General features: G+C 54.8%; 116 protein-coding genes, 1 tRNA gene, 3 rRNA genes and 1 pseudogene (2 of these 121 cut by a window edge). 67 read left to right on the top strand and 54 right to left on the bottom strand.

Features of this window, described 5'->3' with window-relative positions:
- From ACGHUK_RS13490 to ACGHUK_RS13470, 5 genes are all read left to right on the top strand, one after another.
- A protein-coding gene (locus ACGHUK_RS13490) for a peptide ABC transporter substrate-binding protein (protein WP_390574507.1) crosses the window boundary here: on the top strand, positions 1-1519 show its 3' portion. Its footprint begins 179 nt before the window's first position; only the last 1519 of its 1698 coding nucleotides appear in the window; its start codon lies beyond the left edge, outside the window; it ends in the stop codon at positions 1517-1519.
- A 163-nt stretch (positions 1520-1682) separates the two neighbouring features.
- A complete protein-coding gene (locus tag ACGHUK_RS13485; protein WP_005936865.1) occupies positions 1683-2618 on the top strand; it encodes an ABC transporter permease in 936 nt (311 codons plus the stop codon).
- Between the two features lies 1 nt (position 2619).
- Positions 2620-3723, top strand: coding sequence for an ABC transporter permease (locus tag ACGHUK_RS13480; protein ID WP_097774146.1), 1104 nt, complete (start codon positions 2620-2622; stop codon positions 3721-3723).
- A gap of 13 nt (positions 3724-3736) precedes the next feature.
- Entirely contained in the window at positions 3737-4834 is a 1098-nt protein-coding gene (locus tag ACGHUK_RS13475) for an ABC transporter ATP-binding protein (RefSeq protein ID WP_390574506.1), read from the top strand.
- Positions 4835-5767: an ABC transporter ATP-binding protein gene (locus ACGHUK_RS13470; RefSeq protein WP_390574505.1), complete on the top strand. Its 933-nt coding sequence runs from the start codon at positions 4835-4837 to the stop codon at positions 5765-5767.
- 88 nt (positions 5768-5855) lie between these two features.
- On the opposite strand, the gene ACGHUK_RS13465 is transcribed toward ACGHUK_RS13470, so the two are convergent.
- The 4 genes from ACGHUK_RS13465 to ACGHUK_RS13450 all read right to left on the bottom strand — a co-directional run bounded on the left by ACGHUK_RS13465 (position 5856) and on the right by ACGHUK_RS13450 (position 9396).
- Complete coding sequence (locus ACGHUK_RS13465) at positions 5856-6830, bottom strand: glycosyltransferase (RefSeq protein WP_044953095.1); 975 nt, start codon at positions 6828-6830, stop codon at positions 5856-5858.
- 703 nt (positions 6831-7533) lie between these two features.
- Complete coding sequence (locus ACGHUK_RS13460) at positions 7534-8403, bottom strand: patatin family protein (RefSeq protein ID WP_242960011.1); 870 nt, start codon at positions 8401-8403, stop codon at positions 7534-7536.
- Between the two features lie 425 nt (positions 8404-8828).
- Positions 8829-8905: transfer RNA gene (locus tag ACGHUK_RS13455), tRNA-Ile, on the bottom strand.
- A gap of 71 nt (positions 8906-8976) precedes the next feature.
- The gene (locus ACGHUK_RS13450) at positions 8977-9396 is read right to left on the bottom strand and encodes a hypothetical protein (RefSeq protein ID WP_390574504.1); all 420 of its coding nucleotides are present in this window, start codon (positions 9394-9396) and stop codon (positions 8977-8979) included.
- A gap of 123 nt (positions 9397-9519) precedes the next feature.
- On the opposite strand from ACGHUK_RS13450, the gene ACGHUK_RS13445 reads away from it, so the two are divergent.
- From ACGHUK_RS13445 to ACGHUK_RS13420, 6 genes are all read left to right on the top strand, one after another.
- Complete coding sequence (locus ACGHUK_RS13445) at positions 9520-10020, top strand: conjugal transfer protein TraD (protein ID WP_332376836.1); 501 nt, start codon at positions 9520-9522, stop codon at positions 10018-10020.
- Entirely contained in the window at positions 10017-11309 is a 1293-nt protein-coding gene (locus tag ACGHUK_RS13440; RefSeq protein WP_390574503.1) for a glycoside hydrolase family 10 protein, read from the top strand. Before ACGHUK_RS13445 ends, ACGHUK_RS13440 begins: the two co-directional genes overlap by 4 nt.
- 188 nt (positions 11310-11497) lie before the next feature.
- Positions 11498-12031 (top strand): hypothetical protein, encoded by a 534-nt coding sequence (locus ACGHUK_RS13435; RefSeq protein ID WP_390574502.1) that lies wholly within the window; start codon positions 11498-11500, stop codon positions 12029-12031.
- Positions 12031-12951 (top strand): DMT family transporter, encoded by a 921-nt coding sequence (locus ACGHUK_RS13430; RefSeq protein WP_390574501.1) that lies wholly within the window; start codon positions 12031-12033, stop codon positions 12949-12951. Before ACGHUK_RS13435 ends, ACGHUK_RS13430 begins: the two co-directional genes overlap by 1 nt.
- 4 nt (positions 12952-12955) lie before the next feature.
- Positions 12956-13510 carry a M48 family metallopeptidase gene (locus ACGHUK_RS13425; RefSeq protein ID WP_120020678.1) on the top strand — a complete coding sequence of 185 codons (555 nt, stop codon included), beginning with the start codon at positions 12956-12958 and terminating at the stop codon, positions 13508-13510.
- 76 nt (positions 13511-13586) lie between these two features.
- Complete coding sequence (locus tag ACGHUK_RS13420; protein ID WP_337679909.1) at positions 13587-15077, top strand: lipopolysaccharide biosynthesis protein; 1491 nt, start codon at positions 13587-13589, stop codon at positions 15075-15077.
- A 181-nt stretch (positions 15078-15258) separates the two neighbouring features.
- Here ACGHUK_RS13420 and ACGHUK_RS13415 read toward each other — a convergent pair whose 3' ends face one another.
- The 4 genes from ACGHUK_RS13415 to ACGHUK_RS13400 form a co-directional block, all read right to left on the bottom strand.
- Positions 15259-16188, bottom strand: coding sequence for an alpha/beta fold hydrolase (locus ACGHUK_RS13415; RefSeq protein ID WP_097774136.1), 930 nt, complete (start codon positions 16186-16188; stop codon positions 15259-15261).
- A gap of 24 nt (positions 16189-16212) precedes the next feature.
- Positions 16213-16464, bottom strand: a complete 252-nt coding sequence (locus ACGHUK_RS13410; protein ID WP_005938917.1) for an AbrB/MazE/SpoVT family DNA-binding domain-containing protein — start codon at positions 16462-16464, stop codon at positions 16213-16215.
- A 144-nt stretch (positions 16465-16608) separates the two neighbouring features.
- Positions 16609-16938 carry a hypothetical protein gene (locus tag ACGHUK_RS13405; protein WP_390574500.1) on the bottom strand — a complete coding sequence of 110 codons (330 nt, stop codon included), beginning with the start codon at positions 16936-16938 and terminating at the stop codon, positions 16609-16611.
- 271 nt (positions 16939-17209) lie between these two features.
- Positions 17210-18238: a glycosyltransferase family 2 protein gene (locus ACGHUK_RS13400; protein ID WP_390574499.1), complete on the bottom strand. Its 1029-nt coding sequence runs from the start codon at positions 18236-18238 to the stop codon at positions 17210-17212.
- 250 nt (positions 18239-18488) lie between these two features.
- On the opposite strand from ACGHUK_RS13400, the gene ACGHUK_RS13395 reads away from it, so the two are divergent.
- Positions 18489-20066: a RecQ family ATP-dependent DNA helicase gene (locus ACGHUK_RS13395; protein WP_390574498.1), complete on the top strand. Its 1578-nt coding sequence runs from the start codon at positions 18489-18491 to the stop codon at positions 20064-20066.
- A 76-nt stretch (positions 20067-20142) separates the two neighbouring features.
- Here the strand turns inward: ACGHUK_RS13395 and nrdG are convergent, their stop codons facing one another.
- Both nrdG and nrdD read right to left on the bottom strand, forming a co-directional pair.
- Complete coding sequence (gene nrdG, locus ACGHUK_RS13390) at positions 20143-20700, bottom strand: anaerobic ribonucleoside-triphosphate reductase activating protein (protein WP_005938932.1); 558 nt, start codon at positions 20698-20700, stop codon at positions 20143-20145.
- Positions 20701-20858: 158 nt separating this feature from the next.
- Positions 20859-23030, bottom strand: a complete 2172-nt coding sequence (nrdD, locus tag ACGHUK_RS13385) for an anaerobic ribonucleoside-triphosphate reductase (RefSeq protein ID WP_005938935.1) — start codon at positions 23028-23030, stop codon at positions 20859-20861.
- Positions 23031-23847: 817 nt separating this feature from the next.
- On the opposite strand from nrdD, the gene ACGHUK_RS13380 reads away from it, so the two are divergent.
- From ACGHUK_RS13380 to rrf, 3 genes are all read left to right on the top strand, one after another.
- Positions 23848-25358: ribosomal RNA gene (locus tag ACGHUK_RS13380) — 16S ribosomal RNA — on the top strand.
- Between the two features lie 266 nt (positions 25359-25624).
- A 23S ribosomal RNA gene (locus ACGHUK_RS13375) occupies positions 25625-28459 on the top strand.
- A gap of 127 nt (positions 28460-28586) precedes the next feature.
- A 5S ribosomal RNA gene (gene rrf, locus ACGHUK_RS13370) occupies positions 28587-28703 on the top strand.
- Together the 16S, 23S and 5S rRNA genes form the textbook arrangement of a ribosomal RNA operon.
- A gap of 108 nt (positions 28704-28811) precedes the next feature.
- Here the strand turns inward: rrf and ACGHUK_RS13365 are convergent.
- The 13 genes from ACGHUK_RS13365 to ACGHUK_RS13305 all read right to left on the bottom strand — a co-directional run bounded on the left by ACGHUK_RS13365 (position 28812) and on the right by ACGHUK_RS13305 (position 41107).
- Positions 28812-29042, bottom strand: coding sequence for a hypothetical protein (locus ACGHUK_RS13365; protein ID WP_390574497.1), 231 nt, complete (start codon positions 29040-29042; stop codon positions 28812-28814).
- 511 nt (positions 29043-29553) lie between these two features.
- Complete coding sequence (locus ACGHUK_RS13360; protein ID WP_117526388.1) at positions 29554-30762, bottom strand: site-specific integrase; 1209 nt, start codon at positions 30760-30762, stop codon at positions 29554-29556.
- A 152-nt stretch (positions 30763-30914) separates the two neighbouring features.
- Positions 30915-31865, bottom strand: coding sequence for a hypothetical protein (locus ACGHUK_RS13355; protein ID WP_390574496.1), 951 nt, complete (start codon positions 31863-31865; stop codon positions 30915-30917).
- A 21-nt stretch (positions 31866-31886) separates the two neighbouring features.
- The gene (locus ACGHUK_RS13350) at positions 31887-32093 is read right to left on the bottom strand and encodes a transposon-transfer assisting family protein (RefSeq protein WP_005929883.1); all 207 of its coding nucleotides are present in this window, start codon (positions 32091-32093) and stop codon (positions 31887-31889) included.
- The gene (locus tag ACGHUK_RS13345; protein ID WP_117526373.1) at positions 32094-32687 is read right to left on the bottom strand and encodes a YodL domain-containing protein; all 594 of its coding nucleotides are present in this window, start codon (positions 32685-32687) and stop codon (positions 32094-32096) included.
- Positions 32674-32982 (bottom strand): hypothetical protein, encoded by a 309-nt coding sequence (locus ACGHUK_RS13340; protein WP_008396497.1) that lies wholly within the window; start codon positions 32980-32982, stop codon positions 32674-32676. Before ACGHUK_RS13340 ends, ACGHUK_RS13345 begins: the two co-directional genes overlap by 14 nt.
- Positions 32979-33866 (bottom strand): LPD16 domain-containing protein, encoded by an 888-nt coding sequence (locus ACGHUK_RS13335; RefSeq protein WP_390574495.1) that lies wholly within the window; start codon positions 33864-33866, stop codon positions 32979-32981. Before ACGHUK_RS13335 ends, ACGHUK_RS13340 begins: the two co-directional genes overlap by 4 nt.
- On the bottom strand, positions 33863-35740 hold the full coding sequence (locus ACGHUK_RS13330; protein ID WP_390574494.1) for a DNA topoisomerase: 1878 nt from the start codon (positions 35738-35740) through the stop codon (positions 33863-33865). The genes ACGHUK_RS13335 and ACGHUK_RS13330 overlap by 4 nt, the downstream gene beginning before the upstream one ends.
- Positions 35673-37298, bottom strand: a complete 1626-nt coding sequence (locus ACGHUK_RS13325) for a recombinase family protein (protein ID WP_316539505.1) — start codon at positions 37296-37298, stop codon at positions 35673-35675. The genes ACGHUK_RS13330 and ACGHUK_RS13325 overlap by 68 nt, the downstream gene beginning before the upstream one ends.
- A gap of 93 nt (positions 37299-37391) precedes the next feature.
- Positions 37392-37574, bottom strand: coding sequence for a hypothetical protein (locus ACGHUK_RS13320; protein ID WP_005924684.1), 183 nt, complete (start codon positions 37572-37574; stop codon positions 37392-37394).
- A gap of 223 nt (positions 37575-37797) precedes the next feature.
- Positions 37798-38139, bottom strand: coding sequence for a replication initiator protein A (locus ACGHUK_RS13315; RefSeq protein ID WP_097786354.1), 342 nt, complete (start codon positions 38137-38139; stop codon positions 37798-37800).
- A gap of 797 nt (positions 38140-38936) precedes the next feature.
- A complete protein-coding gene (gene mobQ / locus ACGHUK_RS13310) occupies positions 38937-40514 on the bottom strand; it encodes a MobQ family relaxase (protein WP_390575816.1) in 1578 nt (525 codons plus the stop codon).
- Between the two features lie 272 nt (positions 40515-40786).
- A complete protein-coding gene (locus ACGHUK_RS13305) occupies positions 40787-41107 on the bottom strand; it encodes a DUF3847 domain-containing protein (RefSeq protein ID WP_112115046.1) in 321 nt (106 codons plus the stop codon).
- 262 nt (positions 41108-41369) lie between these two features.
- On the opposite strand from ACGHUK_RS13305, the gene ACGHUK_RS13300 reads away from it, so the two are divergent.
- From ACGHUK_RS13300 to ACGHUK_RS13280, 5 genes are all read left to right on the top strand, one after another.
- Positions 41370-41507, top strand: a complete 138-nt coding sequence (locus ACGHUK_RS13300) for a helix-turn-helix transcriptional regulator (RefSeq protein ID WP_081027757.1) — start codon at positions 41370-41372, stop codon at positions 41505-41507.
- Between the two features lie 211 nt (positions 41508-41718).
- Positions 41719-42411, top strand: coding sequence for a response regulator transcription factor (locus ACGHUK_RS13295; RefSeq protein ID WP_055195328.1), 693 nt, complete (start codon positions 41719-41721; stop codon positions 42409-42411).
- The gene (locus ACGHUK_RS13290; RefSeq protein ID WP_154277155.1) at positions 42408-43439 is read left to right on the top strand and encodes a sensor histidine kinase KdpD; all 1032 of its coding nucleotides are present in this window, start codon (positions 42408-42410) and stop codon (positions 43437-43439) included. The genes ACGHUK_RS13295 and ACGHUK_RS13290 overlap by 4 nt, the downstream gene beginning before the upstream one ends.
- A gap of 182 nt (positions 43440-43621) precedes the next feature.
- On the top strand, positions 43622-44287 hold the full coding sequence (locus tag ACGHUK_RS13285) for an ABC transporter ATP-binding protein (protein ID WP_015536575.1): 666 nt from the start codon (positions 43622-43624) through the stop codon (positions 44285-44287).
- A gap of 17 nt (positions 44288-44304) precedes the next feature.
- On the top strand, positions 44305-46797 hold the full coding sequence (locus ACGHUK_RS13280) for an ABC transporter permease (protein WP_138276949.1): 2493 nt from the start codon (positions 44305-44307) through the stop codon (positions 46795-46797).
- A 222-nt stretch (positions 46798-47019) separates the two neighbouring features.
- Here ACGHUK_RS13280 and ACGHUK_RS13275 read toward each other — a convergent pair whose 3' ends face one another.
- From ACGHUK_RS13275 to ACGHUK_RS13265, 3 genes and pseudogenes are all read right to left on the bottom strand, one after another.
- On the bottom strand, positions 47020-47148 hold the full coding sequence (locus tag ACGHUK_RS13275; RefSeq protein WP_227612017.1) for a DUF6061 family protein: 129 nt from the start codon (positions 47146-47148) through the stop codon (positions 47020-47022).
- 79 nt (positions 47149-47227) lie between these two features.
- Positions 47228-47551 (bottom strand): annotated as a pseudogene (locus ACGHUK_RS13270) (toprim domain-containing protein); the annotation flags it as partial.
- Between the two features lie 340 nt (positions 47552-47891).
- Positions 47892-49388, bottom strand: coding sequence for a glycosyltransferase (locus ACGHUK_RS13265; RefSeq protein ID WP_278809722.1), 1497 nt, complete (start codon positions 49386-49388; stop codon positions 47892-47894).
- Positions 49389-49901: 513 nt separating this feature from the next.
- Here ACGHUK_RS13265 and ACGHUK_RS13260 point away from each other — a divergent pair.
- Complete coding sequence (locus ACGHUK_RS13260; RefSeq protein ID WP_117526369.1) at positions 49902-50243, top strand: NADAR domain-containing protein; 342 nt, start codon at positions 49902-49904, stop codon at positions 50241-50243.
- A gap of 310 nt (positions 50244-50553) precedes the next feature.
- On the opposite strand, the gene ACGHUK_RS13255 is transcribed toward ACGHUK_RS13260, so the two are convergent.
- The 19 genes from ACGHUK_RS13255 to rplM form a co-directional block, all read right to left on the bottom strand.
- On the bottom strand, positions 50554-51717 hold the full coding sequence (locus ACGHUK_RS13255) for a CD1107 family mobile element protein (protein ID WP_156068318.1): 1164 nt from the start codon (positions 51715-51717) through the stop codon (positions 50554-50556).
- Positions 51714-51965, bottom strand: coding sequence for a DUF4315 family protein (locus ACGHUK_RS13250; protein ID WP_005929904.1), 252 nt, complete (start codon positions 51963-51965; stop codon positions 51714-51716). The genes ACGHUK_RS13255 and ACGHUK_RS13250 overlap by 4 nt, the downstream gene beginning before the upstream one ends.
- 35 nt (positions 51966-52000) lie before the next feature.
- Positions 52001-53770, bottom strand: a complete 1770-nt coding sequence (locus tag ACGHUK_RS13245; RefSeq protein ID WP_117526367.1) for a C40 family peptidase — start codon at positions 53768-53770, stop codon at positions 52001-52003.
- Positions 53771-53773: 3 nt separating this feature from the next.
- Complete coding sequence (locus tag ACGHUK_RS13240) at positions 53774-56161, bottom strand: VirB4-like conjugal transfer ATPase, CD1110 family (protein ID WP_117526366.1); 2388 nt, start codon at positions 56159-56161, stop codon at positions 53774-53776.
- 19 nt (positions 56162-56180) lie between these two features.
- Complete coding sequence (locus tag ACGHUK_RS13235; protein ID WP_117526365.1) at positions 56181-56573, bottom strand: PrgI family protein; 393 nt, start codon at positions 56571-56573, stop codon at positions 56181-56183.
- Between the two features lie 17 nt (positions 56574-56590).
- On the bottom strand, positions 56591-57457 hold the full coding sequence (locus tag ACGHUK_RS13230; protein WP_002576403.1) for a VirB6/TrbL-like conjugal transfer protein, CD1112 family: 867 nt from the start codon (positions 57455-57457) through the stop codon (positions 56591-56593).
- A 305-nt stretch (positions 57458-57762) separates the two neighbouring features.
- Positions 57763-57978, bottom strand: coding sequence for a Maff2 family mobile element protein (locus tag ACGHUK_RS13225; protein WP_002576404.1), 216 nt, complete (start codon positions 57976-57978; stop codon positions 57763-57765).
- Between the two features lie 184 nt (positions 57979-58162).
- Positions 58163-58378 (bottom strand): Maff2 family mobile element protein, encoded by a 216-nt coding sequence (locus ACGHUK_RS13220; protein ID WP_002576404.1) that lies wholly within the window; start codon positions 58376-58378, stop codon positions 58163-58165.
- A 206-nt stretch (positions 58379-58584) separates the two neighbouring features.
- A complete protein-coding gene (locus ACGHUK_RS13215) occupies positions 58585-60342 on the bottom strand; it encodes a VirD4-like conjugal transfer protein, CD1115 family (RefSeq protein ID WP_117526364.1) in 1758 nt (585 codons plus the stop codon).
- A complete protein-coding gene (locus ACGHUK_RS13210; RefSeq protein ID WP_117526363.1) occupies positions 60339-60821 on the bottom strand; it encodes a PcfB family protein in 483 nt (160 codons plus the stop codon). Before ACGHUK_RS13210 ends, ACGHUK_RS13215 begins: the two co-directional genes overlap by 4 nt.
- A gap of 18 nt (positions 60822-60839) precedes the next feature.
- Positions 60840-61475, bottom strand: coding sequence for a DUF3846 domain-containing protein (locus ACGHUK_RS13205; RefSeq protein WP_117526362.1), 636 nt, complete (start codon positions 61473-61475; stop codon positions 60840-60842).
- Between the two features lie 10 nt (positions 61476-61485).
- Positions 61486-61992 (bottom strand): hypothetical protein, encoded by a 507-nt coding sequence (locus ACGHUK_RS13200; protein ID WP_098923465.1) that lies wholly within the window; start codon positions 61990-61992, stop codon positions 61486-61488.
- 13 nt (positions 61993-62005) lie between these two features.
- The gene (locus ACGHUK_RS13195) at positions 62006-62917 is read right to left on the bottom strand and encodes a ParB/RepB/Spo0J family partition protein (RefSeq protein WP_117526361.1); all 912 of its coding nucleotides are present in this window, start codon (positions 62915-62917) and stop codon (positions 62006-62008) included.
- 75 nt (positions 62918-62992) lie between these two features.
- Complete coding sequence (locus ACGHUK_RS13190; RefSeq protein ID WP_117526360.1) at positions 62993-63838, bottom strand: ATP-binding protein; 846 nt, start codon at positions 63836-63838, stop codon at positions 62993-62995.
- Positions 63835-64509, bottom strand: a complete 675-nt coding sequence (locus tag ACGHUK_RS13185) for a helix-turn-helix domain-containing protein (RefSeq protein WP_117526359.1) — start codon at positions 64507-64509, stop codon at positions 63835-63837. The genes ACGHUK_RS13190 and ACGHUK_RS13185 overlap by 4 nt, the downstream gene beginning before the upstream one ends.
- Positions 64490-64657, bottom strand: coding sequence for a hypothetical protein (locus tag ACGHUK_RS13180; RefSeq protein ID WP_009532276.1), 168 nt, complete (start codon positions 64655-64657; stop codon positions 64490-64492). Before ACGHUK_RS13180 ends, ACGHUK_RS13185 begins: the two co-directional genes overlap by 20 nt.
- Complete coding sequence (locus tag ACGHUK_RS13175) at positions 64654-65484, bottom strand: phage antirepressor KilAC domain-containing protein (protein ID WP_117526358.1); 831 nt, start codon at positions 65482-65484, stop codon at positions 64654-64656. Before ACGHUK_RS13175 ends, ACGHUK_RS13180 begins: the two co-directional genes overlap by 4 nt.
- A 351-nt stretch (positions 65485-65835) precedes the next feature.
- Positions 65836-66234 carry a 30S ribosomal protein S9 gene (gene rpsI / locus ACGHUK_RS13170; RefSeq protein ID WP_005938160.1) on the bottom strand — a complete coding sequence of 133 codons (399 nt, stop codon included), beginning with the start codon at positions 66232-66234 and terminating at the stop codon, positions 65836-65838.
- 17 nt (positions 66235-66251) lie between these two features.
- A complete protein-coding gene (gene rplM, locus ACGHUK_RS13165; RefSeq protein ID WP_005938158.1) occupies positions 66252-66680 on the bottom strand; it encodes a 50S ribosomal protein L13 in 429 nt (142 codons plus the stop codon).
- 311 nt (positions 66681-66991) lie between these two features.
- Here rplM and ACGHUK_RS13160 point away from each other — a divergent pair, with 311 nt between their 5' ends.
- Genes ACGHUK_RS13160 through lepA form a run of 4 tightly spaced genes read left to right on the top strand, consistent with a single transcriptional unit; the run spans position 66992 to position 71375 of the window.
- Positions 66992-67561, top strand: a complete 570-nt coding sequence (locus tag ACGHUK_RS13160; RefSeq protein WP_223388530.1) for a hypothetical protein — start codon at positions 66992-66994, stop codon at positions 67559-67561.
- Positions 67558-68337, top strand: coding sequence for a tRNA 2-thiocytidine biosynthesis TtcA family protein (locus ACGHUK_RS13155; protein WP_298637419.1), 780 nt, complete (start codon positions 67558-67560; stop codon positions 68335-68337). Before ACGHUK_RS13160 ends, ACGHUK_RS13155 begins: the two co-directional genes overlap by 4 nt.
- A gap of 3 nt (positions 68338-68340) precedes the next feature.
- A complete protein-coding gene (gene alr, locus ACGHUK_RS13150; RefSeq protein ID WP_349138170.1) occupies positions 68341-69543 on the top strand; it encodes an alanine racemase in 1203 nt (400 codons plus the stop codon).
- A 20-nt stretch (positions 69544-69563) separates the two neighbouring features.
- Positions 69564-71375 (top strand): translation elongation factor 4, encoded by a 1812-nt coding sequence (gene lepA / locus ACGHUK_RS13145; RefSeq protein WP_291012936.1) that lies wholly within the window; start codon positions 69564-69566, stop codon positions 71373-71375.
- 432 nt (positions 71376-71807) lie between these two features.
- Here the strand turns inward: lepA and ACGHUK_RS13140 are convergent, their stop codons facing one another.
- Genes ACGHUK_RS13140 through ACGHUK_RS13115 form a run of 6 tightly spaced genes read right to left on the bottom strand, consistent with a single transcriptional unit; the run spans position 71808 to position 74675 of the window.
- Positions 71808-72059, bottom strand: a complete 252-nt coding sequence (locus ACGHUK_RS13140) for a phage holin (protein ID WP_005938144.1) — start codon at positions 72057-72059, stop codon at positions 71808-71810.
- A gap of 1 nt (position 72060) precedes the next feature.
- Complete coding sequence (locus tag ACGHUK_RS13135) at positions 72061-72288, bottom strand: hypothetical protein (protein WP_044953283.1); 228 nt, start codon at positions 72286-72288, stop codon at positions 72061-72063.
- A gap of 14 nt (positions 72289-72302) precedes the next feature.
- Entirely contained in the window at positions 72303-72698 is a 396-nt protein-coding gene (locus ACGHUK_RS13130) for a YcbK family protein (protein ID WP_390574493.1), read from the bottom strand.
- Positions 72691-72804, bottom strand: a complete 114-nt coding sequence (locus tag ACGHUK_RS13125; RefSeq protein WP_263287078.1) for a CD1375 family protein — start codon at positions 72802-72804, stop codon at positions 72691-72693. Before ACGHUK_RS13125 ends, ACGHUK_RS13130 begins: the two co-directional genes overlap by 8 nt.
- Entirely contained in the window at positions 72804-73196 is a 393-nt protein-coding gene (locus ACGHUK_RS13120; RefSeq protein ID WP_390574492.1) for a hypothetical protein, read from the bottom strand. Before ACGHUK_RS13120 ends, ACGHUK_RS13125 begins: the two co-directional genes overlap by 1 nt.
- An 18-nt stretch (positions 73197-73214) precedes the next feature.
- Complete coding sequence (locus ACGHUK_RS13115; protein ID WP_390574491.1) at positions 73215-74675, bottom strand: phage baseplate protein; 1461 nt, start codon at positions 74673-74675, stop codon at positions 73215-73217.
- Positions 74676-75434: 759 nt separating this feature from the next.
- Between ACGHUK_RS13115 and ACGHUK_RS13110 the strand changes: the two genes are divergently transcribed.
- The 15 genes from ACGHUK_RS13110 to atpC all read left to right on the top strand — a co-directional run bounded on the left by ACGHUK_RS13110 (position 75435) and on the right by atpC (position 90634).
- Positions 75435-76457, top strand: a complete 1023-nt coding sequence (locus ACGHUK_RS13110; RefSeq protein ID WP_242702886.1) for a 3D domain-containing protein — start codon at positions 75435-75437, stop codon at positions 76455-76457.
- A gap of 306 nt (positions 76458-76763) precedes the next feature.
- Positions 76764-78980, top strand: a complete 2217-nt coding sequence (gene glgB, locus ACGHUK_RS13105) for a 1,4-alpha-glucan branching protein GlgB (protein WP_223388535.1) — start codon at positions 76764-76766, stop codon at positions 78978-78980.
- An 87-nt stretch (positions 78981-79067) separates the two neighbouring features.
- Entirely contained in the window at positions 79068-80261 is a 1194-nt protein-coding gene (locus tag ACGHUK_RS13100; RefSeq protein WP_005938116.1) for a glucose-1-phosphate adenylyltransferase, read from the top strand.
- Positions 80255-81382 (top strand): glucose-1-phosphate adenylyltransferase subunit GlgD, encoded by a 1128-nt coding sequence (gene glgD / locus ACGHUK_RS13095; protein ID WP_005938113.1) that lies wholly within the window; start codon positions 80255-80257, stop codon positions 81380-81382. The genes ACGHUK_RS13100 and glgD overlap by 7 nt, the downstream gene beginning before the upstream one ends.
- A gap of 166 nt (positions 81383-81548) precedes the next feature.
- Complete coding sequence (locus ACGHUK_RS13090) at positions 81549-82967, top strand: glycogen synthase (protein WP_154256295.1); 1419 nt, start codon at positions 81549-81551, stop codon at positions 82965-82967.
- Positions 82968-83427: 460 nt separating this feature from the next.
- Entirely contained in the window at positions 83428-83688 is a 261-nt protein-coding gene (locus ACGHUK_RS13085; protein ID WP_044953278.1) for an AtpZ/AtpI family protein, read from the top strand.
- A 22-nt stretch (positions 83689-83710) separates the two neighbouring features.
- Positions 83711-84211: an ATP synthase subunit I gene (locus tag ACGHUK_RS13080; protein WP_005938105.1), complete on the top strand. Its 501-nt coding sequence runs from the start codon at positions 83711-83713 to the stop codon at positions 84209-84211.
- A 3-nt stretch (positions 84212-84214) separates the two neighbouring features.
- Positions 84215-84958, top strand: a complete 744-nt coding sequence (locus ACGHUK_RS13075; RefSeq protein ID WP_223388536.1) for a F0F1 ATP synthase subunit A — start codon at positions 84215-84217, stop codon at positions 84956-84958.
- A gap of 53 nt (positions 84959-85011) precedes the next feature.
- Positions 85012-85293 carry an ATP synthase F0 subunit C gene (gene atpE, locus ACGHUK_RS13070; protein ID WP_005930278.1) on the top strand — a complete coding sequence of 94 codons (282 nt, stop codon included), beginning with the start codon at positions 85012-85014 and terminating at the stop codon, positions 85291-85293.
- Positions 85294-85329: 36 nt separating this feature from the next.
- On the top strand, positions 85330-85836 hold the full coding sequence (gene atpF, locus ACGHUK_RS13065) for a F0F1 ATP synthase subunit B (protein ID WP_097774383.1): 507 nt from the start codon (positions 85330-85332) through the stop codon (positions 85834-85836).
- A complete protein-coding gene (gene atpH, locus ACGHUK_RS13060; RefSeq protein WP_390574490.1) occupies positions 85833-86372 on the top strand; it encodes an ATP synthase F1 subunit delta in 540 nt (179 codons plus the stop codon). Before atpF ends, atpH begins: the two co-directional genes overlap by 4 nt.
- 51 nt (positions 86373-86423) lie before the next feature.
- Positions 86424-87944 carry a F0F1 ATP synthase subunit alpha gene (gene atpA / locus ACGHUK_RS13055; protein ID WP_390574489.1) on the top strand — a complete coding sequence of 507 codons (1521 nt, stop codon included), beginning with the start codon at positions 86424-86426 and terminating at the stop codon, positions 87942-87944.
- Positions 87945-87961: 17 nt separating this feature from the next.
- Complete coding sequence (atpG, locus tag ACGHUK_RS13050; RefSeq protein ID WP_005938091.1) at positions 87962-88810, top strand: ATP synthase F1 subunit gamma; 849 nt, start codon at positions 87962-87964, stop codon at positions 88808-88810.
- Between the two features lie 27 nt (positions 88811-88837).
- Positions 88838-90232, top strand: coding sequence for a F0F1 ATP synthase subunit beta (atpD, locus tag ACGHUK_RS13045; RefSeq protein ID WP_005938088.1), 1395 nt, complete (start codon positions 88838-88840; stop codon positions 90230-90232).
- A gap of 3 nt (positions 90233-90235) precedes the next feature.
- The gene (gene atpC / locus ACGHUK_RS13040; RefSeq protein WP_005938085.1) at positions 90236-90634 is read left to right on the top strand and encodes an ATP synthase F1 subunit epsilon; all 399 of its coding nucleotides are present in this window, start codon (positions 90236-90238) and stop codon (positions 90632-90634) included.
- Positions 90635-90763: 129 nt separating this feature from the next.
- Here atpC and udk read toward each other — a convergent pair whose 3' ends face one another.
- Entirely contained in the window at positions 90764-91393 is a 630-nt protein-coding gene (gene udk / locus ACGHUK_RS13035) for a uridine kinase (RefSeq protein ID WP_390574488.1), read from the bottom strand.
- A gap of 184 nt (positions 91394-91577) precedes the next feature.
- Here udk and ACGHUK_RS13030 point away from each other — a divergent pair, with 184 nt between their 5' ends.
- A complete protein-coding gene (locus tag ACGHUK_RS13030; protein WP_390574487.1) occupies positions 91578-93197 on the top strand; it encodes a phosphatidylserine/phosphatidylglycerophosphate/cardiolipin synthase family protein in 1620 nt (539 codons plus the stop codon).
- A 113-nt stretch (positions 93198-93310) separates the two neighbouring features.
- Here the strand turns inward: ACGHUK_RS13030 and ACGHUK_RS13025 are convergent, their stop codons facing one another.
- Both ACGHUK_RS13025 and ACGHUK_RS13020 read right to left on the bottom strand, forming a co-directional pair.
- Positions 93311-93598: a zinc-ribbon domain containing protein gene (locus ACGHUK_RS13025; protein WP_005921120.1), complete on the bottom strand. Its 288-nt coding sequence runs from the start codon at positions 93596-93598 to the stop codon at positions 93311-93313.
- A 308-nt stretch (positions 93599-93906) separates the two neighbouring features.
- Positions 93907-95103 (bottom strand): acetate/propionate family kinase, encoded by a 1197-nt coding sequence (locus tag ACGHUK_RS13020; RefSeq protein ID WP_097774388.1) that lies wholly within the window; start codon positions 95101-95103, stop codon positions 93907-93909.
- A 255-nt stretch (positions 95104-95358) separates the two neighbouring features.
- On the opposite strand from ACGHUK_RS13020, the gene ACGHUK_RS13015 reads away from it, so the two are divergent.
- From ACGHUK_RS13015 to rplF, 26 genes are all read left to right on the top strand, one after another.
- The gene (locus ACGHUK_RS13015) at positions 95359-96564 is read left to right on the top strand and encodes a nucleotidyltransferase family protein (RefSeq protein ID WP_390574486.1); all 1206 of its coding nucleotides are present in this window, start codon (positions 95359-95361) and stop codon (positions 96562-96564) included.
- 137 nt (positions 96565-96701) lie between these two features.
- The gene (locus ACGHUK_RS13010) at positions 96702-98018 is read left to right on the top strand and encodes an NAD(P)-dependent oxidoreductase (RefSeq protein ID WP_207698544.1); all 1317 of its coding nucleotides are present in this window, start codon (positions 96702-96704) and stop codon (positions 98016-98018) included.
- A 153-nt stretch (positions 98019-98171) separates the two neighbouring features.
- Positions 98172-99719, top strand: a complete 1548-nt coding sequence (locus ACGHUK_RS13005) for a DUF1538 domain-containing protein (RefSeq protein ID WP_390574485.1) — start codon at positions 98172-98174, stop codon at positions 99717-99719.
- Between the two features lie 12 nt (positions 99720-99731).
- A complete protein-coding gene (locus ACGHUK_RS13000; RefSeq protein ID WP_005938065.1) occupies positions 99732-100433 on the top strand; it encodes a P-II family nitrogen regulator in 702 nt (233 codons plus the stop codon).
- A 114-nt stretch (positions 100434-100547) separates the two neighbouring features.
- Entirely contained in the window at positions 100548-101417 is an 870-nt protein-coding gene (locus ACGHUK_RS12995; RefSeq protein ID WP_044953275.1) for a YitT family protein, read from the top strand.
- 108 nt (positions 101418-101525) lie between these two features.
- Positions 101526-101780 carry a DUF1858 domain-containing protein gene (locus ACGHUK_RS12990; protein WP_005938058.1) on the top strand — a complete coding sequence of 85 codons (255 nt, stop codon included), beginning with the start codon at positions 101526-101528 and terminating at the stop codon, positions 101778-101780.
- 1 nt (position 101781) lies between these two features.
- Positions 101782-102492 (top strand): class I SAM-dependent methyltransferase, encoded by a 711-nt coding sequence (locus ACGHUK_RS12985; RefSeq protein ID WP_294647931.1) that lies wholly within the window; start codon positions 101782-101784, stop codon positions 102490-102492.
- A gap of 88 nt (positions 102493-102580) precedes the next feature.
- Positions 102581-103357, top strand: coding sequence for a Nif3-like dinuclear metal center hexameric protein (locus ACGHUK_RS12980; protein WP_390574484.1), 777 nt, complete (start codon positions 102581-102583; stop codon positions 103355-103357).
- 192 nt (positions 103358-103549) lie between these two features.
- The gene (locus ACGHUK_RS12975) at positions 103550-105304 is read left to right on the top strand and encodes an NFACT family protein (protein WP_390574483.1); all 1755 of its coding nucleotides are present in this window, start codon (positions 103550-103552) and stop codon (positions 105302-105304) included.
- A gap of 733 nt (positions 105305-106037) precedes the next feature.
- On the top strand, positions 106038-106349 hold the full coding sequence (rpsJ, locus tag ACGHUK_RS12970) for a 30S ribosomal protein S10 (RefSeq protein ID WP_005934923.1): 312 nt from the start codon (positions 106038-106040) through the stop codon (positions 106347-106349).
- A gap of 97 nt (positions 106350-106446) precedes the next feature.
- Positions 106447-107079 carry a 50S ribosomal protein L3 gene (gene rplC / locus ACGHUK_RS12965; RefSeq protein ID WP_005938036.1) on the top strand — a complete coding sequence of 211 codons (633 nt, stop codon included), beginning with the start codon at positions 106447-106449 and terminating at the stop codon, positions 107077-107079.
- Positions 107080-107093: 14 nt separating this feature from the next.
- Entirely contained in the window at positions 107094-107717 is a 624-nt protein-coding gene (gene rplD / locus ACGHUK_RS12960) for a 50S ribosomal protein L4 (protein ID WP_005938033.1), read from the top strand.
- Entirely contained in the window at positions 107717-108013 is a 297-nt protein-coding gene (gene rplW, locus ACGHUK_RS12955) for a 50S ribosomal protein L23 (RefSeq protein WP_005938030.1), read from the top strand. Before rplD ends, rplW begins: the two co-directional genes overlap by 1 nt.
- 78 nt (positions 108014-108091) lie before the next feature.
- Positions 108092-108922, top strand: coding sequence for a 50S ribosomal protein L2 (rplB, locus tag ACGHUK_RS12950; RefSeq protein WP_005938027.1), 831 nt, complete (start codon positions 108092-108094; stop codon positions 108920-108922).
- A 17-nt stretch (positions 108923-108939) separates the two neighbouring features.
- On the top strand, positions 108940-109206 hold the full coding sequence (gene rpsS, locus ACGHUK_RS12945; protein ID WP_005921883.1) for a 30S ribosomal protein S19: 267 nt from the start codon (positions 108940-108942) through the stop codon (positions 109204-109206).
- Positions 109207-109224: 18 nt separating this feature from the next.
- Positions 109225-109560 (top strand): 50S ribosomal protein L22, encoded by a 336-nt coding sequence (gene rplV, locus ACGHUK_RS12940; RefSeq protein ID WP_005921882.1) that lies wholly within the window; start codon positions 109225-109227, stop codon positions 109558-109560.
- Between the two features lie 12 nt (positions 109561-109572).
- Positions 109573-110277, top strand: coding sequence for a 30S ribosomal protein S3 (rpsC, locus tag ACGHUK_RS12935; RefSeq protein ID WP_005938023.1), 705 nt, complete (start codon positions 109573-109575; stop codon positions 110275-110277).
- Positions 110277-110717, top strand: coding sequence for a 50S ribosomal protein L16 (gene rplP, locus ACGHUK_RS12930; RefSeq protein WP_005938020.1), 441 nt, complete (start codon positions 110277-110279; stop codon positions 110715-110717). The genes rpsC and rplP overlap by 1 nt, the downstream gene beginning before the upstream one ends.
- The gene (gene rpmC, locus ACGHUK_RS12925) at positions 110707-110892 is read left to right on the top strand and encodes a 50S ribosomal protein L29 (protein ID WP_005921879.1); all 186 of its coding nucleotides are present in this window, start codon (positions 110707-110709) and stop codon (positions 110890-110892) included. Before rplP ends, rpmC begins: the two co-directional genes overlap by 11 nt.
- A gap of 12 nt (positions 110893-110904) precedes the next feature.
- The gene (rpsQ, locus tag ACGHUK_RS12920) at positions 110905-111162 is read left to right on the top strand and encodes a 30S ribosomal protein S17 (protein ID WP_005938017.1); all 258 of its coding nucleotides are present in this window, start codon (positions 110905-110907) and stop codon (positions 111160-111162) included.
- Positions 111163-111203: 41 nt separating this feature from the next.
- Entirely contained in the window at positions 111204-111572 is a 369-nt protein-coding gene (rplN, locus tag ACGHUK_RS12915) for a 50S ribosomal protein L14 (RefSeq protein WP_005938014.1), read from the top strand.
- A gap of 13 nt (positions 111573-111585) precedes the next feature.
- Positions 111586-111900, top strand: coding sequence for a 50S ribosomal protein L24 (gene rplX, locus ACGHUK_RS12910; RefSeq protein ID WP_005934911.1), 315 nt, complete (start codon positions 111586-111588; stop codon positions 111898-111900).
- A gap of 17 nt (positions 111901-111917) precedes the next feature.
- Positions 111918-112463: a 50S ribosomal protein L5 gene (gene rplE / locus ACGHUK_RS12905; protein ID WP_005938011.1), complete on the top strand. Its 546-nt coding sequence runs from the start codon at positions 111918-111920 to the stop codon at positions 112461-112463.
- 17 nt (positions 112464-112480) lie between these two features.
- Complete coding sequence (locus ACGHUK_RS12900; protein ID WP_005921866.1) at positions 112481-112666, top strand: type Z 30S ribosomal protein S14; 186 nt, start codon at positions 112481-112483, stop codon at positions 112664-112666.
- 110 nt (positions 112667-112776) lie between these two features.
- Positions 112777-113175 (top strand): 30S ribosomal protein S8, encoded by a 399-nt coding sequence (gene rpsH / locus ACGHUK_RS12895; RefSeq protein ID WP_005938007.1) that lies wholly within the window; start codon positions 112777-112779, stop codon positions 113173-113175.
- 17 nt (positions 113176-113192) lie between these two features.
- A protein-coding gene (rplF, locus tag ACGHUK_RS12890; RefSeq protein WP_005938003.1) for a 50S ribosomal protein L6 crosses the window boundary here: on the top strand, positions 113193-113204 show its beginning. It continues 540 nt past the right edge of the window; only the first 12 of its 552 coding nucleotides appear in the window; the start codon lies at positions 113193-113195; the stop codon falls past the right edge of the window.

Below are 113204 nucleotides of genomic sequence, written 5' to 3'. Positions count from 1 at the left end.
CGAAGTCCAGTCTCTGGACCCCCAGCTGGCTACCGACGGCACCTCCTTTGAGGTCATCGCCAACTACACCGACGGCCTGATGCAGATGGATGCGAACGGTGCAGCCGTGGAGGCTCTGGCAGAGAGCTATGAGCTGAGCGAGGACGGCAAGACCTACACCTTCCACCTGAAGGATGCAAAGTGGTCCAACGGCGATGCCGTTACCGCAGCAGACTTCGTGTTTGGCTGGCAGCGTGCTGTTGACCCCGCAAACGCATCCGAGTACGCCTACATGCTGAGCGATATCGGTCAGGTGGTCAACGCCGCCGACATCATTGCAGGCAACAAGCCCGTCACCGATCTGGGCATCACCGCAGTGGACGACAAGACCCTGAAGGTGGAGCTGAACGTTCCGGTCAGCTACTTCCTGAGCCTGATGTACTTCCCCACCTTCTACCCCATGAACCAGAAGTTCTTTGAGAGCTGCGGCGATACTTACGGCACCAGCGCAGACACCGTGCTGTCCAACGGTGCATTCGTGCTGACCAGCTATGAGCCGGCCGCCACCGCTTTTGAGCTGGTGAAGAACGCCGACTACTACGATGCTGACCGCATTGCTCTGGACGGCCTGAACTATCAGGTCATCAAGGACAGCCAGCAGGCTCTGATGAGCTATCAGAACGGCGATCTGGATATCACCCTGCTGAACGGCGAGCAGGTCGAGCAGGTCAAGGACGACCCCGAGTTCACCAGCGTGGGCGCCGGCTACCTGTGGTACATCAGCCCCAACATGGACGCTGTGCCGGAGCTGGCAAACCTGAACCTGCGCCGTGCCATCACCTTTGCACTGGATCGTGATTCCATCACCAATGACGTGCTGAAGGACGGCTCTTCTCCCGCCTACACCGCAGTGCCCGCACAGTTCGCCACCGGCCCGGATGGCAGCGATTTCAGCGCCGACCAGACCAAGTTTGCAGAGTTCTGCGCATACGATCCCGATAAGGCTGCAGAGTACTACGAGCAGGCCAAGGTTGAGCTGGGCAAGGATTCCTTCTCCTTCACCATGGTCGTCGATGCCGACGATGCTCCTCAGAAGGTCGCTCAGGTCGTTCAGGAGCAGCTGCAGACCACTCTGCCCGGCTTCACTCTGGAGCTGAAGGTAGAGCCCAAGAAGCAGCGCGTGCAGGATATGCAGGACGGCAACTTTGAGATCGGCCTGACCCGCTGGGGCCCCGACTACGCCGATCCCATGACCTATCTGGGCATGTGGGTCACCGGCAACTCCAACAACTACGGTCTGTGGAGCGACGCTGACTACGATGCCATCATCGCAGAGTGCACCACCGGTGATCTGTGCACCGATCCCGAGGGTCGCTGGGAAGCCATGTATGACGCTGAGTCCATCGTGCTGGAGCAGGCCGCCATCTTCCCGCTGTATGGTCAGTGCAACGCCGAGATGATCTCTTCTGCCGTGACCGGCGTGGACTTCCACCCGGTTGCTCTGAACCGCGTCTACAAGGACGCAAAGAAGAGCGTCTGATCCTGATCGAAAACTGAAATGCCGCACAGTGGCAGCGTGATTGCCGCTGTGCGACTTTTTGGCTTTTACACTGTCCACGTCCGGCGCACGGATGACCGCGGCAGAAAAAGCCGCCCTGTCTTGAGCAGGGAGAAGAAGAAACTTTAAGGGGGGTCTACCCAACGTGAAAAAATACACGCTCAAGCGTATTATCACTTCGTTGTTTACGCTGCTGGCCATCCTGCTGGTGTTGTTCATCCTCATGCAGCTGATGCCCGGTTCGCCCTTCAACGATGAAAAGCTGACACCGGAAATGCGCGCGTCCCTGTACGCAAAGTACGGTCTGGATCAGCCCATTTATGTACAGTTCTTCCGCTATGTGACCAACATGCTGCGCGGTGACTTCGGCGTAAGCTACAATATCTCCAAGAACACGCCCATCTCCCAGCTGATCCAGTCCCGTCTGCCCATTTCCATCCGTGTGGGCGGCATGGCTGTCACACTGGGTGCCATCGTGGGCCTTGTGCTCGGCATCATTGCAGCCCTCAAGCGGGACACCATCTTCGACACTCTGGCCACCATCATCTCGGTCATCGGCGTGTCGGTGCCGTCTTACGTGATCGCACTGGCCCTGAGCTATACCTTTGGCTTCAAGCTCAAGTGGTTCCCCATGCTGTTCTCCGCAAAGGACGTGTTCGGCTCCAGTGTGCTGCCCAGCATCTCGCTGTCCATGTTCACCATGGCTTCCATTGCCCGCTTTACCCGCAGTGAAATGATCGAAGTTCTGGACTCCGATTATATGCTGCTGGCCGAGAGCAAGGGCATTTCCGGCCCGGCGCTGATCTTCCGCCACGCGCTGCGCAACGCGCTGATCCCCATCATCACCGTGCTGGCCCCGCTGATCGTGGACCTGATGACCGGCTCGCTGGTGGTGGAGAAGATCTTCGCCATTCCCGGTGTGGGCAGCCTGCTGGTGACGGCCATCCAGTCCAACGACTACAATGTGGTCATCAGCCTGAGCTTCATCTACAGCGCCATGTACATTGGCATCATGCTGGTCGTTGACCTGCTGTACGGCATCATCGACCCGCGCATCCGCTTGGCAAAGGGGGACGACTGATATGGCAGAAAAAGCGATTCACCTGGGCGGTGAAGCCACGGCTGATGCCATCGTCAGCGCAGTGGATACCATGTATTCCGAGCATACCTTCAACGAGAAGGACTTTGTGCTCAAGCATAACGACGCAGAGATCGCAATGGACTCGAACTTTGCCGCACAGAGCTTCTGGAAGGATGTGCGGGTGCGCTTCTTCCGCAAAAAGAGCGCGGTGCTCGGCCTGATCCTCGTTGTCTTTATCGTGCTGCTGGCGGCATTTGGCCCCGGTATGAACGAGTATACCTACTCCGGTCAGGAGCTGAGCCAGAAAAACTTTGCGCCCCGCGTGCAGGTGCTGGAAAACTTCGGCATCTTCAACGGTGACGAGAAAATGAGCACCACCACCGGTTCCAAGACGGTCAATGCCTATGTGGAAAAGGGCAAGGAGGATGTCTACTACTGGTTCGGCAGCGACACCTATGGCCGCGATATCTGGACCCGTACCTGGGAGGGTGCCCGCGTGTCCCTGATCATCGCGGTTGCCGCCGCCATCATCGATATGGTCATCGGCATGAGCTACGGCCTGATCTCCGGCTACTTTGGCGGCAAGGTGGATATGATGATGCAGCGTTTTCTGGAAGTTGCCAACGGCATCCCCCGTCTGGTGATCGTCACGCTGCTTCTGCTGGTGCTCAAGCCCGGCATGATCACCATTATCTTTGCTCTGATGCTCACCGAGTGGGTGGGCATGAGCCGCATTGCCCGCGCTGAGATGCTCAAGCTGAAGGATCAGGAGTTCGTGCTGGCCTCCCGCACGCTGGGTGCAGGCAGCTTCTTCATCATCTTCAAGGAAGTGCTGCCCAACATCATCGGACCCATCATCACGCAGGTCATGTTCAGCATCCCCACCGCAATTTTCACCGAGGCATTCCTGTCCTTTGTGGGTCTGGGCATCCCGGTGCCGCAGTGCTCGCTGGGTTCGCTGATCAGTGAGCTGTACAACAGCTTCACCACCCATCCTTATCAGATCATCCCGCCGATGGTGGTCATGAGCCTGCTGATGATGAGCTTCAACCTCGTGGCCGATGGCCTGCGCGAGGCTCTGGACCCCAAGATGAAGAGTATGTAAGGAGGAACACCCCATGCCTGAAAACAAAAAAGAACAGGTCTTGTCGGTGCGAGACCTTGATATCACCTTTAAGACCACCGCAGGCCCGGTGCACGCCATCCGCGGCGTGAACATCGACCTGTACAAGGGCGAAACAGTGGCGCTGGTGGGCGAATCCGGCTCCGGCAAGTCCGTTACCATGAAGGCCGCCATGGGCATTCTGGCCCAGAACGCTACCGTGAACAGCGGTTCCATCCAGTTCAGCTACCATCACGCCGACGGCAGCCCCGAGACGGTGGATCTGCTGCAGAAGGACAAAAAGTGGATCCGCCGCCACATCAACGGCAAGCGCATCGCCATGGTGTTCCAGGACCCCATGACAAGCCTTGACCCCACCATGCCCATCGGCAAGCAGATCATGGAGGGCATGCTGTGGCACTACAAGATGCCCAAGGATGCCGCCTACAAAAAGGCTGTGCAGCTGCTGGAAGAGGTGGGCATCACCGATGCCGAAAAGCGCATGAAGAGCTACCCGCACCAGCTGTCCGGCGGTATGCGCCAGCGCGTGGTCATTGCCATTGCACTGGCCTGCGACCCCGACCTGCTGATCTGTGACGAGCCCACCACGGCACTGGATGTGACCATCCAGGCCAAGATCCTGGAGCTGATCCGCAGCATCCAGCGTGAGCGCGGCATCTCGGTCATTTACATCACCCATGATCTGGGCGTTGTGGCAAAGGTGGCCGATTATGTGGACGTGATGTACGCAGGCAAGATCGTAGAGACCGGCACCATCGACGAGATCTTCTACGAGCCGCGCCACCCCTACACATGGGGCCTGCTTTCCGCCATGCCCGATCTGGACACCGCAGACGACCGTCTGTACACCATTCCGGGTTCGCCGCCGAACCTGCTGCATGAAAAGCAGGGCGATGCCTTTGCGCCGCGCAACCATTATGCCCTGAACATCGACGACGAAGTGGACCCGCCCATGTTCAAGATCAGCGACACCCACTATGCAGCTACATGGCTGCTGGACCCCCGCGCACCCAAGGTGGACATGCCGCCTGAGCTTGCTCAGCGCATTGCCCGCATGCGTGCCGAGGCAGAAAAGATCAAGGAGGCGGAATAAATGGCAGGACAGAATGCTGCTCCGCTGCTGAAGGTCGAGGGCCTGAAGCAGTATTTCCGCGTGAGCAAGAGCTATACCGTCAAGGCTGTGGACAATGTCAGCTTTGAGATCTATCCCGGCGAGACCTATGGTCTGGTGGGCGAGTCCGGTTCCGGCAAGTCCACCATCGGCCGCAGCGTCATCCGCCTGTATGACCCCACTGCCGGCAAGATCACCTTTGACGGGCAGGATATCAGTGGCAGGCTGAACCACAGCCAGAACAACACCCTGCGCACCCAGATGCAGATGATCTTTCAGGACCCCATGGCGTCCCTGAACCCCCGCAAAAAGGTGGAGGATATCATCGGCGAGGGTCTGGACATCCACCACATGTACAAGACCCGCGAAGAGCGCCGCGAAAAGGTGGAGAAAATTCTGGCCAAGGTGGGCCTTGCGCCCGAACATGCCGAGCGCTATCCTCACCAGTTCTCTGGCGGCCAGCGCCAGCGCGTGGGCATTGCCCGCGCCCTCATCATGAACCCCAAGCTCATCATCGCAGATGAGTGCATCTCGGCGCTGGACGTGTCCATTCAGGCGCAGGTGGTCAACCTGATGAAGGATATCCAGCAGGAGACCGGCACGGCCTACCTGTTCATTGCGCATGACCTGTCCATGGTCAAGTACATCTCCGACCGCATCGGCGTGCTGCATCTGGGCCACCTGCTGGAGACGGGTACGACCGAAGAGATCTTCGAGAATCCCATCCACCCCTACACCCGCAGCCTGCTGTCGGCCATCCCGCTGCCGAACCCCGTTGTGGAGAAGCGCCGCGTGGCTGAGACCTACGACTACGCCACTTCCGGCATCGACTACAATAAGGGCACCGATCACCATGTGAGCGGCAGCCACTATGTCAAGTGCACCGACGAAGAGTTTGCAAAATGGTGTAAATGATAGTAAACAAAGAAGGAGCGTTCCCGCGTGGAAACGCTCCTTCTTTGTTTTATTATAATTACGCAGAAAGGAATGGAATGCAGGAGGTTCAGCAGTTATCGTAGCGGGCAAGGTTGCAGTTGCGGCGTTCGATAAAGTAGTACAGGGCTTTGCTCCGGCTGAAAAAGGCAAAGCGCATTTTATTGTAGAAGGACAAAATAGAACGGCTCTTTTGGTATGCATGACGGATGAGCTGATCCGATTCAGGGTCTAAGGCAGAACGATAGAGGATCGGGTAATCATTCAGGGCCATATCCACAAAATAGGCATCGTTTTCCAGCATGTCAGGGTACAGCTTTTCAAGAAACAGATAACGCTCTGTGACCATCGCAAGCCTGTCCTGAAAGAACTTTATACAGTCTGTATGGAGAGTGCTGCCATCGCGCTGATAATAGTAATACAGGGGTTCGTCCGAGTACACGATCTGCCCTGCGTCGAACAGGATCTTGTGTGCAATGCCAAGATCTTCCATAACACGACCGACCGGAAACCGGATGGTGTCAAACAGTTCCCGTTTGCATAATTTATTCCATGCATAACATGCGTAGGTATCCTCCGTAAAAAGCTCCCGGATGGCATCAGCACCCTGAAAGAGCGTAACGTTTCGGGAAGAAAGCGGAGCAGGGACCTCCGGCGCGTCAGCATAGACGAGTTTCCAATGGACGGCAGAAATATCGGTGTGGTACTCATGGAGCAGATCATAAAGGGTCTCGATGAAATTTTCTGCAATGTAATCATCGCTGTCAACAAAGGAGATGTACGCACCGGATGCCGCATCCAGTCCCACATTCCGGGCATCGGATTGGCCGCCGTTTTTCTTATGGATGACCCTGATGCGTGCGTCCCGCTGTGCCCATGCATCACAGAGTGCAGGGCAGTTATCGGGAGAACCATCATCGACCAGGATCACCTCAAGGTTCGGATATGTCTGGGCCAGAATGCTGGCGACACACCGGTCCAAATAGGGCTCTACTTTATATACCGGAACAATGACGGACACGAGTTCGTTATTTGTATTCTGCATGATATCCTCCTCCAAGCTGGTTTAATCATATCATGGGAGCAGGGATTCCGCAATGAGAACTTTATAAGTTTTGAGTTCAAGTCCTGGCTGGCCCTCAGAACGGCATCCGACACCATTTGACATTCCTATGCGCTGGGACCCGCAGGCTAAGTAAAGCCCCACCGGGGCTTTACTTGCGTCGCTTCGCGTCGCCGCCTTGTTCAAGTCCTGACTGGCAACAAAAAAGAGCACCCCGATGGGTGCTCTTTTTTGTTATGGGCCAGCCAGGACTTGAACCCGGGACCAAGCGGTTATGAGAACGTCGCTAATTTTGAAATCCCGTTTTTCTTGTGAAATTTTATGGCTATTTGATAATTCCATAAAAGTGCCTTTGTGTACTTTGACGTAACTTTTGGTATCTTTTTGTCTCTAAAACGGCTCTTTGTAGGTGAAAATTTTCACCTACGAAACTCGACACTTACTGTTACCATTTTGGCTTTACATGGCTCACTTTCTAAAATTGAAGGTGAGCTTTTTCTTTTGCAGAAATCGGGAAGGAGGTTTTCTACTCCTCTGCTGCGGACCCCCTCTATCTGTCCGCAGCAGAACAACAAAATGCAAAAAGCCCAGAGCGATACCGCTCCAGGCTCCGTTGTCTGTATGTACACATCATCTTATAATGTCCGGGGCGGATATTGTCAAGGGAAGTGAACGGGGTTCATCTCTAGGTGCCCACCGATTCATCTTGTTTGGTGTTTTGCATCCACCGCACCAGCGCTTCGGCGTCCTGTTTGCCTTTGGCGTACATTTTTTCAAGGCAGGCGCGGTTCTTGGTCAGGGTGGACATTCCCTCGGTGCTGTCCGGGGCGATGATGCAGACAAGGCCCTGTCGCTCCAGCTCCCGCGCCCGCTGGACAGCCGTGTTGTACCGCCATGCCCGGCGGCGCAGCCCCTCGGCTGCAGCGGGGTAATGCGACTGCAGCAGGTGTGCCAGATGCTTGTCCCGGGCATCACTACTCACCAGCCCGATGGGCTTGGTCAGGATGAGAGCCACCCGGTCGCAGCCGTGGGCAAAGGCCCATTCCAGCGGGACGGGGTCGGCCAGGCCGCCATCAAAATAAGGCACGCCGTCGATGACGCAGGGCTGGTCGATGACCGGGATGCAGCAGGACGCCATGAGGACGCGGTAGTCGTCCGGGTGGAGGTCTGCCTTGGTGAAATACTGCGCCTCGCCGTTCTGTGCATTAGCGGCCACCACGCAGAGCTCTGCCGGGCTGCGGGCAAGCGCCGCGTAATCCAGCGGATTCTCGCCGCCTGCATTGCTGAGGGTGCCGTAGACATAGCCCAGATCGAGATAGGAGTGCTTGCGGATGAGGTTGTGCACGCTCATGTACTCCCTGCGGAAGGAGTATTCATCGTAAAAGGGCTTGTTCCGCCCATGCTGGCCTGCCAGATAGGACGTCATATTGGCGCTGCCCGCCGAAACGCCGATGCAGAGATCGAAGCGGAGGTCCTCCTCCAGGCAGCGGTCCAGCACGCCAGCGCCGTAAATGCCCCGCAGGCCGCCACCCACATCGATGACACCGTATTTCATGGTCTGTTCCTCCATCGTTTAATTCCATTTCCCTCCCAGTATAACGGGACGGCGGGAAATACTCATTGAGCAAACGGCGGGATCTGATGCAATTTGCGGCAGAAAGCAGGATCTGCCGCAATGGGGGCAAACAAAAACGGCCAGCGTATCATGTGCTCTGTGATATGTACCCCTAATTGAAAAAATCCATCCGCATATGTTCCGGCACGCCTTCGTCAGCATTCTGTTGTCTAATCCCAATATCGGTGTGGCAACGGTGGCCGCAGAAGCCGGACGCGCTCAGCCTAGCACGACCCTTGCAATCTACACGCAGGTCTACGACAGACGACGTGATGAGATTCGGAAACAGATGAGCAAAGAATTGTACAAGTAAAGCGCCTATTCATGCAAAAAGAAAAGCACGAGAGCAAAATCTCGTGCTTTTTTGGTGGGCCAGCCAGGACTTGAACCCGGGACCAAGCGGTTATGAGCCGCCAGCTCTGACCAACTGAGCTACTAGCCCGCATATTCTGCGCTGCGGCACTTACAAGTATACCAAAAACAGCGCAAAATGAAAAGCATTTACACAAAACTTTATTTGGTGCGGTGGGCATCCAGCTTCTGCTGCATAAAACGATCAAGCATTTCCTGCGGGAACAGCGGCTCCTTGTAGCCAAAGGCCTCGCGGATGAAGATCAGGGTCACTACGGTCTGACGACCGGGGTCCAGCCGGAGGGTATACAGGGTGTCCAGCGGCTGCTGGGTGGGCTGGTGCAGGGTGAGATGCAGCAGAAAGCCGCCGCCCTTTTCCCGGCGGCACTCGTACACGAACTCGTCGGTGTCCCTGTGCTCGTCCAGCCGGTCGAAGCACTCGTCCAGCGGCAGGTCGGTGCGGAACTCCGAAAGGCCGGCGGGGCCGTACTGGCTGCGGCGGGTATTCTCGCGCCGGGACAAAAGAAAAACGATCACGCCAAGTACGGCGGTAAGCAGGACAATGGAAACTGCGGCGTTCATGAAGATCCTCCTGAAGAGTTTTTCTTATTGTAACACAACCCGCATACTTTTGTGCTATAATATTTTTAATTCTTTGAAAATTTTGTCAGGAGCCTGCGCACTGCTGCAGGCGGGAGGAACACAATGAAGCTCAAATTTACACGCAAGACCTGGTATTTTTTCCTGCTGGCGGCAGCGGCAATGTCCATGCTGGGCGGCTTTGCCGTGCTGGGCGGCATGGATTTTTCGGGGCTGGAACTGATCGTGTTCTGCATCACCGGCATTGCAGTGCTGTTTTTGGCCGCACAGAAGGGTGCTCCCGCCAAGGATAAGCGCAGCTACACGCTGGTGTTCGTGCTGCTGATGCTCAGCAAGCTGGCTGCAGGCGGCTGGGCGGGCGACCTGTGCTCGGCACTGGTGTGGCCGGGCCTGCTTGCCATCGAGTACGGCCACGGCAGGCCCGTTCAGCGCCCGCTGCAGCTGGTGTGCATCTCGGAAGCGCTGCGCCTTTTGTTCTGGCTGCTGACGAAGTATGCGGGCATGAGCGCCCTTGCCTTCTGGACGAACATCATGTTCGTGCTGCTGGCCTGCGCCCGGGGCTGGGCAGCGCTTGTGCTGTATAAGACCCAGGAGGAGACCCTGTGACCCAGCGGCGCAAGTCCAAAAAAACGGAAGCGGAACCGCGCCGTGTGAACCGGCGCACCTTTCTGGCGGGGGCCGGTGCTGCTGCCTGTGTGGGTGCGGGGCTGTGGCTGCGCAGAAAAAAGTTTTCCAAACAGGACAAAACGAAAGCAGAAAAACAGCCTGTTGAGAACCCTGCCCTGCCTGCAGGCGAGTGGCGGGCCGTATGGGTGAGCTATCTGGAATGGGCAGCAATGGATTTTTCCTCGGCGGATAGCTTCCGCGCCGGGTGCGTGCAAATGCTGGAAAACTGCGCGGGCCTTGGGCTGAACACGGTGCTTGCGCAGGTGCGGCCCTTCGGGGATGCACTTTACAAAAGCCAGCTGTTCCCGTGGAGCCATCTGTGCACCGGCGTGCAGGGGCAGGACCCCGGTTTTGACCCGCTGGACATCCTTTTGCAGGAGGCCCACGGGCGCGGCCTTTCGGTGGAAGCGTGGCTGAATCCCTACCGGCTGCGGTCCTCTGCAGCCATGCCGCCGAATCTGGCAGAGAACAACCTTGCCAACACCCACCCGGAATGGGTGTGTGCAGTGGGCGACGGGCTGTATCTGAACCCGGCCGAGCCTGCAGCGGCGGACTATGTGGTGCAGGGCGTGGCCGAGCTTTTGCAGAACTACGCGGTGGACGGCATCCACTTTGACGATTATTTTTACCCTACGACCGAAGAAAGCATCGATGCGGCGCAGTTTGCGGCCAGCGGTGCGGCAGACCTTGCAGCATGGCGGCGGCAGAACGTGACTGCTCTGGTCAAGAAGGTGCACGACACGGTGAAGACTGCAGACCCGACGCTGCGCTTTGGCATCAGTCCGCAGGGGAATCCCGACAACGACCTCAACAGCCAGTACAGCGATGTAACGGCGTGGCTGGCTGCGGGCGGGGAAGAACAGGCGGTGGATTATCTCTGCCCGCAGATCTACTGGGGCTATGGCTACACGTTGCAGAGCGGCAGCACCCGCTTTGCCTTTGAGAACATCGTGCCCGCGTGGCTGGCGTACCCGCGCGCAGAGGGCGTGGCGCTCTATTTTGGCTTGGGCGCGTACCGCGTGGGCACCGGTGACGGCGGCGCGAACCCGGACAGCGTAAGCGGCTGGAGCACCGGCGATGTGCTGGCCCGGCAGGTGCAGGACCTGCGCAGCCAGAACGCGGGCGGCTGGGCGCTGTACCGGTACGGCAGTCTGTTTGGTACAGGTGCGCCGGAGCAGACCGCTGCCGAGTGTGCTGCCCTGCGGGCGGTCACTGGCAAAGAAACGTAAAATCAGGCGGCAAACCGCACAAAAAGAAAAGCCCCGGCGGGGCTTTTCTTGCAGTACGGCACAGGACAAATGTCTTGTACAGCGCCGAAAAATGCGGTATACTATATCTGTATCTGCTCTGTACAAGAACAGGGCGGAGGGATGAAAAACAAAGAGAAGCGCATTGCTTCGTGAGGAAACGTATGAAGATGAAAAAAAGGATCGTTGTGCTGCTGATGGCGCTGGTGCTTGCAGTGGGCCTGATCGGCTGCAAGGACACCCTGAAGAGCATCGTGCACAAGGCATCGGGCACTTCAGACGAAGTGCAGGAAGAGGACACTACCCGCTGGGCCGACCAGACCAGTGATCCGCTGATCATTCAGGGCATTGCAGACTCCTCGGCCAAGTTTGCCACGGCCACGGCGGATGGCTGCCTGTATGCAGTGTTCAACGGCATCTGGAGCCGCCAGACCAGCTACTTTACCGTGCCCTCCGGCACGCTGAGCATTATGGGCTGCGGCACGGCTGAGGGCACCCAGCGGTTCAAGGTGGCCGTGTGGAAAAAGGTGGACGGCGGCGCAGAGTATGTAGCCGACAGCACCTATTATATCCATACCGACGGCACCGACTACCGCTGCACCATCTCCGGGCTGGACCCGGCGGCGCAGTACCGTGTGACCATCTCCTATGACTCCAGCAAGTACTACCTGTACGGCCTGCTGAAGGTGGAGGGAATTGGCTGATGAGCACACAAACCAAGAACTCTCTGCTTTTGCTGCTGTGCTCCCTTATTTGGGGCACAGCCTTTGTGGCCCAGAGCGCCGGTTCCGGCATGGGAGCCTACAGCTTTCTGGCCGGGCGCAGCTGGCTGGCTGTACTGGTGCTGATCCCCACGGTGATGGTGTTTGATGCCATCCGCCGCAAAAGCGGCACCGATGCAAAGCCCAAAACTGCTGCCGAGAAGAAAAAGCTGCTGGCGGCAGGCTTTGTGTGCGGCACCCTTCTGTTTGCTGCTTCCGCTGCACAGCAGATCGGCATTACCATCAATCCGTCCACGGCAAAGGCTGGCTTCCTGACCGCCATGTACGTGGTGCTGGTGCCGGTGTTCGGCCTGTTTCTGGGCCGGAAGGGCAGTGCGCAGCTGTGGGTGAGCATGGTGGTAGCCGTGCTGGGCCTGTACCTGCTGTGCATGAAAAACGGCTTTGGCAGCATCGAGTCCAGCGACTGGCTCCTGCTGAGCTGCGCAGTGCTGTTCAGCTTCCAGATCATTGCGGTGGACCACTTTTCCCCGCAGGTGGACGGCGTGCGGCTGAGCCTTGCCGAGTTTCTGGTGGTGTCGGTGGAAAGCACCGTTGCGGCTCTGCTGTTCGAGACACCTTCCGCAGCGCAGTTCGCGGAGAATGCGCTGCCGATCCTCTACTGCGGCATCATGTCCAGCGGCGTGGCCTACACCCTGCAGATCCTGGGCCAGCGAGATCTGAACCCTGCCATTGCCAGCCTGATCATGTGTCTGGAAAGCGTGTTCAGTGCGCTGGGCGGCTGGATGCTGCTGCACCAGAACCTTTCTGCCCGGGAAGTCTTTGGCTGCGTGCTGATCTTTGCTGCTGTGGTGCTGGCCCAGCTGCCGCTGGAAATGTTGCACCGGGCAAAAAAGACTACCTGACCTCATGGCGGGCAGAAAGCAGGAGACACAGCTGCGCACGGCAGGCGGCATCCAATACGAGCTGACCCGCAAACGGGTCAAGAACCTGAACATCCGTGTGCGGGAGGATGGCACCGTGGCGGTGAGCATCCCCCTGCGGACAAGTGCAGATGCGGCAGACCGCTTTGTGGCCGCACGCGCCGACTGGGTGCAGCAGGCCCGGGAACGTGCCATGCGGCGCGCAGCGCAGGAAGCGCGGCCTCTGCCGGATAAGGAAACAGCGCTGGCCTATTTTACGGCCATGAGCGATAAGGTCTACCCGGCCTTTGCCGGAGTGCTGGGCGGGCACAAGCCCGTCATCAAGGTGCGCAGCATGACCAGCCGGTGGGGCGTGTGCTTTATGGCAAAACGGCAGATCACCTTTGCTTTGCAGCTGTATCATATGCCCCCGGCGGCGCAGATCTATGTGGTAGTGCATGAGTACTGCCACTTTTTGCAGCCCAACCACAGCCCGGCCTTCTGGGCCGAGGTGGCAAAGCTGCTGCCGGACTGGAAAGCCCGGCGGGCGCTTTTAAAGTGACTAAATAGTGGGAAAGCGGATGCGGGCGGTCACAGACCGGCCCGCATCCGAATTGTAAAACAGGAGGGAAGTTCCCTTGGAAAACGAAAAAAAGTCCGGCGATAAATATTCAAAGCTTGCCGGCAACACATTGATCTTTGCAATTTCCAGCTTTTCGTCAAAGCTGCTCACCCTGATCGTCCAGCCGTTCCTTACCTATGCAATGGCGGAGATCTCCGATCTGGGCCTTTCCAAGATCCTGAGCCAGTACGCGAACCTGCTCATCCCGTTCGTGTCCATGGGCATGTCCAACGCCATCATCCGCTTTGGTCTGGACAAGGGCAACAGCGAAAAACAGGTGTTCACCAACGGCCTGCTGACCATTCTGGGCGGCTTTGGCATTCTGGTGCTGTGCTGGCCCATTGCGCAGTTCCTGCCCGATATGGCACAGTACGGCCTGCTCATTTACATCTATGTGCTCATGAGCTGCCTGCGCACCCTGTGCACCCAGTTCGTGCGCAGCCGCCAGTGGAACAAGCTGGTGGCCGTGGACGGCGTGCTGTGCACCGTGGCCACCATGGCTTTCTACGTGCTGTATCTGGTGGGCTTCAAGTGGGGTGCCAACGGCTACCTGCTGGCCATCATCAGCGGCGACCTTTCCAGTGTGCTGTTCCTGATGTTCACCGGCAAGCTGTGGAACTATGTGGAGCTGAAGGGCATCAACAAGGATCTGTGGAAGCAGATGCTGCGCTTCTCGCTGCCCATGATCCCGGCACAGATCAGCTTCTGGATCATCAACGCATCCGATCTGTTCTTTGTGCGTGAGATGTGTAACGGTCTGGACGGCCGCGACGGCAATGCATGGAGCGGCCTGCTTTCCACCGGCTATTTCCTGCCCACCATCCTTACTACGCTGGGCTTGATCTTCTACGATGCATGGCAGCTTTCCGCTGTGACCGAGGAAGAGGGCCGCGCAAAGTTCTTTACCAAAATTTTCCGCACCTATTCCAGTGTGCTGTTCTGCTGTGCCGCCGGCATCATCTGGCTGTGCCGTCCGGTGATGCACATTATGAAGTCCAACTACTACTACGCATGGCACTTTGTGCCGTTCCTTGTGCTGGCTTCCACCTGCAGCTGCTTCAACCAGTTCATGAACAGCGTGTATGTGGTGAATAAAAAGTCCGCCCGCAGCATGATCACCATGATGGCGGGTGCTGTGAGCAACTGCATCATGAACTACTTCTTCATCAAGTGGTGGGGGCCTGTGGGCGCTACCTATGCGTCCTTCCTTGGCCTTGCGCTGGTGTTCACCCTGCGTGCCATCGATGCCCACCGCATGATCGGGATGCAGGTACATCCGGGCCGCGTGCTGGTGAACGCCGCCGCGCTGGTGATCGAAGCCTTTGTGCTGCTGGCCGAAACGCCGCTCTACGGCCTGTGGACCGGCATCATCACGGCGCTGATCATCCTGTACAACTTTGCCGGTGTGTGGGCCATGGCCCGTGTCCTGCTGCCCAAGCTTCTGGGCCGCCGCGGCAAGGCGCTGGTAAATGTGATCGACGGCTGGATCGCACCCAAGAAAGCATAACAGCATAACTGAAAATAAACGCAGAAAGTCCCCGGAACGCTGGTTCCGGGGACTTTTTCAGCAATCGGGAAAACTTTCAGTGCCGGGCATTTTTGCCGGTCAGGCTGGCAAAAGCGCCGCCAGCCATTAGGGCAAAAAGTACCGCCATTCCTCAGAATGACGGTAAAACGGATGCGGCAGATCAGGCCAGGTGCTTTTCCAGCCAGCTGCCGATATCTTCAAACACTTCCTGATGGTTCGTTTCCACCAGCAGTTCATGCCGGGCACCGGGGTACAGCTTGCACTCAATGTTCTGCACACCGGCATCTTTCAGGCTCTGGATGGCGCGCTGCACGCCCTTGCCCTGTTCGCCCACCGGGTCGGCATCGCCAGCCAAGAACAGCAGCGGCAGGCCTTTGGGCATCTTTGCAAGGAACGCCGGGTCGTGCAGGCGCAGGATGCCGCTGAACATGCTGTAGTAGGCGTTCAGCGTAAAGGTAAAGGTGCAGCGTTCGTCGGCCAGATATTTGTCCACCTCGGCCTGATCGCGGTTGAGCCAGTCGTGGGTGGTACGGCCCTCCAGCCCTTTGTTGTAGCCCATAAAGGACATGTTGGCCACGAACTTGCTGCGGTACTGCCAGCCATGAAAGACCGCCAGCACCCGGCAGAGGGTCTTGGCAAACTGCACCAGTGCCTTGGGCTGGAAGCCGGTGCCCATGATGATGGCTCCGTCCAGCTCATGGCCGTATTCGCACAAATACTGCCGGGCATAGAACGAACCCATGCTGTGGCCCAGCAGGAAATAGGGTACCCCCGGGTACAGCTCTTTGGTGCGCACGGTCATGGCGTGCAGGTCGGCCAGAACGGCGCGGTTGCCGTCCGGCTCGGCAAAGTAGCCGTAGTCCGCTTTGGTGCGGATGGAGCCGCCGTGGCCCAAATGGTCGTGGCCGGTAACAAGAATGCCCCGCCCGGCCAGATATTCCGCCAGCGGCTTGTAGCGGTCAATAAATTCCACCATGCCGTGGGACAACTGCAGAACCGCCTTTACTTCACCCTCCGGCACACAGCGGAAGGCATGCAAAGTCCGCCCCGGCACAGTGGACGGGACGGTGAAATCGATCATCTGGCTCATAGCAGAGCCTCCTTTTTGTGTGTTTTACAGTGCACCGATCTTGCGGCGGCAGGCCGGGCAGATGCAGTAGCCCGCAAACTGCACCGAAGACTCGTCCACCTCGCCGCAGAAATCGCAGCTGCCGGCGGGCCGATGCTTTTTGAGCACGATGGAGTCGCCATCCACAAAGATCTCCAGTTTGGTGTCAGTGTCCAGATGCATACTGGTGCGCAGCTCCTTGGGCAGAACGATGCGGCCCAGCGCGTCGATGCCGCGGACGATGCCGGTACTTTTCATAGTATACCATTCTCCTTTATCCTTTTCCTGTGATAGCCAGTCTGTGACACAATAGGAAAATTGTTCCAGTGGCGCTATGCTCAGTATACAAAAAATAACAGGGTTCGTCAATGATTGCGTGACATTTCGACAAAAAACAACCTTTTATGCAACTTCTTCCGGCTTGTTCTCCACACGGGCGCTGGTGCGTCCCTCGGGACGGATCTCTCCAGCGGCAGTCAGTGCGATCTTGGTCAGCGTGGGGCCTGCCAGCTCATACACCAGCACCGAGAACAGCACCACGCTGCGCACCATGTGGCCGTCCGAGAGCTGGGCGGCTGTGGCAGCCATGCCCAGTGCCACACCGGCCTGCGGCAGCAGGGTGATGCCGAGGTACTTCTGGATATCATCACTGCAGCGGGCCGCGCGATCAGCGAAAGGGAAGAACGAAAAGGGAGAACGCAGCGCAGCCAGAAAAAACGCATATACGTCCAATATACTATCCGCCCAGACAAAAAGCAACCGGAATATGGAGCCCCGGCAAAGAGCTCCGGTCGGGCAAATAAAAGAAACTCCTTCCGTCATCGCTGCGCGATGCCACCCATTCCCCTTCTGGCACTTTCGTGCCACCTCCCCCGGCCGGGGGAGTCTTTCTCACGGAGGGAGGCTCTGGCGAGAAGGAGAGGTGTTCCATTCTGCCAAAGGCTCCCTCTTTGAGGGAGCTGGCACGGCGTAAGACATGACGGAAGGAGTAAATTTCAAACAATCAGTTGAACTTGAAGACCTTGCGCAGCTGGCGGTACACGCCCAGAGTGAGCTTGTCGCCGCCGGGGAACTTCAGGTCGGTCAGACCGCCCAGATTGTAGCGCACGGCACGGTAAACACCGGTGCTTACGTGGCCCTTGAGGTACTGCCACAGCCCGGTGCGCTTGGCCTTTGCCTCGTCGCTGCCGTCCAGCAGCAGGAAGATGTCGCTTACGGCCATCATCACGGACAGATAGTGCACCATGTAAGCGTGCAGACGTTTCTGATCCTTCAGCTCATCCAGATTCTGACAGTCGATCATGTGCCGGGTGACCCGCAGCTGCTGATCCACCCGCTTGACCATGATGCTCTCGTTCACGCTCTGGTCGGCACGGCCAATGAAGTAGCGGTACAGATCCAGATCCATGTAGTACATGCTCTTGACATAGGGCAGGGGCTGGTAGACAAAAATGTTGTCCACATAGAAGGTGTGCTTGGGCAGCACCATGCCGCACTTGCGCAGCACCTCGGTGCGGTACATCACCGAGTGCATCAGGATGTTCTGATCCGGGCGGAAGTGGCCCACATGGGTCCAGTTGAACAGGCGGTTCTGGGGGAACACGTTGGTGTAGCGCACGGTCAGGGTGGTGCTGTCCTCCACATGCTCGTACACATAGTTGCAGATCATCATGTCCGGCGCGGTGCCGCGGGCCACCAGAGTGGTCAGGCGGGCCAGAACCTTTTTCAGGGCATCGGTGTCCAGCCAGTCATCGCTGTCCACTACCTTATAGTACAGGCCGGTGGCGTTGCGGATGCCCTGATTGACGCCCTCACCGTGGCCGCCGTTCTCCTGATGGATGGCCTTGACGATGGTGGGATATTTGGCGGCGTACTCGTCGCAGATGGCGGGGGTATCGTCCTTCACGGAACCGTCGTCCACAAGGATGATCTCGGCCTGCTCTCCGGCAGAAAGCAGGGTCTCGACGCAATGGCGCATATATGCCGCCGAGTTGTAGCACGGAACGGCAAAGGTGATGAGTTTCTGCTGCATAAGATGATTGCTCCTTTTTCTATCAACAGTCGGCGCACAAAAAAACGCCGGACATGGAGTTATGTGCTCCTATTATATCATTTTCGCGCCTGAAAAGCTATCATTTGCAAAAAAATTACCTTTGACATTTCGTGCTTTTTGCCGAAAAAACGGCTCTGCACCTGCGCAAAAGCCCGGCTTTTGTGGTATACTGATATGGTTTTGAAGACATTGCGCAGAAAAAAACCTATTCTATGATACGGAGGGACCCATGGAAAACCCGCACTCGATCTTAAAAAAGGTATTCGGCTACGACAGTTTCCGCCCGGGGCAGGAGGACATCGTCCGGCGGCTGCTTGCCGGGCAGGATGTACTGGCGGTGATGCCCACCGGTGCGGGTAAATCCATCTGCTATCAGGTGCCGGCGCTGCTTTTGCCGGGCATCACCATCGTGGTGTCGCCGCTGGTCAGCCTGATGAAGGATCAGGTGGGGGCACTGGTACAGGCGGGCGTGGCGGCGGCGTTTCTGAACAACAGCCTGAACGATAACCAGAAGGCCCTGATGCTGCGCCGCGCTCGGGAGGGCTGGTACAAGATCATCTATGTGGCACCGGAGCGGCTGGAAATGCCGGGCTTCCAGCGGTTTGCACAGGAGCGGGAGATCAGCATGGTGACGGTGGACGAGGCCCATTGCATCAGCCAGTGGGGACAGGACTTCCGACCCAGCTACCTGCGCATCAAAGCCTTTGTGGACAGCCTGCCCAGCCGTCCGGTGGTGGGCGCATTCACGGCCACGGCCACCGCCCATGTGCGGGACGACATCCGGGAACAGCTGGCCTTGCAGAAGCCCTACGAGGTGACCACCAGCTTTGACCGGCCCAACCTCTATTTCGAGACCCGGCGCGCCCTGCCCAGCCAGAAGCCGAAGGAGCTGCTGGATCTTGTGCTGAAAGAGGGTGACAACGCGGGCATCGTCTACTGCAGCACCACAAAGCAGGTGGATGAGACTGCCCGCCTGCTGCAGAGCCGCGGTATCCGGGCTGCGGCCTACCATGCCAAGCTGGACGCGGATACCCGGCGGAAGAATCAGGACGATTTCCTCTATGACCGGGTGCAGATCATGGTGGCGACCAACGCCTTCGGCATGGGCATCGACAAGCCCAACGTGCGGTTCGTGATCCACTACAATATGCCCAAGGATCTGGAAAGTTATTATCAGGAAGCAGGCCGTGCAGGCCGCGATGGACAGCCCGCCCGGTGCACGCTGCTCTATTCCGGCACCGATGTGCGCACCATCCGGTTCTTTATTGAAAAGGAGATGGAGGCAGACAACGGCCTGCCCGCCGATGTGAAAGCCGAAGCTGCCCGCAAGGCCGAGGAGCGGCTCAAGTACATGACATTCTATTCCACCACGCAGGACTGTCTGCGGGGATTTCTGCTGCATTACTTCGGCGAAGCTGCACCAAAGAAATGCGGCAACTGCTCCTGCTGTCTGGCCGCAGAGCAGGAAGCGCAGCTGCAGGTGGAGTATTCCCGGCGGCGCGCGGCGGATAATGCCCGCCGCCTGACCGAGAAGCCGCGCCGCACAAAGGCGGTGGCAGGCGAGCTGAGCGAGTTTGACGAAAAGCTGCTGAATGCCCTCTATGCTCAGCGCAAGCGGCTGGCCGGAAAGCAGAATATCCCGGCCTTTATGGTGTTCAGCGATGCCACCCTGCGGGAAATGGTGGAGAAGAAGCCGCTGAGCACCGATGAACTGCTGAATATCAGCGGTGTGGGCGAGAAGAAAGCCGCCCGCTACGGCAATGCCTTCCTGCGCATCATCGAGGATGCCGTGGGCAGCAGAGAGTAAAACAAAAAAGAAAGCGTCCAGTTTTCCACACGTTCCGTTCAGGAAGTGGAAAACCGGACGCTCTTTTCTGTTATGTTTATTTTTCCATGGTATGGGTGGCGAATACCTTTTCGTCCTCCCACCACACGGGCTGACCGGCGGCAAGGGTCTTTTTCACATCCAGAAGACGCTGGTTGCTGCTGCCGCGGAACCGCAGGGAGATATCGTGCTTTGCCTGCACGAACTCGCCGTCCACCAGCACATCCAGCAGGCTCAGCAGCTCGTCGGTGGCTTCACACCGGGCAAGACTTGGCTCTTTGCCGGTCAGTTGCTCCCAGGTGTAGCCGGAATAGCACCACACCGTTTTGTTGGGGTACAAGGCCTTGAAGTTGCGCACGAAGGGCAGCAGTTCCCGCTGATTTTCCGGCTCCATGGGTTCGCCGCCCAGCAGCGATAGGCCCGCGATATAGTCCGGCTGGCAGGATGCAAACACCTCGTTGCGGGTGGGTTTGTCGAAGGGCTGGCCATAGTCAAAGTCCCACGCCACGGCGTTGAAGCACCCCGGGCAGTGGTGGCGGCAGCCGGACACGAACACGCTGGTGCGCACCCCCGGGCCGTTGGCAATGTCATAGTATTTGATGGTTGCGTAGTTCATAATATGATTCCTGTACTTTACAAAAAAATGGAAGCCTGCCGCTGCGGCCCTTCCGGTGAAAATACGTTTGGAGCGGCCCGCAGGCCGCTCCAAACGTGAAATAGAAAAAATTTTCCGCTGTTATGCCCAGAACGGAGTGGAGGGCATTTGAATCGTAATTATAGATGCAGCACGCGGTCCTTGATCTCCTGCGTGCGGCCCTGATTCCAGAACTGGGTGCCGATATAGCCACAGGTGCGGCGGGCAACGTTCAGCTTGTTCTGGTCGCGGTTGCCGCACTTGGGGCACTCCCACACCAACTTGCCGTCATCCTCCACGATCTTGATCTCGCCGTCATAGCCGCACACCTGACAGTAATCCGACTTGGTGTTCAGCTCCGCATACATGATGTTGTCATAGATGAACTGCAGCACACTTATGACGGCTTCCAGATTGTCCTGCATGTTGGGCACTTCCACATAGCTGATGGCACCGCCCGGGGACAGGCGCTGGAAGTCGGATTCAAACTTCAGCTTGGTGAAAGCATCAATCTGCTCCGACACATGCACATGGTAGCTGTTGGTGATATAGTTCTTGTCGGTAATACCGGGCACGATGCCAAACCGCTTCTGCAGGCACTTGGCGAACTTGTAGGTGGTGGATTCCAGCGGGGTGCCGTAGAGGGAGTAGTCGATGTTCTCGGCCTTTTTCCATGCGTTGCACTTGTCGTTCATGTGCTGCATCACGCTCAGAGCAAAGGGCTTTGCACCGGCATCGGTGTGGCTCTTGCCAGTCATATACTTCACGCACTCATACAGACCGGCATAGCCCAGACTGATGGTGGAGTAGCCGCCGAACAGCAGCTTGTCGATCTTTTCTCCCTTTTTCAGGCGGGCCAGTGCACCATACTGCCACAGAATGGGAGCGGCATCGCTGGGAGTGCCCAGCAGCCGCTTGTGCCGTGCCTGCAGTGCGCGGTGGCACAGGGCCAGACGCTCGTCGAAGATCTTCCAGAACTTCTCAAAGTTGCCCTTGGAGGAGAGTGCCACATCCACCAGATTGATGGTGACAACGCCCTGATTGAACCGGCCGTAGTACTTGGGCTTGCCGGTCTCGGGGTCCACATAGGGGGTCAGGAAGCTGCGGCAGCCCATGCAGGTGTAGCAGTGGCCTTCGCCGTTTTTGTCCACCTTGAGCTCCAGCATCTTCTTTTCGGAGATATAGTCGGGCACCATGCGCTTTGCAGTGCACTTTGCGGCCAGCTCGGTCAGATAATAGTAGGGAGTGCCGGGGCGGATGTTGTCCTCTTCCAGCACATAGATCAGCTTGGGGAAGGCGGGGGTGATCCACACACCGGCCTCGTTCTTCACGCCCTGATAGCGCTGGCGGATAGTCTCCTCAATGATGATGGCAAGGTCTGCCTTCTCCTGCGGATTGCGCGCCTCACCCAGATACATGAACACGGTGATAAAGGGGGCCTGACCATTGGTGGTCATCAGCGTGACCACCTGATACTGGATGGTCTGCACACCGCGGTTGATCTCGCTGCGCAGGCGGCGCTCCACGATCTCCTTCTTGCGCTCGGCAGAAACGTCCAGACCGGCCATTTCCACTTCTACCTCAGCGGCGATCTTTTTGCGGGAGACATCCACAAAGGGGGCGAGGTGGGTCAGGCTGATGCTCTGGCCGCCGTACTGGTTGGATGCCACCTGTGCAATGATCTGGGTGGCGATGTTGCAGGCGGTGGAGAAGCTGTGAGGCTTTTCAATATAGGTGCCGGAAATGACGGTGCCGTTCTGCAGCATGTCCTCCAGATTCACCAGATCGCAGTTGTGCATGTGCTGGGCAAAGTAGTCGGAATCGTGGAAGTGGATCAGACCCTCCTGATGTGCCTTGACGATCTCCGGGTCCAGCAGCAGACGGGCGGTCAGATCTTTGGAGATCTCACCGGCCATATAGTCGCGCTGCACGCTGTTCACGGTGGGGTTCTTATTGGCGTTCTCCTGCTTGACCTCTTCGTTCTGGCACTCGATCAGGCTCAGGATGCGCTCATCGGTGGTGTTGGTCTGGCGCTTCAGGCTCTGCACATAGCGGTAGGTGATGTAGTGCCGGGCCACATCATGTGCCTTGATGTCCATGAGCTGGTTCTCCACCATATCCTGCACTTCTTCCACGCTGACGGCGCGGTTCAGCGCCTGACACTGGTCGGTAACAGCAGCGGCGATCTGGGTGATCTGGTCCTTTGTCAGACGGCTCTGGCCGCTCACAGAATCGCTGGCCTTAGTAACAGCGGTGATGATCTTGGTGATATCAAAGGGGACCTCTGCACCGTTGCGTTTGATGATCTTCATCGGCTCTCCTCCTTAACAAATAAAGCACAGTGTGAACGGGTACCTCTTACAATAAGAGATACCCGTTTTGCGCACACGATATCCAACAAACTGAATGTAGCTCTATTCTATCACTATCTAGTGGCAAGTCAAGGAAAATACCACTACATTTTGCGTTTTGGAGTTTTAGCCAAAATTCATGGATAATTTTCAGGATAAAATCTGAGCCAAGACCTCTTGACAACGCACACCTGTTTCCGAGGTGTAATATCGCAAAATATTATACGGCGAAAGCTTTATAATACATTATATAAGCAAAGAGAAAGGGCATTCGTGCCAAGCTGCACCAAAGCAACTGCGGCGTAGTTTTTCCTGCGGCCTGCTGCTGTTTTGGGGTGCACGCAAAAAAGAATGAAAAAATCTGTCAAAAAGTGTTGACAAGGAGGCGGGGGGTGTGGTATTATACTTGAGCGCCAAGCGCTGAGGCAAAAGAATGACTTCCGAAGCCTCAGCAGGAAGCCCTTGAAAAGAACCAATAGACGCTGAAAAGTTCCAGTTTGTTCTGAGAAACTTCTTAGATGTCCAAGTTCAGAAAGTTCAAAAGCTTCTAAAAAATAAGGCTTGACAAAAAACCACCTCGGTGGTAAAATAAACAGGTCGTCAGCCGCAAGGCTGAGGCGCACAGGACCTTGAAAATTGAACAATATCGAAAAACTTGTAAGGAACCTTTTAAGTGTTTGGAAAAACACTAAAAACAATTCCAAAAGTAATTCACACAGGACGCAAGCGATTGCGTGCTGAGCGAACAAGATTTAACACTTTTAAGTGATAAATATCATTTATAAAGAGTTTGATCCTGGCTCAGGACGAACGCTGGCGGCGCGCCTAACACATGCAAGTCGAACGAGCGAGAGAGAGCTTGCTTTCTCGAGCGAGTGGCGAACGGGTGAGTAACGCGTGAGGAATCTGCCTCAAAGAGGGGGACAACAGTTGGAAACGACTGCTAATACCGCATAAGCCCACGGTGCCGCATGGCACAGAGGGAAAAGGAGTAATCCGCTTTGAGATGGCCTCGCGTCCGATTAGCTAGTTGGTGAGGTAACGGCCCACCAAGGCGACGATCGGTAGCCGGACTGAGAGGTTGAACGGCCACATTGGGACTGAGACACGGCCCAGACTCCTACGGGAGGCAGCAGTGGGGAATATTGCACAATGGGGGAAACCCTGATGCAGCGACGCCGCGTGGAGGAAGAAGGTCTTCGGATTGTAAACTCCTGTTGTTGGGGAAGATAATGACGGTACCCAACAAGGAAGTGACGGCTAACTACGTGCCAGCAGCCGCGGTAAAACGTAGGTCACAAGCGTTGTCCGGAATTACTGGGTGTAAAGGGAGCGCAGGCGGGAAGACAAGTTGGAAGTGAAATCTATGGGCTCAACCCATAAACTGCTTTCAAAACTGTTTTTCTTGAGTAGTGCAGAGGTAGGCGGAATTCCCGGTGTAGCGGTGGAATGCGTAGATATCGGGAGGAACACCAGTGGCGAAGGCGGCCTACTGGGCACCAACTGACGCTGAGGCTCGAAAGTGTGGGTAGCAAACAGGATTAGATACCCTGGTAGTCCACACCGTAAACGATGATTACTAGGTGTTGGAGGATTGACCCCTTCAGTGCCGCAGTTAACACAATAAGTAATCCACCTGGGGAGTACGACCGCAAGGTTGAAACTCAAAGGAATTGACGGGGGCCCGCACAAGCAGTGGAGTATGTGGTTTAATTCGACGCAACGCGAAGAACCTTACCAAGTCTTGACATCCCTTGACAGACATAGAAATATGTAATCTCTTCGGAGCAAGGAGACAGGTGGTGCATGGTTGTCGTCAGCTCGTGTCGTGAGATGTTGGGTTAAGTCCCGCAACGAGCGCAACCCTTATGGTCAGTTACTACGCAAGAGGACTCTGGCCAGACTGCCGTTGACAAAACGGAGGAAGGTGGGGATGACGTCAAATCATCATGCCCTTTATGACTTGGGCTACACACGTACTACAATGGCGTTAAACAAAGAGAAGCAAGACCGCGAGGTGGAGCAAAACTCAGAAACAACGTCCCAGTTCGGACTGCAGGCTGCAACTCGCCTGCACGAAGTCGGAATTGCTAGTAATCGTGGATCAGCATGCCACGGTGAATACGTTCCCGGGCCTTGTACACACCGCCCGTCACACCATGAGAGCCGGGGGGACCCGAAGTCGGTAGTCTAACCGCAAGGAGGACGCCGCCGAAGGTAAAACTGGTGATTGGGGTGAAGTCGTAACAAGGTAGCCGTAGGAGAACCTGCGGCTGGATCACCTCCTTTCTAAGGAGTCAGGCGAAAGAGCGACATCGAAGATGGAGATCTTTCGGACAGGTAACAAACAAGCAGAGTAGATATTGTTCGATTTTGAGGGCCCTGAAAAGGGAACTCAAAGACGTACCTTGAAAACTGAATAATAACTGCGAAACAAAGATTATAGTAAGTTCTTTTTTAAGAAATATTACAATTTCAAAAGGAAGGGTAACAATAATCTTCGTTGGCAAGAGAGAATCAAGAGGATACCAAATGTTCCAAGAGAACGTTTGAAAGGTCAAGCGAACAAGGGCGCAGGGCGAATGCCTTGGCACTGGGAGCCGATGAAAGACGTGATAAGCTGCGATAAGCTTCGGGGAGCTGCAAATAAGCATTGATCCGGAGATTTCTGAATGAGGAAACTCACCTGGGTTCATACTCAGGTACGTTATACTGAACTTTAAAATAGGTATATCGAGGGAACCGCCTGAACTGAAACATCTAAGTAGGGCGAGGAAGAGACATCAAACGAGATTCCGTAAGTAGTGGCGAGCGAACGCGGAAGAGGGCAAACCGAGAGTAGAAATACTTTCGGGGTACGGAGCGCATTTAGGACTTAAGTTGTTAACCGAACGGCATGGGAAGGCCGGTCAGAGAGTGTGAGAACCACGTAGGTGAAAACGACAAGAGCCGAGCGAATTCCAGAGTACGGCCAGACACGTGAAACCTGGTCGGAATACGGGGGGACCACCCTCCAACCCTAAATACTACCCAGTGACCGATAGCGTATAGTACTGTGAAGGAAAGGTGAAAAGCACCCCGGGAGGGGAGTGAAAAAGAACCTGAAACCCTGTGCCTACAAGCACCTAGAGCGCGTCAAAGCGTGATAGGGTACTTTTTGTAGAACGGTCCGGCGAGCGATTGTATGCAGCAAGGTTAAGGACTTAAGGTCTGGAGCCGAAGCGAAAGCGAGTTTGAAAAGGGCGTTAAGTTGCATATAATGGGCCCGAAACCGGGTGACCTACCCATGGTCAGGTTGAAGTGGAAGTAAAATTCCATGGAGGACCGAACCGACCTCCGTTGAAAAGGCGGCGGATGAACTGTGGGTAGCGGAGAAATTCCAATCGAACCCGGAGATAGCTGGTTCTCCCCGAAATAGTTTTAGGACTAGCCTCAAGTTAGATACCTGGAGGTAAAGCACTGAATAGCCTAGCGGCCGAGAGGTTAGCGAAGCTTATCAAACTCAGAATGCCAGAGTATTGATGCTTGGGAGTCAGACAGTGTCAGATAAATGTCATTGTCAAAAGGGAAACAGCCCAGATCTACAGCTAAGGTCCCAAAGTCAGGTTAAGTGGAAAACGATGTGAAGATACGTAGACAACCAGGATGTTGGCTCAGAAGCAGCCACTCATTCAAAGAGTGCGTAATAGCTCACTGGTCGAGCGTCTTTGCGCGGAGAATTTAACGGGGCTAAACCTGACACCGAAGCTTAGGCAGCATGTTTACATGCTGGGTAGGGGAGCGTTGTATACGCGGTGAAACAGTAGCGCAAGCGGCTGTGGAGTGTATAGAAGTGAGAATGCCGGAATGAGTAGCGCGAATGCAGTGAGAATCTGCATGGCCGAAAGCCTCAGGTTTCTGGAGGAAGGTTCGTCCGCTCCAGGTTAGTCGGGAGCTAAGGTGAGGCCTAACGGCGTAGCCGATGCACAGACGGTAGAGATTCCGTCACCACCAAAAGAGTTAAACACAGGGACACATATGAAGTCTCGGAGCCGGGTGTTGGTTCCGGTAGCGATCGAGGGAAGTTAGTACCGAAGTCTGAGATGGAAGATGGCGAGAAAAGCTGTGTGAATTTCTGCGGTGCCCGTACCGCAAACCGACACAGGTAGGTAGGAAGAAGATTCTAAGGCCAACGGGAGAAGGGTTGTTAAGGAACTCGGCAAATTGACCCCGTAACTTCGGGAGAAGGGGTGCTGCAGCAATGCAGCCGCAGAGAATCGGCCCAAGCAACTGTTTACCAAAAACACAGGTTTGTGCTAAATCGAAAGATGACGTATACGAGCTGACGCCTGCCCGGTGCTGGAAGGTTAAGAGGAGATGTGCAAGCATTGAATCGAAGCCCCAGTGAACGGCGGCCGTAACTATAACGGTCCTAAGGTAGCGAAATTCCTTGTCAGGTAAGTTCTGACCCGCATGAAAGGCGTAATGATTTGGGCACTGTCTCAACAGCCCGCCCGGCGAAATTGTAGTACCGGTGAAGATGCCGGTTACCCGCGACAAGACGGAAAGACCCCATGGAGCTTTACTGTAGCCTAATATTGGGTTTCGATGTTGCATGCACAGGATAGATGGGACACTGGGAAGCAGGTGCTTTGGCGCTTGTGGAGTGGCCGTTGGGATACCATCCTTGCGATATTGGAATTCTAACCTGCGCCTTTGAATCAAGGCGGGGGACATTGTTAGGTGGGCAGTTTGACTGGGGCGGTCGCCTCCTAAAGAGTAACGGAGGCGTTCAAAGGTTCGCTCAGCTTGAACGGAAATCAAGCAAAAGAGTGCAAACGCAGAAGCGAGCCTAACTGCGAGACTGACGGGTCGAGCAGTAACGAAAGTTGGAGTTAGTGATCCGGTGGTATGTGAGTGGAAATGCCATCGCTCAACGGATAAAAGTTACCCTGGGGATAACAGGCTGATCTCCCCCAAGAGTCCACATCGACGGGGAGGTTTGGCACCTCGATGTCGGCTCATCGCATCCTGGGGCTGTATTCGGTCCCAAGGGTTTGGCTGTTCGCCAATTAAAGCGGTACGCGAGCTGGGTTCAGAACGTCGTGAGACAGTTCGGTCCCTATCTGTCGTGGGCGCAGGATATTTGATGGGAGCTGTTCCTAGTACGAGAGGACCGGAGCGGACGTACCTCTGGCGCACCAGTTGTTCTGCCAAGAGCATAGCTGGGCAACTATGTACGGATCGGATAAACGCTGAAAGCATCTAAGCGTGAAGCCGACCCAAAGATAAGATATCCCATTGTTTTAAACAAGTAAGACCCCTTGAAGACTACAAGGTTGATAGGCACGATGTGTAAGTGGAGCGATCCATTCAGCAAGCGTGTACTAATAGGTCGAGGGTTTGACCACAATTCGCTTGAGACTCTGAGAGTCAACGAAAAAATGTAAGCAGTGATTATTCAGTTTTGAAGGCACGTCCTTCTAAGAAATACTGGACAAAGTACGACAAACATGTTATACTGGTTCAGTCAGATCGGTCGGTGTCGATGACGGTGAGGTTCCACCTGTTCCCATTCCGAACACAGAAGTTAAGCTCACTTGTGCCGAAGATAGTTCGCTGGAAACGGCGCGTGAAAATAGGTAGTCGCCGACTTGAACAAAAAACGCTTCAGAAGAAATTCTGAAGCGTTTTTCTTTTGCCGGAAAGCTTTGTCAAATCTTTTTCTCCGGGTTTATACAGGGATGCTGGTATCAAAAAATATCAGAGTGCCGACGGCGTCCAGATTTCTCCGCCTTCCTCCCCATCATGTTTTTTGGCAAAAATCACCATATAGTCTGCCGCTTCACCTTGTCCATCTGGGGCCTCCTGCTTCACAATTTCAACGCAGAACTCAACATTGTTGCCATTGTATTGATAATAACACAGAAAATTTGCCACCAATGCATTCGCAGCTCTTTTCCACGCCTGCGGATCAACAGCATTCTCCGGCATGGAAAAGACAGCCGTTCCGAATCCGTCGTCACCGACAGTTACATCTGTCGGGCAAAAATTGGTTACATTCTGAGGCTCAAAGACATCCGTGTATCCAGCCTCAACTTCCTTAAGATATGCCTCCAGAATGGCCCGTGCTTTTACGCTCAGCGCTTTGTTTTCGACCAGATTATAAGAATCCTCGTTTTGTTCAACTGCCGCTTTCAGTGCAGTCTTTACTGTATTTTTTGTCTGCTCTGAACTGCTGATGCCGCTGGGCCAGCAGCCTGTCAGTGCAGTCGCAGAAAACTTGCAATAAAAAAGCAGCTCTGCCTTGGCAGAGCTGCAAAGTTTGCAATATGGGTAAAATCAGCGCTTAGAGAACTGAGGTGCACGACGGGCAGCCTTCAGACCGTACTTCACGAAACCGAAGCTCGATTTTGCTTGATTTTACGCGGTTTTTCAAGCTTTTTGCTCTTCGTCCACCAGTTCTTAAACCCACGATTTTGTAGGCTTTTGTCGGATTTTAACCCTAATCTTTTTTTGATGTGTCGATTGCTCTGTTGATCACCCCATGTAATTGGGCAGGTTTATTATACTTGACTTTGGCGTAAATGTCCATAGTCACCTTGCTGTTTTCGTGTCCGGCAAGATACTGTACGGTTTTAGGATCAACCGAAGCATAAATCAGATTCGTGATATAAGTGTGACGCAATTGATGCGGTGTCACTTGAAAATCCATCGTATATACCAACTTCGGATTGTTCGGCTGATGCTCACCAAGCTTCGGCTTTACCACATGCTTAATCTTCTGCTCATTCACATAGGTGTAATAGCAGCGTTCTTCCGTAGAACGAACTGCTATGTACTTCCACACCCTCACGAACTGGGATTCAGCCAGAGCGTTACCATTCCTGTCAGAGATCACATATTCCGATTTTGACTTTTCTTTTGCCTCTTTCAAACATTCCACCAGCTTGCCCGGAATAGGAATGTCCCTTTTAGCTGCTGGCGTTTTTAATTCTGTTGAAATTACCGGACGATTATTCACAGAACGCCATGCTCGCCGTACCGAAATATATGGAGTGGCTTCATCCAGGAAAACACAATCCCATCGCAGTGCAAGAATTTCTTCCCGCCGCAACCCTGCGTACAACCCAATCATTACGAAGACATACGGTGGTAATCCCCTGATTGTATCCAGAAGAATTTTCACCTGCTCATCCGTCAATGCCTTCTTTTCCTGCTTTGGTGTTCCGCCTTTTGCGGAAAGCGACGCAGCCGGATTATAACTGATGATTTTGCTTTCTTCTGCTGAATAGAAAACACATTTGATCAGCATATTCATTTTGCTGTACAGGGAAGCTGATTGCTTGGAGATTGGCACCAGCAGCAAGCGAAGGTCATCGGTCGTCACTTCGTCCATATACATATCTCCAATAGCGCCAATAATATATTTTCTTATCGTGCGCTCATATCCACTCAATGTGTTTTCTCGCACACTCGCCGAGCGCATCTTCAACCATTTTTCGCAATACTCAGCTACTGTCGGGTTATTCTTCCGGAATATTTCATCCTCAATACTGCGCTTCATCTCAATGGATTTATCGTACAGCTCTTCAGGAGTCTGTGCATATAGCGAAATCCATTTTCCATCCGCATCCTGCATTCGTGTTCTGTAATATTGAACGCCCCTCTTCATAATTGTTCCATATTCCGGCACTACTTTTTTTCTTGCCATTATTGCTTCCTCCATTTTCTTGATATATCCAAATTGATCTTTGCTCTTTAATTATCCAGAATGCTGCTCCGGTTCTCAAGGATGTCGGCTATATGTAAAAAGAGCAGGGATTATCCCTACTCTTTTTGATCTCATTCATGAAACTGTCTGGCCTATTCTGCATCCCACAGTGTAAAGGTATCCTCTAATATACCCGCCAGTTCATCCGGTCGGTTATACTTTGCCTTTGCATAAATGTCCATCGTTATCTTGCTGTTCTCATGACCGGCAAGATATTGAACTGTTTTAGGATCAACCGATGCGTGAATAAGATTTGTAATATCATAGTTTTGGCTCCTTTCTGCCTGCTTATCTCTTTCATAGGTTCGGATCGTGCGTTCAATTTCCCGGAAGATCTGGCTGGACATTTCGCTGACCGCAGTTCCCAGCACATTGGCGGCAGCCTGCGTATTAAAATCAAAGATGTCCAGAAAATCCTCGTGCTCAAAATAGTCATCTGCATTGCCCACCGTCCGGGTAAAGACGGAATATGCGATGCTGACAGCGGCAGCTCTCTTAAAGGAAGCTCCGATGTTGAGTTCATCATATCCTTCCAGATAGGAATCTGCAACGATGTCACTGATCTGCCTGCGGTTTTCCTCCCAGTAATCCCTTGCAAGGCGTTCTGCCGCTTCCATGATATGATTTTCCAGAGACCCAGCACCGGCAGAAACATCAAATGCTGCATCCAGTGCGCGAATGATTGGCTGCTCATGCTCCGCATTCATTTTCCAGAGCTGTACCGGTCGGGAATTCTTCCGTTCTCCGGTATCTGCCACATCAAATACATACCGCAGTTTCGGCTGCTCGCCGCGCATGTCCAAAAGAGCAATGCCCTTGGAGCCACGCTTCACATAGCGGTTCATCCGATCATTCCAGAGATCGTACTCTGCACAGGCCGTCGCTTCTGGTCTCTGCTTATAGATCATCAGCTGCTCCGCAAAAGGATACTTATAAAGCCGTGCGGATGTGGTCAGAAACGCTGTCCACTGCTCTTTGCTGCCAGTGATCTGTGCCGCAGCTTCCTGCGCCATCTGCATATAATAAGCCGTTTTCGTCATCATCTGTCTTTTTCCTCCTCTCCTTTATTCGTCCGGATACAAATCCAGTGCCTCATATTCTGCATCCGTCATCTCTGCCAGTTTTGCAAGCAGCGAGGCCGTCCACCTGCGCAGGTTTCTGTCTCTGCCCGTCAGACTTTTTTGCATCTTTTGAAGCTCTTCGATCAGCCCTGTCCGTGTGCCAGGGCTGTAAAGCATCATGAGCATCCATTCGTCATCCGTAAAACGCATTTATAACTCCTTTTCTTCGCAGCACCTGCGAGGCGGCGCAGGCGGCACAGCCTCCTGCTTTTCCTTCAGCTGATCCAGAACCGATGCTTTCTCCACCGGTTCTTCCTTCTTTCCGTTATTGATTACGCCGTCAATCATGCCGTAATCGTCCTCCATCGCCATTTCTGCGGCTTTCAGGTAGTTCTCCGGTTTCAAAAATCCGGGCAGTTCCTGGAAGCCGATGGAATCCACATAGTGACAGCTTACAACACCATTCTGCCGTAAAGCCACGATGTCAGACACAGAAAGACTATGACCAGTAAAATCATCAGGGCGGGAAACATTGAATTTCGCATACAGTTCCTCTAACATCGTATTCTGATCCTTGTAGGGAAGAAGCGGAGCCGTATAAACCACCTCATAATGGTCAATATCCGGTTCCAGCCCCATCCGTTCCAGTTCGCGCATAGACGAAAAGCGTTCATATACCGTATCCTCGCTGCGGCGAAGCTGCAAAATCGCATACTGGTCGGTAGTACTGTCGAGAAATGCCATCATTCTTTCGTCCGGTGCCTGCGTTCCATGCACTTCATCCCATTTTTCAATTCTTGCCATCGTTCATTTCTCCCTTCTCCATAAACGGCAGGCCGTTTTCCTTTGCTTCCTGCCGCTGCTGTTCCCGCCGCTTTTCACTATAAGGCGGTCGGATACCGACGCAGCGTTTCGGAATCGTATAAGTGACCGACCCATGCTCCCGGTGCTCCAAAATAAACTGCTCCGGATACTGTTTTCGCAGTTCCCGAAGCTTCTTAATCAGGCGGCTGTCATGGGTATAAATGCTGGCGGTATCCAGTTCATTATCAAAATTGATGACGGTTTCCTGCTCTGCCTTCGTAAGCTTGTATTTCATCGCTCTGCCTCCTTCGCCTTGACAGCTTTCACCGGCGTATCCGTTCTGGAAGACAAATCCGAGAGTTTACCCAGCACAGATTCCCGTCTGCTGATTTCCGCTTCCTCTGCACGATCACAAAGTTCATCATAGTCAATCCGCGTCATGGTGCGGCCACCGAACCCATAATCCGAAAGAATCTGGTCTCTGGCTGCATTCATGCTGATTTCCGGGTTGTCGATCTGTCCACCGTCAATTTCCGTAAAGTCCTTATGATATAAGGTATAGTCGTAACCGTCCTCACAGGTCTGAATGGCAAGAAAGCCCTTGCCTCCCAAATCCCATGCACTGCGTTCTTCCGTAATCAGCGGCTCCGGGCGGCATGTACCACCGCCGCGTTCCAGCATTTCTGCCAGCTGACAGATGTGCAAAACATCATACCCCAGGCGCAAATGATATTCGTCCATATATTCGCAGCGAGCTGAGAACTTCCGGTTCGGATACTCGATCTCCACTGCACTGCCATCCGGAATTTTGAACCGATCCTCGTAGTTGCTGGTGATAAACCGGATATTTTTTGCATTCTCCAGCTCAGGATCAGCCTTTTTCATCTGCCAGAGAACCTTTCTGCCGCCGCGTACCTGCTCCAGCATCTCCGGAGCTACCGGCGCAACGGCAAGACCGTCAAGCTGGGAAATCTTCTGAAGTGCTACCACCCTTGCGCTTTCTTCCAGCGTAGAAGACGGCTGTTTATCCAACACATCCCAGCCAATGTGTCCCTCGGTGGTCTGCACCTTGCTGTCCATATCAAAGCAATGGAATTCCACGCCGTCCTGCTTTTCCTGCAAGGAAAGCAGCGCAGCATTATCCACCAAATAAGCTGCATTCATCATTTTCATGCTCATTTTTTACCTCCAAACTCCAGCTTAAATGCTGCTGCACCGTCCTCGCCAGTCTCTACATGAACGGTTGTGTCATAGTAACGTCCAGACTTCTTGGAATAGCAGTGGGTAAGCCGTGCTTTTCCCTGATTTACCAGTTGCTTTGCCAGTTCCTCTGTCATCTGCTTTCCCAGTGTCTGAAAGAACCTGTTTTCCTTCCAGAGTGCAAATTTACAGTTCTTATCCCTGCAAAACCATCCATTTGCCGTTTCACAAACATCACTGCCGCAGGCGGGGCAGGAACCAATGACTTTGCATTCCGGCTGCATCAGGACATTGGCACCTTTCACAGCCTCGTAGGTTTTTACAAGTCCGCTGACCATGCTGCTGATTTCTCCCATAAAGGCATCGCTGTCATACTCGCCGTGTTCTATTTTCAGCAGTTTTACCTCCCAGTCTGCCGTCATGGATGGAGACTGAATCTGTTCCGGCACCACCGTCACCAGCGCATTTCCCTTGTCCGTAGAACAAAGGTATTTCGTTTTCTTATCGCCCCTGCGCTCGATAAAGCCTTTCTGTACCAGTTTTTCGATGATGGCAGCGCGTGTAGCTGGTGTGCCGATGCCTTTTCGCTCTACACCAGCCGGAAATTCATCCGAGCTGGCACTTTCCATCGCTGAAAGCAGAAGATCTTCGGTAAACCTCTTGGGTGGGCTGGTCTTGCCTTCTTTCAGATCGACACCGGCAAGTTCCAATGTCATGCCTTCCGAAAGCTCCGGAAGATCACCTGCCTCCGCATTCTTCTCAGCATCTTCAACCGGCTTTCCTGCATATTGCCTCCAGCCCATATCCGTGACTGTTTTGCCTTTCGTGCGGAACTTCTGACCGGCACACTCCGCTTCTACTATGGTTTCTGCATAGTGGCAGGGTGTTCCGACCGCACAAATCAGCCGCACCGCCAGCAGAGTAAGAATCGCTTGTTCTCCACTGGGAAGCGAGGAAATGTCATAACCCGCCGCTGTTTTTGTAGGGATAATGGCATGGTGATCGGTGACTTTCTTAGAATTGATGACCTGCGCTGCATTCACCGGTGCCGGTACATCCGCCTGAATCTGAAAGCTCTGCTGGATCACAGAAACAAGTTCCGGCACCAGCGGTGCCATATCATCCGTCAGATACCGGCTGTCGGTACGGGGATATGTCACGAGTTTCTTCTCGTACAGAGCCTGTGTGTAATCCAGGGTCTGCTGGGCAGTGAATCCCAGCTGCCGATTTGCTTCTCTCTGAAGCGATGTCAGATCAAACAAGGCCGGGGGCTTCTCTGATTTTTCTTTCTGCTCTACCTTGGTAATGATGGCACTTCCTGCCTGGCAACACTCTGCCACCAGTTTTTCTGCTTCTGCTTTTTCTTTCATTCGCTCACCGCCCGCTTGAAAATCCCGAAATTTTAATTCTGCCGAGTAGAACGGCTCCGGCTTGAACGCCCGGATTGCTGCATCTCGCATAACCACCATCGCAAGCGTTGGTGTCATCACGCGCCCCACATTCAGGGTCTGCCCATACAGACATGAAAAAAGCCGGGTGGCGTTGATTCCGACAATCCAGTCGGCTCGCTCCCGGCATAAAGCCGCCTCATATAAGGCATCATATTCTGTTCCCGGTCTGAGCTTCTGAAAGCCTTCCCGGATAGCACTGTCCTCCATTGATGAAATCCAAAGCCGTTCCACCGGCTTTTTGCAGCCGCACTGATGGTAAACCAGTCGGAAAATCAGTTCGCCCTCACGCCCTGCATCTGTAGGATAGTTCTCGGAGGTGACTTTTCTGACGTTGTTATTCAATGGCATCCAATGGGCCGATAAAGCGGTAGAAAATCTGGATTTTCTGGACGTATTCGCCATCGACCTTTTCCGCTTTGGATACCAGAATCTTGTCAATCAGCTGATGCAGAATCTTATAGTTCAGTTCGGTGATGCCAGCGTACTTGCTGACTTCATCAATAAAATCCTGAATCTTGTCCAGCTGATCGTGTTCAGCACGGCCTTCCCGCTCGTACTGCTCAATCTTGTCGGTCAGTTCAGCCTGTTCTTTGTCGTAGCGATCCGCAAGCATTTGAAAACGTTTCTCCGGGAGAAGTCCCTTTGATACGTCCTCATAAAGTTTTGCATACAGGTCTTCGATTTCTGCGATTCGTGCTTTACACTGCTTCAAATCCCGTTTGTGCTGCGCCCGGTCAGAGGACACCCGGAGGTGCATCTGATTTGCAATCTTCTTCACAAGGGCTTCCCGATTGCTCACAGCAGCCTTTGCGTGTGCCTGAATGTCTGCAAAGACAGCTTCATGCAGAACACGGGCTTCCAAATTGTGAGAGTCACAGGCTTTCGCACCATATTTCCGATAAGTGCTGCAACAATAAAAGGTCTGATCCAGAACACTGTTGCGTTTGCGCCTGTGCTCAACCTTGACTAACATCGTTCTGCCGCAGTCTGCACAGCGGATAATTCCCTTGAAAATATTGTCGTAGTCGGTCTTATCACACATAAAGCAGCCAGAACGGCTGTAAAGGATGCGCTGCACGTTCTCCCAACGGTCTTGTGGGATGATTGCTTCATGTGTATTCGGAACGATGGCACGTTCTTCAAACGGAATATAACGTCGCTTTTTGGATTTCATGGACACGGTGGGCTTGGCTTCGTAGATGATGTGTCCGGCGTAGACCGGGCTGTGCAGAACCTGACTGATATAGGCATTATCCCAATCATACATCTTTTCATCATCAATAAAGCGGCCAAACATCTCTTTCTTGTAGTAACACGGCTTCAGAACTTTTTCATCGTGGAGCCGCTTGGCGATGCGGTGAAGCCCCAGCCCTTCCTCTGCCATTGAATAGATGTACTCAACAACAGGGGCGGTGTTCGGGTCAATCACAAGGTGATTGTGGTCGGCAGGGTCTTTCTGGTAGCCAAACGGTGCGTTGCTGGAGATATACTTTCCGCTTTTCTTGCGTGTCCGAAGGGCACTCTTGATTTTTCGGGAAGTGTCTTTGGCGTACATTTCATTGATGATGTTTCTGAACGGAGCAATATCCATCTGGGATTGCTCGTTGGAATCATAACCATCGTTGATTGCAATATAGCGGACACCGTGCTCAGGAAAGAAGATTTCCATATACGTTCCGGTTTCGATGTGGTTGCGTCCAAGTCGGGACTGGTCTTTGGTAATGACTGTTGCCACCTTTCCTTCCCGGATATCATCCAGAAGTTCCTGAAAGGCAGGGCGGTCAGAGTTCGTACCGCTGTAACCATCATCGACATAGTACTGGCAATTCCCGAAACCGTTGCGTGTGGCATACTCCATAAGCATCGCCTTTTGAGTGCGGATGCTCAGGCTTTCGCTGTTTGAACCGTCATCTTTTGACAGCCGGCAGTATAAAGCAGTTACTTTTTTGTCCTTTTCCATGTGTACCTCCATAATGGAAAAGAGACCTCATCAATCACATTGTAGCGGATGCTGCGTGATGATGCAAGCCCTTTTCCGCAGTAAAACGTCCAATTAACCAGCGGCGAGATACGATTCGGCAGTTTTACGAATTTCTTCTTCCGCAAGCCGCTGAAAAAGCGTATTCATCGGCACATTGCCGATATAATGGCGTTCCACGATCAGGCGCACAGACTTCGGACTTCTCGGCGCACGTTTGCGTGTGGTGGGCTTCTTCTCGGATTTTTCTTTGTTCAAGGGCAGACCTCCTCATTCATGTGGTGCAAATACGGAAAGGAATGGATGGATTCTATTCGTTTTTCTCTTTTTGTTTTATTACGTTGGTTAGGTGAAAGTTTTCTTTGATACAGTCTTAAAGGCTGCTATACTGCATAGGAAAAATCTCTTTTGCAGATGCCATTAAGAATCTGCATCGCAGAATCGTGATTTTGGCGGTTCTTGAATCGTGAAAAACGCAGAACTATTCAACATTTGGAATTTTTACAAAGATGTGATTGGGCGAAGAAAACCGCGTTCGTCTGCGCTCAATCAATCCCGCAGCGTCCAATTCCTTAAGCGCACTGGAAACACTGACAGTGCTGCGCCCTAGCTGCTCAGCCAAAGAGCAAATCGTAAAAATGACAAACACGAAACCGCGTTCATCTATCCAGAGATTTTTCTGCGAGAGCGTGGCACGGTCGAGCAGCAGCACATAAGTCATTTTTGCAGTCTGGCTCAGGTCAAGTTCCAAAAGGAAGCGTGGGTATGGGAGAAACGGCGGCAGCAGAGTTTGCGTGGTAAGATATTCTGAAATGTTGATCACCTCCAGCTGAAGCAGAAATCAGAAACAAAGAGTATGTAACGAGAATTGGTGGGTTCCAATTCTCCAGTCGCAGAAAAGCACGAAACAAGTGCTCAACTGCGTTAATAAGTTAAGGTCTCCCATATTGGTCCTCGACTTCCCTAGGAGTGGGGAATCGTCCGGCGGCGGGCTTGCACCGCACCATTGGCATTTCAGCCACCCCGTCTTCGTTATGACCGGGCTGCGAGTTACAGAAGTACCTTTTGTGAAGTACCGGACGATTGAACTATTCACTTGTCAAGGAACATATGGAAGATTTCTGGACTTTGACGGACGAAAAACATCCTTCTACTTGGTAGCCGATGAAAAAGGCCATTTCGTAGCATTGCAAGCAATTTTGTAAACAAAACGTCATAATAGTCCGAGAATGGTCTTGAAAAAGATGCCCTACACTTGGTAGGCATCGAAAACGCCTGTTTCGTAGCATTGGTGAGAAACTTGTAATTGAATTGTAATTCTTGAGACCAAATCTCCGCTTTTGAAAAAATCCTCTCAATAGGTAGGCAACGAAAACAGCCCAAAGACAACCATCTTTTTGAGAATTAACAAAAAGGTCACAAATGACCGGCTTTCAAAGAGGCGCTTCTACTATTAACAGAAAAAGTGGCCTAAAATGGGGGGTGTTGGAGAAAATTTCTGCCTTAAAAGTACGCCTCTACTCACTAGCCGACGAGAACAGGCAAAGGCCAACAAAAAAACATACGAATTATGTATTTCTGCCACTGATTGCAACGGCGTATCGGTGACAGAAAGATCGTTTAGAGCGATTCTTCGCGGTTTGGGGTAGTGGAAGTCGTTTTGTGGTGGGACTTTTTCTGCTGAAACTGCTCCAGCTTTTTCAGCACCGATTCCTTCTCCGGGGTCTTGCCGCCCGGTGCAGAAAGCTGCTGCTTATTCAGCACCATGTCAATATACTTGCGGATATTTTTCAGGGCAGAGATGTCCGGCTGCAAGGTTTCCAGTTGGGTGCGCAGCTCTGCGCTGCTCGATTGCAGCGCAGAAAATTCGGCATCCAATGCCGAAAAATTCACCGCTGTGCTGCCGTTCAGCTTCATCAGGGTGCGGACAGCTTTATTAAAGGTGTCAAGTTCCTCCTTGTGCTGGGCGGCATAAGCGTCCTTGGTCAGCTTGAAGTTCTTCTTGATAAAGGTGTCATGGATGGGCTTTAGCTTGGCATAGATGGTAGCAGCGTCCTTGATCTGGGCGATTGCCCGCATACGGTTTTCGTTCTGCTTCAACTGTCTGCGGAGTGGGGCGGCGGTCTGGTTCAGGTTAGAAATTGCAGTGTCCAAATCCTCGATGGTGTTCAGGAAATGGGCTTTCAGGTAGTCCACCGCCTGCCGAATCTCCTCAAAGTCCCGGACAGTGCATTTCAGTTTTGCCTTGCCAGACCAATCACTGCGCTGCTCATTGCGGAGATTGAAGTAGTCCACCAGCAGATTGGACAGTGTGGGCTCCTTCGCCTTTTCCAGAGCGTCCAGAAGAAGCTGCTTCTTTTCATTCAGGTCTGCAATCCAGCGTTGCAGCCCACGGATTGCGCTGCGGATGGACTGCATCAGGCTGTTGGCGGCTCGAATATCTCGGTTCAGGTTGCCGAGAAAGGTTTCCACTCCACGCTTTTCCATCTGGTGTGCGGCGGGGCCGAGATGGATGGTCGGTATCTGCTGGATGCCCTGCCGCTCAAAAGAGCGCAGGTCAACACGCTCCGGTCTGCCAGCCGCTTCCAGATAGCGGTTGGTGATGGTCTCCCAGCTATGCCGCCAGACCTCGGCGTACTTCTGGTCGTTCCAGTCCACCGTGTTTTCCTTGTGGCACTTCCAGTTCCCGGAAGGGAGCCGGATGCGCTCACTGTTCTCGTCAAGGTCGTATACCTTTCGGGCTTTCGGGAGCCACCTGCCGTGTTCATCCATCGCTCGGAGCGTCAGCAGAATGTGGGCGTGTGGGTTACCATCTCCCTTGTCGTGGATGGCAAAATCGGCAATCATGCCCTTGGAAACAAACTGCTCCTGACAAAACTCTTTTATCATGGAGAGATACTGTTCCTTCGGCACCTCCACCGGAAACGTCAGCACGATACGGCGGGCAAGCTGGGAGTTCCACTGGTTCTCTACGGCTTCCACGGCATTCCAGAGCATTGCCCTGTCTGCATATCCGGGCGGCGCATGGGACGGCAGCATGATCTCAGCGTGGACAAGTTCTTTCTTCTTGTTGTAGAATTTCGTTTTCTGGTCGTACTCGCTGAACAGCCGTTCGCCGCTCTGGTAAGCGGCCCCGGCAACAGCGGACTGTCCTTGGCTGCGCTTGACGATGGTAATTTTGAAATGCGGACACGGAATAGGCATCACCCCCAAACAAAAAGACCGCCCAGCAAGATTGCTCTTGATGAACGGTCTGGAATCGTATTCGGTTGTGCTCACCGCCTTAGAACGGAGTGCTATGCGCTTCGGTCTTAGGCGGGAGCCGCAAAAGGATAGCTGCGGAGCAGCGCAAGGAAAATGCAGTTTTCCTTGTGATGGAATCGGGCTGGCGCACAAACGCCAGCTTCGATTTCATCGAGCCGTCTGCAAGACCGCAATTTCACCGGAACGGTGTATAATTGCGCCCTATTTCATAGGGGGTTCGGAACGTTCTGCTTTTCGTGAACGTCATGCACCATCTTTGCAAGAGCCAGCACGACTTCAGGCTGACGGAACGAGATTTTCAGCAGTTCCATCACCTGATCATCGGTCAATTCTCCCGGACAGACCAGAAAACTTTCCAGCATTCCGGCACGAGTGCAAAGACGATGCACACGCTCTCTCCGGTTCAGCTCCGACATCCTGCGTTCAAGGATCTTCTCCCGGTGCTGGCAAGAGCGCAGCTTCTGCTCTGCTTTGGCTTTTTCGTTGCGGAGGTAGGCAAGGTCAGTTTTCGGTTGGGTCAATGGCATCACGCTCCTTTACAGCATTAGTGACATCCGATATTTTTGTTGGTTCGTGGTACACTACACATAATCAATATGGATAATCTCTCGCTAAAACTGTCATAATCCATTGGAAAAGTGGCGAGCGAAAACATGGACGCTGTTACGATCATTTTCTTAAAGTAAACAGAAAGTAGAGAAGTAAATGAAGGACTCTACAAATCGTAGGTGGAAATAAATCGGAAAACGTGATATGGATTGAGACAGTTCAAGAGAAAGGACAATCGACATGGATAGTCAAAAATTTGGTACGTTCATCTCGGAATTAAGAAAGGAAAGGGGGTGGACACAACTGGAACTTGCACAAAAGCTAAATGTTACGGATAAAGCAGTTTCAAAATGGGAGCGGGGAGTTTCCCATAGTTAAAGATACCACACCAAATATGATGAACCCACGCTTATACACTACCAGCTATAATAAACCGCAAGGACAGCAATTTGATGATACTGCTGTCCTTTCTTTTATAAAATTGCAGTACACATAAAAAAGCTGTAAAATGATAAATATATTTGTCCTTGTAACATTTCACGGACATTTGCCTGTTATACTATCTGCAAAAAGCAAAGGAAGTGAGGATATGAAGCAGATTTTAATTGTCGAGGACGACAGTTTTTTGAATAAGATGTTGGCCTATAACCTGACCGCAGACGGCTACGGCGTGACTTCTGCCCTAAATGCCAGAACCGCAGCCGAAGCCATCCGCCAGCGGGAATTTAATTTAGTGCTGCTAGACATCAACCTGCCGGACGGGAACGGTTTTGAACTGTGCAAGCTGATAAAGCCCCAGCACCCGGATACCATCGTGATTTTCCTGACCGCCAACGATCAGGAGAGCGACCAGATACGGGGCTATGAGGTGGGCGCGGTGGACTACATCACAAAGCCCTTTGTGATCGGGGCCTTGCAGCGGAAAATCAAAGCCATGTTCGCCATGCTGGAACACCACAAACCGGCTAAGGACATTTACGACGACGGGCGGCTGTTTCTGGACTTCTCGGAGCAGACGGCTTCCCTAAACGGCAAGCCCCTGACCCTATCCCCGATGGAGTACAAAATGCTGAACCTGTTCCGCAAAAATCCCCGGCAAGTGCTGACCCGTGGGCAGCTTTTGGAAAGGCTGTGGGATATAGACGAGCGGTTTGTAGACGAACACACCCTGACAACCTCCATCAGCCGGATTCGCAGCAAGATTGAATCCGACGGCGGCGCGCCCTACATCAAGACCGTTTACGGCATGGGCTATCAATGGACGGGAGGTGAGGCAAAATGAAGTTTCAAAATCTCTCGGTAAAGCGGCTGTTTAGCCGGGTGGCAATGGGGCTTGCCCTCTCCATGTCCGGGATCACCATAGCCCTTTTTCTTGTGACAAAACAGACGGCGGTGCTGCTGACGGGCGGGGCGCTGCTGTTGTGCGCCCTTGTAGGGATTTTTGTACTGACGCAGGCGTTTGGAAAACGGTTATCACAGTTTACCGCTGACCTGTGCCAGACCTTAGACCACATGATCGCCGGGAATGAAGCGCCCCAGCGGCCAGAGGACAGCGAAACCCAGCTTGCCAGAATCGGACACCGGCTGGCAAGGCTTTACCAGATCATGCAGGAGAACCGCCGCCGGGTGGACGAGGAACGGCAGGAGTTACAGACCCTTGTATCGGATATTTCCCATCAGGTGAAAACGCCGGTAAGCAATCTGAAAATGGCGACGGACACCCTGCTGGAAAAGCCTATGGCCGAGGCAGAGCGCACCGACTTTATCCGGGGAATCCGCAGCCAGACGGATAAGCTGGACTTTCTCTTTCAGGCCCTTGTGAAAACCTCCCGTCTGGAAACAGGCGTGATCCAGTTGGACAAGAAACCGGGCCGCCTCTTTGATACCGTGGCACAGGCCATGAGTGGGATCGTGTATGCAGCGGAGAAAAAGGAAATCGCCGTGTCCGTGGACTGCCCGGAGGATTTGACCGTTTCCCATGACAGCAAGTGGACATCGGAAGCCCTCTTTAACCTGCTGGACAATGCGGTGAAGTACACCCCGGCAGGCGGGAAAATCGCTGTGTCTGTGGTGCTGTGGGAAATGTATGTGGAAATCAAAGTGACCGACACTGGCAAGGGCATTTCCGAAAGCAATCAGGCCACTATCTTCCAGCGCTTCTATCGTGAGGAAGAAGTACACGAACAGCAGGGTGTGGGCATTGGCCTGTATCTGGCCCGCGAGATCGTAACGCGGCAGGGTGGCTATATCAAAGTGGTTTCGGAGCCGGGCAAGGGTTCGGAATTTTCCATTATGCTTCCCTTGCGTTGAGAGAAACTTTCTGCTTCGGGTCAAGTTGGCCCGAAGCGCAGAGATAAAATGAAATGTCCGAGCGTTGTAACATTTCACCTCAATTTTCAATGAATTTTTTTAGCCGCTGTAACATTTCGCGGACATTTGGGTTTTACAATACACTTATCAACAGGTAGGAAGCCTTGAAAGGAGTTTTGAATATGAGCGTTTTACAGACGATTGACCTGAAAAAGTATTACGGTACAGAACCGAACATTACCCGCGCCCTTGACGGCGTAAATTTCTCCGTGGAGGACGGCGAGTTTGTGGCTGTTGTGGGAACCTCTGGTAGCGGCAAGTCCACCCTGCTTCACATGATGGGCGGGTTGGACACTCCCACCAGCGGAACCGTGATTGTCCGAGGCGAAGAACTGGCAAAGAAGAACGACGAGCAGCTTACCATCTTTCGCCGCCGCAACATCGGCTTTATCTTCCAGAACTATAACCTTGTTCCCATCCTGAATGTGTATGAGAACATTGTCCTGCCGGTGGAGTTGGACGGGGACACGGTGGATCAGAAGTTTTTGGACGAAATTGTTCACCTACTGGGGCTGGAAGATAAACTGAAAAATATGCCGAACAATCTATCCGGCGGACAGCAGCAGCGTGTGGCTATCGCCCGCGCCTTGATTACCAAACCGGCTATCGTGCTGGCGGACGAACCGACCGGCAATCTTGACAGCAAGACCAGCACTGAGGTGCTGGGGCTTATCAAGCGCACCAGTGCGGAGTTCCGGCAAACCGTTGTGATGATTACCCACAACAACGATATTGCCCGTCTTGCAGATCGGATTGTCCGCATTGAGGACGGCAAAATTGTGGAATAAGTAGGGGGTGGCAGACTATGACATGGCCTTTTGAAAATGATACCAGTAACATTGAAAAGAAACTGGCAAAGCGCAGTTTGCACCATGAACGGCAGCGTAATTTATTTGCAATCATTGCTCTTGTGCTAACTGCATTTATGATAACTGCGACATTCAGTATTGGTTTTAGTTACTTTGAAACCTACCAAATGCAACAAATTCGGTTAATGGGAACTACCGCTGATGTCGGAATCACAAACGTAACAGAAAATCAGTTGGTTGACATTTCAAAATCAAACCTTGTCCTTGACGTAGGTATACAGCAGCGTTTAGGCAGTGTTGATACAGAGCAACTGCAAAATGCGAGATTAGGTATAGTTTGGATAGATGATACCGAGTGGGAACACCACCGTCTTCCTACTATATCAGGTGTTGTAGGAAATTACCCATCAAGTAAAAACGAAATTATGCTACCTACATGGGTGCTTGAACAGATGGGCATTTCTGATCCGCAAATAGGGATGGAGATTGTGTTGTCGTACCAAATTGGCGATAGCTATAATTATGTCTCAGACACCTTTTTGCTGTCGGGCTACTATACGGACTACATTCCAATGCGCACAAATAATCGTGGTTATGTTTATGTTTCATCCGCTTTTAAGGATAGCTTAAATGTATCACTGGATAATAGTGTTACGGCAATGATCCGTTTTCAAGGCAATGATAATGCTGACAAAAACTGTGAAAGATTGCGGCGTGAGATTGACTTTACAGAAGGGCAAACATTTGAAATTGCACCATTAGAACAGGCAAATGGTGGAACTATTATTTTAGCTGTAATAATTTTAGCAGTTTTTATATCCTTTAGCGGCTATCTGCTGATTTATAATATTCTTTATGTCTCTGTCGTAAAAGATGTGCAATTCTATGGCCGTCTTAAAACGATTGGAACGACCCAAAGGCAGATAAAGAGAATTATCTATAAGCAGGCAATCAGAATCTCTTGTATTGGTATTCCGATTGGTCTGTTACTTGGTGCGGCTGTTTCCTTTGGCATTGTTCCTTACTTCCTGAATATGATGTATTCAACAAATTCTGATGTGGGAACAAAAGTATCTTTTTCGCCGTTTATTTTCATAGGAGCGGCCATATTTACGTTCATTACCGTTATGATTGCAAGCATGAAGCCCGCCAAAATTGCCGGAAGTGTTTCACCAATAGCAGCACTCCAATATACAGCAGCCAGCACAAAGAGCAGCGCCAGAAATTGTAGCAAAATGAAGTTGTCCAGAATGGCATGGAACAATGTCTTTCGTAATGCTAAGAGTACAACCCTTGTTTTTGCATCGCTTTTTTTCGGCCTTTCCTTGTTCCTTGTCGTCACAGGGCTATTACATGGTTTAAGCCCGGAGAATTATGTGAGCCAATGGGGAGTAAGCGATTTTGCACTCACATATAGTATCCACGAAAGAGAAGATTTAATTTCCAGCGAAATGGTTTCAGAGATTGGTCAGCTTGACGGCATTGAGAATTTGAGGTTGACCTATGCACCTTATCCTCAAGTAGCAGCAGATGTTGTATATGACGATGCTGTATTTCACGAGTTTCTTGCGTCATTAGACGGAGTAAACGGCATTGATTTTTCTGATCCGGCAAAATTAGAAAATTATCAGCAAAACTTTTTTAGCGGGGTTTTTGGAATTGACAGTGCATATTTGGAAGAAATCAATAAAACCTTAAACTTGCCTATTGACACGTCTGCCTTTGAACAAGGAAAGGTTGTGCTGCTGTCCAAAACAGTAGAAGGCCTTATTCAGCCAGGGCAGGAAATAACAATCCAGACGCAGAACGGACAGCATTCCTTTATTGTAGCGAACGGTTATTTGAATGAAGGGTTTCGAGCAGGAGGAGGCAATGAGAGAGGGACGGCTCCTGATTTGTATATTAGTCAAACAGCTTTGAAAGAACTCTTTCCGCAATATAGAGTGTTCCGCGTGGCCTTTGATACGGATGGTCAACATGACGAAAGTATACTGCAAGAATTAAAGCAAATCACCGCATCACAAGCTAACATTGATATTATATCCCGATATGAACGGCGAGAAGAAATGCAGGAATATCTCATTACAGCAAAGGTTTTAGGAACAGGGTTGTCCGTGATCCTGCTGCTTGTTGGTGTCATGAACTTTGTCAATACAATGGTTGTCAATGTAAATACTCGGCGCTATGAATTAGCTGTTCTTGAAAGCATTGGAATGACAAAGCGACAAATCAAACGAATGCTATTTATGGAAGGTTTCTATTATTGGGGCGTTTCCCTTTCCCTTGCTGTCACCATTGGAACAGCAATCTTCATCTTGCTATATATGATTTTTAGTAAAGTGGCCTATTATGCTGTTTTCTCCTATCCATTTATCCCACTGGTGCTGGTGTCTGGACTGGTGTTGCTAATCTGCCTTATTGTGCCTATATGGGTCTACAAAACTGACGTTAACCTTCCAGTTGTGGAGCGATTGCGGTTGACAGAGTGAGTTTAATCAAATAGCAAAACATCCTTAGATCAATCATATCGAAGCGGAGCAGATTTTAGCTGCTCCGCTTCTTTAGTATTTTTCAAAAAATTCTTTTGAAATGTCCGAGCTTTGTAACAATTCAGCCTGTTTTTCTGTCGAAATCAAAGGCACCTCGGACATTTATAGTTCTTCCAAAAGTTTGATGATAATATTACCATTCATGGAAGAAGCAATCTGTTATTACAATAATGCGAAATTGACGATAGTGCCATCATTAAATTGGGCTTCCACCCGGTTGGTGTCCATGTTGTAGCGGCAGGAAAGCGCTTTTTGAGAGTGATTATGGTCGAAATACTGATTTCGTTTCATTTGAATTGCTCCTTAAATGATTTTTGGATTTGATTTTCAACGAGATGAGGTCTCTTTTTCCTTTCTCTTAAGTCACCCAACCGCACTGTCCTGCATCGGTTGCACAGATCAGACTCTCCACATCTTTCCGCTGCATGAGCTTTTTCAGGATTCCGAACTGCTTTTTCGTGCTGGCGGACACCTGATACTGCCAATGTTCCGGCAAAATCGGAAGATCATCATACTTCCACTTTGCATACTTTTCATCATAGGCTTCCGGCTGGGAAAGTTCCACCAGATGCCCCACACACCAACTGACAAGGTAGCCATTGCCCTCCATATAACCGTCCCCGCGCTGATCTGCCCCGATCACTTTCGAGAGACTCATGGCAACCGAGGGCTTTTCCGCTAATACAAGCTTCATTCGATACTGCTCCTTTCGCAAAAAAATTAGCAGCCAGGCACCGAAGCGCATGACTGCTATGTAAGGAACGGTATTCTGTTTTAGGTCTACAAACTGGGCCTTTTATGATCTTGCCACAGCTTATCAGTCTATGCACGTCAACTGTTGAAACCGCCGTGTACCGAACGGTACGCACGGTGGTGTGAGAGGACGGCGGCTAGTCACCGCCTCCTACTCGCTTGTGCCCATGTTTCGGCCCTCCACATCATCACTCCGCGCATGCGTTGTGCCTCGCCGCAACGCATTCTGCCCCTCGCTGACTCATCGCCAGGCATCGCTGATGGTGTTCGTCTGCCCATCCTCACTTCTGCAGTATCTGCTTTTCGTTCTCCTGCACACGCCGCTCGAGCGCTGTATACTGCCGGAGCTCGTCCTCGGTAAATCCCCGGAACTTCGCCTGCTCGTAGTCACGCTCCGCGGCCGCGATATCCTGCAGCACCGCATCCGACGCCGGCAGCAGCTCGAGACGAATATTCCGCGGCTCGCGTTTTTTCTTCGTCATTCCGTTCGCGTCTGCATCCTGTGCCTCGCCACGCTTTCCGAAAAGACCGGTCGCCTCGGCTATTTCCGCCGCTTCACGTCGTTTCCTCGGCACGTCGACCACTTCGAGCATCCCGCGTGAGACCAGCTTCTGCAGCGCGGCGCGCAGATCCCCGCGGCTCATATGCATCAGCTCCGCGAGATCCTTCCGGCTCAGCGCCTTTCCGGCATCCTTTCGATCAGTCGCCTCCACGGCATCTTCCCGCGCAGGCATCTGCGCTTCAGCCCCTCGAGTGAGCGCCTTTCCCGCGTCCTTCCGATACAGCAGCAGCGACAGCTCCGCCAGCGTCATATCATACTTCAGCGCCACCGACTCGAGATAGCGCTCGAGCAGCTTCCGGTCGCGGTACTTCTCCACGATGATCCCATCCTCCGAAATCACCTCCTGCAGCGCCTGGCTCCGCTCCTCACCGAGCTTCTGCGTCCCCGGAATCGTCGCCGGGAACACGAAACCATCCTTCGCCGCATCCACTAGAAAATGATAGACCTGCAGCCGCTTCCGCTCATACGCATCCTCATCCAGCACATGCTTGAAGAAGTCGTTGTAGCACTCGAACATCGCGAGTTTCATCTCCACCGTCCGCGCGAAGCTGATCTTCTGATTCACCAGCGAACCCTTCGTCTTCACATAATAGTAGACCGGCGTCCGCAGCGCATAGAACGTCGTCGCATAGCGCACATACTCGAGATTAAACAGAAAATCCTCGCACCAGCTGAGCTTCGCATCCATCCGGATCCCGTGCGCCTCCACAAGCGAGCGCCGGTACAGCTTATTCCACAGCACCCCATAGTAGTAGTCCGCCGGGTTCTCCATCATGAAGCCAACGAACGCTTCACGCCCGATCACCTGGTCCGCGTCGATATCCCCCTTCCGCGACACCATCTCTCCGACGACACGATAGAAATCCGCGATCACCATGTCGCAGCCCGTCTCCTCGGCCGCCCGCACCATCAGCTTCGTCGCATCCGCCGTCAGCCAGTCATCACTGTCCACGAACTGCAGAAACGTACCCCGCGCCCGCGCGATCGCCTGGTTTCGCGTATCCGACACCCCCGTATTCTCCTTATGCACGACCACCACGCGCGCATCCGCCCGCGCATATCCGTCGCAGATCTCCCCGGACCGATCCTTACTTCCATCATCCATGAGGATCAGCTCGAAATCCCGAAACTCCTGATTCAGAATACTGTCCACACAGCGCGCGAGACTCTTCTCCGCGTTATACACCGGCACGATGATACTGACCTTCGGCTCCATAGGCACCTCCATCAAAAAACTACTTCTAGTTGTACCATAAAACCCTCCCGTTGACACTCGTATATTTCTGCTCACTTTTCCCGGGCCAATGTCTCGGCCCTCCGCCTGCTCACTCCGCGCCCACGCGTCCGCACCCTCCACCTTCTCACGTCGCGTCCACCCATTCGCACTCGTTGCCTTTATCGCGCCCATGCCTCCGCCCACTACCTCCTCACGTCGCATCGAAGCACCAATTCCCTCATGAAAATGTCATATTACAGCATAAATTCGCTCATGAAAGTGTAATGAAGCACGGATTATTCCCTCATGAAAGTGGCAAAATACTGAAAAGAACGCTCATAAAAGTGGCAGAGCACGGAAATCTGAGAGGAAAAAGAAGGTGCCATGGTGTTAAATTATTCTTATGATATTTCCGCTTCCTGATGATTTTTTTGAATTATCTTAACTTTAATATCGAAACTTAACTTAAAACAAGTTATAATACAAAAATAGAGTTAAATAGAAGGAGAACATATGGAATATCTCTATAAAGTTCTGGGAATTAAAGCGACAGTTCAGCGCGCAGAGTTTGACCATCTGCCCAATTATATAGCTGTAAGGTATCGTTTACAGAAGGTATCCATGGATGGACAGAAAGTGATTTTTCTTTATCCAAAGACAGAGTTGGAGCAGATCAAAGACCTGAAGGCTCAGCTCAAATCCACCGGCGACGCCATCCTCGCAGAGTGCGCCGTCAAGGACCACATCTGGGGCATCGGCTTATCGATGAAGGACCCAGATCGACTCGACGTGAAAAAGTGGCACGGAACGAACCTGCTGGGGTATGCACTCATGATCGTACGAGAACGGGTGTGAAGGGCGAAAATCCAGATACCAATATAAATACGTATTTGATGATTTATAGATATGAATAAATGCAGATCAAAATGCGCAGAATATGAGCACTTATAGACATTTAATCAACACTATATGAAAATATGCCTATTATTTTTGAGAGATGCTGGATGGTAAAATTCCGAGTTGTTGAGCTGTTCTTACTTTCTATTTTATCAGATATCGCCTACAGAGTCCATAGCTTCATAGCTCAAAACAGTTCACCCACCAACCATTTGGCTATGTAAAGGGGACGGCTTTTCAGCCGCCCCACCGGTCAACGCTGCGTTAATCAGACAGGTTCATCTTCCGATTCCGCTTCATAATCCTCGTTGACATCCACTTCTTCGTCCTCGTCACCATCATCCTCCGGCAGCTGGAGCGTATCTTCATCCTCATCGTGATAATCCGCATCCGGGTCCGGCTGATTTTTCTTGGACGCAGGCTTTACGCCCTTCATCTTGATATAGAGATAACCGCCGACACCGGCTGCACCGATCACAAACAGAAGCAGCATAATCATCGGAAGCGGAGACGATTTCTTCTGCTCGCTCTCTGTTTTCTGCTCTTCCGGTGCCGGTTCCGTCTCCTGCGGCTTTTCGGTTTCCGCAGGTTCCGTGACTTCCGGCTCCTTCTCCCGATACTTGGCAGCTTCCTCTTCATCCATCAGCGCAAGCAGATCGGCCTCGTCCACCATGTTCAGGAAATGCACATTCTGGTTGCCGTCTTTATCGCGGTCGATGATCAGATAAAAGGTGTTGCCCGCCTTTGTCACCAGCGTAATGAACTGCTGGCTGGATTTATCTTCTTCCTCACCGATATCGTCCACCAGCGTCATATTTCCTTCCGGAGTCAAAGCTGCACTGGATTTCGTCTCATCCTCGTATGACATTCCACTCTGCATCAGATCCAGAAACAGCTTCAGCGCATCTTCACTGAACATGCTGCTGTCTTTTGCAGAATCCGTGACATTCAGGTACTTTCCATGTGCATACCCGGTTTTGCCGTTGAAGTTTACCTTATACCAGTCACCGCATTTTTCGACAATCTCCACCGTATCGCCGGAATGCAGATATCCGATAATCTCCTGATCCATGCCGGGACCGGAACGAAAATGCAGACTGGTGATCCCCGGCACCACCGTACCAGTCTGCTTTTGGGACTTTTCGCTGCCGATATTGTATTCTTTGCCGCCCACCGTAACGATCAGGTTCCCATCCGCATCCGTAGAGACCTCATAGCCATCCGGCAGAACCTGCATGTCCGGGTCGATTTCGATGCTGTCGGTATTGTCCGTTTTCCCCGCATTTGTGCTTTCTGCTGCATCCGTCTCCTGTGCAGCGGTACTGACAGGCGTGTTCTTCTGCACATCATCGCCCGTATAGGCAAATGCAGTGGTCGTAAAGGTTCCTGCCGCCATCACGCTGGCAAGCAGCATTGCCATCATCTTTTTCATTCCATATCCTCCGTTTCTTTCTCATCCAGTTTCAGGTTCTCCGGGTTGGGAACCGCAGCCTGCGCCAGCTGAATGATGACTGCCAGCTGTTCCGGGGTCAGGCTCTGGGCATGTACCATTTCACAGATTTCGCTGTTTTCCTGCTCGTGGTACTTTCTGTCCCATTCCTTTCTGCGCTCCTCCCATTCATCGCGTTTCCTGCGGGCTTTCTCGCGCTCCGCAGCAATCTTTTCCAGTTTCAAGCTCATATCGTATCCTTTCCGGGCGAATAAACGCCCTATTTTTATCGAATTCTTCCCATGCAGTAGTAGTGCTGCCGCCAGTAGCTCGTCTCAATGGAAGCATAGGAAATTGGTGAGCCACAGTGGATCATCATCCCGTTGCCGACATAAATGCCCACATGGGATGCGCCACTGGTGTTGTAGGTTTTCTGGAAGAAGATCAGGTCTCCGGGCTTTGCCTCACTCTTCGGGATAATGTCGCATTTTCCCATCAGACCGTTGGCCGTCTGCCTGCCTACATTCCAGCCATTGCCGCAGTGGTTGATGACCCAGCTTACAAAACCGGAGCAGTCAAAACTGGTACTCGGCGAGCTGCCGCCCCAAACATAGGGATAACCGAGATATTTCTCTGCTTCGGTAATCATCTTCCGGAATTTTTCATCCGTCAGAGCTTCGCCCGGAATGTCGTAATCCTGGTATTCTCCGCTGGAACCCGCGCCATCCGGCGTTGCAAAGGCTATGCCTGCAAACAGGTCATCTCGATTGCCCCGGCACTCCAGTGTGACTTCGTATCGTTGCAGCTGGTCATCTGTAAGGCCGGAATTTCTTGCAACATAGTCAACGCCCCGATTGAGCAGTGTTACATTGAGGATTTTATACTCATACTGTACCGTCACCTGATAGGTGTAGGTGTGTCCGGTTCCGGTGATTGGATTGTAGCGATAGCCCACACGGGTTTCCTTCCTTGTCCGGATTTCCACCTTTTCCTCCAACTTCAGCTCATACTGCGCTTCAAAAATACTCTGGAGCCGCGCCTGCACCTGGCTTCTCGTATAGTTTTCAAATTCTACGGTCAGCAGAGATGCAAGCTCATAGGGATTGTGACCAATCTCTGCCAGATTGTAGCGATACTCGTCATAGCCCGGATGGTCGGTTTCAATGCGGTCGATTTGTTTGCGAAGTTTATCTTCCAGCTTGGTATAATCCGTCTCCACGCCTTTCAAATCTTCATCTTCTGCCGTGTAGGAAGTCCCCAGCACCACATTGCCGCCGCCATTGATCAAGACGGAGCATGACGAAACCGACCCGGCAATCACCAAAACAAGCAGTCCCACGGCTGCGATACCGATGATGATATGCGAGTGGCTCTGCACAAACTGAAATGCCTTTTCCGTTATACTGACAGTACCCTGTGCAGCTTTGGCTGTGCCAGATGCTGTGTTCTCCGCAGCGGCCGCACCTGCCTTCGCAGCGGCATACTCTTTTTTGATGGCCTGCTTCTGCCGCCATCGGGAAAAGAGATTGGAACCAGCCTGCGGATCAGACTTCATGCGTTCCGCAAAGATGGAATCTACGGCATCTTTATTTCCCTTTTTCTCCAACCGCTCCAGCTTTTTGTACTGCCGCAGCTTTCGACCATATTGGAACCGGGAACCAGCACGGGCTGCACCTTCCGCTGAGCCTTCGGTAAAATGCGCTGCCTCCACACCAGAATTATTATCCTGGTCGGCATTGCGCACACTCTGATGTGCCTTGGCTGAAAGTGCATCTGCCGCAAGATTTCCCGGCTTCTTTGGCTTTCCGCCTTTTTTCCCGGAAGCTGCTGCATTCTTTTTCGCTTTTGCTTCCTGATCTGATTTCAGCTTCTTACTGCGCATCTTAGCAAGATCGGCCTCGTGACGAATCTGCCTTCGGTGTTCCGCTTTTTTCTTGCCGCCGTCTCCCGTACTGCTATCTGCGGTTTTGCTTCTGGAATCGCGAAGGGTGTTCTCCGCACCCTCGCGCTCCTGCCGCAGCTTGTCTCCGAGATTCGGATTTTTCTTGCCAGCCATCGCTTACGCCTCCTTCGCTTCCTGCACTTCGGTTAATTTTGTCGTCATAATCCGGTACAGTTCCAGATCGGTCGGGAAACGATCAACGAACGGCAAAATCACATTTCCGTAGAACAGCAGTCCTTCGCCTTCACCGGAGTGGGTCACATAGGACAGCTGATGTGGGCTGATATTCAGCTGATCCGCCAGAATCTGACGATCACCGGCTGCTTGATTCAGCATATAAATGAAGTCGCTGTTCTCAAAAATGTTCGTCACTTCGCGGGAAGAAAGCAGGTCTTTCACGTTCTGGGTGATGCCGGTGGGAATACCGCCCCATTTACGGAATCGCTTCCAGATTTCCACGCTGTAAGCCGCTGTCTGCTCCTCTTTCAAAAGCAGATGGAACTCGTCCATATAGTAGCGGGTGGCTTTACCGGCGTTACGGTTGGCGGTCACACGCCCCCAAACCTGATCCTGCACCACCAGCATACCGATCTTTTTCAGCTGCTTGCCCAGCTCCTTGATGTCATAGCAGACCAGCCGGTTATTGATATCTACGTTGGTGCGGTGGTTAAACAGGTTCAGAGAACCGGTCACATAGATTTCCAGTGCCGTTGCCACATGGTGTGCTTCCTTTTCATCCTGCCGGAGCAGTGCCTCGTACAAGTCCTGTAACACCGGCATATTCTCCGGCACCGGGTTCTCAAAATAGGTCTGGTAAATCTGATGCACACAGCGGTCGATAACCGTCTTTTCTACCGGCTGCAAGCCTTCCTTGCCGCCCACGATCAGCTCACACAGGGACAGGATAAAATCTGCTTTCAAGGCAATGGGATTATCCTCTTCTGAATAATTCGCGTTGATGTCCATCGGATTGATATACTGCGTGCTGGAAGGGCTGATTTTAATAACCTGCCCCTCAAATTTCTGCACCAGAGCCGTGTACTCGGCTTCCGGATCGCACACGATTACATCGTCATCCGTCACCAGAAACGCATTGGCGATTTCTCTCTTGGCAGAAAAGGATTTACCGGAACCGGGAGTACCAAGAATCAGCCCGTTGGGGTTCTTGAGCTTTTTCCGGTCAACCATGATCAGGTTGTTGGACAGGGCATTCAACCCATAGTACAGAGCCTCTTTCCCGGTCTGAAACAGTTCCTGGGTGGTAAACGGCACGAAAATTGCCGTGCTGCTGGTAGTCATGCTGCGCTGAATCTCAATCAGGTTCTGCGCCAGCGGCAGGCAGCTCATCAGCCCCTGCTCCTGCTGAAAGTCCAGACGGCGCAGGTTGCAGTTGTACTTCTGTGCGATGCTGGAAGCCTGAAACACGTTGGTCTCCAGCTCCTGCTCCGTCTCGCCGGTGTTCATCACCAGAAAAGTCAGCAGGAACATACGCTCATTCTGGCTCTGTAATTCCTTCAGCAATGCCTTTGCGTCCTTACCATAAGTCGCCAAATCCGACGGAATGATGTCCATATCGTATCCAGAACGGACTGCTTTCTTCTGTTCCTCAATCTTGGAACGATCCAGCTCCGTGATGGTATGCTTAATGGACTTGATTGCTTTGTTCTGGTCTACCGACTGAATGTGCATGGTCACGATCTGGCTGGATTCCATATCCAGAAAGTCCTTCAGCAGCTGATCCGACAGGTCGGAAGCTGTGATCTGGAGATAGGACATAGAACCATACATCCCGCCCATCTGAAAAATCCGGTTCTTCGGAAAGGCAAATCCGGTCGGAGCAATAAAGTCCTTTACCGACAGCCCGCTCTCCGGCAGCCACTTCCAATCGAAATTGAACCGGTCATGGTCGCCCATGTGGAACATATCGTGCATCAGATGAAGCCGTTCCTTGCCGTTCAGCAATTTTGCCCGGACACCCAAGCGTTTGAAGTTGTTCATCAGGTCGATCTCGATGTGAATGAGCCTCGGCTTTGCCTGTTTCATGGATTCCGCCTCAATGCCAAACGTCAGGTACTTCGTCTTGGTCAGGCCGTTGTTGCCCTGGGCAAGCTGGCGGCGCAGCATGGTGCTGTACTCCGTGCGCACCGGATTGAAATGATCCTTCTGGTACGGAATACACACCATCTTCTCAAAATTCGAGGCATCCGTAGCCATATTCATAAAAGAAAGCTCAAAGCGGATGCTGGAATCAAAGAAGTTCAGGAAGCTGCACCATTCCTCAAAGATAGCTGTCTGATCCTCCTGTTGTGCCAGCTGATAATTGATATCCTGATACTGGATGGTTTTGGTGTAGTAGTTGTCCGTCACACGGCAGATACCGTCCGGGAACATCCGCTGAAAAGGAATGCTCTCCTGTGCCGAATGCGGAATCGTGCGGTCCCCCCTTGCGCGGTCAATCACCGTCTGCACCTGTTTCTGCTCTGCGGCTGACAGATGAGACGGCATTCGGATGTCATCCTGCTTTTTATTCTTCGATGTCAGCTTTTCGAGAATTTTGAACAATGCGATTTACCTCCATTTCCACGTCTGCCTGCTGAACCAGCAGTGCATAGTAATTTTTTGTTTTGTAAGGCCGCGTTTTCGGCCTCTTGAACTTTGCCTCATAGAAGTGCTTTGCCACCACTTCCAGCGGCTGACCGTCTTTCTCGTACATGGCAAGAAAGAAAAGCGGCAGCATCACTGCCATCATGCCAAGTGCAGCAAGGCTCAGATTCCCGCTGGACTTGAGCAAAAAGAAAACCGGAACGCCAATCAGCGCACCGGCTCCGAAGCAGAGAATCTGCCGTTTGGTCAGATTCATAAAGACCTTGGTTTTGACCTTTGAAAGGTCACGCGGTACAGAAATATAAGATGCCACGAATCATGCCTCCTTCCTTAATGCGCTGCAAACACGGATTTTGCGAGGCTTCCCGTCTTAAACAGCGTAAATGCCAGCAAAACCGTATAGCCCATAACGCCCCAAATGCTGCTGATGATGTTATCCGAAAAGGACAGGTTCTGAATCAGAACTGCGTAGATGCCTACACAGATCATGATAAGAAACCCCTGGAATCCCAGTGCAAACAGGGAGCGCAGATAGTTTTGACCGGTATGGCTCTGCTCATGGTTTCCAAAGGTTGCGAACGGAATCGGCGCAAGGCTCACCATGAGGTAAATTTCCACCATTCGGCCATACACGATGACAAAGATGATAGCCGACAACGCCAGCATCGTGACCTGAACCACAAAGGTCTGCAAATACAGTCCCAGCAGCGGTCCCAAGTCCATGCCTTCCAGTGTAGCCTGCATTGCTGTCAGGGTCGCATCGCTGACGGACGTACTGCCGGAAATCAGACCGCCACTTCTGGAGATCACTTGCTGCGCCACATCAAAGACAGCCATCGTGATATTGAATGTGTTCGAGATCAGAGTCACTGCCAGAAAGGTCTTAAAGACCCATTTGAAAAATGTCCACGTCTCGAAATTTGCCAGATTGTTATGCTCGATGAGCATCTGGATCAGCTCATAACAGGCGATGAATGTCAGCACCATTCCGGCAATGGGCAGGATCACGGATTCCGAGATGTTACGGATCATAGAGAAAACCGCAGGTGAAAAGTTCGCCGGTGTGGTTCCCACATCGCCTGCGATCTGTCCAACCTGCTGGTTGACCGAATCGAACATCCCTGAAAGATTTCCCATGATACCGCTGATGATCATGCTCTTGAGCCAATCTGTGATCTGTTCAAGGATACTCTGCATGAGCCGCCTCCTTCCTTACGCAAACACGCCGAACAGCTTCGCCATCCGGGACAGAAGCATGAACAGCTGTGAGAAAAGAGACAGTGCCGATGCAGTTGTAGTAAGAAACGCCATAGATTTGTCCTCCTGTAACTTGTCCGGCCTATCAGCCGTGCGATTCTAAACTGCGGTCCTGCGCCATACTTCCAACATGTGCACCTGCCGGAGAGCGCAGAAAATAGCCAGCTGCGGAGATTGCCTGCACCTGACTATGTAACAGGCAGCTTTCGCCGCCCGGTCGGAATCTTCGCTCCGACAGCCTTTGCTTAACCGAACAGACCGGAAAGCAGCGGCACCAGAGTCGTGCCGATCAGTGCTACACCGCCACCGGCCATCAGCTGCTTCATGCCCTGAGACTTGGCACCGGGGTTGTCGTTGCCGTAGCCTTCCAGCAGGTTGATAGCTCCCCAGATGCCGAGACCGGCACCCAGTGCGATGACGAGGGTCTGAAGAACGGTTACTGCGCTGTTGAAAAATGCCATAAATGTGTACCTCCTTGTACAATGCGCCCTTATGGGCTGGTGAATAGTGAATGTCCCCCTGCATGTGCACCTGCAAAAGGGCAAAAAAATAGCCGGGTCTCCAATTTCAATCAGAAACCTGGCTATGTAAAAAGGGCGGCTCACCGCCGCCCTCATCAGAATTCCAACCTCGTATGCTTTCTGTTTAACCAAAAAGTCCAGAAAGCAGCGGCACCAGAGTCGTGCCGATCAGTGCCACGCCGCCACCGGCCATCAGCTGCTTCATGCCCTGAGACTTGGCACCGGGGTTGTCGTTGCCGTAGCCTTCCAGCAGGTTGATCGCTCCCCAGATGCCGAGGCCGGCACCCAGTGCGATAACGAGGGTCTGAAGAACGGTTACTGCGCTGTTGAAAAATGCCATAAATGTGTACCTCCTTGTACGTTGCGCCCTTATGGGCTGATGAATAGTGATTTTCCATCTGCATGTGCACCTGCAAATGGGCAAACATATAGCCAGATTTCCAATCCCAATCAGAAACCTGGCTATGTAAAGAGGCGGCAGCTCGCCGCCCCTTCTTATTCTGTTGCCAACAGCACACCTATGACATCTTCGTCACCGGAACGAACTTACTTGGCATGATCTGCATCAACCACTTCGTACTTATCACCGGGCTTGAGTTTCAGCCGATGGTCAAGAAACGCCTCGATGCTGAACGTGTTTTTCTTATCAGCACCGGCAGTGAGCTTGTAGTTCGGATGCTGGGTCAGATCATATTTATCTGACTTGAACGGTCTCACACCGCGCAGCTGCAAAATGCACTTACCGCCATCCAACACAGCCAGTTCATCCACCGAGGCCAGGTCATGCCCAACTTTTTGGTAATTGGTGCCGTAGGATGGGCTATTACCTCTGGTATCGGAAGTGTTGTACAGATCAATCGTTTCTTTCCCCAGTGCCTGATTCAGCTCTTTCAGCGTAGTCGGCTCCGAACCGCCAAGAAAAATACGGGAATCCATATTGCCGATGATGGTATCGGCATTGTCCTTGTAGATTGCCTTCAACTGGCTCTGTGCCTGAAGCACCAGACACGCCGAGATTTCTCTTGATCGGATGGTGGCTACCAGCTTTTCCAGATTCGGAATCTGACCAATGTTCGCACACTCATCAATCAGGCAGCGCACATGCACCGGCAATCTGCCGCCGTAGACATCATCCGCTTTCTCGCACAGCAGGTTAAACAGCTGTGTATAGATCATGGAAATCAGGAAATTAAAAGTCGGGTCTGTATCGCTCATAATGAGGAACAGAGCCGTTTTCTTATCTCCCACCGTATCCAGCGACAGCTCATCGTACATAGTGATATCACGGACTTCCTCAATATCGAAGGGAGCAAGACGTGCGCCGCAGCTCACCAGAATCGACTTTAAGGTCTTGCCCGCCGCCAGCTTGAACTTGGCATATTGGCGGACAGCAAAGTGGTTCGGTTTTTTCTTTTTCAGAGCTTCAAACATCTGATCCACTGGATTCTGAAAGGTTTCATCATCCTCGCGTACTTCCATCGCATTCAGGAATTCAATCAGCGTTGCAAAGTTCTGCTCTTCCAGCGGTGCCTCATAGTGGATATAACCAATCAAAGCACAATACAGCAAGGTCTCTGCCTTCGTCCAGAATTCGTCACCGGCCTTGCCGTCCCCTTTGGTGTTGGCAATGAGGGTTGTGGTCAGCTTCAAAATATCCTTTTCGCTGTGAATATAGGCGAAGGGATTATAATGCATCGACTTTCTGAAATTGATGGTGTTAAAGATCCGGATACTGTATCCGTTCTTCAAAAGGGCTTGGCCGCAGTCGATTACGATATCGCCTTTCGGGTCAGTGACCACATAGGAACTGTGACATTGTAAAAGGTTGGGTTTAAGCCAAAACCGGGTCTTGCCGCTGCCGGAGCCGCCCACCACCAGCACGTTTTTGTTTCGGGCATTTGCCGGATTCTTCGGGCGGTTGCCCATCATCAGCCGCTCCGTCCGGGTCAGAATCACATTGTTTGCAAACACTGGATCTTCAAACGGTTCAATGTCTTTCTGCGTACCCCAACGAGCAGAGCCATACTCCATGCCATGGCGATATTTCTTGGCATTTTTGCCTTTCAGGTACACAGCAATCCGCAAACCCGCTCCGCAGCACACACCAATCAGCAAATCCATCGGATGCAGACTTGGCATCGGATTGGAAAAGGCTGCACCCAGGGCAGAAAGAAAGCCGAGGAGCTTTTCAGACATGTCTGCGCCCTCGGCAATTCTCCACGCTTCTCCCAGATTGGTACATACAAGACCGGCAATGAAGTACGGCAGGTTCAGGAGCAGCTGCTTCTTTGTCTTATTACTCATAGATCACGCTCCTGACTTTTGTGGCGAACCTTATCCGGAAGAATTGCAGCAACCAGCTCTTTGAGCTTGTTAAGCTGCTCCAGAGCACTCGGTTTTTCCTTTGTTTTCAGCTTTCGGTTGGTGAATTCCTCAAAAGCGGAAGTCAGTGCATCCGCATCCTTCGCCTTAAAGAACACCGTGTACTTGGGTGGCATTACATTTTGGTCTTTCGTAATGGCATAATCCACACCATATTTCCGTGCCACCTGTTCAAAGCCTTTCAAATCCGTTTTCTCAATGGGGATACTGCTGACTCCCTGATTCTGACCGATCAGTTCTTTGATGCTCTGCTTTCCAACCGGCAGCTGCGCTGTTTTCTGAGCCACCTTTGCCTGATGGTGCCGTTTCCACGCATTATAGCCATTCACGATGGTGCGAAAGGTCAATTTCGTGGTGCTGATTGCCAGATTGACGGTACGATTTTCAACTTCTTCCTGCATGAATCTCCGCCTCCTTCCTTACAAACTGTCCCGGTCCGGTGCAGGTTTGCTCTTTTCTTGGGGCTTTGCAGCCTTTTCCTCCATCTTCTTCAGCATGTCATCCGGAACCGGAATCGCCATGATGCTGTGACCCATACGAACGAACATCTGGGGCTGATGGAACTGTTCCTCAAATTTCTGCATCTGCTCCGAAGTCAGAGAACCAAAGTCATCCTCTGTCAGCCCTACCACCAGAAAATCACCGGCATAAATGTCCTGCATATCCCCGTCTTCGGTGTAAATCGCACGGTTCAGCGGCAAGCCATTGATTTTACCGGATTCATTCAGAATAATGGCCACTTCATCCTCAAATGGATAGGTTACTTCAATATCGCCGCCGACCATTGCCTGCAAATCTTCCAGCTCCGTGCCAACGCTGATTTTCTTCGGGTAGGCGTTGGGCTGCACCAGCAGCACATCCATTGTCCTGGTCTCTGCCAATTCATGTTCTCCCACGGTCTTGAAATCCACATCGGTGAAATCGCCGGAATCCAGAACATAGTCCTGATTGTTCCACGCCTGCGTCACCATGCGTTCCGCATCTTCCTGTGAGGCAGCTTCCACGGAAACCTTTCTCTGGAGAGTCTCTGTAATCTCCACATCAAATTTCTTCATAGGCACCTCCTTAGATCAGGCGCAGTGCCGGAACCAACTCGCCGCCAATGGAAACCACCGTCAGGTTCTCGTTCACATAGTCGATGGTACGTTCCAGCGTAAACAGATTGATGCTGCATTCGTTGCCGTTCTGGTCGATTTCCGAAACCTCCGCAGCTCCCAACAGATAGCGGGTTCTGTCAGTCTCGATCACATCGCTCTTATCATAATGGAGAAGCAGTTCCCCATCTGCCACCAGATCAGCCTCCATCTCATCGTAAACATCCTCAAAGATGTCTCGACTGCCAGCCTCGGTCAGAAGTTCGCCGCCAGCCCCCGGCAGGATCACCATCACAATGCGTTCCTTCGGGTGATCTTCACGGATTGCCTCCAACATCACCCAGTTATGAAGCATCGCAATGGACTTCTCAAACATGGAATCATCCATCGGATTCGGCTGCGATGCACCATTCGGGCAGTTCTTGCAATCCATGCTGCACACTGCGTTGTTCTGATTCTTCTTAAAGTTCATCATCATAAAAATCTCCTTCTCATCGTTCCATATCTCGTTGTTTACTTCGCTGCCACTTTTCCAGCAGCCGGATAATCGTGTCCTGCATCTGCTTCGGCGTATAGGATTTCGGGAAATACTTCCGAAGAACCTCGTTTTTAATCGTCACATGGTCAAGCTCATCCTTTTTGATTTCATTCATCACTTCACACATGGCATCCAAGGTGCAGTCGCCCTCCTGCGAGAGCTTTTTCAATCGCTGTGCCTGCGACAGGGATGGGGATGCCTGTGCATAGTCCATTGCCTCCAGAAATTCTTTCTGTTCGGACGGTTTCAGGTAAGACAGCTCTACCGCCGGATTAAAGGCGATTTTCTTCTCATCCACCATGTCCAGAATTTCTGGAATCAGGTTGGTAAGGCGGATAAAACGCTGAACTTGCGTTTTACTTTCGTTCGCATCATCAGCTAACTGGTTCACAGCCCACGACTTCTGACCAACTTGGTCAGAAGTTAAATCTCCGCGTTGTCCCTGATGCTTCATCGCTTCCAACTTCATCTTGTAGGAAAACGCTCTCTCGCTGGGAAGGATATTTTCCCGCTGCAAGTTGCTGTCCACCATAAAGATGATTGCTGCATCATCGTCCATTTCCTTGACGATGACCGGCACCGTCTCCAAACCTGCCAACTGCGCTGCATGAAGCCTGCGGTGTCCCGAAAGGATTTCAAATCCGCCTTCCGGGTCAGGCCGTACAATCAGCGGTGATACCACACCGATCTGCTTGATGCTCTCCACGGTCTGTTCCATCAGCTCATCGTCCAGCACCTTAAAGGGATGACCTTCAAAGGGATGCAGGTCAGAAAGCGGCATCTCCGTCCGCTTCTCCTTAGCCGCAGCGTCGGCAGCTGAGCCACTGCGGTTTTCTGTTGTAATACTGGTTTTTGCTTTTGCCATTCAGCTTCTTAACCTCCTTCCAGCGGTGATAGATGTCATTCTTACCTGCGAAAAACGCCTTTTTTGCCTTGCACTTCATAAATCAAGTACCTCCTTAACGACCTGCTGTTTTTCTTTTCCAATGCTCTTCCTGCGGTCCTCTCCGCTGATTCGCACCGGCGTACACATTTCCAAAATCCTGCTGTAAATCCGGGCGTATGCCACATCCTCCGGATTGCGGATTTCAGCAATCTTCAGATTGGTTGTGATAATGACCGGAAGTCCGGACTTGTACCGCTCATCGATAACGGCGTAGACCTGCTCCAGCGCATATTCGGTGCTGCGCTCAATTCCCAGATCATCCAGAATCAGCAAAGAATAGTTGGAAAACGAAGCGATATACCGGTATCGCTCTTCCGAATACATGGCTCCCATCTGATTCAGGATTTTGGAGAAGTTCGTCATCAAAACCGGAATGCCCTGTTCCAACAGAGCATTTGCTATACATGCCGCCACAAAGGACTTTCCAGTTCCGACATCTCCCCATAACAAAAGGCCAAGGTTTTCAGCCTTGACCTTTTTCCACTGCTCCACATAGCGTTTTGCCATCTGGATATCCTTGTTGTCTTCTGCAACGGCAAAATTCCATTCCAGAAGATGCTTTTCCTGAATCCCCGTTGCTTTCAGCTGTCTGATTTTACGCTGCCGCTCCACCAGCTCATCCTGGCGTTTCTTTTCCGCCATTGCCTCCTGCTGGCATCTGCAAAGGCAGGGAACAATCCTGTCTCTGCCCCAGAGCTTTACCCTGCACTGCACCGGCGTGTGGCAATTCCGGCAATACAGCAGTCCGTCCTCGCCCTGGTATTCCCGCTCTCCGGGTTCTTTCGGCGTAAAGAGCGAATCCAACGCCGCATTCAAAATTTCAGGCACCATGTCGCTCATAGGCTGTCTCCTTCCTCAAATGTGTAGTCTGCCGGGTTATACTTCGGCTTTTCTCTCTTTGCCCAGCTCCGGATTGTGGCAAGGTGATTTTTGTAGCTCCTGCCGGTGGAGGCCATATACTCAGAGAGCCGTTCAACCCGCATCTGATAATCTCTTGGGAACTCCTGCCGGAGCTTACTGTATTCCGTGTCAGAAAGAAGGACATTTTCGTATGAGCCATACCGGTGCTGGATTTCCTTCTTCTCTCTTTTATTGATTGTTTCAGTACTTGTTCTATTAGTACTTAATTGCGCGGGATTTTCCGTAACCGGTGTGTCCGTATCCGGATTTACCGTATACGGCTTTTCCGTACACGGTGATTCCGAACACGGCTTTTTCCTTGGCATCTCATAAATCACATACTCCGCTCTGCCCATCCGACCGTTACTCTCACGCTGCTGGTTCCTTTCCAGATACCCAAGACGCTCCAGCTCTTTTAGAGCCGTAAGCACCCCATCTACGCCATCCGGCGTAATCGAAGATAACCCCCGTACCGAATAGTTCCATGTGTCCGGCAAACTGAGCAGCATAGAGAGAAGTCCTTTCCCTTTCAGGCTGAGACCCTGATCGCGCAGGTGGTAATTGCACATCGTTGTGTAATTGCTGTTCTTCTCAACCCTGAATACCGGCATGGTGCTCACCATCCTTTTTCGCAGGCTCCGCTTTTTTCTTCGGACATTTGCGCGGACGATCTTCGCTGTCCTCCCGGCGATGGTATTTGCCGGTATCCTGCATCATGCGTTCAAACGCCTGAAGGCGTCCCTCTGTAAAAAGCGTCATTCGACCACACCCCATTTCTTAAACAACTTGAAGAGATGATTCTTTCCCTTGCAGGTCACTCTCGTCTGCTGCACCAGTTTTCCGCTTCTGCCGTAGCAATCCCGGACAATAAAATAGCCCCTTGCAGATTTGTCTGCAAAAGGCATCAGCCAGCCACTCGGACTGCGGTACAGATAGCGATGATCCAGTAAGAGAGCCACTGCCGTCTTCTCCGGGATTCCGATTTCCTTACAGAAATTCCGGATGCAGGTACAATCCTCCGAGTTCACAAAGGTGTCGAAGTAGTCTGCCTTGGGCTGTGCCGCATCCAGCTGTTTGCGGATACCCTCAAGCTGCTCCCTCTCGGCTACAAGCTCCTGTGCCAGGGTGTAGATGACCTCCGGATGCTGAATCACCTGATCCAAAATGGAATCGCTCATATACACACCATGCTTGCGGATAGAAGGGAGAACTTCATCAAACACCCAGTGTTCAAATCGTTCTGCCGATGGCAGCTTGCTGTGAACGATCAGCCGGTAAACATCACCTTCTGTGATAAAGGCGATTTCAACGACCTGCTCTCCAGCATCCCCATACTGATTCACCTTCTGAACGACCCCCTCACGTTTCGTTAGGGGGCCTCTGCAATGGCGTCTCACTGCAGCGTAGGGATTCACATACCCCAACGCTTTCGCCACGTCGCTTGCACAGAAGAATGTCTTGCCTGCCTCCTGAAACAACCGGATCGAACCAAACTCTTGGTTCTCGAACACCTCCGTCATCTGCCTCGACTGTCCGCCATAACTGCCCACATCGGTGTCATGGGTCTTCTGATTGAAATCCGTCATACCTGTTACCTCCTACTCAAATTTGTCTCGCCGGATTTCAGGCGAAAAAAAAAAATAGAGCCTTGACCCATTCTCGTTTTCAAAGAATGAGCCAAGGCTCTATGTAAATCAGTCAAGTATGTGTTCGTCCGTCGATGGCAAAATTGGACTTCATTTGCTCCTATTGTCCACCAGTAATTTAACCCATAAGAGGTCAAAATGGGCTTGTCCACCAGTAATTTGACCACTATAAACCCATAAATTTCCGTTCAAATTCCATCAAAACCGAACAGTCCAGGCAGAATTTTGGGTATAGAAAAAGCCCGGAAAATAGCGCATTTCCGGGCTTTTTTAGCATTTTGAAGTTGTCGATTATCGCTTGCTGAACTGCGGTGCGCGACGAGCGGCTTTGAGGCCGTACTTCTTACGTTCCTTCATACGAGGATCGCGGGTCAGGAAGCCTTCCTTCTTCAGAGCAGCACGGTTCTCCTCGTTCTGCTGCAGCAGAGCGCGGCTCAGGCCGTGGCGGATAGCGCCAGCCTGACCGGAAACACCGCCGCCGGAAACGCGGACGACGACATCGTACTTGCCCTCCAGGCCCAGCAGGACCAGCGGAGAACGGACGATCAGCTTCAGGGTCTCCAGACCAAAGTAGTTGTCGATATCACGATCGTTGATGGTGATCTTGCCAGTGCCGGTGTAAACACGAACGCGGGCAACGGAATCCTTACGACGACCAGTGCCGTAGAAATAAGGTTTGGTTTCGTACATGTTCGATTGCCTCCTTCTTAGAACTCGATCTTCTCGGGCTTCTGAGCTGCGTGAGCGTGCTCGGCACCCTGGTAGCAGTGCAGGCGGGTCAGAGCCTTAGCACCGATGGTGTTGGAAGGGATCATGCCCTTGACAGCGTAGGTCATGGCCAGATCGCTGTGCTCAGCCATCAGCTTGCTGTACTGGACCTTCTTCAGGCCGCCGATGTACTTGCTGTGGGTGATGTGGAACTTCTGCTCAGCCTTCTTGCCGGTCAGAACAGCCTGATCGCAGTTGATGACAACAACGAAATCGCCGCAGTCCACGTTGGGGGTATAATCGACCTTCTGCTTGCCGCGCAGCAGAACAGCGGCCTCAGCAGCGACGTGGCCCAGGCTCTTGCCGGCAGCGTCGAGCAGGTACCACTTGCGCTCGACTTCAGCGGGCTTCACGAGAGTAGTGCTCATATCTATTTCCTCCTGATAAGCTTTTTGTACGTTTCAGGCGCCTTTCTGGGGCGCGAGTGTCAGTATACATCATAAAAAGGTGCCTGTCAACAGCATTTTTTTGATTTTTTCATTGTAATTTTTTCAATCTTGCAAAATCTCACGTTTTCTCTTGAATCCTCATTATTTCTAAAAACGCATTTTCTGCAAAATTTTCTGCCCACGGCCGCACATTTTCTGCCGCTGCCCGCTACAATTTTGTCTGCCGGTGTGGTATACTATAAAGGATATGGCAGCTTTTGCTGCGCACTGATACAAGGAGAATTTTTTACATGCCAAACGACATCGACCGCAACGCCTCTGCCCAGCGCCGCACCTCCAAGCTTCTGGCCGCTATGGGCATCTTTGTTGCTCTGGGCATCATTGCTTACATTATTTTAACGCTGCTGGTCAACCGCAGCGTGCCCGCAAACCCGGACACCCACTACACCGGCACAAACGGCGTTTCCGTCTACTATGACAGTTCCGTCTGGAAGGTATGCCAGATGACCGAGGACAGCACCCTTGGCACCGTGCTGGAACTCGCCACGGCAGACAGCGCCGACGGTGAGGACTACGAAGCTGTGCTGCTGCAGCGAGGCACCGCCGACAGCTACGCGGACTTTATCGATGCGTCCGAGAAGGACCTCAAGCAGGCCTATGGCGTCATCAAGCCCCGCAAGGTGAACCTGACCGTGGACGGTGCCGAGGTGGAGGCCGTGCGCTGCGACATTCAGGCGTATTATGCGGTGCTGGCCACCATTACCTACCCCAGCGGTGACGTGGTGTATGTTTCCGGTCTGACAAAGCTTGCCTCCATCAACGACATTGTGAACCTTGTGGAAAGTGTGACCCTGTTATGAGCAGTTCCCGTGCAATGCAGCGTCTGTGCGGCCTGATGCGCAAGGCTGTGCAGGACTATGAAATGATCGTCCCCGGCGATAAAGTGATGGTGGGCGTTTCCGGCGGCAAGGACAGTGTGGCCCTTACCATCGGCCTTGCCGAGCTGCGCAAGTACATCGGCTTTGATTTTACGGTGCAGGCCGTCACGCTGGACCCGCAGTTCGGCGGCAGGCCCATGGATTATACCGTATTGCAGGAGCTGTTTGCCCAGTACGATATCCCCTATGAGATCCGCCGTACCGAGATCGGCCCTGTGGTGTTCGACTACCGCAAGGAGAAGAACCCCTGCGCCCTGTGCGCCAAGCTGCGGCGCGGCGCGCTGCACACGGCGGCGCAGGAACTGGGCTGCAACAAGGTGGCGCTGGGCCACCATCTGGACGATGCCGTGGAGACCTTTTACATGAATCTCTGGCGGGAGGGCCGCATCGGCTGCTTCTCGCCGGTCACCTATCTTTCGCGCCGGGACCTCACCCTCATCCGGCCCATGCTGCTGGCCACCGAGCAGGAGGTCATTTCCGCAGTGCACGCCGAGGGGCTGCCCATCGTCAAGAGCGTCTGCCCTGCCGACGGCGTGACCGTGCGCGAACAGACCAAGGAGTTCGTCAAGGAGCGCTGCCGCACCGACCACGCTTTCCGCCAGAAAACCCTGCACGCACTGCAGGAGAGCGGCATCGATGGCTGGCGGCCCGTCCACACCGGGCGCGGCAGCTTTGCAATTACAAACGAGGAAGAATGAATCATGAAGACTCAACCTTTTGAAAAACACGTCTGGGCCGAGATCGACCTCGATGCCCTGCGGCATAACTTCCGGGCCGTCAAAGCCCGGGCCGGTGACCTGCCGCTGTGCGCGGTGGTCAAGGCCGACAGCTATGGCCACGGCGCTGTGCAGTGTGCCCGCGTTTTTGCGCAGGAGGGTGCAGCATGGCTGGCAGTGAGCTGCCTGACCGAGGCCGTGCAGCTGCGTCAGGACGGGCAGACTCTGCCCATCCTTATTTTGGGCCATGTTCAGCCGGAGTACGCCCAGACCCTCATCCACGAGGATATCACCGTAGCGTGCTACTCCACCGAACAGGCGCAGAACCTTTCCGCTGCTGCCGTAAAGGCAGGCGGCAGAGTAAAGATCCACCTCAAGGCAGATACCGGCATGGGCCGCATCGGCTTTGCCCTGCGCACCGATTTTGATGCCGCCATCCGCGAAATGCTGGCTGTGTGTGAGCTGCCGGGCCTTGAGATGACCGGCCTGTTCCAGCACTTCTCGGTGGCCGACGACACCGCCGAAGAGAACGTTGTCTATACCGCGGAGCAGCACGCACTGTTCGTCAGAGCGTTCCATGCGCTCAAGGCGGCAGGCCGCGAGCCGCAGACCGTCCACTGTGACAACTCTGCGGGCGTGATGCTGCACCCGGACTGGCCCGAGGGATTGGCCCGGGAGCGCTGCATGGCGCGGCCCGGCATCATCCTCTACGGCTACGACCCCAGCGACGAGGTGCGCTTTGGGCAGTTCCGGCCGGTGATGACCCTCAAGACCGTGGTGAGCATGATCAAGGAAATGCAGCCCGGTCAGAGCGCCAGCTATGGCCGCCGCTTCACCGCCGAAAAGCCCACGCTGGTGGCCACCCTGTGCACCGGTTATGCGGACGGTTATCCCCGCCAGCTGAGCTGCGGCAAGGGCATCGTGGAGATCCACGGCAAGGCCTGCCCGGTGCTGGGCCGCGTGTGCATGGACCAGATGATGGTGGATGTGACCGGTATCCCGGACATCCACGAGGGCGACGAAGCCATCCTGTGGGGCGGCAGCGTCAGTGATACTGCCGAGACCATCGCCCGCAAGACCGACACCATTTCCTACGAGGTGCTGTGCGGCGTGTCCCGCCGCGTGCCCCGCGTCTACCTCGAGCACGGAAAGATCGTGGATGTCGAGGATTGGATACTGGAAGCTTAAATTTCTCCCGGAGGAACTACATGGCAAGAGACAATATCCGCAATTTCTGCATCATTGCACACATTGACCACGGCAAATCCACCCTGTCGGACCGTATTCTGGAGCTGACCAAGAGTGTGGACGAGCGCACCATGGAAGACCAGATTTTGGACAACATGGACATTGAGCGCGAGCGCGGCATCACCATCAAGGCCCGCGCTGTCACCATGAACTATACCGCCAAGGACGGCAAGACCTACGAGTTCAACCTCATCGATACCCCGGGCCACGTGGACTTTGCCTACGAGGTCAGCCGCAGTCTGGCCGCCTGCGAGGGTGCCATCCTTGTGGTGGATGCCACCCAGGGCGTGGAAGCTCAGACGCTGGCCAACACCTACATGGCGCTGGAGCATGATCTGGAATTGGTGCCCATCCTGAATAAGATCGACCTGCCCAGCGCTCACCCGGACGAGGTGGCGCAGGAGGTGGAGGACGTGATCGGCCTGCCCTGTCTGGATGCGCCCCGCGTCTCTGCCAAGACCGGCCTGAATGTGGATCAGGTGCTGGAGCGTGTCGTCACCGACATTCCTGCTCCCACCGGCGACCCGGATGCCCCGCTGAAGGCGCTGATCTTCGACAGCATCTACGACAGCTACAAGGGCGTTATCGTCTATATCCGTGTGTTTGAGGGCACCGTGAAGCCCGGCGATACCATCCGCATGATGGCCACCGGCGCGGAGTTCACGCTGGTAGAAGTGGGCCACATGGGTGCTACCAACCTTTCTCCCTGTGCCCAGCTGCAGGCTGGTGAGGTCGGCTATCTGACCGCCAGCATCAAGACCGTGCAGGACACCCGCGTGGGCGATACCGTCACGCTGGCCAATAATCCCACCGCCGAAGCACTGCCCGGCTACCGTCAGGTCAAGCCTATGGTGTTCTGCGGCATCTACCCCGCCGACGGTGCCAAGTACCCCGACCTGAAGGATGCACTGGAAAAGCTGCAGCTGAACGACGCCTCCCTCACCTTTGAGCTGGAGACCAGCGCCGCGCTGGGCTTCGGTTTCCGCTGCGGCTTCCTTGGCCTGCTGCACATGGAGATCATCACCGAGCGTCTGGAACGGGAATTTGATCTGGATATCATCACCACCACCCCCAGCGTGCGCTACCGCATTACCCTGACCGACGGCACTGTGGAGATGATCGACAATCCTTCCAGCTACCCCGACCCCTCCAACATCGTCAAGCAGGAAGAGCCTTTTGTGGATGTGCACCTGTACACCCCCAACGACTATGTGGGCGGCCTGATGGATCTGTGCCAGAACAAGCGCGGCGTGCTGATCGACATGAAGTATCTGGACGATGTGCGCGTTGATCTGCACTATGCTCTGCCGCTGGGCGAGATCGTGTACGACTTCTTTGATGCCATCAAGAGCCGCAGCCGGGGCTACGCCAGCTACGATTACGAGTTTAAGGAGTACCGCGAGAGCGACCTTGTCAAGCTGGACTTCCTGCTCAATGGCGACCCTGTGGACGCGCTGTCCATGATCGTGTTCCGCGATAATGCCTATGCCAAGGGCCGCCGCATCTGCGAAAAGCTGCGGGATAACATCCCCCGCAACCTGTTCGAGATCCCGGTACAGGCTGCCATCGGCGGCAAGATCATTGCCCGTGAAACGGTCAAGGCCATGCGCAAGGACGTGCTTGCCAAGTGCTACGGCGGCGACATCTCCCGCAAAAAGAAGCTGCTGGAAAAGCAGAAGGAAGGCAAAAAGAAGATGCGTCAGCTGGGCAGCGTTTCCCTGCCCAGTGAAGCCTTTACCGCTGTGCTCAAGCTGGACAGCGACGACGATTAAACTTTATAGATCAAAGAGAACCCGCGCTCTGGTATGCTGCAATGCACCCAGCGCGCGGGTTCTATCTGTTTTTTCACAACCTCAGTTTACAACAAAAAATGAGATAGGCACCCCCTTTCGGGGAAACCTATCTCATTTTTTGTTGGGACTATTTTGCAACAGTCCCTTTACGTTGGGGCGTTAGGGGGCCGCTTACAGTCTCTTGACTGCTCTTTTCCGATTTGCTTCTGCCCGGATTATACATGATTTCAGTGCGAAAGTCATCGAAACCTGCGCGAAACGTTCTTGAATCTGCGTGAACGAATCATCTGGGCAGCAAAAAAGCCCCGGAAAGGCTGTCTGGGTGCCTTCCGGGGCTGCTGTGAAAGATGACTGCATCAGTAATACTTTTCAGTCAAAAAGTACTACTGATACACTGCTTCGAGGGCTTTCTCACTCACTTTTCTGCTTCAGGCGGGCGTATTCGGCATCGGCCTGAATGGCTGCAGAGGTGAAGCTGTTGTTGTTCCACCAGCTGATCAGCGCGGCCACGGTGGTGATGCCGGCGGTCACCAGCTGTTCCACAGTCTGGCTCTCAATGGGCAGCATAGGTTTGCCCAGAGCGCTCAGCACCTGATTGGTCAGGGCAAGCAGCAGCACAGCGGTGCGGGCGATGGTGGCGGCAGAAATTTTACCAAAGTTCATATCAATTCCTCACTTTCTCATTTTGTTCAAGGTCAGCGATGCGGTGGTTGGCCACCTTCATCTGTTCTTCTAAAATCGGTACGCGGCGGGCAAAATTGTTATGCTCGCGCACCTCGCGGGTCAGCTCTTCGAGCTTGGTGTCGGTCACGGCCTGACTGCGGCTGTTGGCAATCAGCACGCCGATCAGGGTCACGGCCCCGGCAATGACAGCGGATAAGATCGTTTCCATTCCGTTCACCGCCTTTACCCGACCCACCGGCTTTTTGCTTTGCGCACATCCACATGGACAAAGCCTTTTGCGGGGTAGCGGCCGATGCCGCCGGTGCCGGGCAGCAGGGTCTCGGCGTAGGCGGCAAGCTGCTCCACCGGCACGCCGGACACCCGGATATCCGCGGCACGGCCATACTGATGCTGGCTGTAAACCGCTCCGCCCACAGCCTTGTTGTGTGCAGCGGTGCGGTAGCCGCTGGTAATGACCACCGGTGCGCCAAAATGGTCACGGATGGCCTGCAGCACCTGCACCAGTTCGCTGTCCACAAACAAAGGGTCGGTGCCGTCTTTGCAGGCAAATTCCTTTGCGCGGAAGCTGCGGCTCAGCAGCGTTTCGCCATCCCTTGCGCGGGAGTAAACGTTAAGCATGGCCGTCCTCCTGCAGCAGCGCTGCCACGGCATCCCTCAGCCGGGCGGGCACATCCTCCAGCGTTTTGATGCCCTTGCGGATCAGGGCCGCATAGATCCTTGCCATTACACACCACCTCCTTCGTACAGTTCACACAGGGCCAGCTGCAGGTCGGTCAGCTGGCAGGTCAGGCTGGCAATCGTCTCGGGCAGACGGGCTGCTTCCTCGGCCTGCTGGCGCTCTTTTTCCCGCGCGGCCAATTCTTCTTCCGTATAGCGGATGTATCTCTGCACCGGCACCTGTTCGGTCCATGCGGCCTGCGCAGGCACGCCCGGCACATCGATGACCTTCCGCACATCCCTGCCGCCGCCGGGATACTCCGTTACGGTCTCGTAGTGGCTCACTTCCTCCACGCCTTCCACGGCGGGGTGCTCCACTGGCTCGGTGCCGCCCACCAGATACCCAAGCGTCAGGTCAGGGGTCTCAATGGCTGCACCGTTCTCGTCAATGATCTTCATGGTTCAAAACCTCCTTTCTCAGGCCACGCGCCGCCAGATGTGCACATAGTAGGCGGCAGGCTGCACGGTGGCGCTGCGGCCGTAGATGGCATTAGACTTGGATGCATCCAGACTGAACTTATATACATCAGAAAAGGAATTGTATTCGCCCGTAGATGCGATCACGTTGCCGGCAGTGAATGCGCCGGATACCTTATGTTCACCCTTTTTTACATCCGCGACAAAAGAGCCTGTGATGTTCGGCAGTCCGGCCTTTACTGTGGTGCCCGCTGCGTGGCTACTGCTGGCACCCATCAGCACGCGCTCCGATGCGATCTGCTCCCATGTGCCGCCAAACAGGGCGGCAGGGCTGGTGGGGTTGGTGCTCTGGTAGATGCTGCCCACCGGGTAGGCAGCGGAGCTGGGTGCGGCCAGCAGAGCATCGACATCTTCCTTTGTATAATAGGAAGAAAAATCGGCACCGAAGGTGCGCAGGGCGTTTGCCTTTTCGGCAGCGGTCCATTCCCCGGCGGCTGCGGCGGTGGTCAGAGCCTTCTTCACGCCATAAGGCAGCAGGGCTGCGGTCAGCGGCAGAAGTGCATCCGTCATGCTGTCCAGCTGTTCGCGGGCAGCTGGTGCGGTGATCAGGGTTCCGTCGCTGCGCACGTTGATGCCGCAGGCGGGGTCCACCCGTACTGCGCCGGGGGCCGAAGCCGTGGGCACCGTGCTGCTGCGCAGATAGGGCGACAGATCCGGCATGGCGGCAGTATCGGTCAACACGGCCCCGGTGTTGGGGTCCACGCTCAGCACCCGAAGCAGCTGGCCGGAGACCGGAACTGCCGGGCAGGGAAGCGCCCCCACATCCTGCGCCGTCAGTTTTACGATGCCGCTTTTGCCGTTCACGCTCACTACCTGACCGTCGGTAGGCACCAGCTCCTCTGCCCGTGCGGCAGCAGCCTCGGCACGGGCTGCACAGCGGGATGCAGCGGCACTGTCGGCGCTGGTGCGCTGTGCCGCGGTCTGGGCCTGTGCCGCATTGGATGCCGTGCTTGCAGCACTGGCTGCGGCACGCTGTGCGGCGGTGGAAGCGGTACTGGCACTTTCCAGCACACGCGCCACGAACTGCTCATACTGCGAGGGCGGCAGCTCTTCCGCGCCGCCGTCGGTGGGCAGGATAGCGTAGGTGTCGTAGCTGCCGGGCCGGGTATAGGCGGCGTAGCCGCTGGCATCGATGGCTGCCAGCATCCACTGTCCGCCGGTGCTTCCGGTCAGGCGGCGGTCCACGGTGACGCAGTGCTGCGTGTCCAATGAGACCGGTGCCAGCAGGGTGCCGTCGCTGCGGCGCAGGTAGAGCGCAACGGTGCACCCGGCCCATGCTTCCGGCAGCGTGAAGCACAGCTCGTCCACACCGGCAGCGTTCTGTGCACCGAGGTGCAGGCGGTGCGGCTGGGACAGAAATTCAGTGCCGCCGCACTGCCTTTGAATGATCTTGATGTTCACTTGAAAACCTTCCTTTCTGTTTTTTGTTTGATTGTACAGCCGCTGCCCGGCAGCTGCCAGTGTGGTCTTTTGCTGCACAAATTTCTGTGCTTCGGCATTTTGCCGGGAGGCGCTTTTCATGAGTAATTCGCACAGTTCTTTGTGGGTGAAAAATGGGATGAAAAAGAGGTGGCTTTGTACGGAAAACCAGCGATTTTTGGCCGCTTGCCGCATGGGAAAACGAACCCAAAAGTGCAGTTTCCGGTGCAAAAAGTCCAAAATAAATGTTAAAAATTCGTGAACAAAACACCCCAGAAAACAGGTCGAAAATCGGAAGGAAATAACCGAAAAAACAATATTTTGGAGAAAACAATGTTAAAGTTGCACAAAAAATAACGTCAAAAAACTAACAAAGTATGAGAAGGTGATTTGACAAATGGCCATTGGACTGGTAAAATAAGACTCGCTCAACGGAACCAACAGACGTTGCAGCGTTTAAAAATTATCTGGATGAAGTAAAAAGCCGTCTTATATACGGCGCGGCGCGGGCAGATGGGGTCCGGGCCGGGAGGGTAACTGCACCCTCCGCAGCGGAGTCCAAATTGTATACGATGCTCGATTTTACCAAAAAGAGGGCATCGTATTTGATTGTGGGGCCAGATGGCTTCTGCCCGCCCCGCAGTCCGGGCGGCCGGGGCATGAAAAACATGTCCGCAGCCGCAGCCAATTTTGAAAAGAGAGGAGTTGTCTCGTATCGCTTCCGTAAAATTGAAGAAAGCATTGTCTGACTGCAAGCATGCAGTCTCTCCCCGTGTGCTGGCGTTTTGTGTCATGGTCGTGTGCCTTGTGGCTACACTCAGTGTGACCGCTGCGAATCTGCGGCTGACCTACGTCACAGACTCCAATGGTGCCCGGCAGGTGATCCTCACCTCCGAGACCGACCCTGCACAGGTTATGAACCTTTCCGGCATCCAGTCCGAAGAGGGCGATCAGGTCTATTACACGGCCTACAGCGGCAACCTTGCCGCCCTGAACATTGAGCGCGCATTCTCCGTCAGCATCACTGCCGACGGTCAGGAGTACCCCGTCAAAATGGTGTTCGGCACTGTGGCGGATGCCCTGAAGCGTGCCGGTATCACCCTGGAGGGTGACGACTACACCGAGCCTGCTCTGGACCAGCTGGTGAGCGCAGGTTCCACCATCACGGTGCACCGCGTGGACTACACCGACCGTGTGGAGACGCAGGCCATCCCCTACGATACCGAGTACGTCTACACCAGCCTGTATTTCCGCAACACCGGCCGCGCCACCACGGTGCGCCATGGTGCGGAAGGCCAGCAGACGATCACCACCCGCGACCGCTATGTGGACGGCGAGCTGGAAAACAGCATCGTGGTGGATTCCACCACCACTGTGGAGCCGACCAACCACATCGTAAAGACCTATGGCGCAGGCGCGCCGGTCTCCCCGCTGACCGGCCCGGACGGCACCACCAATGCACCCGCCTCTTACAGCAAGGTGCTCACCGGAAAGGCCACCGGCTACTATTCCAAGACCGGCAAGGGTTCTTCCGGTCTGGGTCTGGGCTACGGCACTGTGGCTGTGGACCCGGATGTGATCCCCTACGGCACCAAGCTGTATATCACCTCCACCGACGGCAAGTTCGTGTACGGCTATGCGGTGGCTACCGATACCGGCATTGCCGTGCAGAAGGGCCAGATCCTTGTGGACCTGTTCTACGAGACCTACGCCGAGAGCGTGATCAATGGAGCCATTCAGGTGAACGTCTACGTGGTGGACTGAGCAGGCTGAAAAGAACCGGGGAAACCGGAACTGAAAATTTTCAACAGAAACAGAGAGCTTCTGTACACCTTCCCTTTGGGAGGGTGCGCAGAGGCTCTTTTTTATTGTCAGATTGGCAGGATTCACCATAAAATTTGTAAAAATTTGGCGGGTATGTATATAAGGAAAAAATATCAACGAAAAGATTATGGTAAATTTTACAGTAAAATGCGGCGAAACTCTTGAAAAACAGACCGAAATTCTTTAATATAAAAGGGTAAAAAGCTACAGGTGCGCTTTGTGCATCTGTACGGGGAGGAGCAGTCTATGAAACCGACCGAGGAGAAGATCCAGAGCAATGCATCGGACCTGCCGGTGTATTTGTTCAAACAGGGCAATAACTGTGAAGCATACCGCTACTTTGGCGCACACATGGAAACACGTGCCGGTGAAGCAGGTGTGGTGTTCCGCGTGTGGGCACCCCATGCTGTAGCCATCAGCGTGGTGGGCGACTTTAACAGCTGGAAGCCGGGCAGCCACCCGATGCGCAAGGTGGATGGCGATTCCGTATGGGAATTGTTCATCCCGGGCATGAAGGAATATGATGTTTATAAATACTGCGTGACCACCCGCGCAGGTGATCTGGTCTATAAGGCCGATCCCTATGCGTTCCACGCCGAGACCCGCCCGTCCAACGGCAGCAAGGTCTACGATATCAGTGGTTTTGCGTGGCACGATGATGCATGGCAGGCAGCACAAAAAAAGGCTGATGTGATCAACAGCCCGATGAATATTTACGAGATGCACGCCGGCAGCTGGAAGATGAAGGAGGGCGGTAAGCCCTACAATTATTCCGAGCTGGCAGACGAGCTGATCCCGTATATCACAGAGATGGGCTATACCCATGTGGAACTGCTGCCGGTCATGGAATATCCGTTTGACGGCAGCTGGGGCTATCAGGTCACCGGCTATTTTGCACCCACCAGCCGCTACGGCACCCCCAAGGACCTGATGGCCTTTGTGGATAAGCTCCATGCCGCCGGCATCGGTGTGATCATGGACTGGGTGCCTGCTCACTTCCCGAAGGATCAGTTCGGCCTGTACAACTTTGATGGCGAAGCCTGCTACGAGGACCCGAATCCGAAGCGCGGCGAACATAAGGAGTGGGGCACCATGGTGTTCGACTTCGGCCGCAGCGAGGTGCAGAGCTTCCTGATCTCCAGCGCACTGTATTGGCTGGAGCAGTACCATATCGACGGTCTGCGCGTGGACGCGGTGGCATCCATGCTGTATCTGGACTATAACCGCAAGCAGGGCGAGTGGGAGCCGAACAAGGACGGCGGCAAGGAAAATCTGGAGGCTGTTGCTTTCCTGCGCAAGCTGAACGACACCGTGCTGGGCCGTCACCCCCACAAGTACATGATCGCGGAAGAGTCCACTGCATGGCCCATGGTCACAAAGCCTGCTTCGGACGGCGGCCTTGGCTTCAACTTCAAGTGGAACATGGGCTGGATGAACGATATGCTCAGCTACATGAAGACTGACCCGCTCTTCCGTTCCGGCAACCACAACAAGGTCACCTTCAGCTTCTTCTACGCCTTCAGCGAGAACTTTGTGCTGCCCATCAGCCACGATGAGGTGGTGCACGGCAAGGGCAGCCTGATCAACAAGATGCCCGGCGAGTACGACGCCAAGTTTGCAAACCTGCGCACCTTCTTTGGCTACATGATGGCCCACCCGGGCAAGAAGCTGCTGTTCATGGGTCAGGAGTTCGGCCAGTTCGCTGAGTGGAACGAGACAAAGCCGCTGGACTGGATGCTGCTGGGCTACGATAAGCACACCGAGCTGCAGACCTACGTCAAGACCCTGAACGCCTTCTACAAGGAGCATCCCGCCTTCTGGCAGGTGGATTACAGCTGGGAGGGCTTCCAGTGGATCGTGCCGGATGACTCGCAGCAGAGCGTCGTCGCTTTCCTGCGCAAGGACACTTCCGGCAAGCAGATCCTTGTGGTGTGCAACTTCAACCCCGTCCTGCGCGAGGGCTACACGCTGGGCGCACCGGTGGCAGGCTCCTACAAGGAGATCCTGAACAGCGACGATGCAGAGTTCGGCGGTTCCGGCGCAGTCCACAACAAGGCCGTGCGCACCCACAAAAAGCCGATGCACGGGTTTGAGCAGAGCATCACCATCACCCTGCCGCCCATGAGCACCCTGTATTTTGAAGTGCCCACCAAGCGCACCCGCAAGGCCGCAGCGGACAAGACCGATAAGGCGGGAAAAAAGACCGCAGCCAAAAAGGCAAAGACCGCTGCGGAGGAAGCTGCAGCAAAGGTAGTAAAGAAGCCGGGCCGCAAGCCCAAGGCAGAAGCTGCCGCTGCAGAGGAAAAGTCGGTGAAAAAGACCGCCCGCAAGGCAAAGGTTGAGCCGGAAAAGGCCGAGGAAGCACCCAAAAAGCGCGGACGCAAGCCCAAGGCAGAGGCAGAACCCAAGGCGGAAAAAGCACCCGCAAAACGCACCCGCAAACCGAAGGAGCCCAAGGAATGACCCGGCTCTTCGGCCGACCCATACCGCACATGTTGACGATCATTTCCGAACAACGGAAATGTTAATGTTAAAGGGGAGAATAAAGCTATGGCAAAAGAAATTGTGGCAATGATCCTTGCCGGTGGACGTGGCTCGCGCTTGTACGCGCTGACACAGAAAACGGCAAAACCCGCAGTGTCCTTCGGCGGTAAGTACCGCATCGTGGACTTCCCGCTGTCCAACTGCGTGAACTCCAACATCGACACCGTTGGCATCGCGACCCAGTATCAGCCCCAGAAGCTGAACGAGTACATCGGCAACGGCCAGCCCTGGGATCTGGATCGTCTGCACGGCGGCGTGCACACCCTGCCGCCCTACGAGCAGGCAAAGGGCACCGACTGGTACAAGGGCACTGCAAACGCCATCTACCAGAACATCGGCTTCATCGACAGCTACGATCCCGAGTATGTGATCATCCTGTCCGGCGACCAGATCTGCAAGCAGGACTACGCCGACTTCCTGCGCTTCCACAAGGAAAAGGGCGCAGAGTTCTCTGTGGCTGTTATGGAAGTGGACTGGAAGGAAGCCTCCCGCTTCGGCCTGATGGTGGCTGACGAGAACGACCGCATCACCGAGTTCCAGGAGAAGCCCCCGGTACCCAAGTCCAATCTGGCTTCCATGGGCATTTACATCTTCAACTGGGATGTGCTGAAGAAGTATCTGGAAGAGGACGAAGCAGACCCCAACTCCAAGAACGACTTTGGCATGAACATCATCCCCGCCCTGCTGCGCGACGGCCGCAAGATGTACGCCTACCGCTTTGCCGGCTACTGGCGTGACGTGGGCACGATCGACAGCCTGTGGGAAGCCAACATGGAAGTGCTGGATCCCGAAAACTCCGGCATCGATATCTTCGACGAGAAGTGGAAGATCTACAGCCGCAACCCGGTCCTGCCTCCGCAGAAGATCGGCCCCCGCGCTGTGGTGCAGGATTCCCTCGTCACGGAGGGCTGCAAGATCTACGGCAATGTGCATCACTCTGTGCTGAGCGCAGGCGTTGTTGTGGAAGAGGGCGCTACCGTTGAGGACGCAGTCCTGATGGACGGCGTTGTGGTCAAGGCTGGTGCTGTTGTCAAGCGCTGCATCCTGGCGGAGGATGTTGTGGTCGGTGCAGGTGCACGAGTGGGCGGCGATGGCCCCATTGCCCATGTGGGCACCGGCCTGACCGTCGGCGCAGGCGCAACCGTCAAGGAAGGTGCCAAAGTCTTTGAATCCGTCAAGGAGGGTATGGAAGTATGCTGAGCCAGAACACCAATGCGTTGGGTATTATTTTCCCCAACAGTTATGATAATACCGTCCCCGAGCTGGTGACCGAGCGCGCAATGGCTTCGATCCCCTTCGCGGGCCGCTACCGTATGGTGGACTTTGTTCTGTCCAGCATGGCAAACTGCGGTATCTCCAATGTCTCCATCGTGGTGCGCAAGAACTACCACTCCCTGATGGATCATCTGGGCACCGGCCGTGAGTGGGATATGGCCCGCCGTCACGGCGGCCTGAACATCGTGCCGCCTTTCGCTGAGAAGGGCGTGCGCATCTATTCCGGCCGTGTGGAAGCTCTGGGCTCCATCATGAACTTCCTGGAGAACCAGAAGGAAAAGTACGTGGTCATGAGCGACGCCAATGTTGCCCTGAACTACGACTTCAACGCTCTGCTGGCTGCTCATCAGGCAAGCGGTGCCGATGTGACCGTTGCTTACCAGAAGACCGAGATCCCCGAGGGCCGCAAGAATGACAACTACACCCTGACCGTTGATGCCGACGGCCGTGTGACCGAGCTGCTGTTCAACGATTACCGCCCCGGCGTGCAGAACCTTGACCTGAACATCTATGTTCTGGAGCGCGAGACCCTGCTCAAGCTGGTCCGGGATGCGACCTCCCGCGGCCTGATCTACTTCGAGCGCGATATTCTGGCCCACAATGTCAACATCCTGAACATCCACGCTCTGGAGTACACCGGCTATGTGGCACATGTCTGTGACATGAAGAGCTACTTTGACGAGAACCTCAAGCTGACCGATGACGAAAATCTGGAAAAGCTGTTCCCCAAGAAGAGCCCGGTCTACACCAAGATCCGCGACGACAACCCCACCCGCTATGTGCCGGGCTGCAAGGTGACCGACTCCATTCTGGCCGACGGCTGCGTCATCGAGGGCACGGTGGAGAACTGTGTGCTGTTCCGCGGTGTCAAGGTCAAGAAGGGTGCCGTCGTCAAGAACTGCGTGCTCATGCAGGACACCGTTGTGGAAGCCAATGCCGAGCTGGACTGCGTTGTTACCGATAAGAACGTGAAGATCACTGCCGGCAAGAAGCTGTCCGGCACCGAGAGCTTCCCGGTGTACGTGCAGAAGAAGCACACCGTCTGATTTTACTGAGTTATCCATAGGGGCGGCTTCCTCCCCGGTAGCCCCTCTTGAGAGGGGCGGGGGCATCTGTGTGCCCCCGCCTGCTCTTTTGTAAAAATGGTTCGTGCTGCCTGCAAGGGCGGTGGGGGAGAACGAAAATATCCCACTATATGGAAGGAGCGATCCTATGAGAATCCTGTATGCTGCTTCGGAAGCTGCCCCTTTTGCAAAGTCCGGCGGTCTGGCCGACGTTGCGGGTGCCCTGCCCAAGGCTCTGGTCAAGGACGGCGTGGATGCCCGCGTCATTATGCCCCTGTACGGCGATTTGAAGTTCCGTGATACGCTGGAGTACGTGACCAATTATTCCGTCCCCGTGGGCTGGCGCAGCCAGTACTGCGGCCTGTTCAAGACCGAGCGGAACGGCGTGACCTACTACTTCCTGGACAACGAGTATTACTTCAAGCGCCGCGGCCTGTACGGCTTCTACGATGACGGCGAGCGTTTCGCTTTCTTCTCCCGCGCCGTTTTAGAGACCCTGTTCTACATCGATTTCACCCCCGATATCATCAACTGCAACGACTGGCAGACCGCTCTGGTGCCGGTGTACCTGAACCTGTACTATCGCCATCTGGATAAGTTCAACCGCATCAAGACCATCTTCACCATCCATAATATCGCTTATCAGGGCAAGTACGGCACCGACATTCTGGAGGACACCTGCGGCATCGGCCGCCGCGACCAGCACATCGTGGAGTACGATGGCTGCGCAAACTTCATGAAAGGTGCTTTCGAGACTGCCGATAAGATCACCACTGTCAGCCCCACCTATGCCATGGAGATCCTCGACCCGTGGTTCAGCTACGGTCTGGATGCTCTGCTGCGCGAGAAGCAGTACAAGCTGTGCGGCATCCTGAACGGCATCGATACCGATTCCAACGATCCCGCTACGGATAAGAACATCCCCTTCAACTACGACATCACCAACTTTGAAGAGGGCAAGGCAAAGTGCAAGGAAGCCCTGCAGGATAAGTTCGGCCTGAACAAGGATGGCAGCCCCGTCTTTGCCATGGTCAGCCGCATGGTCGGCATGAAGGGCTTTGATCTGGTGCAGAGCATCGCCGATGGTCTGGTGGACCGCGGCATCGAGCTGGTCGTTCTGGGCAGCGGCGAGAGCCAGTACGAGAACTTCTTCTCCGACCTGTGCGCACGCCATCCGGGCCGCGTTGGCACCTACATCGGCTTCGAGCCGGCCCTGTCGCAGGAGATCTACGCAGGTGCAGATGCCTTCATCATGCCTTCCAAGAGCGAGCCCTGCGGTCTGGCACAGATGGTGGCCTGCCGCTACGGCACGCCTCCCATCGTCCGCGAGACCGGCGGTCTGCGCGACTCCATCCACGACAGCACCATGGGTGAGGGCAACGGCTTCACCTTTGCGGGCTACAATGCCCACGAGCTGTATGTGGCCTGCTGCAACGCACAGAATGCTTACTATGACAAGGAGAACTGGAAGAACCTCGTGCACCACTGCATGGAGTGCGACTTCAGCTGGGATGTCTCCGCCAAGAGCTACGAGGGCCTGTACAACGAGACCGCAAACCTCTGGTAATGTCCTGAAAACTGCATAACGGCTGCCGCCCGGTTCCCAAAGAGCCGGGCGGTTTTTTTGTGTGACCCTCTCAGCTTCGCTTCGCTCAGCAGCTCCCCCGAAAGGGGGAGCTTTATTTGTGCTGCCCGAAAGATGCATAAAAGCTCGCCCTTCGGGAGAGCTGGCGCGTCAGCGCCTGAGAGGGTTCGCCCGTTTTTTTTTGCATTCTGCACAATAGATCCATCAAACTTTTGGTATTGATGTGCCCGCAGACGCACAAACTCCATACAGGGCGTACAGTTACGGCATTAGTGTAAACAAACTATGAAATTTTACTAGAAAACAGTGGAAAATTGATTGAAAAAACGGCCGGTTTGAATTATACTATCGTTATAAGATTTTTTTGCTGACTGCAAATCCTTGGCAAAGAATCCAGAATCTGGCTTTTGTAAAGGCACATCACACAGGGAGGAAACACAGGTTGAAGGGCTGGTATAAGGCACTGGAGGATCTTGTCTGGCTGACCCAGCTGGGCCTGAATATGCTGCTGCCGCTGGTCATGTGTCTGGGCGGTGCATGGTGGGCGGTGAACAACTGGAGCTGGCCGGAATGGGTGTTCCTGCCGGCCATCCTGCTGGGGCTTGCTGCCGGGGCACAGAACTTCTGGTATTTTGCAAAGGAACACATGGACCGCACCAAAAAGGAAAAACCAAAGCGGGTGGGGTTCAACTCGCATCAGTAAACTTAACAGGAGGTTTCCCTTTATGAAACTGCAGCCGGAATCCAAAAAGGAGCTGACCCGCATTGCCTGCGGCACGGCCATCTGTACCGCCGTCATGTGGGTGATCTTTGCAGCTCTGCACCTGGTTGGCTGGGTGAAATTTGATTACACTGTTGTTCTGGGCAGTCTCATCGGCGCGGCCGTGGCCATCGGCAACTTTGCGGGCATCTGCCTCGTATGCCAGAAGGTCATCGACGAGCAGGATGAGAAACGGCGCAAAGCGACATTGCAGGCTTCCTACAATGTCCGGATGCTTTTGCAGGCGGTGTGGATCATCGTTGCCATCGGGGCACCGGTGTTCCAGCCGTTTGCCGGTGTTCTTCCGCTGCTTTTCCCGCGTGTTACAATTTACTATCTGCAAATAACCGGCAAGTACAAGCCTCTTGCACCGGCCGGGCCTTCGGTGGACGTCTCTGTGGAGGACGACCCCGAACCCGCACCGGAGCCGGAAGCTGAACCCCGTGACGAAGGGGGTGAAACGTAACAAATGGAACTGAACGGCGCAAAGATCCTGTATACCATCCATACGGACATCCCCCTGCTGGGTGATTTCAAGATCACCCAGACCCTGGTCAGTACCTGGATCGTCATGGCGCTGCTTTCGGGTCTTGCCATCTGGCTGGGCAGAAATCTCAAGCTGGAAAATGTCTCAAAGCGGCAGGCCGCCGCCGAGTTCATCGTAGAACGGCTGGACCAGTTCGTGCACGACAACATGGGCTATCACTTTGATAAGTATATCCCGCTCATCGGCGCGATCTTCGCTCTGAGCATCGGCTGCAACCTCATCAGTGTCATCGGCCTGTGGAGCCCCACGGCAGACCTGAACACCGAGGCGGCGTGGGCCATCGTGGTGTTCGTGCTGATCATGTACTACAAGATCAAGACCAACGGCATCCTTTCCTACCTGAAAGGTCTTTTGGACCCCATCTTCATCATGGCACCCATCAATGTGCTGTCGGAGGTTTCCACCCCCGTCAGTATGGCGTTCCGTCACTTTGGCAACATCTTGTCCGGTACGGTCATTTCCACACTGCTGTACTGGGCGCTGGCAAGCCTGAGCCACGTCATTTTCGGCTGGCTGCCGGGTGCCTTGAGCCAGATCCAGCTGTTCCAGATCGGCATCCCGGCCTTTACGGGCCTGTATTTCGACTGGTTCGGCGGCTGCATTCAGGCGTTCATCTTCTGCACCCTGACCGCAATTTTCATCAAACGTGCTGCCGGTGAGGACTAAGCCCTCACAACGGCATCTCCCAAAACAAAAAACTTTTTTGGAGGACAAATCTTATGACTGACTTTCAGTACCTCGCTCGTGGTATCGCTCTGGCAGGCTGCGGCATCGGCGCAGGCTGCGCACTGATCGCAGGTATCGGCCCCGGTATCGGCGAAGGCAACGCAGCAGCTGCTGCCTGTGAAGCTGTGGGCCGTCAGCCCGAGTGCAAGAGCGACGTTACCAGCACCCTGATCCTGGGCGTTGCACTTTCCGAGACCACCGGTATTTACGGCTTCGTCACCGGCCTGCTGCTGATCTTCCTGGCACCCGGTATGTTCATGAAGTTCCTGGCATAAGCGGAACCTTTTACAAAATAACGAAAGGAGACGCTTATGGAACTGTACCAGGCGTTGATCACGCTGGACGGCTGGACCTTTCTGGCCCAGATCTGCAACCTGATGATCCAGCTGTTCATCTTCAAAAAGTTCCTGCTGAATCCGGTCAAAAACGTGATCGCAGAGCGCAAGGCGAAGGCAGACAGCCAGATCGCCGATGCCACCAAGCTGCGCACCGAAGCCGAAGCTATGAAGGCAGAGTACGAGCAGAACCTGCAGAATGCCCGCGCCGAGGCCAACGAGATCGTTGCCAATGCGCAGAAGACGGCCACCGCCCGCGGCGAAGAGATCGTGGGCGAGGCCCGCGCGCAGGCTGCTGCCCTCAAGCAGAAGGCCGAAGCCGACATTGCGCAGGAGCGCAAGAAGGCCGTGAACGAGGTCAAGGACGAGATCGGCGGCATCGCCATGGAAATCGCCTCCAAGGTGGTGGAGCGTGAGATCAGCGAGAAGGACCACAAGGATCTGATCGACGAATTTATCAAAAATGTGGGTGAAGCATCATGACCGAGACTGCAAGGATGTACGGCGGAAGCCTGTACGATCTGGCGGCGGAGGAAGGGCTGGAGGCCCGCATTCTGGGCGAGCTGGACGAAACCGTGGCGCTTTTTAAGGCAAACCCGGACTACCTGCATCTGCTCAGCACCCCCAGCATCCCGAAAAGAGAGCGCTGCGGCCTGCTGGATGAAGCACTGCGGGATCAGGTCCACCTCTATGTGCTGAACTTTTTGAAGATCCTGTGCGAGAAGGGCACCCTGCGGGAGCTGTCCGGCTGTGCACGGGCTTACCGTGTGCGCTACAATCAGGCGCACGGCATTCTGGAAGCAACGGCGACCACTGCAGTGGCAATGACGGAACAGCAGGCAAAGGGCCTGCACGAAAAGCTGGAAAAACTCACCGGCAAGACCATCGACCTGAAAACAAAGGTCGATCCGGCAGTGCTGGGCGGCATCCGGCTGGATATCGAAGGCACCGAGCTGGACGGCACGGTGCAGAACCGTCTGGCCGCCCTGCGCAGGGATATTGCTTCCGTGACACTGTGATCGAATTTCCACCCGAAAGATTTTTAAGAATTGAGTGGTGAACAAACAAAGATGCAACTGAAACCTGAAGAGATCTCCAAGATCATCCGTGCGCAGATCAAGCATTACGAAAATGCCATTGAGCAGAGCGAGACCGGCACGGTCATTATGGTGGGCGACGGCATCGCCCGCGCCAGTGGTCTGGAAAAGTGCATGGCAGGTGAGCTGCTTCAGTTTGATAACGGCGAATACGGCATGGCCCAGAATCTGGAGGAGAACACCGTCTCCATCGTTCTGCTGGGCTCCGACGTCGGTATCAAGGAAGGCAGCACTGTTAAGCGCACCGGCAAGGTGGTGTCCGTGCCGGTGGGCGAAGCCATGATCGGCCGCGTGGTCAACGCGCTGGGCCAGCCCATCGACGGCGCAGGCCCCATCGAGACCACCGAGTTCCGCGCCATTGAAAGCCGCGCTCCCGGCATCATCGACCGTCAGCCGGTCAAGGAGCCGCTGCAGACCGGCATCAAGGCCATCGACTCCATGATCCCCATTGGCCGCGGCCAGCGCGAGCTGATCATCGGCGACCGCCAGACCGGCAAGACCACTATCGCCTCCGATACCATCATCAACCAGAAGGGCAAGGACGTCATCTGCATTTACGTTGCCATCGGTCAGAAGCGCTCTACCGTGGCAAACCTTGTGCAGAGCCTGACCGAGGCCGGTGCTATGGGCTACACCATCGTGGTGTCCGCAACGGCATCCGAGCTTTCGCCCCTGCAGTATATCGCACCCTACTCCGGCTGTGCCATGGGCGAATATTTCATGCATCAGGGCAAGCATGTCCTCATCATCTACGACGACCTGTCCAAGCACGCCGTGGCCTACCGTGCACTATCGCTGCTGATCCGCCGTCCCCCGGGACGTGAGGCTTACCCCGGCGACGTGTTCTATCTGCACTCCCGTCTGCTGGAACGCGCGGCCAAGCTCTCCAATGAGCTGGGCGGCGGCAGCCTGACGGCTCTGCCCATCATCGAGACGCAGGCGGGCGATGTTTCCGCCTACATCCCCACGAATGTCATTTCCATCACCGATGGTCAGATCTTCCTGGAGACGGAGCTGTTCCACTCCGGTGTCATGCCGGCAGTCAACCCCGGCATCTCGGTGTCCCGCGTGGGCGGCAATGCCCAGATCAAGGCCATGAAGAAGGTCGCCGGCACCCTGAAGCTGATCTACTCCCAGTACCGTGAGCTGCAGAGCTTTGCACAGTTCGGTTCCGATCTGGATGCCGACACCAAGGCCCGCCTTGCACAAGGCGAGCGCATCGTGGAAGTGCTCAAGCAGAACCGCTCCGCTCCCGTGCCTGTGGAAAAGCAGGTGGCCATCCTGTATGCGACCATTCACGATTACCTTGTGAAGGTCAAGGTGCCGGACGTGGCCGAGTATGAGAAGGGACTGTACGAATATCTGGACAACAATGCTGCGGGTGCCGCCGTCATGGAGACCATCCGCACCACCGGCAATCTGGATAAGGACACTGAGGAGCAGCTTAAGAGCGTGCTCACAGCCTATACCGACAGCTTCGTCAAGGCGCACTAAGGAAGGAGGCGTAACGCATGGCTGGTTCCATGAAGGACATCAAGCTGCGCATCAAAAGCGTAGAGAGCACCATGCAGATCACCAAGGCAATGGAACTGGTGGCTTCCTCCAAAATGCGCCGCGCCAAGGAACGGGTGGAGCACAGCCGCCCCTACTTTGAAACGCTGCATGAGACTTTGACCAAGATCGCCGCGGCCGACCCCCGCGCCCGCAACCCCTACCTGCGCCGTGACGAAGTGAAGCGCACCCTGCTCATCGTGATTGCAGGCGACCGCGGCCTTGCCGGTGGATACAATTCCAACGTGCTCAAGCAGGCCGGGGCCGAAGAGGGCGAGGTGCTGGTGCTGCCCATCGGCAAGCGCTCGGCAGAGTATTTCGTCCATCACGAGGTGCCCCTGTTCACGCAGGAGGTGCTGCTGGCGGCAGATGTCTCGGTGGGCGAGTGCTTCCAGCTGTCCCGTCAGATCACGGAAGGATATCTCAAGGGCGAGTACGATGCGGTAAAGATCTGCTACACCCGGTTCGATTCCATGATGACCCAGACCGCAGCCACCATGGAGGTGCTGCCGCTGTCCATCGAACCTACCGAGCAGCAGAAGGCGGATGCCCGCCGCAGCCAGATCCTGTACAAGCCCAGCAGCGAGGAAGTATTCAGCGCGATCATCCCGGAGTATGTGGCCGGCATCGTCTACGGTGCCGTGTGCGAGAGCGTGGCAAGTGAGCTTGCCGCCCGCCGCACCGCCATGGATGCCGCCACCAAGAACGCCGGTGAGATGATCGACCATTTGAACCTGTATTATAACCGTGCCCGTCAGGCTGCCATCACGCAGGAGATCACCGAGATCGTGGCCGGCGCGGAGATTTAACAACCTATCAAGAAGGAGTTGTAGCCTATGTCCGAAAAACATATCGGCAAGGTGCTCCAGGTCATCGGCCCGGTGCTGGACATCCAGTTTGAGGATGGCCAGCTGCCGGAGCTGCTCAACGCCATCGAGATCGACAACCACGGCGAAAAGCTGGTGGTCGAGGTGGCACAGCACACCGGCGATAACGTGGTGCGCTGCATTGCAATGAACAGCACCGATGGTCTGGTGCGCGGCACCGAAGCCGTGGATACCGGCGAACCCATCAAAGTGCCCGTGGGCGACCAGTGTCTGGGCCGCGTGTTCAACCTGCTGGGCGAGCCCGTGGACAACAAGCCCGCCCCGGCCCCGGAGGCCTACTGGCCCATCCACCGCCCTGCTCCCAGCTACGAGGAGCAGCAGTCCACCACCGAGATCCTGGAGACCGGCATCAAGGTCGTGGATTTGATCTGCCCCTACGCAAAGGGCGGCAAGATCGGTCTGTTCGGCGGTGCAGGCGTCGGCAAGACGGTCCTGATCCAGGAGCTGATCTATAACATCGCCACCGAGCACAACGGCTACTCGGTGTTCACCGGCGTTGGCGAGCGCACCCGTGAGGGCAACGACCTGTATGGTGAAATGACCGAGAGCGGCGTTATCAACAAGACTGCGCTGGTCTATGGCCAGATGAACGAACCCCCAGGAGCCCGTATGCGCGTGGCACTGTCCGGCCTGACCATGGCGGAGTATTTCCGCGATGTGAAGAATCAGGATGTGCTGCTCTTCATCGATAACATCTTCCGCTTCACGCAGGCAGGCTCTGAGGTGTCCGCACTGCTGGGCCGTATGCCCTCTGCCGTCGGCTACCAGCCCACGCTGGCCACCGAGATGGGTGCTCTGCAGGAGCGCATCACCTCCACCCGCAAGGGTTCTATCACCTCGGTGCAGGCCGTCTACGTGCCCGCCGATGACCTGACCGACCCGGCCCCTGCCACCACCTTTACCCATCTGGATGCCACCACGGTCCTGAGCCGTGACATTGCTTCGCAGGGCATCTACCCCGCTGTGGACCCGCTGGATTCCACCAGCCGCATCCTCAGCCCGGAGGTCGTGGGTCAGGAGCACTACGAGATCGCCCGCGCCGTCCAGAAGGTGCTGCAGCGCTACAAGGAGCTGCAGGACATCATTGCCATCATGGGCATGGACGAGCTGAGCGAGGAAGACAAGCGCACGGTCAGCCGCGCCCGCAAGGTGCAGCGCTTCCTGAGCCAGAGCTTCCACGTGGCAGAGCAGTTCACCGGTATGCCCGGCCAGTATGTGCCGCTCAAGGAGACCCTGCGCGGCTTCAAGATGATCCTGAACGGCGAGTGCGACGAGCTGCCCGAGAGCGCATTCCTGTTCGCGGGCACCATCGATGACGTGTTCGCAAAAGCGAAGAAAGGGTAAACCATGACGACCTTTCATCTGACGGTGGTCACGCCGGACGGCTGCGCCTTTGACGGGCAGGCCGAGCGCATCGTCTGCCGCGCCATTGACGGCGATCTGGCCATCCTTGCCAAACACGGGGATTACTGCACCGCGCTGGGCATGGGCGAAGCCCATATCGTGGATGCCGAGGGCCAGCGCCGCCGCGCCGCCTGCATGGGCGGGCTGCTGAGCGTGCTGGATGGCGAAGTGCGTCTGGTCGCCACCACATGGGAGTGGGCCGAGGAGATCGATCAGGCCCGCGCCGAGGCTTCCAAGAAGCGCGCGGAGGAGATCCTTGCGCAGAAGAACCTCGACAAGCGGGACTACGAGCTGGCTCAGGCGCGTCTCAAGCGCGCACTGGTGCGTACCTCTATCCACTAAAACAAAAAGAAAAGGAGCCATTGCACAAACTGTGCGGTGGCTCCTTTTGCGTGCATGATGAAATTAAAAATAAGATTTCCGCTGAACATGCCCAGAGCAAATGCGGAGGGCATTTAAATCGTAAAGACGTTACATCATATTTGCCTTCTCGATCAGGTTGCGGATGTGATGGGCCAGCATCTCCACCGCAGCGGTGTTCTCGCCGCCGTTGGGCACAATGATGTCTGCGTTGCGCTTGCTGGGTTCCACAAAGGCTTCGTGCATAGGCTTGACGGTAGTCAGGTACTGATTGATGACGCTGTCCAGACTGCGGCCCCGCTCCTTCACATCCCGCACCAGACGGCGCAGGATGCGCTCGTCGGCGTCGGTGTCCACATAGATCTTGTAGTCGAACAGGGCGCACAGCTCCGGCTCCACAAAGGGCAGGATGCCTTCCACGATCAGCACCGGTGCGGGCTCAATGTGCTGCACCTTGTCGCTGCGGTTGTGGTTGGAGTAGTCGTACACCGGGCAGTCGATGGCGCGGCCTGCCTTCAGCTCCTGCAGATGGTAGATCAGCAAGGCGTTGTCAAAAGCATCCGGATGGTCGTAGTTCAGCTTGCAGCGCTCCTCAAAGGGCAGCTCGTCGTGGCGCTTGTAATAGCTGTCGTGGGAGATCAGGCGCACTTCATCCTCGCCAAAACGCTCCTTCAGCCGCAGAGCAAGGGTGGCCTTGCCGCTGCCGGAGCCGCCTGCAATGCCAATGATCAGATTATTCATAGGGGTCCCTCCTGCATCATCCTGCCGCTTTGGGTGGAAAAAAGGGCAGGAATGGATTATAATAGGTGCAAAGCTGCCTGTCCGGGACACAGCGCCGGGCGGGTTTGTTCCTGTACATCATAACACAAACCGGCACATTTTTACAGCCCCAGGGCTGCAAATGTGTGAGATAAGGAAAAATGCCATGCAGAAAAAACAATTTCAGCAAAATATGAAGGACAAGGTCCGGGTGTTTGAGGATGGCGGCATCCGCCTGCTCAAACGGGGACAGAAGGGCGTGGTACACGCTATTTTCAGCCGTTTTGGCCTAGTGCTGGTTCTGCTGCTTTTACAGGCGTTCGCGCTGTTCAGCCTGCTGCAGTGGTTCGGCGAGCTGCTGCCGCATTATTTTGGCGGCACCCTGCTGGTAACAGCGGCAATGATGGTCTATCTGCTCAATCAGGACATGGACAACAGCGTGCGCATTACATGGCTGGTGGTCACAGCGCTGATGCCGGTGCTGGGCGTGCCGCTGTTCTGGTACACCAAAAGTGATGTGGGCCACAATGCCCTGAAGCGCCGCCTGCTGGATCTGGAGGGCCAGACCCGCGCCCAGCTGCCGCAGAATGAGCATACCGTGGAGCTTTTGCAGGCGCAGGCACCCGAAGCGATGCCGCTGGCACGGTATCTGCGGGGCAAGGGAGGCGGATTTCCGGTCTATGCCGACACGGTAGCCACCTACTTCAACGGCGGCGAAGCTATGTTCGATGAAATGCTGCGCCAGCTGGAAACGGCAAAAAAATACATCTTTCTGGAATATTTCATCGTGGATGAAGGCCTGATGTGGGGCCGCATTCTGGAAGTGCTGGCCCGCAAGGCGGCGCAGGGGGTGGATGTGCGGGTGATGTATGATGGCACCTGTGAGTTTTCCACCCTGCCGCGGGATTACCCCAGCCGGCTGGAAGCGCTGGGCATCCAGTGCAAGGTGTTCTCGCCGGTCACGCCCTTTGTTTCCACCCACTACAACTACCGCGACCACCGCAAAATTCTGGTCATTGATGGCCAGGTGGGCTTTACCGGCGGCGTGAATCTGGCAGATGAGTACATCAACCACATAGAAAAGTATGGCCGCTGGAAGGACTCGGCCCTGATGCTGGAAGGCGAAGGTGTGCGCTCCATGACGGCGCTGTTTTTGCAGATGTGGAGCATCCTGTGCCAGCCGGAGTTTGAGCAGTTCCTGTCCGATCCCATCCCGGCGGCAGCAAACGCCAAGGGCTTTGTGGTGCCCTACGGAGACTGCCCGCTGGACGGTGAGCGGGTGGGCGAAATGGTGTACATGGATATGCTCAACCGCGCCCGGAAGTATGTGCACATCATCACGCCGTATCTGATTTTAGACGGCGAGCTGGAAACGGCCCTGCGCTTTGCGGCAGAGCGCGGTGTGGATGTGCACCTGATCCTGCCCGGCAAGCCGGATAAGTGGTTCGTTTATGCACTGGCCAAGACCCACTACAAGGCGCTGATTTCTTCGGGTGTGAAGATCAGCGAGTGGCAGCCCGGCTTTACCCATGCGAAGATCGTGATCGCCGACGGCGTGGAAGCTGTGGCGGGCACCATCAATCTGGACTACCGCAGCCTGTACCATCACTTTGAAAACGCGGTCTGGATGCGCGGCACCGACTGCATTGCCAACATGGAAGCGGATTTTCAGGATACGCTCACCCGGTGCCGCAGGGTGGAGCGGACGAAAGAAAGCATCTGGCAGGGCAAAAAGCTGCTGCATCTGGCGGGCATCCTGCTCAAGTTCATTGCGCCGCTGGTGTGAAAGACTCCTTCCGTCATGGCTGCGTAAGCAGACAGGAGAAGCTCTGAATACAAAAAGGCCCGCTGCCTTTCGACAGCGGGCCTTTTGTTACCGATTTAAATAAAAATCAGCGCTTAGTTCTGCTTCATGCGAGCGAAGCAGTCAGAGCAGTAGACCGGACGGTCCTCACGGGGCTGGAAGGGGACCTTGCAAGCCTTGCCGCAAGCTGCGCAGACAGCATCGAACATCTGACGCTCACCGCTGTTGCTGCGTGCGCCGCCGTTCTTGCGGGCGTCACGGCAGGGCTTGCAGCGCTGGGGCTGATTCTCGAAGCCGCGAGATGCGTAGAACTCCTGCTCACCAGCAGTCCAAACAAATTCCTTACCGCAGTCCTTGCAGACCAGAGTCTTGTCTTCAAACATAGTAGTATCTCCTCTTTAGTTAGTTCTTGCCCACGGAAGGATTGTAACCATACCTTTGGTTTTGGGACCATCGCGCTGATCAGTAAGCTTACCAGGGGCTTGAATGAATGGACGTCCTCCAATTGAGGACTTTTCTATTGTACCGTTCTTTTTGAAATTTGTCAACCAAAAAACAACCATTCGCCTTGTTATTTGTATAGATAGCACAATCCGACAGGGCTGATTTGGGTAAAATAACTGCCGGAAGATGAAAAAGGGGCTGCCGCACATTCCGTGCAGCAGCCCCTGCAAAGCCCTTTGGAAAACGGTTACTTCTCAATGACTTCCTTGGTGTCGCGGGCGATCATCAGCTCCTCGTCGGTAGCAATGACCAGAGTGCGCACCTTTGCGCCCCAGGCAGTGATCTCGCACACATCGCCCACGGGGTGCTTGTTCTTCTCGGTATCGATGCGGATGCCCAGCCAATCCATGTGGTGGCAGACTTTTGCACGGGCGATCGCGTCGTGCTCGCCGATGCCGCCGGTGAAGACGATAGCATCCACGCCGCCCATTGCAGCGATGTAAGCGCCAACGGTCTTCTTGATCTGGTAGTTCAGCATGTCGGAAGCCAGCTGTGCGCGCTTGTTGCCGGCAGCAGCTGCCTCTTCCACGTCACGCTTGTCGCTGGAAACACCGGAGATGCCCAGCAGGCCGGACTTCTTGTTCAGGATCTCGTCCAGCTCGTGGCCGGTGATGTTCAGGGTGTACTTCAGGTAGTTGACCACAGAGGGGTCCAGGTCACCGCAGCGGGTGCCCATCATCAGGCCGGCCAGCGGGGTCATGCCCATGGAGGTGTCCACGACCTTGCCCTGATCCACAGCGGCAATGGAGGAACCGTTGCCCAGATGGCAGGTGATCAGCTTCAGGCGCTCAATGGGCTCTTCCAGATACTCGGCAGCCTTGTGGGCAACGTACTTGTGGCTGGTGCCGTGGAAGCCGTAGCGGCGCACGCCGTACTTCTCGTAGTACTCATACGGAATGGCGTACATATAAGCCTTCGGAGGCATGGTGCTGTGGAAAGCGGTATCGAACACAGCCACCATGGGGATGTTGCCGAACACCTTGCGTGCGGCCTCGATGCCCAGAATGCCGGCGGGGTTGTGCAGGGGAGCCAGAGGGCTCAGCTCGCGGATGGTCTCGATGACCTCGTCGGTGATCAGGCAGCTCTCCTTGAACTTCTCGCCGCCGTGCACGACACGGTGACCGATGGCATCGATCTCGCTGACGTCGTTGATGCACTTGCCTTCGCCGGTGGTCATCTTCTTCACGACCTCGGCAAATGCCTCGGTGTGGGTGGGGAAGATGGCGGGCGTGGTGGCCTTGTGGCCGTTTGCCTCATGGGTGATCATGCTGCTTTCCATGCCAATGCGCTCGCACAGGCCCTTGCACAGCACCTTCTCGCCGTCCATATCGATCAGCTGATACTTCAGGGAAGAAGAGCCGCAGTTAATAACCAGAACTTTCATCTGTGTTGCCTCCTGTATGTTTTTGGTCTGCCCTCTTTTTAAACCTGAGGACAGAATTTTACAGATTCCTGTGTTTATTATATAATAGGGTGGGCGGCTTTTCAAGCCGCAACCCGGGCAAAGCGGTAAAGCTTGTGTACAAGGTTTTTGTACATCCTGCCCACAAATGCGCAAAACCACTGCAGCTTTCTGTATATACGATATAAATTTAACAATCTTTCCGAGGGCGCAGCAGCCCTGCAGAGGAGCTTATCTATGAAATTTGCCGGTATCATTGCAGAGTACGACCCCTTTCACAACGGCCATGCATGGCAGTTGGCGCAGGCAAAAGCGCTGGGAGCACAGCATGTGGCGGTGGCCATGAGCTGCGGGCTGACCCAGCGCGGCGCACTGCCGCTGCTGCCGGAAGCGGTGCGGGTGCAGGCCGCCCTGCAGTGCGGGGCAGATCTGATATTTGCGCTGCCTGCGCCCTGTGCCTGTGCGGGGGCAGAGGCTTTTGCCCGGGCGGGGGTGCGCATCCTTGCCGCCGCCGGGTGCGATGCGCTGGTGTTCGGGGCAGAGACGCCGGACGCAGCCCTACTGATGGAAGCTGCCCGGGTACTGAACAGCGAGGCCTACCGCACCGAGCTGAAGCGCCAGCTTGCAGCCGGTGCCCGCAGCTTTGCCGCTGCGCGGCAGGCAGCGGTGGAAGCGCTCTGCCCGGGCACGGCACTGGCCGCGCTGTTGGATAAGCCCAACAACAATCTGGCAGTGGAATACTGCAAGGCCATTCTGGAACAGGAGGCACCCATGACCCCGGTGCCGCTGCCCCGCGTGGGGGCGGGCCACGGGCAGGCCCTTGCCGAAAGCGGCCACGCACAGTTTGCTAGTGCCAGCGCGCTGCGCGCCCTCTGGGCAGAGCAGGGCGCGGATGCACTGACTCCTTATGTGCCAGAAAAAGCACTGGAGCTGTATAAAAAAGCGGAAATCGACGGAATGTATACCGACTATGCCGCTGCGGGCCGGTGTGAGCTGGCTCTGCTGCGGGCGGCCTGTGCACGACCGGAACCTTTTGCCGCAGTGCGGGGCGTTTCCGAGGGGTTGGACCACCGGCTGGAAAACGCCGTGCGCAGCTGCACCGGCCTGCCCCAGCTGCTGGACGCGCTGACCACTGTGCGTTACCCCCGGGCCCGGATGCGCCGTCTTGCCATGGACGCGGCGCTGGGCTATACGGCGGAGATCGTGCCTGCCCTGCCGCCCTATCTGCATTTGCTGGGGGCAAGGCGGGAAGCACTTCCGCTGCTGAAGCATGCATCCCTGCCGCTGAGCCACTCGCTGGCAAAGCTGGAAAAAGAAAACGATGCCTGCGCCCGCATGGCGGCGGCACAGGCAGCAGCCAGCGATTTTGGCGCACTGTGCCGCCGGGTGCCCGGGCCGATGGGGGGAGTATATCGTCAAAAAATTATCTTTTTGACGAATTGACAAAAAATAATCGAAAAAATTTTATGCAGAAACACTTGTGCCCGGACGGTTTGTGGTGTATGATTAGAGCAATGCAATGTTGGATACAACAAATGAGAATGAAATCAGAAAACCGCATGCAATAAGGAGGAAACTTCATGGCACTTCACGTTCTGGACGAAGCCAACCGCTGTCTGGGCTGCAAAAAGCCGCTGTGCCAGCAGGGCTGCCCCATCCACACCAACATCCCGGAGGTCATTCGGCTGCTCAAGGCAAACCAGATGGACGAAGCTGGCAGAATGCTGTTTGAGAATAACCCGCTGACCACCGTTTGTGCGTTGGTGTGCAACCACGAGAACCAGTGCGAGGGCCACTGCGTGCGCAACCGGATGCCAAGCCACGACCCGGTGCACTTCTCCATTATTGAAGACTACATTTCCACGACCTACGCCAACAAAATGACCGCCGGCCCTGCCCCCAAAAACGGCATGAAGGCGGCAGTCGTTGGCTCCGGCCCGGCGGGCCTGACCATTGCGGTGCTGCTGGCACGCTGGGGCTACGATGTGACCATCTTTGATGCCCGCGATAAAATTGGCGGCGTCATGCGCTACGGCATCCCCAACTATCGCCTGCCGGACAGCGTGCTGGACGATTTCCAGTACCGCCATCTGGAGCTGAAGGGCATCAAGGTGCGGCCCAACACCACCATCGGCAAGACCATCACCATCGATGATCTGTTCCGCGACGGCTACAAGAGCGTGTTCATCGGTGCCGGTCTGTGGAAGGCAAACGCCATGCATATCAAGGGCGAGACGCTGGGCAATGTAGCCTTTGGCATCGACTATCTGGCAAACTCCAAGGCGTTCCGTCTGGGCGATGATATTGCCGTGATCGGCGTGGGCAACTCTGCCATGGACTGCGCCCGCACCGCCATCCGCAACGGTGCCCGACACGTCACCTGCTATGCCCGCCGCGACGAGAGCTGCATCAGTGCTTCCGAGTACGAGGTGAGCTATGCAAAGCTGGAGGGCGTGGGCTTCCGCTTCTGCAAAGCACCGGTGGAGATCCGCGAGAACGGCCTGATCTGCCGCGATACCGTCAAGGGCGAAGATGGCAGGTTCACTCAGGTGGAGGGCAGTGAGACCTTCTACCCCCACACCGGCGTCATCGTCTCGGTGAGTCAGGGCTCTGAGAGCAACCTCGTCAAGACCACCACCGGCATCGAGACCAACCAGAAGGGTCTGCTCACCGTCAGCGAGGACGGCAGCACCACCCGCGAGGGCGTATTTGCCGGCGGCGATGCCGTGATGGGCGCACGCACCGTGGTGGAGGCGGTGGCTGTGGCCAAGAAGGTGGCCGAATCCATGGACGCCTACATGAAGAGCCTGCCTGCAGAAGAAGTGGCTGACCCCTATGCCAATATCCCGGTGTTCCAGACCCCCACCTCGGACGTGCTGGCAAAGCAGGAGATCTGACGAAATAAAGACAAACTTGGAAGAAACTGTAAAGCTTTTGCGTCTTTGCCGATCTTTGCCGCTCCGTTTGTTGACGGGGCGGCTTTTGCCTTGTATACTATTCATATACTTATTTATGATTTGTACAAACTGGATATAAAACGGTGAAAGGCGGTGGACGCTATCCTGAAAGCATCCCTCCCGAAACTGCGGGAAAAACTATTGGAAGCGCTACAGGCAGTGCTGCCCATTGCAGCCATCGTGCTGGTGCTCTGCTTTACCATTGCGCCGGTGTCACCCAGCATCCTGCTGTGCTTTTTGCTGGGGGCCACCATGATCGTGGTGGGCATCATGTTCTTCACACTGGGCGCGGAGATGAGCATGACCCCCATGGGCGAGCGCGTGGGTGCGGTGATCACCAAAAGCCGGAAGCTGCCGGTGATCTTGGGCATCGGCTTTCTGCTGGGCTTCCTCATCACCATTTCGGAGCCGGACCTGCAGGTGCTGGCAAATCAGGTGCCCTCCATCCCGAACCGCACCCTTATTTTATCGGTGGCGGCGGGCGTGGGCCTGTTTCTGGTGTTTGCCTTCCTGCGTATGCTCATTGGCATCTCGCTGCCAAAGCTGCTGGTGCTGTTCTACGGCATGATCTTTCTTCTGGCGGCGTTTGTGCCCAAGGAATTTCTTGCTGTGGCCTTTGACTCCGGCGGTGTGACCACCGGCCCCATGACGGTGCCCTTTATCATGGCGCTGGGCGTGGGTGTTTCGTCCATCCGCGGCGACCGCCACGCGGCGGATGACAGCTTTGGTCTGGTGGCCATGTGCTCCATCGGCCCCATTCTTGCAGTGCTCATTCTGGGCATCGTGTTCCGCGCCTCGGACAGCACCTATATCCCGCCGGTGCTGCCGGAGGTGAGCGACTCGGTGGAGCTGTGGCAGCTGTTCCATGTCAGCCTGCCTACGTATCTGGAAGAGATCGCTGTCTCGCTGCTGCCCATCATCGTGATGTTCGGCATTTTTCAATTTGTGGCTCTGCACATGGACCGCCGGTCGCTGGGCCGCATTGCGGTGGGTCTTGCGTATACCTACGTGGGCCTTGTGCTGTTCCTCACCGGCGCAAATGTGGGCTTTATGCCCGCCGGTAATTATCTGGGTCAGGTGCTGGCCGGGCAGAGCTTCCGCTGGATCATCATTCCCATTGGAATGCTCATCGGTTACTTCATCGTCAAGGCCGAGCCGGCCGTCTATGTGCTGAACAAGCAGGTGGAAGAGGTGACCGACGGTGCCATTTCGGCCAAGGCCATGGGCATGGCACTCTCGGCAGGTGTTTCCATCTCGGTGGGCCTTGCCATGGTGCGGGTGCTCACCGGCGTTTCCATTTTGTGGTTCCTCGTGCCGGGCTATGTGTTTGCCATCGGCATCTCCTTTGTGGTGCCAAAGCTGTTCACCGCCATTGCATTTGACGCGGGCGGCGTGGCATCCGGCCCCATGACGGCCACCTTCCTGCTGCCGCTGGCACAGGGTGCCTGCGTGGCCGTGGGCGGCAATATCGTCACCGACGCTTTCGGCGTGGTGGCCATGGTGGCCATGACCCCGCTCATTACGGTGCAGCTGATGGGCCTTGTGGCACAGCTGCGCACCCGCAAGGCCCGGCGGCTGCAGCCTGCGGCCATGGGTGCGGCCTTTGCCGGTCTGCCGGACGATGATATCATTGAACTGTAAGGAGGGCGCGGCATGAGTTCGTTGTTTTTGATGGTGACCATCACCGACCGCCGCTCCACCGATGCCTTTTTGCAGCTGTACCAGCAGCGCGGCGTGGATGTGAACCTGCGCACGGTGGGCAGCGGCACAGCGGTGCGGGAGACTCTGGCCACGCTGGGTCTGGAAAAGACCGAGAAGGCCGTGCTGCTGGCGGTGGTGACAGAGGATACATGGAAGGCCGTCCGGACAGACCTGCGCCGCAAAATGCGCATCGACGTGCCGGGCACCGGCATTGCATTCACGGTGCCGCTGAGCAGCATCGGCGGCAGAAGGGCGCTGATGTTCCTCACCCAGCACCAGCCGCTGACATTGAAGGAGGAGAGCACCTTGAAGGATACCCGTTACGAACTGCTGCTGGTAATTGCCAATCAGGGCCACACCGGCACCATTATGGATGCCGCCCGCGCAGCAGGTGCTGGCGGTGGCACGGTGATCCACGCCAAGGGTACCGGCATGGAAGGCGCAGCCCAGTTCCTTGGCGTGGAGCTGGTGAATGAAAAAGAGCTGGTGCTCATCGTGGCCCGCACGCCGGAAAAGAACCGCATCATGAAAGCCATCATGGACGGTGCCGGGCCAAAGGCGGGTGCGATCGTGTTCTCGCTGCCGGTGACGGATACCGCCGGTCTGCGTCTGCTGGAGGACGAGGAACCGGTGCAGGAGACTTCTGCGCAGTAAACAACAAAAAGTAATTTATTCCGGGATTATTCCGCATTTATGGGCGAAACGCTTGATAAATGCGGATTTTTTCGTTATCATAGAAGAAAGAAATTCAAGAATGAGGGACAAAAGATGATAAAGCTTTCATATGAGCAGCAGATCGCATTCAATTCGCTGTCCATCATCGTGGGCAATGCACTGTATGCGCTCACGGTGGTGCTGTTTCTTGTGCCGTCAGGCCTGATCACCGGCGGTGCCACCGGCATCGCACTGGGCATCAACCGTGCATTGGGACTGCCGGTGTCCGGTGTGTTGTTCGTCATCAACATGACCATGCTTACGGTGGGCTGGGTGCTGCTGGGGCGGCGCTTTGCCATCACCACCATTGCCAGCACCGTGCTCAGCCCCCTGTTTCTGGCCCTGTGGGAGCGGGTGTTCACAGGCTTTGTGCTCACCGATGATCTGGTGCTCAACACCATTTTTGCAGGCCTCGGCGTAGGCATTTCGCTGGGCATCACCATCCGGGCAGGCGCATCCACCGGCGGCATGGACATCCCTCCGCTGGTGCTGAACAAATATTTCCACATCCCGGTGTCGGCCAGTATGCTGGTGTTCGATATGCTCATCCTCTGCCTGCAGGCGGCGTTCAGCCCGCTGCAGCAGTGTCTGTACGGCATCGTGATGGTGATCGTGTATACGGTGGTGCTGGACAAGGTGCTCATCTTCGGCACTACCCGCACCGAGGTAAAGATCATCAGCCAGCACGCCGATGATATCCGCGAGGCCATCTTCACCCAGCTGGACCGCGGTGTGACCGTGCTGCATGGCGAGGGAGGCTACAGCCACGAGCCGGAGCAGGTGCTGCTGAGCATCGTGAGCAACCGCCAGCTGCCGAAACTGGAAAAGCTGGCCCATGCCATCGACCCCACCTGCTTTATGATCGTGAGCCATGTGACCGAGGTGAGCGGGCGCGGCTTCTCGCTGGATAAGAATTACCAGTAAACGCTAAAAATCCCAGCAGATACTTGAAAAACAGTACCGGTTTAGGGTATAGTATAGAAGAACGGTAGGTTATGCCGTGATTTTACCCAACAGGAAAGGAAAACCATCATGTTTGATATTTTCAATATGCTCAAGAAGGAAGAACACAAGGACGCAAAGCAGGTGACCCGCGAGACCATCATCGGCGATATCCTGGATATGGACCAGACCACCGCTCCCTACTTCATGGAGATCGGCATGCACTGCCTGGGCTGCCCTGCATCCCGCGGCGAGAGCATCGAGGAGGCCTGTGCTGTCCACGGCGTGGACTGCGATGAGCTGATCGAGAAGCTGAACGAGCATCTGGCCGCAAAGAAGGCATAAATTGCTGCCCACACTGGATGCGCGTCTGGCTGCCGCCGCAGAGCTTGTGCGGCCGGGAGAGCCGGTGGCGGACATCGGCTGCGACCACGGCAAGCTGACGGCGGTGCTGGCGGCTTCGGGAAAATACCCGAAGGTGATCGGTGCCGACCTGCGGCCCGGCCCGCTGGCAAAGGCAGAGCAGACGCTGGAACATGCAGGCTGTAAAGACCGCGCTGAGCTTCGGCTTGGCGACGGTCTTTCTGTGCTTACGGAGAACGAAGTAGACAGCATCGTGCTGGCGGGCGTTTCCGCCCAGACCACTTGGGAAATTTTAGAGAAAGCCCCGTGGGTGTTCACCGTGGGAGGGCCGCGGATCATCATGATCCCGGCCACCCGCCACGACGCGCTGCGCCGCTGGTTGTGGGAGCATGGCTTCTCCTTTGCAGCCGACCGCCCGGTGCAGGCGGCGGGCCGCTGGTACGCGGTGATGGCGGCGGAGTACACCGGCAGGGTGTATGCGCCCACCTTTGCCGAGTGCCTGTTTGGCAGTACGGGAGAGTGGCCCGAGGGAAAAGGCTACGCCGACTGGCAGAAGGCAAAGCTGCCCCGGATGCGCCTTGGCGTGCCGGATGGCAGCGCACTGGCGCAGGAAATCGATAGTTTATTAGCTGGCTTGCCCTCTCAGGCCGCTTCGCGTCCAGCTCTCCCAAAGGGAGAGCCTTTGGCAAAATGATGAACGCTGCATGGAATGCCAAGGCCTCTCACCATGGGAGAGGTGGCATTGCGTAAGCAATGACGGAGAGGGCGAGGATGGTGAAGATATGATAACAGTTAATCAGGTATACGAAGCAATGCAGGCCATCGCGCCGCTGGAGCTGGCGGAACACTGGGATAATCCCGGCCTGCTGGTGGACTGCGGCGGGCAGATGCACCGGGTGCTGGCAGCACTGGATATCACCCCCGAGGTGGTGGCCGAAGCCGCCGCAAAGCAGTGTGAGATGATCGTGTCCCACCACCCGGTCATTTTTGATCCGCTCAAAAAGATCGGCCCGCAGGATGTGCCGTTCCAGCTGGTGCAGGCGGGCATTTCTGCCATCTGTATGCACACCAATCTGGATGCTGCCGAGGGCGGCGTGAACGAAGTGCTGGCAGGCATCTTTGACATGAAGAATATGGAAACCTTTGCCGAGGGCTGCGGCCGTGTGGGAGCCATTGAAGAAATCGCGGTTCCAAAGCTTGCCCGCAAGGCACAGCAGGAGCTTGCTGCGCGCTGCAACCAGCCGAAGAACGGCCCGGCGGTACAGGTGAAGTTTGTGGATGCGGGTAAGCCGGTCAAGCGCTTGGCGGTCATCAGCGGTGCGGGCGGAAGCCTGTTTGCAGATGCCATTGCTATGGGCGCGGACTGCCTGCTGACCGGTGAAGCTAACCACCACCACGCCATCGATGCCAAGCGGCTGGGCCTTTCGCTCATTGCGGCGGGCCACTATGCCACCGAATTTCCAGTGACTGCCGCCGTGGCTGCAAAGCTGCGCGCCGCCCTGCCGGAGCTGGAAGTGCTGGTGAGCACCGAGAACCGGAACCCGTATACGTATTTATAAGGGAAAGCTGCTGCTTTTTCTTGCGGCGATTTTCCGGCTGAGATGAAGATCGCCGCTGCAGCCTCTTCTGTGAAAGAGTAATTCGGCAAAGCCCGCAGGCTTGGCCGAATTACAAATACAAATAAAAATTCCGCTGATTATGGCCAAAGCGAATGCGGCGGCCATTTAAAATCGTTAAATGAGGTAAACACTATGGCATTGGATGCCGCGACACTGGCCCTTACGGCAGCAGAGCTCAAAGCAATGCTGACCGACGCCAAGATCGCAAAACTATTTGAACCCACCCGTGATGAGCTGGTGCTCACCCTGCGCACCCGCACGGATACCTATGCGCTGCTGCTTTCGGCCCGCAGCGGTTCCGCCCGGGTGTGCCTGACCGAAGAAAGCTTTGAAAACCCGGAAACGCCGCCCTCCTTCTGTATGCTGATGCGCAAGCATCTCACCGGCGGCAGGCTGCTGGACGTGCACATGGAGCCGGGAGACCGCATCGTCTATTTTGATTTTCAGTGCACCAACGAGATGGGCGACCTTGTGCGCAACACCCTGTGTGCCGAATTGATGGGCCGCTACTCCAATCTGGTTCTGGTGCAGAACGGCAAGATCATTGACGCACTCAAGCGCGTGGATTTTGAGGACAGCGATGTGCGCCAGCTGCTGCCGGGCCTGCCCTACACCACGCCGCCCAAGCCTGCAAGACCGGACTTCCTGCTGGTGAGCAGTGCGTCCATCGTGGCAGCAGCCTGCCAGAGAGATCTGCCGGTGGCAGATGCCCTCAACAAGACCGTGGCCGGTGTTGGCCCGGTGGTCTGCCGCGAAGCTGCATGGCGTGCCTTTGACGGCGAACATCTGCCCGCCAATGAGCTGACCGAGGAACAGAAGCGCAAGCTTATGGCCGCCATCGACGAGCTGAAGGAAGAGCACGCAACCGGCGGTACGCCCTGCAGCGTCACCGACCCCAGCGGAAAGCCCATCGAGTATACCTTCTTCCGCCCGCAGCAGTACGGTGAAAAATATATTATAAAGGAGTGGCCCTCCTTCAACGCCATGCTGGAGGGCTACTACGCTGAGAAGGACCGCGCGGAACGCCTGCGCACCAAAAGCAAGGAGCTGCACAAGGCGGTGCACAATATGTACGAGCGCGCCGTGCGCAAGCAGGCCGCCCGTCAGGAAGAGCTTGCTGCCAGCGGCAAGAGCGAAAAGCTGCGTCTGTACGGTGAGCTGCTCTCGGCAAACCTCTATCTGGCCCAGAAGGGCATGAAGAGCATCACCGTGCCCAACTGGTACGACGAGGGCAAAGAGGTGACCATCCCGCTGGACCTGCGGTTCACACCCAGCCAGAACGCTCAGAACTTCTTCAAGAACTATAAAAAGAAGCAGACCGCCGCCCGGATGCTGGTGGATCTGCTGGCAGAGGGTGAAAAGGAGATCGCCTATCTGGAAACGGTGCTCTACGAGGTGGAGTCCGCTTCCGGCGAAGCGGCCCTCAACGAGATCCGGGCAGAGCTGAAGAGTCAGGGCTACCTGAAATACTACAAGCAGCGGGATAAGCGCCAGAAGCCTGCAGATTTCCTGCGGTTCACTTCCACCGATGGCTTTGAGATCCTGGTGGGCCGCAACAACGCCCAGAACGACAAGCTCACCCTGCACACCGCCCGGGGCAAAGACCTGTGGTTCCATGTGCAGAAGGCCCCCGGCAGCCACGTTGTGGTCATGAGCCGGGGCGAGGAGATCCCGGACACCACCAAGCAGGAGGCCGCGGAGCTGGCAGTCATCTACTCCAGCACCTACAAGGCAGGCACCGGCGCCAAGGTGGCGGTGGACACCACCGAGGTGAAGAACATCTGGAAAGCCAGCGGTGCCAAGCCCGGCATGGTGCTCTACGAGGTGTACACCACCGTCTATGTCACCCCCCGGGATGGGCTGGCGGAACAGCTGAAAAAGAAATAATCTAAATGGCCTCCGCTTTGCTCTGGCCGTCTTCAGCGGAAGAATTATTTATATTTTCGGCATACCGGAGCGTCTGCGGACGCTCCGGTATGCCATTTTCACGGGTGGGGTCGTAAAGGCGACCGGCATCTGCAGCGCCTGCTTCCTGCGGGAGCGGCGGCGCTGCTTTTTATTATATATGTATAAAAGCGGCAGGACGGTCCATACTAAGCACTGCGCAGCGGGCACGGCAGAGTTTTCCACCGGCAGAAAAGCCTGCGGATTGTGCATCTTGCACAGAAAATGCGCTCTTTGACAAAACGGAGAAAATAAAAAAGAAAATTCGTTCTTTTTTCTAAAAAACACTTGCCAAATGCACGAAGGTGTGATAGAATAACTCTCGGCTGCAAAGGGCTTGTGCGATACAAGTCGTGCAGGCCAGCGATATGCGTAGATGCGGGAGGTTGTCATCCGGCGATAGCTGCGATGGGTTATTTCCGCGGAGTATGTCCGATCTTAGAACCGGGCGAAAGAATTACTGACAGCGATGGAATACGTTCCCTCGGCAGAGAAGTTACTCCTCTGCGAAACGGGCGGAACCAATGTTCGGATTTGATTTGCTAATATGTTTCCGGGAGAACTGCCATGCGGTTCACCGGTTTTTATAGTGCCAAATCGAGGAACACCCGGAACTGTGTAGAGCAATTTATCGGCTCGCCTAGGGCAAAATCAATTTTTTCAGGAGGCGTAAGCAATGGCAGTCAAAGAGAAAATCAGAATCCGTCTGCAGAGCTATGATGCTCAGCTGATCGATGCCGCAGCAGAGAAGATCGTGGAGACCGCAAAGCACACCGGTGCACGCGTGTCCGGCCCCATCCCCCTGCCCACCGATCGTGAGATCGTTACCGTTCTGCGCGCTACCCACAAGTACAAGGATAGCCGCGAGCAGTTCGAGAGCCGCACTCATAAGCGTCTGATCGACATTCTGAAGCCGTCCAACAAGACGGTCGAGGCTCTGATGAGCCTCCAGCTCCCCGCTGGCGTGGACATCGAGATCAAGCTGTAAAAGACACTCGATCAAATTCGATGCCCTCGTTTCCCGAGGGGTCATGTTGGCAGTGACGTGCGCTGCCAACCAATAACCTTTACAGGAGGAAAAGAAAATGGTTAAAGGCATTATCGGCAAGAAAGTCGGTATGACCCAGCTGTTCGACGCGAACGGCAAGGTCGTTCCCGTCACCGTCATCGAGGCTGGTCCCTGCACCGTCGTGCAGAAGAAGACCGTCGAGAGCGATGGCTACCAGGCTGTTCAGCTGGGCTTCGGCGAGGTTTCCGCCAAGAAGGTCAACAAGGCAGCTGCAGGCCACTTCAAGAAGGCAAACGTTGCCCCCAAGAAGACCCTGCGCGAGTTCCGTCTGGAAGATGTTTCCGCAATGAACGTTGGCGACGTGCTGAAGGCTGATGTCTTCGCAGAGGGCGACAAGGTGGACGTTGTGGGCGTTTCCAAGGGCAAGGGCTACCAGGGCGTTATCAAGCGCTACGGTCAGCACCGTCTGCGTGAGAGCCACGGCACCGGTCCTGTTGCTCGTCATGCAGGTTCTAACGGTTCCACTTCTACCCCTGCTCGCGTGTTCCCCGGCAAGCGCCTGCCCGGCCACATGGGCTTTGTGCGCGTCACCGTGCAGAACCTGACTGTTGTCAAGGTTGACACCGAGAACAATCTGATCGCTGTCAAGGGTGCGGTCCCCGGTTCCAAGGGCACCATCATCACTCTGGCCAACAGCGTGAAGGCGTAAGGAGGAAAGCTACAATGGCAAAGTTTAACGTAGTCGATATGAACGGTCAGCATGTTAGCGAGATCGAGCTTTCCGACGCCGTGTTCGGTATCACCCCGAACGAGAAGGCTGTCCACATTGCTGTGGTGAACTTCCTGGCCAACCAGCGTCAGGGCACCCAGAACACCAAGATCCGCATGGAAGTTTCCGGCGGCGGCAAGAAGCCCTGGCGTCAGAAGGGCACCGGCCACGCTCGTCAGGGTTCCATCCGTGCACCGCAGTGGACTCACGGCGGCGTCGCTCTGGGCCCCAAGCCCCGCAGCTACAACTACCACATCAACAACAAGGTCAAGCGCCTGGCTCTGCTGAGCGTTCTGTCCGACAAGGCTGCCAATGGCAACATGGTCGTTGTTGACAAGTTCGCTTGCGATGAGTACAAGACCAAGACCGTGGTTGCAATGCTGAACGCTGTTGGTGCCGGCAAGAAGAACCTGCTGGTCAACGAGACTGTCGATGCAAAGTTCGTCAAGAGCGCTGGCAACATTGCCGGTGTGAAGACCACCTTTGCAGGCAGCGTGAACACCTACGATGTGCTGAATGCCGACAAGCTGATCATCAGCGTCGACGCAGCTAAGAAGCTCGAGGAGGTGCTTGGCTAATGAAAACCGCACATGATATCATCCTGAAGCCGGTCATTACCGAGAACTCCATGGCTGGCATCGCTGACAAGAAGTACACCTTCAAGGTCGCTACCGATGCTACCAAGGTCGAGATCGCTCAGGCCGTTGAGGTCCTGTTCCCGGGCGCTAAGGTCGCAAAGGTCAACACCATCTCTGTGCGCGGCCGTTTCCGCCGCCAGGGCATGCACGCCGGTTACACCGCTGCATCCAAGAAGGCTATCGTGACCCTGACCAAGGACTCCAAGGAGATCGAGTTCTTCAACAGCATGGTCTAAGCCGAACCCGCCGAGGGTTCCTCTATGGGGATATGACCCCGATAATAATTCATAAGATAAACAAAGGAGAATAGCACTATGGCTATCAAGAAGTATGGCCCCACTACTCCGGGCCGCCGCGGCATGACCGTCACGGATTACAGCGTCCTGTCTAAGGTCGCTCCCGAGCGCAGCCTGCTGGAGCCCATGAAGAAGCACAGCGGCCGCAACAACACCGGTCGCATCACCGTCCGTCATCAGGGCGGCGGCAACCGCACCAAGTATCGTGTCATCGACTTCAAGCGTCAGAAGACCGATATGCCCGCTACCGTCAAGACTCTCGAGTACGATCCGAACCGCAGCGCATTCATCGCTCTGGTCGAGTACACCGATGGCGTCAAGAGCTACATCATTGCTCCCGATGGCCTGAAGGTGGGCGATGTGGTCATCAGCAGCAAGTCTGCCGACATCAAGCCCGGCAACTGCCTGCCCTTCGAGAACATCCCCGTCGGTACCATCATCCATAACATCGAGCTGTATCCCGGCCGCGGCGCTCAGCTGGTTCGTTCCGCTGGCAACATGGCTCAGCTGATGGCTAAGGAGAATGGCTACGCTCTGGTTCGTCTGCCCTCCGGTGAGATGCGCAACGTGCCCGTGAACTGCACCGCAGTCATCGGTCAGGTTTCCAACATCGACCACGAGAACGTCAACCTGGGCAAGGCTGGCCGCAAGCGCCACATGGGCGTGCGTCCCGGCAGCCGTGGTACCGTCATGAACCCCTGCGACCATCCCCACGGTGGTGGCGAGGGCCGCGCACCTGTTGGTCACTCCGGTCCTATGACTCCCTGGGGCAAGCCCGCTCTGGGTCTCAAGACTCGCAAGCATCATAAGCGCTCCGATAAGCTGATCGTGAAGCGTGCAGGTAAGTAAGAGAGGAGTTTAAGACAATGGGTAGAAGCATTAAAAAAGGACCTTTCGTCCAGGCTGCTCTTATGAAGCACGTTGAAGCGATGAACGCTTCCGGCAAGAAGCAGGTCATCAAGACCTGGAGCCGCGCCTCCACGATCTTCCCCGAATTCGTTGGTCACACCTTTGCCGTTCACGACGGCCGCAAGCATGTGCCTGTGTATGTGACTGAGGACATGGTTGGCCACAAGCTGGGTGAGTTCGTTCCCACCCGTACCTTCAAGGGCCACACTGGTAATTCTAAGTAATAGAGGGAGGAACACAACATGGAAGCTCGGGCAATTCTTCGTTATGCCCGCATTAGTCCTCGTAAGGTGTCTATCGTTATGGATCTGATCCGTAACAAGCCCCTGGACGAAGCGCTGGCAATCCTGCAGTACACCCCGAAGGCAGCTTGTGAGCCCCTTCTGAAGCTGGTGAAGTCTGCAGCCGCTAATGCGGAAAACAACTTCAATATGGACAAGAACAACCTCTACGTCGCCGAGTGCTACGTCTGCCCCGGCCCGACGCTGAAGCGCATGATGCCTCGTGCACAGGGCCGCGGCTACCGCATCCTGAAGCGCACCAGCCACATGACCGTTGTTCTGAAAGAGAAAGAGTAAGGAGGGAAAACAATGGGCCAGAAAGTAAATCCGCACGGCATTCGTGTCGGCGTTATTAAAGACTGGGACAGCCGCTGGTTTGCCTCCAAGAAGGATTTCAGCGATAACCTCGTCGAGGACCACAAGATCCGCACTGAGCTGAAGGCTCAGCTGAAGGATGCTGGTGTGCCCAAGATCGAGATCGAGCGTACTGTGGACCCGTCCACTTCCGCTCCTCGCGTAACTGTCAACATCTACTGCGCTAAGCCCGGCATGGTCATCGGCAAGGGCGGCGAAGAGCGCGTTGCTCTGCAGAACAAGCTGACCAAGGAGTATGGCAAGACTGTCATCGTCAATGTCATCGAGGTCAAGAGCGCTGCTACCAACGCTCAGCTGGTTGCTGAGGATATCGCTCGTCAGCTGGAGAACCGCGTGACCTTCCGTCGTGCCATGAAGCAGTGCATGCGCAATGCCATGAGCCCCCGCGATCGCGCAACCGTTCCCGCAAAGGGCATCAAGGCAATGTGCTCCGGCCGTCTGGGCGGCGCTGATATCGCTCGTACCGAGAGCTATCACGAGGGCACCATCCCCCTGCAGACCCTGCGTGCTGACATTGACTACGGCTTTGCAGAGGCTGCTACCACCTACGGCCGTATCGGCGTCAAGGTGTGGGTCTACAAGGGCGAAGTCCTGAAGAGCGCTAAGACCGCTCAGAAGAAGGAAGGAGGCAACAAGTAATGTTACTGCCTAAGCGTGTTAAGTACCGCCGCGTCCAGCGCGGCCGCATGACCGGTAAGGCTACCCGCGGCAACGTGGTGTGCCAGGGCCAGTACGGCCTTGTTGCTCTGGAGCCGGCATGGATCTCTTCCACCCAGATCGAGGCTGCTCGTGTTGCCATGACTCGTTACATCAAGCGTGGCGGCAAGGTGTGGATCAAGATCTTCCCCGATAAGCCCGTGACTGAAAAGCCCGCTGAGACCCGCATGGGTTCCGGTAAAGGCTCTCCCGAATACTGGGTCGCTGTTGTGAAGCCGGGCCGCGTTCTGTTCGAGCTGGCAGATGTCGATGAGGCAACTGCTCGTGAGGCACTGCGCCTGGCTATGCACAAGCTGCCCATCAAGTGCAAATTTGTTGTCCGTGAGGACTCCGTGAAGGAGGATGGCACCAATGAAGGCTAATGAACTCCGCGAAATGCAGACCGCAGAGCTGACCAGCAAGCTGGCAGACCTGAAGGCCGAGCTGTTTAACCTGCGCTTCCAGCATGCCATCAACCAGCTGGAGAACCCCGGCCGCATCGAAGCAGTCAAGAAGGACATCGCCCGCGTGATGACCGTTCTGGCTGAGAAGCAGTAAGGAGGTTAAACGATGGAAGAACGTAATCTGAGAAAGACCCGCGTCGGCGTCGTCGTGTCCGACAAGATGGATAAGACCATCGTGGTTGCCGTTAAGGATAGCGTGCAGCACCCCCTGTACAAGAAGATCCTGAAGCGTACCGCCAAGTTCAAGGCTCGTGATGAGCAGAACGAGTGCGGCATCGGTGACCGTGTTGAGATCATGGAGTGCCGCCCCCTGTCCAAGGATGTGCGCTGGCGCCTGGTCCGTATCGTTGAGAAGGCAAAGTAATTTGCCCGCTGCTTTGAACAGTTTGAAAGGAGATATCTGATATGGTTCAGATGCAAACTTATCTCAAAGTTGCCGACAACACCGGTGCCAAGGAGCTGATGTGCTTCCGCGTGCTGGGCGGCACCCGCAAGAGATACGCAAACATTGGTGACGTCGTGGTCTGCTCTGTCAAGAAGGCAGCCCCCGGCGGCTCCGTTAAGAAGGGCGACGTCGTCAAGGCTGTCATCGTGCGCAGCAAGCATGGCGTCCGCCGCGACGACGGCTCCTACATCCGTTTCGATGAGAACGCCGCCGTTATCGTCATGGCCGACAAGAGCCCCAAGGGTACCCGTATCTTTGGACCCGTTGCTCGCGAGCTGCGTGATGCCGGCTACACCAAGATCCTGAGCCTGGCTCCGGAATCGCTGTAAGGAGGTTTTAAAAATGAATAATCTTCATGTTAAAACCGGCGACAACGTTATGATCATCAGCGGCAAGGACAAGGGCCACACTGGTAAGGTCCTGCAGGTCAGCCCCTCTGAGAACAAGGTCATCGTTGAGGGCCAGAACATGGTTACCAAGCACGTCAAGCCTCGTCGTCAGGGCGAGCAGGGCGGCATCGTCAAGGCTGAGGGTGCTATGTACGCATCCAAGGTCATGCCCATCTGCCCCAAGTGCGGCAAGGCCGTGCGTGTGGGCCACGTCGAGAAGGACGGCAAGATGGTTCGCGTCTGCAAGAAGTGCGGCGCTGAGCTGTAAGAAAGGAGTAAGGAACAATGGCTCGTTTGAAAGAACAGTATGTCAATGAAATTGCTCCTGCTCTGAACTCCAAGTTCGGTTACAAGAGCGTTATGCAGATCCCCAAGCTGGACAAGGTCGTCATCAACGTTGCCTGCGGCGAAGCCAAGGACAACGAGAAGATCCTGGAAGCTGTCATGAAGGATCTGGGCCAGATCACTGGCCAGAAGGCAGTTGTGTGCCGTGCCAAGAAGAGCGTTGCTAACTTCAAGCTGCGCCAGGGCACTCCCATCGGCTGCAAGGTCACCCTGCGCGGTGAGCGTATGTATGAGTTCGTCGATCGCTTCTTCAACATCGCACTGCCCCGTGTCCGCGACTTCCGCGGCATCAACGGCAACGGTTTTGATGGCCGCGGCAACTTTGCATGCGGCATCAAGGAGCAGATCATCTTCCCCGAGATCGACTTCGAGAAGGTCGATGCAGTCCGCGGCATGGATGTCTGCTTTGTCACCACTGCCAAGACTGACGAAGAGGGCAAGGAGCTGCTGAAGGCTCTGGGCGCTCCGTTCGCAGAGAACAACTAAGGGAGGAGATTTCTACAATGGCTAAACTGTCTATGAAGCTGAAGCAGTCTCGTCCTGCTAAGTTCTCTACCCGTGCATACACCCGCTGCCGCATCTGCGGCCGTCCCCACTCCGTGCTGCGCAAGTACGGCGTGTGCCGTGTGTGCTTCCGTGAGCTGGCCTACAAGGGCGAGATCCCGGGCGTGAAGAAGGCTTCCTGGTAATCAAGCCAGAGGGCCGGATAATTTGTCGGATATCCGCCCCGGGGCAACGATGTTTCGGGGCGGTATCATTATAAAACAAACGAGAGCTAATCTAAGGAGGTTAGTGGCAAATGCAGATTACTGATCCTATCGCGGACCTGCTGACTCGCATCCGCAACGCTAGCACTGCCAAACACCCTTCTGTGGAGATCCCCGCTTCCAACATGAAGAAGGCTATCTGCCAGATTCTGGTTGACGAGGGCTACATCAAGGGCATGCAGGTCAAGAACGACACCGTTCAGGGTACCATCGTTGTCACCCTGAAGTATCAGGCTAACGGCGAGCCCGTTATCGCTGGTCTGCGCCGCGTGTCCAAGCCCGGCCTGCGCATCTACACCAACTGCGAGGATATGCCCAAGGTCATGAAGGGCCTGGGCACCGCAATCATTTCCACCTCTAAGGGCATCATGACTGATAAGGCTGCACGTGCTGCACACGTCGGCGGCGAAGTCCTGGCCTACGTGTGGTAAGAAAGGGGTAAAAGACAATGTCGAGAATT

The organism is Faecalibacterium sp. i25-0019-C1, assembly GCF_042854225.1.
GTDB classification, from domain to species: domain Bacteria; phylum Bacillota; class Clostridia; order Oscillospirales; family Ruminococcaceae; genus Faecalibacterium; species Faecalibacterium taiwanense.
This window is presented reverse-complemented; position numbering and strand designations above follow the sequence as displayed.

Excerpts from the sequence above, each read along its gene's own strand:
- ACGHUK_RS13480 (WP_097774146.1), top strand. The coding sequence starts at position 2,620 with ATGGCAGAAAAAGCGATTCACCTGGGCGGTGAAGCCACGGCTGATGCC.
- ACGHUK_RS13190 (WP_117526360.1), bottom strand. The coding sequence starts at position 63,838 with ATGAGCGACATGGTGCCTGAAATTTTGAATGCGGCGTTGGATTCGCTC.
- ACGHUK_RS13100 (WP_005938116.1), top strand. The coding sequence starts at position 79,068 with ATGGCAAAAGAAATTGTGGCAATGATCCTTGCCGGTGGACGTGGCTCG.
- alr (WP_349138170.1), top strand. The coding sequence starts at position 68,341 with ATGAAGACTCAACCTTTTGAAAAACACGTCTGGGCCGAGATCGACCTC.
- ACGHUK_RS13140 (WP_005938144.1), bottom strand. The coding sequence starts at position 72,059 with ATGAACTTTGGTAAAATTTCTGCCGCCACCATCGCCCGCACCGCTGTG.
- rpsC (WP_005938023.1), top strand. The coding sequence starts at position 109,573 with ATGGGCCAGAAAGTAAATCCGCACGGCATTCGTGTCGGCGTTATTAAA.
- ACGHUK_RS13180 (WP_009532276.1), bottom strand. The coding sequence starts at position 64,657 with ATGACGCTTTTTACAGAGGGACGCCTTCAGGCGTTTGAACGCATGATG.
- rpsJ (WP_005934923.1), top strand. The coding sequence starts at position 106,038 with ATGGCAGTCAAAGAGAAAATCAGAATCCGTCTGCAGAGCTATGATGCT.
- ACGHUK_RS13275 (WP_227612017.1), bottom strand. The coding sequence starts at position 47,148 with ATGAAACGAAATCAGTATTTCGACCATAATCACTCTCAAAAAGCGCTT.
- ACGHUK_RS13355 (WP_390574496.1), bottom strand. The coding sequence starts at position 31,865 with ATGATGACGAAAACGGCTTATTATATGCAGATGGCGCAGGAAGCTGCG.
- ACGHUK_RS13090 (WP_154256295.1), top strand. The coding sequence starts at position 81,549 with ATGAGAATCCTGTATGCTGCTTCGGAAGCTGCCCCTTTTGCAAAGTCC.
- ACGHUK_RS13300 (WP_081027757.1), top strand. The coding sequence starts at position 41,370 with ATGGATAGTCAAAAATTTGGTACGTTCATCTCGGAATTAAGAAAGGAA.
- glgB (WP_223388535.1), top strand. The coding sequence starts at position 76,764 with ATGAAACCGACCGAGGAGAAGATCCAGAGCAATGCATCGGACCTGCCG.
- rplW (WP_005938030.1), top strand. The coding sequence starts at position 107,717 with ATGAAAACCGCACATGATATCATCCTGAAGCCGGTCATTACCGAGAAC.
- ACGHUK_RS13135 (WP_044953283.1), bottom strand. The coding sequence starts at position 72,288 with ATGGAAACGATCTTATCCGCTGTCATTGCCGGGGCCGTGACCCTGATC.
- ACGHUK_RS12990 (WP_005938058.1), top strand. The coding sequence starts at position 101,526 with ATGTTTGATATTTTCAATATGCTCAAGAAGGAAGAACACAAGGACGCA.
- rplD (WP_005938033.1), top strand. The coding sequence starts at position 107,094 with ATGGCAAAGTTTAACGTAGTCGATATGAACGGTCAGCATGTTAGCGAG.
- ACGHUK_RS13470 (WP_390574505.1), top strand. The coding sequence starts at position 4,835 with ATGGCAGGACAGAATGCTGCTCCGCTGCTGAAGGTCGAGGGCCTGAAG.
- rpsI (WP_005938160.1), bottom strand. The coding sequence starts at position 66,234 with ATGTACGAAACCAAACCTTATTTCTACGGCACTGGTCGTCGTAAGGAT.
- ACGHUK_RS13285 (WP_015536575.1), top strand. The coding sequence starts at position 43,622 with ATGAGCGTTTTACAGACGATTGACCTGAAAAAGTATTACGGTACAGAA.
- ACGHUK_RS13290 (WP_154277155.1), top strand. The coding sequence starts at position 42,408 with ATGAAGTTTCAAAATCTCTCGGTAAAGCGGCTGTTTAGCCGGGTGGCA.
- ACGHUK_RS13215 (WP_117526364.1), bottom strand. The coding sequence starts at position 60,342 with ATGAGTAATAAGACAAAGAAGCAGCTGCTCCTGAACCTGCCGTACTTC.
- ACGHUK_RS13425 (WP_120020678.1), top strand. The coding sequence starts at position 12,956 with ATGGCGGGCAGAAAGCAGGAGACACAGCTGCGCACGGCAGGCGGCATC.
- rplN (WP_005938014.1), top strand. The coding sequence starts at position 111,204 with ATGGTTCAGATGCAAACTTATCTCAAAGTTGCCGACAACACCGGTGCC.
- ACGHUK_RS13345 (WP_117526373.1), bottom strand. The coding sequence starts at position 32,687 with ATGGCAAGAATTGAAAAATGGGATGAAGTGCATGGAACGCAGGCACCG.
- ACGHUK_RS13220 (WP_002576404.1), bottom strand. The coding sequence starts at position 58,378 with ATGGCATTTTTCAACAGCGCAGTAACCGTTCTTCAGACCCTCGTTATC.
- ACGHUK_RS13155 (WP_298637419.1), top strand. The coding sequence starts at position 67,558 with ATGAGCAGTTCCCGTGCAATGCAGCGTCTGTGCGGCCTGATGCGCAAG.
- ACGHUK_RS13125 (WP_263287078.1), bottom strand. The coding sequence starts at position 72,804 with ATGGCAAGGATCTATGCGGCCCTGATCCGCAAGGGCATCAAAACGCTG.
- ACGHUK_RS13230 (WP_002576403.1), bottom strand. The coding sequence starts at position 57,457 with ATGCAGAGTATCCTTGAACAGATCACAGATTGGCTCAAGAGCATGATC.
- ACGHUK_RS13435 (WP_390574502.1), top strand. The coding sequence starts at position 11,498 with ATGAAAAAAAGGATCGTTGTGCTGCTGATGGCGCTGGTGCTTGCAGTG.
- glgD (WP_005938113.1), top strand. The coding sequence starts at position 80,255 with ATGCTGAGCCAGAACACCAATGCGTTGGGTATTATTTTCCCCAACAGT.
- rpsS (WP_005921883.1), top strand. The coding sequence starts at position 108,940 with ATGGGTAGAAGCATTAAAAAAGGACCTTTCGTCCAGGCTGCTCTTATG.
- ACGHUK_RS13080 (WP_005938105.1), top strand. The coding sequence starts at position 83,711 with ATGAAACTGCAGCCGGAATCCAAAAAGGAGCTGACCCGCATTGCCTGC.
- ACGHUK_RS13185 (WP_117526359.1), bottom strand. The coding sequence starts at position 64,509 with ATGCCGGTATTCAGGGTTGAGAAGAACAGCAATTACACAACGATGTGC.
- ACGHUK_RS13130 (WP_390574493.1), bottom strand. The coding sequence starts at position 72,698 with ATGCTTAACGTTTACTCCCGCGCAAGGGATGGCGAAACGCTGCTGAGC.
- ACGHUK_RS13225 (WP_002576404.1), bottom strand. The coding sequence starts at position 57,978 with ATGGCATTTTTCAACAGCGCAGTAACCGTTCTTCAGACCCTCGTCATC.
- rpsQ (WP_005938017.1), top strand. The coding sequence starts at position 110,905 with ATGGAAGAACGTAATCTGAGAAAGACCCGCGTCGGCGTCGTCGTGTCC.
- udk (WP_390574488.1), bottom strand. The coding sequence starts at position 91,393 with ATGAATAATCTGATCATTGGCATTGCAGGCGGCTCCGGCAGCGGCAAG.
- ACGHUK_RS13325 (WP_316539505.1), bottom strand. The coding sequence starts at position 37,298 with ATGGAAAAGGACAAAAAAGTAACTGCTTTATACTGCCGGCTGTCAAAA.
- ACGHUK_RS13255 (WP_156068318.1), bottom strand. The coding sequence starts at position 51,717 with ATGAAAAAGATGATGGCAATGCTGCTTGCCAGCGTGATGGCGGCAGGA.
- ACGHUK_RS13330 (WP_390574494.1), bottom strand. The coding sequence starts at position 35,740 with ATGGCGAATACGTCCAGAAAATCCAGATTTTCTACCGCTTTATCGGCC.
- ACGHUK_RS13280 (WP_138276949.1), top strand. The coding sequence starts at position 44,305 with ATGACATGGCCTTTTGAAAATGATACCAGTAACATTGAAAAGAAACTG.
- ACGHUK_RS13360 (WP_117526388.1), bottom strand. The coding sequence starts at position 30,762 with ATGGCAAGAAAAAAAGTAGTGCCGGAATATGGAACAATTATGAAGAGG.
- rplV (WP_005921882.1), top strand. The coding sequence starts at position 109,225 with ATGGAAGCTCGGGCAATTCTTCGTTATGCCCGCATTAGTCCTCGTAAG.
- ACGHUK_RS13295 (WP_055195328.1), top strand. The coding sequence starts at position 41,719 with ATGAAGCAGATTTTAATTGTCGAGGACGACAGTTTTTTGAATAAGATG.
- ACGHUK_RS12980 (WP_390574484.1), top strand. The coding sequence starts at position 102,581 with ATGATAACAGTTAATCAGGTATACGAAGCAATGCAGGCCATCGCGCCG.
- ACGHUK_RS13020 (WP_097774388.1), bottom strand. The coding sequence starts at position 95,103 with ATGAAAGTTCTGGTTATTAACTGCGGCTCTTCTTCCCTGAAGTATCAG.
- ACGHUK_RS13465 (WP_044953095.1), bottom strand. The coding sequence starts at position 6,830 with ATGCAGAATACAAATAACGAACTCGTGTCCGTCATTGTTCCGGTATAT.
- rpmC (WP_005921879.1), top strand. The coding sequence starts at position 110,707 with ATGAAGGCTAATGAACTCCGCGAAATGCAGACCGCAGAGCTGACCAGC.
- rplM (WP_005938158.1), bottom strand. The coding sequence starts at position 66,680 with ATGAGCACTACTCTCGTGAAGCCCGCTGAAGTCGAGCGCAAGTGGTAC.
- ACGHUK_RS13260 (WP_117526369.1), top strand. The coding sequence starts at position 49,902 with ATGGAATATCTCTATAAAGTTCTGGGAATTAAAGCGACAGTTCAGCGC.
- ACGHUK_RS13025 (WP_005921120.1), bottom strand. The coding sequence starts at position 93,598 with ATGTTTGAAGACAAGACTCTGGTCTGCAAGGACTGCGGTAAGGAATTT.
- atpC (WP_005938085.1), top strand. The coding sequence starts at position 90,236 with ATGACGACCTTTCATCTGACGGTGGTCACGCCGGACGGCTGCGCCTTT.
- atpG (WP_005938091.1), top strand. The coding sequence starts at position 87,962 with ATGGCTGGTTCCATGAAGGACATCAAGCTGCGCATCAAAAGCGTAGAG.
- ACGHUK_RS13015 (WP_390574486.1), top strand. The coding sequence starts at position 95,359 with ATGAAATTTGCCGGTATCATTGCAGAGTACGACCCCTTTCACAACGGC.
- atpH (WP_390574490.1), top strand. The coding sequence starts at position 85,833 with ATGACCGAGACTGCAAGGATGTACGGCGGAAGCCTGTACGATCTGGCG.
- ACGHUK_RS13030 (WP_390574487.1), top strand. The coding sequence starts at position 91,578 with ATGCAGAAAAAACAATTTCAGCAAAATATGAAGGACAAGGTCCGGGTG.
- ACGHUK_RS13410 (WP_005938917.1), bottom strand. The coding sequence starts at position 16,464 with ATGAAAAGTACCGGCATCGTCCGCGGCATCGACGCGCTGGGCCGCATC.
- rplX (WP_005934911.1), top strand. The coding sequence starts at position 111,586 with ATGAATAATCTTCATGTTAAAACCGGCGACAACGTTATGATCATCAGC.
- atpE (WP_005930278.1), top strand. The coding sequence starts at position 85,012 with ATGACTGACTTTCAGTACCTCGCTCGTGGTATCGCTCTGGCAGGCTGC.
- ACGHUK_RS13245 (WP_117526367.1), bottom strand. The coding sequence starts at position 53,770 with ATGGCTGGCAAGAAAAATCCGAATCTCGGAGACAAGCTGCGGCAGGAG.
- ACGHUK_RS13460 (WP_242960011.1), bottom strand. The coding sequence starts at position 8,403 with ATGAAATACGGTGTCATCGATGTGGGTGGCGGCCTGCGGGGCATTTAC.
- ACGHUK_RS13210 (WP_117526363.1), bottom strand. The coding sequence starts at position 60,821 with ATGCAGGAAGAAGTTGAAAATCGTACCGTCAATCTGGCAATCAGCACC.
- ACGHUK_RS13365 (WP_390574497.1), bottom strand. The coding sequence starts at position 29,042 with ATGCCGGAGAATGCTGTTGATCCGCAGGCGTGGAAAAGAGCTGCGAAT.
- atpA (WP_390574489.1), top strand. The coding sequence starts at position 86,424 with ATGCAACTGAAACCTGAAGAGATCTCCAAGATCATCCGTGCGCAGATC.
- ACGHUK_RS13335 (WP_390574495.1), bottom strand. The coding sequence starts at position 33,866 with ATGAGCATGAAAATGATGAATGCAGCTTATTTGGTGGATAATGCTGCG.
- ACGHUK_RS13475 (WP_390574506.1), top strand. The coding sequence starts at position 3,737 with ATGCCTGAAAACAAAAAAGAACAGGTCTTGTCGGTGCGAGACCTTGAT.
- ACGHUK_RS13415 (WP_097774136.1), bottom strand. The coding sequence starts at position 16,188 with ATGAGCCAGATGATCGATTTCACCGTCCCGTCCACTGTGCCGGGGCGG.
- ACGHUK_RS13075 (WP_223388536.1), top strand. The coding sequence starts at position 84,215 with ATGGAACTGAACGGCGCAAAGATCCTGTATACCATCCATACGGACATC.
- lepA (WP_291012936.1), top strand. The coding sequence starts at position 69,564 with ATGGCAAGAGACAATATCCGCAATTTCTGCATCATTGCACACATTGAC.
- ACGHUK_RS13195 (WP_117526361.1), bottom strand. The coding sequence starts at position 62,917 with ATGGCAAAAGCAAAAACCAGTATTACAACAGAAAACCGCAGTGGCTCA.
- ACGHUK_RS13200 (WP_098923465.1), bottom strand. The coding sequence starts at position 61,992 with ATGATGATGAACTTTAAGAAGAATCAGAACAACGCAGTGTGCAGCATG.
- ACGHUK_RS13340 (WP_008396497.1), bottom strand. The coding sequence starts at position 32,982 with ATGAAATACAAGCTTACGAAGGCAGAGCAGGAAACCGTCATCAATTTT.
- nrdD (WP_005938935.1), bottom strand. The coding sequence starts at position 23,030 with ATGAAGATCATCAAACGCAACGGTGCAGAGGTCCCCTTTGATATCACC.
- nrdG (WP_005938932.1), bottom strand. The coding sequence starts at position 20,700 with ATGAACTACGCAACCATCAAATACTATGACATTGCCAACGGCCCGGGG.
- ACGHUK_RS12900 (WP_005921866.1), top strand. The coding sequence starts at position 112,481 with ATGGCTAAACTGTCTATGAAGCTGAAGCAGTCTCGTCCTGCTAAGTTC.
- ACGHUK_RS12995 (WP_044953275.1), top strand. The coding sequence starts at position 100,548 with ATGATAAAGCTTTCATATGAGCAGCAGATCGCATTCAATTCGCTGTCC.
- ACGHUK_RS13120 (WP_390574492.1), bottom strand. The coding sequence starts at position 73,196 with ATGAAGATCATTGACGAGAACGGTGCAGCCATTGAGACCCCTGACCTG.
- ACGHUK_RS13250 (WP_005929904.1), bottom strand. The coding sequence starts at position 51,965 with ATGAGCTTGAAACTGGAAAAGATTGCTGCGGAGCGCGAGAAAGCCCGC.
- ACGHUK_RS13430 (WP_390574501.1), top strand. The coding sequence starts at position 12,031 with ATGAGCACACAAACCAAGAACTCTCTGCTTTTGCTGCTGTGCTCCCTT.
- rplP (WP_005938020.1), top strand. The coding sequence starts at position 110,277 with ATGTTACTGCCTAAGCGTGTTAAGTACCGCCGCGTCCAGCGCGGCCGC.
- ACGHUK_RS13010 (WP_207698544.1), top strand. The coding sequence starts at position 96,702 with ATGGCACTTCACGTTCTGGACGAAGCCAACCGCTGTCTGGGCTGCAAA.
- ACGHUK_RS13400 (WP_390574499.1), bottom strand. The coding sequence starts at position 18,238 with ATGCAGCAGAAACTCATCACCTTTGCCGTTCCGTGCTACAACTCGGCG.
- rplB (WP_005938027.1), top strand. The coding sequence starts at position 108,092 with ATGGCTATCAAGAAGTATGGCCCCACTACTCCGGGCCGCCGCGGCATG.
- ACGHUK_RS13445 (WP_332376836.1), top strand. The coding sequence starts at position 9,520 with ATGAAGCTCAAATTTACACGCAAGACCTGGTATTTTTTCCTGCTGGCG.
- ACGHUK_RS13000 (WP_005938065.1), top strand. The coding sequence starts at position 99,732 with ATGAGTTCGTTGTTTTTGATGGTGACCATCACCGACCGCCGCTCCACC.
- atpD (WP_005938088.1), top strand. The coding sequence starts at position 88,838 with ATGTCCGAAAAACATATCGGCAAGGTGCTCCAGGTCATCGGCCCGGTG.
- atpF (WP_097774383.1), top strand. The coding sequence starts at position 85,330 with ATGGAACTGTACCAGGCGTTGATCACGCTGGACGGCTGGACCTTTCTG.
- ACGHUK_RS13350 (WP_005929883.1), bottom strand. The coding sequence starts at position 32,093 with ATGCGTTTTACGGATGACGAATGGATGCTCATGATGCTTTACAGCCCT.
- ACGHUK_RS13205 (WP_117526362.1), bottom strand. The coding sequence starts at position 61,475 with ATGAAGAAATTTGATGTGGAGATTACAGAGACTCTCCAGAGAAAGGTT.
- ACGHUK_RS12975 (WP_390574483.1), top strand. The coding sequence starts at position 103,550 with ATGGCATTGGATGCCGCGACACTGGCCCTTACGGCAGCAGAGCTCAAA.
- rplE (WP_005938011.1), top strand. The coding sequence starts at position 111,918 with ATGGCTCGTTTGAAAGAACAGTATGTCAATGAAATTGCTCCTGCTCTG.
- ACGHUK_RS13175 (WP_117526358.1), bottom strand. The coding sequence starts at position 65,484 with ATGACGGATTTCAATCAGAAGACCCATGACACCGATGTGGGCAGTTAT.
- ACGHUK_RS13240 (WP_117526366.1), bottom strand. The coding sequence starts at position 56,161 with ATGCCGTCTCATCTGTCAGCCGCAGAGCAGAAACAGGTGCAGACGGTG.
- ACGHUK_RS13160 (WP_223388530.1), top strand. The coding sequence starts at position 66,992 with ATGCCAAACGACATCGACCGCAACGCCTCTGCCCAGCGCCGCACCTCC.
- ACGHUK_RS13450 (WP_390574504.1), bottom strand. The coding sequence starts at position 9,396 with ATGAACGCCGCAGTTTCCATTGTCCTGCTTACCGCCGTACTTGGCGTG.
- ACGHUK_RS13265 (WP_278809722.1), bottom strand. The coding sequence starts at position 49,388 with ATGGAGCCGAAGGTCAGTATCATCGTGCCGGTGTATAACGCGGAGAAG.
- rpsH (WP_005938007.1), top strand. The coding sequence starts at position 112,777 with ATGCAGATTACTGATCCTATCGCGGACCTGCTGACTCGCATCCGCAAC.
- ACGHUK_RS13305 (WP_112115046.1), bottom strand. The coding sequence starts at position 41,107 with ATGCCATTGACCCAACCGAAAACTGACCTTGCCTACCTCCGCAACGAA.
- ACGHUK_RS13395 (WP_390574498.1), top strand. The coding sequence starts at position 18,489 with ATGGAAAACCCGCACTCGATCTTAAAAAAGGTATTCGGCTACGACAGT.
- rplC (WP_005938036.1), top strand. The coding sequence starts at position 106,447 with ATGGTTAAAGGCATTATCGGCAAGAAAGTCGGTATGACCCAGCTGTTC.